Here is a 111,189-nt window from a genome sequence, read left to right on the forward strand (position 1 = left end):
TACCTGTATTGCTTTAGAATTGGGTTACCACGATTTTACAAAAATGTTAATTAAGGAGTTGAATTGTTGTCTAATCCACTGAAAAACACAAGCGAGAAGACGTCCTTCTTTTAGTATGAGGAGCAGAATACAAGGTAACATACTCTCCTGCATAAAAAGCCTAAAATCTCTTACGATGGATTGTGACAACATTCAGAATGAGTGCTTACTGTGAATTTCTGGAGTAATGTTACAATTATTTCGTTAATATTACAAAAAATGGACTACAACACAAGAAACCACTCACCATAAGAATGAGAGGCTTCTTAATATATGTAATCAGCCAAGAACGTTTATTATCAAGAAGTTCAGATAATGCGTCGAGCGCTGACTATTCTAAATAACCTACGGCAAGCACACTGAGTATGCATCCCACAAGGACAAATAAAGTGGTCAAGGTATACACCTCACATTCGGTAATTATTCCTTACTTGTGCTGTACTGTTTCCCTAATGAAAATCCAGCGAACAGCCTGCCTCCATGAGGCTGTAACACTGAGTCCACCAGTGATATGACCCGATGTTTATCTCCTGTTTTATAAAAGTACTCAAAGCAGTTAACGAATTTTTCTGCAAAAGCAATATCGTATTCTCGCAAGGCACGAACAATCCATTTACCAGAACCGATCCATTTTCGGTTGGTCCTTAATACAAATTCATGAAGGGCTTCAGCTAGGCTGCCTGCAATAAAAATGGTTTCTCCGTGCTGGGTACTTCCGACAAAATCATCAAGCAGATCAGTTAGGAAATATCTTTTCATGCGTAAAGTCGATGAATTCCATTTAGGAGGTCCCTCTTTCAAAAATGCCTCAGCAGTTTCCTTAAATTTGCTGCTTAAACCATTATCCTGGACGATGATCCCTTCAGCGACCATTCTTGGCAGGGATGGCCTGGCTCTCTCACAATCGCTTTTGATGTATTCAATCAGAGATTCCTGGTTATGGACGAATACCTCAATCGGCCAGTTATAAGTAATTCGTGATTCTCGGTATGCCGTTTTTACTTTTTCATCAATTACTACAATATCCAGATCGGAAGTGTCCGTGGCTTCTCCTCTAACAACACTTCCCCCTAATATGACGATTGAACTCCTCGAAAAGTTTTCGTCTGTGAACATTTTTGCTGCTTTCAGTGGTTCGATTCTTTTACTTTTCATATATACTTACCCCTCTCAGATTATTCCAGATATAACTATATTAGCTTACTAATTAATGAGATAGTTATATTTTCTCAATTATGCATTTTGAGCCAATATTCCCCGTTTGGTTTTTCTCCTATTGGGAACAATGGAGGTAAACAACAAAGGAGGTCCCATTGTGAAAAATATTAAACTTTTCAGCTTCGTATTAATTGGAGGCTTGTTACTGGGAGGATGCGGTGGAAGCGATAATGCCGAGGAAGTGAAAGAAGTTACCCCTTCTGAAGAATCACAGCCGACTACTGGTGATGGTAAAACGGAGGAAGATCCTTCAAATGATGAAGAAACACAAGATCTCCCTAAAGGTGTTGAGGATACAACCAGCTCTGTGGAAAAATTAGCTATGACACTGTCTAATGGTCCTGATGATGCCCAGAAATTAAATGATCAAGGAAAGATGATAGAAGAAAAATGGGACAAAATCGAAAAACAAATAGAAGAAAAATACCCCGAAGATTATGAGAACATTGAGAAAAGCCTCTATCCATTGATTGAAGAAGCAAAGAAAGATACACCTGATGCCGATAATCTAAAGACATTGGCTGAGGATACGAAAATTAAATTGAATGAGTTTCATGAAAAAATTAAAAATCAGTAAATAAATCCACCCGCAGCAACGAGATTGCTGCGGGTTATTAAATGTTGAGGAACTCCTCGATATAATGTGAATGATTGAATAATGTATCATCAAGATCAAACAGTAACAGATCATAATTCTCGATCAGCATATAAATCCTCCTTACTAATATCATGTTAGTACAAACTCCTGCTCCTATTTTAGTCTCGTACTAAGCCAGTCACCACCGCAGACATATGAATTAGGAGTTGAGTCGTTTCATTCACAAAAACTCAACTCTTAAATTCATGGTAATTGAGCAAGCTAATGGTAGGTAAGGCGGTGATAAAGTTGACTCGATTTATTCTAATAATAATAATGGCTTTCTTATCCTTCCCCTATATTACAGTTAAAGCTGATTCACAAATGAAGGTGGCCTTTCTCAGAGGACATAATGTTTGGATTTTGGTTGATGGGAAAGAACAGCAGATCACGACTTCCGGAAAAGTGACCGAATCTCCCCAATGGTCCCATGATGGAAAGTGGGTCCTTTATCAAGAAGAAGCCCCTTCAGAATTTGAACAGGGCAGACAAAATGAGCTATGGGTGTACAATCTTTCTTCTGGTGCAAGGAAGAAAATATTCTATGATGGTTATGCACCTTCATGGGCTCCAAATAAAAATGAAGTATCCTTTTTACATCGTGGTATTTTGAACATTTCTGACCTTCATCACTTTTATAATATCGCTGGAGGTGTAGATGGATACTCCTGGCAGCCGGACGGCAGTGGATTTATATTATCTGCACAAGCTTACTTCCTTCCTGATGGCTGGACAAACCCGATTATTTACATCAAGAAATTATCTTATCCATTGGACAACCTTTCCGAAACCAAAAATGTCAAATCACTGTTTACCATTCCTAAAGAAGTTGGGAAAGGAGAAAACAAAGTAATGGCTGTTGGTTCATCACATTTCCGTTACTCACCTAGTCAGAAATGGATATCCTTTTCAGTATCACCAACTGCTTCCCTTGCGATGGACAGCAATATGCTTAGTGTCATCTCTTCCAATGGTGAAACATTCGTGGCCCTTGACGAAATAATCTTTGGTGTCGGGAAACCAAAGTGGGCGCCGAACAAGGACATTCTTGCCTACATCGCAGGAAGCGGGCGAATAGTATATGGATTCACCAATAAAGAACTCAAAGCGAAAGAATTTCCTGCTGCAGCATCATTGACCCCTGATTCATATGCAGAGCTTGATTTTACCTGGTTAAATGATGAAACCATTGTTTCTTCGAGGGTTAAAGAAAAGGAATGGTCAAATGATTTTAAAGAACATCCTCTTCCTGTTCTTTATCTGATAAGACTGAAATCTGATAAGGGAATGGCCATTACCGATCCACCAGCTGGGTTTGGAGACTACAACCCCAAATATTTATCTTCTTATCGAAAGCTTATGTGGTATAGGGGCAGCTCTATTACCGCTCAATATCGTGATATCTGGATTTCTGAGCCTGACGGTAAAGGAGCAAGGAAATGGCTTGAAGAGGTCGAAGCTATTTCGGTTTATGAACCGAATTGATTTAGGTGGAGAGAACAGGAATATCCCTGCCCTCTTCTCTCCCTTTCTGTCCATAAGTAGTTTCCACCTCCCGTTTATAACTCCATCATGCATCCGATTTATTTTTATGTAATTTGGCCTTTAAGAAAAATCTGTTCGTTTTCACTTCAAAAAAACCTTTTGACTGAATCGTTTCATGAATTGTGTAAAGAGAGTCTTTATATCGTTCGATTGAAAAATCAGGTACTTGCCAAGGAATCGCTTTCAAATAGTAAACAAGCGCACCGATATCATAAAAACGTTGATAAGGCTCTTCTTCCTTACATTCAATGATGTCGAACCCTTCCAGAATTAATTCGTTACTGGCGTATTCCAGATTCCAGTGAAGAAACTCATCGTTTACAGGTGCACCCAAGGCGTGATTGATTTCAACACAGTCATTCCCTCCTACCTGCTGAGTGATGAATGTACCCTGTGAAGAGATCATTCTCTTCACTTCACTTGGTAAATATTCCTCATGCTTGTTGATAACAAGGTCAAAAGTTTCATCATCAAATGGGAGAAGATTATCTTTTTTGACTTCTTTTACTGTCACACCAAAAGACTCGAGGCGTTTTTTAGCTATAGGAAAGTTAGGGGCATAGCCTTCGGTTGCACATGTCACCGGAGGAAGCGGCTGAAACTTTGACAACAGCTCTCCTCCCCCAGTTCCCATATCTAACATCGCCTTTGACTTACGTATGTATGGAATGACGATACTTCCATATGACCAGCTCAGCAACCCATTATTCATACGGCCAGAGTCTGTAATATAGGAAAAATCCCATCCTGAAAAGTGTTCTTCAATATCTCGCAGGTAACTTACAAATAATTCATCATTCATTTTGTCTTCCCCCTTGACTCATCTCTGTTTCTAGTATATCAATAATCTCTGGAATTTGGATGATTATTCCTTTATTCTTCAAATCAGATTCTAGTAAATATTACTAGATGTTGATAAATATACGGTTCTCAAGTCATGGTAACAACTACCTGTTTAAACGTTTTCAAAATTATATTTCAATAGAATTATGAAAACTATAAAATTATTTTTTATCCTATTGTTGTCTGTCACTTTAGTCACTGGTTTTGGGAAAAATTCGGAAGTCTCTGCTGCAGGTACATACACTGTGAAATATGGAGACACAATATGGAAGATTGCTGTAAAGCACCAGGTGGGAGTTTCTGAACTGATTGATGCGAACCCTCAATTGAGTAACCCGAATCTCATTTATCCTGGACAAAGCATCTCCATTCCAGCAGGCGGAGATCAAACAGCTCAGAATTATACATACGAAGTAGTTAAATTAGTGAATGCAGAACGTGCAAAAGCTGGCTTGGCACCACTTAAAGAAAACTGGGAATTATCAAGAGTGGCCCGTTATAAGTCGCAGGACATGATCGACAAGAACTATTTCAGTCATACTTCTCCTACTTACGGGTCTCCATTTCAAATGATGAAAGACTTCGGCATTTCATATCAAGCTGCAGGCGAAAACATTGCCGCCGGACAAAGAACGCCAGCCGAAGTGGTCGATGCATGGATGAACAGCGAAGGACACAGAAAAAACATCCTTTCTTCAACTTATACGGAAATCGGGGTAGGATATGTTAAAGGTGGATCGTACGGTCATTATTGGACACAGATGTTTATTAAAAGGTAAAAACGCTAAATAAATTGGGAGGTTAATCAAAAAGGGACAAGTCACAGAATTTGTGATTTGTCCTCTTTTAACATTTCTGAAGGAAGTCTATATGATTTTACGACCTGCCTGTGCAAGAGCAAAATGAATGCCATGTTGTAACGTTTTAAAACATTCGAATCTTGAAAAGTCAATTTCTGTACGTGCGATGTGAGCACCAAGTTTAGCTGAGATCCCAACCAAAATTGTGTTTGTCCCTATTAATGACGCAGCTGCACCAATCTTGTCAATCAGGCTGGTAGTATGGTCATCAATGTCATCATCAAGAGCCGTTAAATCCAGGATTAAGTAATTAGCATTATGGGCTGGAAGATTGTTTAAGGTTTTGGCGACAAGGTCCTCGGCACGCTCCCCGTCATATTTACCGAGAAGCGGCACAACGACTACACCTTCAAGAACTGGAATCATAGGAGAGGATAAGTCTTTTACCAGTTCTTGGAGGTCTCTCGTTTTATCTTCCACCAAAGCTTCCAGTTGTCTAATATGCTCATTTTCTCTTTTGCGTGTAAGTTCATGGATGTTGTTATTGACGGTAATATCTGAAGGGAAGTATTCAACCTTAGAGTACTCATGACCATTCAGCTGGTACTGAATAACATTGTACCAAATGTTCGTTTTGAAAAGTCCGGTAAATATGCCGGCGAAGTGAGCCGGAAGAAACTTTCCTCCATTACTTTTTTCCTGAGCGACGTTAATTTTATGTTCCCAGCTGTCTTTTAAAAGAATGGTTGCTTTTTTTGTATCAACATTCAATTGATCAGTGCTTATTCGTCCCCATCCTGCAGAAGCGTATGTATGCCCTATCAACTTTGCAGCTTCCTCAGCCCCCACATGCTTCAATTTCTCAAAATACTCTCCCACTATAAGTCCCTGACGGAAACCCGTAGTTTCAAGTACTAATGTAGCAGCCTCTTCTCCGGACACCTCTTCAATCGTATCAAAGAACATTTTCATCGCACTCGAAATCCAGAATAAAACAGCATCCTGACCTTCATATGAGAATTGCCCCTTATCCATATTCCATCCAAAATTGATTTCCTCTACTTTAAAATTTGTTTGAGCTTGCACGTTAAAACCCCCAGTTAAAATCAATTACTCTATTAAAATTAATATGACTTCAAGTTTTAATGTAAGGATCTCTAAGACTCAAATGATTTCTGTTCACCTTTCACCCTTTTCTCTCCCTTTAAATGAGTCTCTCATATCTCATGGTAACACAATTTTATTAGCGATTTGATAATTATACCTGTTTTACAAGAATACACCTTTGGTTTGTCAAGGAAATATTTTACAAAGTAGAATTCTTAAATTAAGCCTGCATCACTACAAAAGGCGTAATGATCGAATCATCACGCCTTTTGTTTCATTAAATTCCTTTAATTGCTTCTTCAATCGAATCGTTTCCTGAAATGAGATCGAACCCTCGATTAAACGTATGCTCTTCTGTTAAAGAAGCGTAGATGGCTTTCGCAACATCCTCACGCGGAATGGATCCCCTTGATAAATTTTCGGCGGCAGAAACTTTTCCGGTTCCAGTTTCATTCAACAAACCGCCTGGACGGAGAATTGTATAAGTCAAACCGCTTCTTTCCAGCTCCTTATCTGCAAAATGCTTTGCAGCATAATATGGCTTTAATGATTCGTTCCAATTTTCCCTATTGTGAGCTTGAAGTGCACTTACAATGATGAATCGTTCTATACCAGCCTGCTTTGCGGCTTCCATTGTTTTAACAGCGCCGTCTAAATCGATAAGCAAAGTCTTGTCAGGACCTGTATGCCCGCCTGAACCTGCGGTGAATACAACTGCATCCGTTCCGACTAAGCCTTCTGAGATTTGATTCACAGAATCTTCTAAATCTACCAGTGAAGATTGAATGCCTTCATTTTGGAAGATTCGCTCCTGCTCTTCTTTTCTGACAATCGCTTTTGGAGTGAAGTCCTTGCTATTTTTCAAAAGCTTGATCAAATGTTTTCCGATTTGTCCATTAGCACCGACTACTGATACTTTCATGTTCCTCATCTCCTTATCCGATTAAAATGATATGGTTTAATGATGACATGTTTATTTAGAGTATACAAACATTCTGATTTTGTAAGCTATAAGGAAAAAAGGGTCAGTGTCGGTCCCCTAAAACATATTCACTATATTAGTCTTGGCAAACCATTAGTTTATTGCCATCGGGATCTTTGAAGACAAAAAACTGATTATGTTCGATAGAAGTGACAAGTTCTACCCCTTTATCTTTCATAAATTGATATGAGGCATGTATATCGTCCGTACCGAATTGAATGACAGGGACGTTTAGCACAGGCTGCTTTTCACTCTCGTCCCGCCACCTCGGCATCGTGTCCAAAATCATTCCGGCCCCCTCCATATCAGCAACGAATAAATGATTGAAGAAAAACTCTCCACGTTCAATTCCAAGCATTTCCGAATACCATTCTCTAGACTTCTCAATGTTACTTACAGGAATGAAAACGGTGTTTATCTTGTTTTTAATCGGGCTTTTTGGCATAGTGATCCTCCTTTTGGTTTGACCATTGTATCTAGATAATAGCGGAATTCCCTTAATTCAAGTCCAGTGCTCATGCCTTTACAATGCTAAACACAAATCCATCATAGCCTTTCGTTCCGACAGTTTGAATGGCTGTTGAATCGATCCGTTCGCTTTCTGAGAGAATGTCTACAAATTCTCGTATCCCTTTTATATTTTCGTCTTCACTGGCAGCATCCGTCACTTTGCCTCCTCGAACCACGTTATCTGTAATGATCACCGCGCCTGGGTTGGAAAGTTCAAGGGCCCATTTGAGATAGTGAGGGTTATTCTTTTTATCTGCATCGATGAAGATAAAGTCGAATCTTAGATCCTTTATGGAAGGCAAAGTATCTAGTGCAGCTCCAACAAGTACCTTAACTTTTTTATCAAGACCTGAATGTTTAATATTTTCACGGGCAACCTCAGCATGTTTTTCACTATATTCCAAAGTAATCAGAGTCCCGTCGTCAGGCAAGGCTTTTGCCATCCATATGCTGCTATAGCCTCCGAGAGTACCGATTTCCAGAATGTTTTTTGCCCCTTTCATCTTTACCAGCAGATGAAGGAGCTTCCCTTGGTTGGGTGCAACATCGATTGCAGGCAGTTTTGCTTTTTCATTTGCCTCTATTGCTGCGTCCATCCCTTCATCTTGTTTGTGCAGCTTGGTAGTGAAATAGTAATCAACTTCTTGCCACGTTTTTTCATTCATGTGCAGGCTCCTTTTTAACTTATTGTTGAATTGAATTCGGACTTTTCGAAATTATTTTACCATGAAATGACAATAAATGTATCGATTCAAAAAAAAGAGCCAGCGAATCGCTGGCTCATATGCTTAAAATGTATGTGCAAGATCCTTCGCACGGACAATTCCGTCCTCTTTGATTTCTTGTGCTTTATCCGGCATTGCTGCATGTCCTTCGATGAATAACCCTTCAAATGAAGGCACTCCATAAAATTGCATCATGATGTCCAAATAACGGTGTCCCATTTCCATTTGAGCTGCAGGGCCTTCAGAATATATGCCTCCGCGTGCCTGGATGTGAAGAGCTTTCTTAGCAGTAAGCAAACCAATTGGTCCGTGCTCTGTGTATTTAAATGTTTTTCCTGCCACTGAAACGGAATCAATATAGGCTTTCATCACTGGAGGGAATGAGAAATTCCAGAATGGAGTAACAAACACGTATTTATCCGCATCCACGAACTGGTCTACGAGTTCCGTTAAACGGCCTACCTTGGCTTTTTCGCTTTCTGATAGTTCGTCAAAACCTTTACCAGTCTGCAGCTTTCCCCATCCGCTGAATACATCCGCATCAATTTGAGGAATATGTTCCTTATATAAGTCTACAGCCACAACCTCATGTGTTGGATTTACTTCTTTGTATTTTTCAATAAATGCTTTTCCAGCTGCCATGCTGAAAGATTGGGTGTCATCGTGAGGATGAGCTGTGATGTACAATACCTTAGTCATTTAAATGACCTACCTTTCTCTCTAGTTGTTTAAGTAATATATCTATCAAATTTAGAAAACCTATATCTCAAATAGATATATTCTTAATTCGAGATTATTGTAAGGCATACAAAAACATTGTTCAAGATATTTGCTCGCGTTAGAAAATGGAAATAATTAATGAAAAAAAACCCTATTTGCAGGGCTTTTTTGACTTAGCTTTTATGATTAAAAAATGTGGATTCGTCATGAGGTAGTGATACGATTTCTCTTTTATCGATTTCATCATTTCGTCAGGTTTCGGCTCAACAAAACGTTCAAGAATAAAATGCCGGGTCGTGTCGTTCATAATTCGTTCGAGAGGTTTTCTGTAAAATGTGACATCTATTGAAATATGAGGCTTTTTCCAAGTTTCAGTGATTGTTTCTGTATGAAAATAATCGTCACAATCGTTTCGTGAAAAATCCATGAACGGATGATGGATGGAAAATAGAAAAGTACCGTCAGGTTTTAGTACACGGTGAAATTCCCTAAAGGTATCCGCCCAATTTTCAAAATAGTGAAGAGTGAGAGAGCTAACGATAAAATCAAATGAATCGTCTTCAAAAGGTAAAGGCATTTGCAGGTCATGGCATAACACTCTCGCCCTGTTTCCTACTCTCACTTTTGCAGCTTTAACCATCTCAGGACTTAAGTCTATGCCTGTGACAATTGCTTCTTGCCGGGCAAAATAATCGGTATACCAGCCTGCTGCACAACCTGCATCCAGAATTGACTTTCCCTTCAAATCCCCCTGCAGCTCTGCAAGCATAGCCGGTCTCTCATAGTAAGCATTGTAAGGACTTGCTTTATCAATATCATATTGATAGGTATCTGCCAATCGATCATATGTATCTTTGGTGGAATCAGACATATAACAATCCATCCTTTCACTGGGGCAGTGATTTTATTGATTGTAGTCTACCATATATTCCTATAAACTATAAGGTAGTTATGTCTATCTAGCATATTCTGGAGGTTCATGATGGCTTTTAATATTGGGGATTTATTATTTCAATTGATTATGTTCGGGCTCGTTATTACTGGAGTGATTTCATTTACACTTTTTATCCGCAGAATAATACTAAATGCTAAAATTCAGTCTCAGACTTCCTATGATCTGAGCCAAAAGCTTGATCGGATTATTGAACTGCTGGAAAAGAAAGAATCCACTAAGTAAGCATCCTCAAATTTACAGAGGATGCTTTTATCTTGTAAGAGAATAACATAAAAGTTCTTCTTTTACTCTGCATCCGTTTTTGATAAACGTTCGGATCATAGGCTGGTTATTGTAACTGGTACTTCCTATATAATATGTAGCTTTGAAGTCCTTATAAAGCATATAATGAGCGTCCTGGTGAATGATCCTGCTCTTTCCTTTTCCACGTTCACTTTGAATGAGTCCAAAATAAAAGAGTCTGCCCTCATCTTCAGTACCTGGTTCGATATGCGGTATGATAACACCAATTGGTTTTTCTTTCTCATATACAGCCATACAAGAAAGGTCGTAATTTTCTCCCAATTCACTAATGACGCTTTGGATATGTTCATCTATATTTAAGCTTGACTGTGCATTCGGAGATCCTGCCATGGATAGATTCCACAAATGTTTAAACTCCTGTATCGAGAGTTCTTTAAGGTTTTTATATACATAAGGGGAATCGTTAACAGAACAACCTTGACAGTTTAATCCTCTTTCGACTCTCACCAATTTATCGATCATTTGAAAATCATGTAAATGTAAAAAAGAATCAAGTTCATTTCCCAGACTCTTGTCTAACAGGAGTTTAATCGAATTGATATGTTTGTATGACGGATGATTGATGAAGTGCGGGATGAACTGCCGGATTTCTTGAGGTGTAAGGTTGTTGGCATTTTCAATGGTAAGATAATTATCACCTATGATAATCGTAAGTTTGGAATAAAGATGAGATAGATATCGTTCAATATACATCCGATGCCCCCTCATTTCTATTGTCTTGGATTTATTGTATCATATGGTGAGAATGAAATTTAAGGAACTCAAGGTTTATTCTGGACACATTCAAATTTATAGTAGATTATAGTAAAGATTAATATTTAAAGAAAACCGGAGGAGTAAAATGGAATCAAAGATCAATTCAAAAGCGATAATGATCACCTTTATGATTGGCGCTTTTTTTGCCATTTTGAATGAAACATTATTGAATATTGCACTAACTGAATTAATGGAAGTATTTGGGGTTAACGCACCCACTGTTCAGTGGCTGGCCACAGGTTTCATGTTGGTGATGGGGGTATTGATGCCGATATCAGCATTATTGATTCAATGGTTCACGACTAGACAAATGTTTATCGGAGTCATGACGGTATTCTTGCTCGGCACAACCATCGCTGCATGTGCAATCAATTTTCCGATGCTATTAACCGGACGAATGATTCAAGCCGTCGGAACGGGTTTGTTAATACCGGTCATCATGAATGCAATATTGCTTATCTATAAACCTGAAGTACGTGGGAAAATCATGGGTACGTTCGGATTGGTGATTATGTTTGCACCTGCGATCGGACCAACTTTATCCGGTGTCATCGTAGACACGCTCGGATGGAGATGGTTATTCATCACTGTCATACCTTTCTCATTGTTTTCCATTCTATTTGCATGGAAATACCTTCAAAATGTAGGGGAAGTGACACGACCTGGTGTCGATGTATGGTCAATCGTCCTTTCTTCAGTCGGTATTGCTGGAATCGTTTATGGATTTAGTTCTGCAGGGGAAGAAGGTGAAGGGTTCACTTCGGTAAAAATCCTCACCATTATTATAGTTAGTATAGTCAGTCTTGTTTGGTTCGTTTTAAGACAGTTAAAATTGGAGGAACCATTACTGGATGTACGGGTCTTCAAATATAAAAGTTATGCCCGAGGGGTCGTTTTATTCATCATCGTGATTATGGCGATGTTTGCTTCTGAGATCGTCATGCCCATGTATTTACAGGGGCCTCTCGGCTTTTCGGCAAAGGTTGCAGGACTGCTCTTATTACCCGGGGCACTGTTAAACGGTTTAATGTCTCCTGTGATGGGATCTTTGTTTGATAAATACGGTCCGAGAAAATTAATCATACCGGGTACAATCGTACTCACAGGAGTCATTTTATTTTATAGTAATATCAGCCAGGCAACCCCGATTTGGCTTTTCATCATTGTCTATGTACTGTTGATGTTATCAATATCGGCAATCATGATGCCTGCGCAGACAAATGCATTGAATGAGCTTCCAAAGAACCTTTATCCTCATGGAACAGCCATCGCGAATACCCTTCAACCCGTTTCAGGTGCTTTAGGGGTATCGGTGTTCGTAAGCATAATGACACAAAGTCGTGAGAGCTACATTGATGATCATACCGGAACAGTTACTCAGGATGTGATGAATGATGCAATGACATATGGCGTTCACCACGCTTATTGGTTCGCGTTAGCGCTGGCACTGACAGCGTTTATCATTTCACTTTTCATAAAAAAAGCTGTAGCAGCTGATGTTGATGAAGCTTCTGGGGAATAAGAACGTGAAAAACCTCGTCATTTATGACGAGGTTTTTTTAAAACTTGTGATGGATGAAGTAAGCCAGTCTCTTTCAAAATAAAACCGGCTTACCATTATCAAGCTGTAGTCTTCACTTTCTTAGGTTTCTTATCTTTCACGAAAAAGGCAAGGATCAGTCCTATTAATGCGGAGATGGCTGCTACGAAAAAGGATACGTTCACTCCATGAACGAGGCCCTCCACTCCTCTTTCAGGTTGGGCAGCGGTCGTCATGACTGTTACGAGCAATGCAGTTCCCACTGCACCGGATACCTGCCTCATCGTATTGTTCATAGCAGTTCCGTGCGGAATCAGAGAATTAGGAAGCTGATTCAGACCGGCAGTGGTGACAGGCATCATTACCATTGCGACACCAAGCATCCTAACCGCATTGACGACGGTCAGATACATGAACGTTGTCTGAGGGGTGAGATTTGTGAACATGAATGTAGTGACGGAAATCAGGATCAACCCGGTGACTGCAAGCCACTTTGCACCGAACTTGTCAAAAATCCGTCCTGTGATTGGGTTCATGAAGCCCATGATGAGTGCACCAGGCAGCAGCATAAGTCCGGACTCAAAAGCAGTAAAGCCAAGCATGTTTTGCATCAGAATCGGCAGAACAGTCGCCCCTCCTATCATGGCAATGAAAACCAGCATGCCGAGTGCAGTCGTAATCGTAAATAATTTTATCTTGAAGACACGAAATTCAAGAATAGGCTGTTTCAGCTTAAACTGTCTTAAAATGAAGAACGTTAACGCGATGGATCCTACGATCATTGCAGTTACAACTTGTGTACTTCCCCATCCAGTGCTTCCAGCGGTACTGAAACCGTACAGCAGTCCTCCGAAACCGAGTGAGGATAAAATAATTGATAAAATATCCACTTTCGGGAACGTTTGTTTCGTAACATTTACGAGGATAAAGTAAGCCACGATGAGATCTATGATGACAATCGGCAAGATAACGTAGAACAAGCTTCTCCACGGGAATTGATCGACCAGCCACCCTGACAGAGTGGGTCCGATAGCTGGCGCAAAGGAGATAACCAGTCCGAACATCCCCATCGCACTTCCCCGTTTTTCTACTGGGTAAATCAGAAATAAAATCGTCTGCATCAGCGGCATGATGATACCTGCCCCAGAAGCCTGTACGATGCGCCCTGCCATTAAGATGGTGAAATTTGGGGCAACCGCACATATCAATGTTCCGGCTGCAAATAACCCCAGTGCTGTCAGAAATAATGAGCGGGTCGTGAAACGTCCGATCAGGAATGCGGTAATCGGAATCATCACTCCGTTCACCAGCATAAAAATGGATGTTAACCACTGTGCTGTACTAGCTTCAAGATTCAAATCCTCCATAATATGAGGCAGCGCTGTGGCAAGCAGCGTCTGATTTAGAATGGCCGCAAAAGCCCCTGAGATCAAAACGAATAATAACGGAAATTTATTGAAGGTTTCTGTTGACTTGGATACATCATGTGATTGCGGCTTCATATTCTCCCTTCTTTCTTTGTCCTTAACATCTGTCTATTAAGTTATTTTTTGATAATCCAGTTTTAAGCAGCTCGATTTCAAACTTGTACTTAGAAACTGCCTCCTCGATACTTAATTCGTTTGAAATGCTGTGTACCAGATTATGAAATGTAACGGCTGATAAAATTTGCAAGACGTGATAAAGCTGATTTTCATTCGAGATATTCAGACTCCCCCAATCCACTAAATGAAATACTTCATCATATCTTTTGCTTAATTCTTCTTTACTGAGAAATTTCGTGAACGCTTTTTCAATTTTATAGTTCATATTAAGGAGGACATTTTTAATAAAATTATTCTGCCCTTCAGAATGGGAACGCTTTAAGGTATGGTAGAAAATTTCTGTAACCGCTTCAAAGATATCTCCGTCGAACTTCTTTAAGTTGTATAAGAATTTTTTATGTCTTTCCTGGGTATGTTCATTCAGCAAATAAAAAAATGCATCCTCTTTGTCTTCAAAATACTGATAAAAACTTCCTCTTGGAATTCCTGCTGTTTTCAATATATTTGAAATCGAGGCTTCATAAAGGGAGACACGAGAAAATTCTTTATTGGCAGCTTCTATCAAAACCTGCCTCTTCTCTTCATTTAAGTTAAAAAACGTCGGCTTTGGCATGCTGACCTTCATCCTTTCAAAGTGACACAGTGTCATAATCCAGACCCTACTCACTATAGATGACACGGTGTCATATGTCAACGGATATACTTCAACGAATGGGCTCAAGAGATGAGATAAAACAAAGTTTGCGAAAAGAGCCTATCACAAAAAGCGCTCATTTCTGAGCGCTTCTTGTCTTTGGTGGCTGCTTCCAGTTCTGCCTCATTATGACTGTGACTGTTTTGCTAAAAATGATACACCAGCAGCTTCAATCATAGCGTTTTCTCTTGTTCTTGTGATTTACTTATCAATTGACAGCGTTGAATATCCAATGACCAAAGTCCTGAATTCAATTTGACTCCTGATTGTATCAACTGCACTTTCTTTTTGAAAATCGGGCCGTCCACAACAAACGTATGGTACTCTCCATATTCACCCATTACACAAATACCTTTCTGCTGGACTTCTTCATAAAATTGTGAGTTCAGAATACGTCCCGGCCATGTATGGTCAAAGTGTTCCTCCGAAGCACGGCAAATAACTGCAGTAAAGCCCAGTGACAAAAACTCTTCCAGGAGGTCATTTGTTTTTTCAGGAGAAATCCATGAAGGGAATACTGGCTCCATCCCAGCTTTAATTGAAATTTCTTCATTCCATTTCCTGTCTTCTTCTGCAAATAAACTTCCAAAAGCTACCTGCTCAACACCAAACTCGTCTTTTATTTGTCTAAGTGCATCAATCAACGACTGTTCATAATCACCGGCAGAGTCCACCAGGTGCAGCCGTATTCCTAATGCTTGTGCCTGGGATTCGAGGATTTTCAATTTGATGCCATGTGCATGACTGCGTGCGTCTTTATCTGATATCATTGATACCAGGCAAGCGACATTTCTGTTTTCTTGTAAGAGTCTATATAGTGCTAGACAGCTGTCTTTGCCGCTGCTCCAGCAGACAGCAACCTTTTCCTCTTTTGAGTTATTCAACGTTTTCCCCTTCCTTTTCTTTCGGATATTTGCAAGCAGTATGTAAAATTTGTTCATACAGTGGATTCCACTCATCATAGTAGCTTTCTATACTGGCGGTTTCAATAAATATCCTTCCTAGGGACTCATGCTTTTTTTCAAAAGGGTGCAGATGCTCTATATCCATTTTGTAAAAGACTTGAAAGCCTATTTTCGGATACTTGGTTGTTTCATCCCAATTAGGATTATGACTGTGATCAACGATTATGTAACCGAGTAAAACGGAATCTCCTTCGACACATCCCTCTTCCAGTGCTTCACGGCTAAATGCCTCTTGTGGTGTTTCATCTGCTTCCAAATGGCCGCCTGGGAAATCCCATCCCCTGTGTTCAAGATTAACAAGCATAAGTTCATTTTTATGAAAACATAAACCATGAGCACTTGTAATCAGTTTTCTATCGGGCAGAGAACTGCTGATTACCCAGGTTAATTTAACGATTGACTCTCCCCAGTTCACGTGTATCGATGACATCCGTATCCCTCTTTCAATATAAAAGAATTATAATATTTGCTGTACAGACAAATAGCCAGCCCTAAAATAACCTTGATTCGATAGTAGCACAGAATGGAATGTGTATATGCAAAAGATTCGGAAAATCTCCATTCTGAATAGGAAATGAAAATTAACAAAAGATAATACAAAAACTGGGAGGGATACACAAAAATGAAAAAAATAATCTTGTGTTTGTTCGTTATTCAACTGGTCACAATCGGAATACATCAGCCCATCACTCTAGCTAAAAATCTCGATAGTATCGGTGTGACAGTACCTTCATATGCGAAATGGGGAAAAATTGCCATGCAAAAAACGAAAGAACGTTACCCTGAAGCCCAGATCATTGATTACCTCCATATTGGGAGGGAGGATAGTGCTGATTTTAGCACAGAAAAATTTAAACTTTGGTTAAAAGGAAAAGATAAGGAATTCGGGGTGATGATCGACATCAGGTTTGATCCTAAAACAGATGAAATGAAACAGATATCCTTTAAAGAGGTAACTCGATAACCATAAAAGAACTGCTGACAATTCAGCAGTTTTTTTGTTGATTAAATATTTGGAAATGAATAGAAGATAAGAAGTTGGTAAAAGTCGGAAATATCAGGACGAGAAGTGAACATATATTGATGGGATTGAGATAGTAAAAAAGCTCCTCTTCCAGCAGGAACAAGTATGTATTAATTCCAACTCACTAATTACTGTTTTCTTGCTTTTAAAAAAGCCCCAGAGTTGAAAATCGTATCATATACGGGTGCCCATAATTTGTAGATGGCTTTATTCCATGTACTATTCATGTTCATCACACCCTCCGAAAATGTCCTTCACCTATTGATGATACCATATATTCCCACGTAACAAACCAAAAAAAAGAGTACAAAATCAGCAGATCTCATACCCCTCGTCCTATCACTTATTTGGTTGTTTCTTCAATACCTTCCGGATACGTTTTCTTCAAAAATATAATCGAAGCCTGTATCAATTCCCTTAATACTTCTACCTCTATATCGTCTACCTTATTAATGTATACACATGCTTTTCCTGTGGTATGTTTCCCGAATTTCTTCAGGAGCTCTTCCCGTTCTATTTCCCCCGGAGCAAAATAGAGACTGATTTTCGCTTTGCGCGGAGAGAATCCAGCAAGAAATGAATCTCCTTCGTGCCCAGATTTATATTTGTAATGATACGAGCCAAATCCAATGATGCTCGGTCCCCACATTTTTGCTGGGAAGCCCGTTTCTTCGGTGAAGATATCCAAAAGTTTGTAGGCGTCTTCCCGCTTTTTTTCACTATCTACACTTTCAATGAATTCCAGGACACTATTCTCATTCTGCTTAGTTTTTAATTCGTACAAATTGCCACCCCTCTACTTTTTCACTTTGATTATACATTCGACCTGTCATCACGATATTCCTTCATGAGATGCTGTATGTGTTTCAGATGGGAGTCCCATATCTTCAGGCTTGAGATTTGACGATTGCGGAAGGGATCTCAGCGTCTTGTTCAGTACCCACACAACGGCAATAAACAAAATACCGCCCGCACTTGAAAGGTATACGGTGCCTGGTTCGAACTGATTCGCAAGATATCCCCCAAGGAGGGACCCTATCGGCATTGCCATTGCACCTAATGAAGCCGTTACCGAAAATATCCTGCCGAGCAGGTGGGAAGGAACCATTGATTGAATGGCTGCGCCAAATATGACATTGGTGGCACCTATCGGAATCCATGATAATCCAAATAAAAGGATGCTGACACCATTATAAGGAACGATTCCCGAAACCAGCCACATGCCCCCTCCGAACAAAAATAAAAGTATGGTAAGCTTACCGATTGCAAAGCGTCCAAACCAAGATGCACATAACGCACCGATCAGAGCTCCGCCTGAAATCGACGCCAAGTAAAGTCCGTAGAGCCCAGAACCTCCTCTTCCATCTGCAAATGCAGGTAATATGGCGTATACAGATCCGATGGCAAAGTTTGCAACGATCGAACCAAGCAGGAATTGAGCTAAATGGGATTTGAAAACAATTGAGAAGCCTTCTGCTAAGTCGTACTTGTACTGCAAGGCAGCTTCTTTCACATTTTGTTTTTCTTTAACCGTATCTTTCTTTGGGAGATGCAGCAAGCTGAATAGGATGCTTGCAGCAATGAATGTAACAGCATCAATCATATAGAGGGTGATGGCTCCGACCACCGTCAACAGAAGACCCGCAAGTGCGTTGAAGGCCAGATCGACACCCTGAAATGCAAAAGAGAATAATGAATTACTTTTGACAAGCTGATCTTTCCGGACAATTCGAGGAAGCAGAGCAGCCTGACCGGGATATGCAAATTGATTCAGAGCAGAAATCACCGGCATGATAACCAGGATGAACGTCACAGTAAGGAGTCCGGTATAGTGTACAATGGGGATCATTAAAATAAGAACCCCCTGCAAAAGCTGAGTCCAAATCAATACCCTCTTGATCTGCCATCTGTCTACAAGCGGTCCGATCAGGAATTGAAGGGTACCCGGCAGCAGCGTCAGAAATCCAGCCAACCCTGTGTAAAACGAATTCCCCCCCAGCTCATAAACAAGCCACATCGCTGCAACATAATAGATACTATCCCCCATATTCGTGACCAGTCTCCCGAAAAACAAATATGCAAAGTTCCTATTTTTGAATAATAATTCTTTCATGTTTTAACCTCCTTATATCTGCTTAAAATTTTTATTCAGATTAATCTTTATACCGTTTATTCGAAAAATACTTTTATTCAGTAAAAATTATTTTACTGACATTCCAAAAAAAAACCGTTTACCGGTCTTTTTCTTTTTCGTCATCCATTATACCCTCTGTAAATTTTGATTCTTCTACTTCGAATCCCATCCCGGTCATATAATAAATTTTTTGATCAGTTTCTTTTTCTTCTTTGGCTCTTTTCTGGAATTCGCCTACAAGTTCGAAATACTCCTTAACGAACCATTTGAAATTGTCTTCGGAACTGGTGGTTTCCCAAGAAGTTGCAAGTATGTTCCATTCAGAAGGGTTCTTGTCTCCGGCTTCTTCGAATGCTGTACTCGGAGCTTCAAGGATCCTGCTCATCGTCCGTTCAAGCATACCGTACATCATAAGCCTCTTCGTTTCACTTATTTCTTCTTTATGAGGCAGCAGGCTTGCATCAGGATAAAATCCGCTTGAGACCGATTGAAAAAATTTCTGTACAATCCCGTTCTTTTCTTCGGTTTTAACAATTTCTATCAAGCCTAGCTTCTCTAACTCTTTCAGGTGATAATGTATTCTTGCGCGTGACATTTCGAACAATTCAGATAGCTGCTGTCCTGTATATGGTTTTTCTACAAGGCGCATCATCAATTTGATCCTGAATGGATCGCTTAACGCTTTTAACTGATCGTACTCCTTGATAATAAACATCGATTTCATAAGAACATCTCCTGAAACTAATTTTACTCAGTAAATTTTATTTTACCGCGTAAATGAAGTTTAACATAGTAAATGATTTACATGCAATAACCCATACTTTTTTTCTCTCGACAAATCCCGCAAGCGCTTTTCATTTGACAGTTCATTTTAAATCAATTAAGATGAACTCATAAATTCATATTCTCCTAAAGGGGAGTAGCTTTTACAATAAAGTCGTCATTACGGAGTCACAAACTCTCGGCTTTATTGACAACCATGTTGTTAGCGAGACCTTTACCAGCTGGTGAAGGTTGATATATGCAGGATATAAGACCTTTGCCAAACCGGTAAAGGTCTTTTTGTATATCCAGCTTAAATTTGAAAGGATGAGAGGAACTTGATTAAAAAAAATTTACAACAATTGATTCAGAATAATAAAGAGCAAATTATGCGTGATAAGGAAGAGTTAAAAAAAATCGAAGAGAAATTAGATAAGAAACATACAAAACTCGAGAAGGAGAATGCCTGAATGTTACTAAGAAAGTACGTTTCCATGTTTGGTGTCGGATCTGCAAAAATTGATTTGATATTGCCGAAAACAGCCTTTCATCCTGGAGAGCTGCTTAATGGGTACTTCTTATTGGAAGGTGGAATTGTGAAGCAGAAGTTGAGGCGAATCGACTGTGATCTAGTAAAGGTAGATAAGTATTCAACAGAGAAAACAATCGATACTACCACGATATTAAAATCGGAAGAACTAGAGCCTGATGAATCTAACAAGCTTAATTTTATTTATCGAATACCCAAAACGCTACAAGTTGATGAAAAGGGTATACGCTATCTCTTTAAAACAAAATTGACGTTCGATAAAGGTGTTGAAAGCTTAGATGAGGACTGGATAATGGTTGTTTCCTAGTTTAGCTGAGAGAAAACGCCCTAAGTGGGCGTTTTCTTGAATTTAATACTTAATATTATTCAACTCTGAACACGTCAACTTATTCATAATGGCCGTAACTACAGCCTGCACTTCCACATTCTCTGTATCTATATACTCACCAAAATCATATTTTTCAAATGCGTTAAGACATTTTTCGGTTTGCTGGAAACACCAGTTTCCTTCTTCTTCCCCCCTGTTTCGGAGCCTGTCAAAAATCGTTTTCCTGCTGGCTTGTAAACAAAAGTGGTGAGTGTCCTCGTCAATTTGTTTGAATCCGTTGATTATATAAGTAAAGTATTCAGGAACTCTAAGCGTCATGGGGACGATAAGGTGCTTCCCATATTTTTCTTTCAGTTTTCTGGCAGTTTCCACTGTAAGAACTCTCCAAAGTTCATAATTTTGGAAATCACCGTTCTTTGATTCTTTCAGTTTGATATCTTCAGGCAAAATCTCTCTTACCATATATCCGACTAATTCTGGATCGAATATCATACTGTCATTGATTTTATTTAATAGCTCGGTTGCAATGGTTGTTTTCCCAGAACCAAAAGCACCGTTTATCATGATGATCACGTTAATTTCCCCCTACACATGGAAAGTTCGTCTTTTATAATGGAGTAATGATACGTTGATAATGCTTGTTTAATAAGGAATTCATCATATCCATTCTCTCTCATTGACAGAAGTATGGATTGTACTCTTTCTTCACGTTTTCTTCTAAGATTCGACTCCAGCTGAATTTCCAGAGGAACCATCCTGATTGTGTGACCACAAAAGCTTATTGTCTTGGCTAGCTCCCAAATGTATTGGCCTCCCTCCCAAATCCCGCTGCCTGTCAGGGAGTCAGGTATTCCTGCAGAATCAGCAATATGTACAATCTCCACTTCAAAATGATTAACCTTATATCGGGCTTTTGACCAAGAAAATCCCGAAGGAAAGGTTTGGTGAAGAATTGGTACTCCCCTTGTTGACAACCATTCAGAATCAGACTTGATATCACCTTTTGATGGCTGCGCATACTCAGTCATCAAACGAGCGAATTCCTCAACTCCTTCTGGATGTTTTGTATAAATATCAAGGTCTCCCGGCTTCATATCACACCCCTGCAGCACCGACCCCACCGAACCGACTATCATCCAATCAAAATGTTTATTGCTATTTTCATAGATGTCACATACAGTTTGTAACGCACTCTTCCAGCTCATTTATACACCTCGTTAAAATCGTTATTCTTTTGAATGGTTTGTAAAATGGATTCCCACAGGCTTTTACAATTCCCCCTATTTTTTGATGAGTCCCTGTATTGTTTTCAACGTGAACATGAGAATACCCTTTAATTTGGTATATTTTAACTGGATCAGCATTTTATTCTTTTAATGAAAAGAGCAGCCCGAAAGCTGCTCCTTTAAATAAAGTGATTTAATCATGAAATATATTTAATTTCAGCTTCTCAGACAGCATACGTAAGACTTGTCCTCCTGCTACGCTGTTACCTTTTTTATTAATGGAAGGACCGATGATGCCGATTCCCATTCTCCCCGGAACCGCACCGACAATGCTTCCTGAGACACCGCTCTTAAGGGGAAATCCTACTTCAACGGCGTAGGTGCCAGATTCATTATACATCCCTGATGTAAGCATGATCGCTTTCACAGTCCGGACGTGTCTAGCCTGGATCAGCTGCTCTCCGGTTTCGATACTCCTGCCGTGATTGGTCAGGAAACATCCAAGCTTTGCTAGTGCAAGTGAGGTGATGTCGATGGAATTCACGCGATAATAAAGATCCAGAGCTTCCTCCGCTTCTTTACCCGAAAGAACACCGGTACTCTCCATGAAATAAGCAAGTGAACGATTTCGGGCACCATTTTTGATTTCAGATTGATATACTTCTTCGTTAAACATTACTCTTTCGTCACTTGTAATGGTTTGAAGAAACGATATGATCCGCTGGAATCGTTCTTCAACAGTTGATCCGTTTATAAGACTCGCCGTCGCTATGGCTCCTGAATTAATAAGTGGATTGTACGGCCGGTGTCCTTCATAGTCTTCCAGATTAGATATTGAATTGAAGAAATCATCAGTCGGTTCCATGCCTACCTTTTGAAAGACTACTTCTTTTCCGAAGTCTTCTAACGCCATTAACAAGATGATGACTTTTGAAATACTTTGAAGGGAAAAGCTGCAGTCATCTTCTCCTGCTGAATAAACGTCACCTTCTTGAGTGATGATGGTCACTCCCAGATCGGTTGCATGAGACTGATCCAAACCTGGTATATGATCTATAACTTCGCCTTGAGCTGTATATGGTCTGCATGCCTTCACTACTTCTTCCATAAACTCATTTGATAATTTCTCCAATCCAGTTCCTCCTCATATTGGTCTGATTCTTAGTATTTACCCAAAATATGAATACTTAAATAGAATTGGGAAGAGAAATTGTAAATGCCAGCAGAAATGTCATACAGTATTAGTCTTATGTAGGGTTCAAACTGACAAATGTACTATTTCCATGATAACCGGATTTATTCAAAGATACGTAACTGACTCTTCTCCCCGTCGATCGCATCCTGGATTCGTCTCCGGTTCCAACAATGCATGTCAGAAGGTAGATCTACCAGGTCAAAGAAATCAACTTTCTCGATTTCTTCATCAGGAATCCACTCTTTCTTATCCACTATGCTGGCTTTGAACAAGAGCACCAGATCATCCTTTGAAGGTGCAGAATATACAGATACTAAATGGTCAACTTCTATTATATATCCGGTTTCTTCTATAACCTCTCTCCGTACACCATCGAATGGAGATTCATTCCGCTCCAAACGACCGCCTGGCAAGGTCCAGTTCCCCGATCCATATCTGATTTTAGTTAACAGGATTCTGCCGCAATCATCCTGTATCACGGCAAATACTCCAACTGATGGCATCTTCTTGCTCTCCTTTTCTAAAATATCTTTAGCATTTCCTCGAATGAATCGATTACATAATCGTGAATTTTGGCTTCACCGAATCCATACCTTGCATAGACGAAGGGAATACCCGCAGACTGAGCTGCTTTTCGATCTCCTTCTGTATCTCCTACGTAAACCGGCTGCTTTAAGTGATTTCGGTTGATAATCAGTTTAATATTTTCCCCTTTTGATAGACCGGTTCTTCCCGGGTTTTCATAATCAATGAAGTGCTTTTCCAATCTATGATACTCATAAAATGCTTCAATATATCCATGCTGACAGTTGCTCACGATAAAGAGCTTGTACTTTTTCGCCAGTGCTTTCAGTACTTCCTCCACACGGTTATAGAGGATTCCTCCTTTTTCACTAAGATATTGGGTTTCAACTTCAGAGCAAGCATTCATGAACTCTTCCCTTTCCTCTTCATCAAGTTGAGGAAACAACTTTCTTCCGATTTCATGCATCTGCAGCCCCATCGTTTCCCTCAGCTGCTGCGACGTTAGTTCATTCTTCACTTTATCGTGTGTACTAATTACCCCATTCCATGCCTTTAAGACCGTTTCCCTCGAGTCCCATAACGTCCCGTCCAAATCAAAAATGATACTGTCCATCGTTATTCCTCCTTGTTACATTTAATTCTTTCCTCAAATTAGTGACCCAAAATCCTTTTTCTATTTCCTTTTCACCCAAAACTACAAACCCGAATTTTTTATAAAAATTAAGAGCTGTTGTATTTTCTGATCGAGTTGAAACTACCATAGTATCATTCTGTTTACCCTGCACTTTCATCAATTCTTTGTCTGAAGTGAGTGGGATGGACCATCAACCTGTGAATGTCGGACAACGCGGTTGTCTACTTAAAGGAAATGACTTCCCATAATTTCTCATCTTCATAATAGCAAAAGAATGTTTCTCCTGCTTGGTGTAATGAAGCTAAGGTATCCTTTAGTGGTGGCAATTCATCGAATCCAATCAAATCGGCTTCGATTTTATAAGACAAATATTGAATATGTAATACTTACTTTGCGCTCGATTCCTTTTCGATGTCAACCCGTTTAATCATAAGCCGTCCATGTCTAATCCTTTTTTAACATAAATGATTTCAGGGTCTCCTTCATCAAGGTTGTCAACAAAACCGCTTTTCTCATAGCCCAAAGAACGGAAGAGATGATGCATGATATCGTTTGATTGATTCGTGGAAGAGAAAACCTTTTCTCCATTCATTTCTTCCTCAAACGCTGAGATGAGGGCTCTCGCCAATCCTTTTTTTCTATGAAAAGATCGGACGACGATCAAAGATATAAACGCATGACCGAAGAAATGTCTGTTATATAGAAGAAAGCCAGCTGCCTCTCCAGCCATTTTGCAAACTATACATTGACGATTCTTGATCGCTTTTTCAATCTCCTCACGTCTTTGATCACTCCCTACCGTTTCTTTATCAATATGTACTAATTCGTTTAAATCTTTCAGTTCTCCCCTATGTATGTTCTTCACAGAATAACCTCCACACAATAAAGTTCTAATCTTGCGTATCAAACCTTTGTTGATTTTTCATACACTTTTATTGAACTTCCGCCTAATCCAAACGCCACAGTTGTATGAATCCACTGATATTTTTCATAGTAACCGTCAATATCAGTTGCCAGATAAAGCTTTTTATAACCTTTCCGGGCCGCCTCATCTAAAGCATACTGCAGAAACTGTGAACCAAGCCCCTTGCCACGGAATTCAGGGTCTACATATAAACAAGCAAGCCAAGGAGTCAGGTCCTGCCGGCTGTTAATATCATTGCGTAAAATAGCAAAAGTTCCGATGATTTTCTCATTTTCCATCGCTATATAAAACCTCGGTACCTCTTCATCCGTTTCACACGATCGCAATATGCAATCTTTATAAAAATTGTAGCTTTCTGCGCTTCCCCATTGTTTCCAAAAAGCATTGACTGCCTTTTCAAATAAATCTTTCCGTTCACTCAATTCATAAATGTGCACCTTAATCCCTCTTATTCTTATTAAAAGTCTATATTTACAAATCAAATACCGTTAAAATCCTAGTTCATATTTTTACAATTATTCGAGAATTTTTTCTATTCATATAGTAAAATTATACAATATTACATTATGGGGGTGTAGATAATGTTTCTACATAAGATTGATGAAGATTTGTCTTTAAAATTGGTCGACTTGAATGATTCTGAAGAGCTGTTTCATTTAGTCGATACTGCAAGAGACCATTTGAAAGTGTGGCTGGGCTGGGTGGATTACACGAAGAAAACAGATGATACTAAGGAATTCATTCAAGGCTGCATGCGGAGCTATGCTGAAAATAAAAGCATGAACACCGTCATTCTTTACAAAGGGAAAGTGGTCGGCACTGCTGGATATAACTCAATCGATTGGTCCAATAAAACAGCCTATATCGGGTATTGGCTCCATCAGGATTATCAAGGAAACGGTATCATGACGCGCGTTGCGAAAGCATTGACGGATTACGCTTTCGAGTATCATAAATTGAATAAAGTCGATATCAGGGCAGCTAAAGAGAACAAGAAAAGCAGAAGCATTCCCGAACGGCTGGGCTTTGTGGAAGAAGGCATCATCAGGCAGGCTGAATGGCTGTATGATCATTATGTGGATCATGTTGTATACGGAATTCTTTATGAAGAGTGGAAGCAAAAAAAATAGAAGATATCAAGAAATTCAATTATATGAAAAGAAGCCCGGGACAGGGCTTCTTTTCAAAACTATTTACTGAATTCCCATTAATTCAAATGTCTCTTCATTCGTTCCATCCCATCTGATGGTGACTTCAATGGTTTCTTCTTTTTCAGTAACAGAGCAGCCCGAGCAAGAGTTTGAAACGGTTATTACGGGTGCACCACTATACTCACGAACTTTGGTGTTTGATTAGTCTTTATTAATGATGATTTCAAGACTGTCGAACTGGATTTCCTCTTTTCCCTTTCCATCTTTAAACCTGAATGTATATTCCCCATCCTCCATATCCCCGCCGACGATGTTCGCCTTATATTCTCCGGTCCAATTTTTACTTTCTCCATTAAATATGAGTTGCTCATTACTGCCGCATCCGGCTAAAGTAACAGCTATTAACATCACCAAGAATAAATATTGTTTCATTAAATGCCCCCTTAAAGTGATCCTTGGATTATCTTAGTCTATGAGACCAACATTATATGAATGTGATATTTAGTCTTTGACGTCCATGAACGCTCCAGGTTCCAATTCAGGGGATTCAATTACGATCGCGGTCATTCCACCATCCGATTTTGTTTCATGCCACTCATTCTTTTCCCAGAAGACCGCCTCACCAGCTTTTACGGCAGCATATTCGCCCTTTTCCCCTCTGACCAGCCCTTTCCCTTTCACAACCAATAAAAGTTGTGGCACGACTGCCTGGTGGTAGCCTACAACCCCTTCTTTTTCAAGGTATATACAACCTATATGTGCTTCTTGATTTGTTTGGACGATCCTTGTCATGATGAAATTCGAATTGAATTTTGTTATCTCTCTTCCTTGATTTGGATAAAAAGTATAGATCTTCATCGTTTTTCCCCTTGCTTGTGAATCGTTATCGAATCCAGATTGGCTTTCACATTTTCTACATGTTTCATTCCAGCCATTGTAGATAGAATTCCCACAGTCTCTGTTACATCTTTTAATAAAGCAGCTGTGTCACTTTCATTTACCAAGTTACCGAGATCGAATGGAGCACTCGTTGTTACATGGATACCCAGTTCATCAGCAGCTTCCAAAGTGGTCAAAGGTGTTTCAGACACCATTTGATTCTTGCACTCTGCCGCTTCCCTTCTGTTTTTATTAAGGGGGCATTGAATAAATTTGAAATGATGATTTTCGCCTCCAGCTTTTTCCGCAATCTTTATACACTTCTCCAAAGAAATATAGGATGGATTGTTTTTGGTGACGAGGAATGCCTCCCAAACAGCCATGCCATAGAATCGGATTTTACCTTGATTAACCGCTTGTTCTAGATACGTAAAGAGATCACTCAATTTTTCATAGAATACGTGTGGCCCCAAAACTTTCATTGAAATTTCAGGATTATGAATGTAATAGATATCGATGGTGTTGAGGTTTAAATGTTTTCTGCTTTCATTCATTGCAAACTCGTAGTAGCTTGGTGCCAAAACATGCTTCATGTGTCCTACGATATGCAAGTCACTTTCAGATATGATTTCTTTGAATAAAAGTATCTCTTTCAAGTAGTCAGCAGGGACCAGTTTTGCATCAATGTCTCCAGGGATGAGACCTGCTTTAGTGGAAATGATTACTTCTTCTCTTAACAAGAGTTTTTCATCGATCAATTCCGTAATGACCCTGCCAATATCACGTTCAGATTTCATCCCTCTATAGTTGATGGCTGTATCAATAAAATTGAGTCCATGAGTCAGTGCATAGGATAGGGATTGTCTATAAAGAGACGAATCAGCTTCTGTCATGTCTCCAAGATGAGTCCCCAATCCAATCGGAGAAACTATAAACCACGGTATTTTTCTGGCAGGTATGTCACCATGCCGGGAAAAAAATTCAGATGTCCCTTTTAAGTCCGCAAACCCTCTAATCATAGTCACGCCTCCTTCATTCAATTTTGATTATAGAGGAGAATAAAAGTTAAAAACAGTCTGAAATTTCCATATATTGTGTGATATACTTTAGTTATAAGAACAAGATTTTTGTAATCCACAGGCTAAGTGTCAATCAAGACTCTTAGCCTTTTTATTATTTCTATTATGAAACCACAATTTGAATAAGGCAGACGATAATCAATATTGCCAATGAAGTGCCTAACTGAAGAAGTGTAAGAAGGGGAACCTTGTTGTTATGATCAAGCCTCCATTCCATCCATGCACTGATGGATAAAAATAAAACAGCTGCGCTTAAAAAGTAAAGCTCAGAACTTATAAAATCTTCATTAATAAAACCAAAGTAAACGGCACCGGCCCCCATAAGAGTCATCAGCATCCCTCCGCACACTTTTTGTATAGGATGCAATGACTTCTTTTCTAATGAATGCTGCTTTTTTTTAATATTCTTTTCAATTCTATTGCCAATGAAAAATAGTAACAGCATAGATGCTGAAGTGAGAGTCCATTCTGTCACTGATCGTTTTCCCCTTTCTAATTTTTCCCTAGAGCTACTTTTAGTTTCGATGAGGAAGATTATGTATTGGAATCTATAACCAGTTATCATTCTATCATTAATCTATCTAGTATTAAGAACATTTTCATCAAAGTAAAGAATTATCTCCCATTACGTAAAAAAGACGCATTCAAAGATGAAATGCGCCTTCTTCCATTTATTTAATTTTTCCGTAATGAGGCCCAGCTCCCGATTGTCCCTGAAGTGACAAAAGCTGGGAGACGGTAATGAATTGGTATCCTTCCCTTTCCAAGCTTTCGAGCAGCTCAGGCAGCGCCTCGGCTGTTGATGGGTGAATATCATGTAATAAGATAATGGACCCTGATACAATTTCTTCTTTCACCTTATCATTCACCTCATTTGCATTACGCGACTGCCAATCAAGTGAATCAACAGACCATAAAACTAAAGGTGTGTTTTTTTCCTTTATGTAGTCTTTTACGTCATTATTATACGCTCCATATGGAGGACGGAAAACAGATGGGTTTTGACCGCTGGCCATTTTGATAAGCTGATTTGAGGCTTCGATCTCTTTAATCATTTCTTCTTTATTGAGATTGGTGAGATCCATATGGCTCGTCGTATGATTACCGATTTCATGTCCATGCTGCGCCACTTCCTGTGCAACAGAAGGGTAATACTCTGCTTGATTACCCAGCATAAAGAATGTTGCTTTTGCATCGAATTTATCCAAAGTGGAGAGTATTTCAGGAGTAACTTTTGGGTGGGGCCCGTCGTCGAAAGTTAAGGCTACAACCTTTTTATCCGGATCAAGATCAACGATATCAGGAGTTAGTTCTTCAGGCAATTCATCTTCCGCCTTCTCTTTTAACCCTTCCAGGATTTCTTCATTAAGATAGGGTGCCATTTTTTCAATAGGTATTTCGATGTTGACTGATCCAGCGGCTCCTGCAGCAATTTCATACTCATCAAAATAGAGAGAGAATCCACTTTTATTTATCGACCATTTCCATTTGCGGGTATCTTTCAATGCTTCGTTCAAAATATCATCAAAAACATACATGGCAAAGTTGTTATCTGCCATTATTTCTTTCTTAACAAGAGAGGCAATCTTCTTCTCAGTATTGTTTTTTACTACATGCTGCAATGTAAGTACCTTTTCAGTTTCCAAGTTGATCGTAAATGGCTGAACCTCTGTCTTACCATTTGCTCCACCTGTATATTGGTAAGATTCTAGGGTGAAACTATATATGTGCTCATTAACCTTAGCTGTATCAATATTTATGTTCAAATGTGCACGCTTATCTTTACTGAGAAATGCTTCATTCTTTTTTATATCTTTCATAAACTCATTCTGTTTTTTCTGGATCCAAGCATTGATTTGGCTATTAAGTGCATCACTTTTCGTGTATGGCGTAGAAATTGAAGATGTAAAAAGCTCTCCCTCTTTGGTCTTTGTCTCCAGATTTAATCCTGGAAAATCACTTAACTCTTTTTTCTCTACATTTACAACTGCTTTTGAATCATTTTCAGCCCATTTACCATTTCCAAACAGTGAAAATGAGGCAATTAACAGAAACAGAATGACACTAATGCCTAGTAATCTTCTATTCATTTGATTCATACCCTCCCCATAATATAGGTATTTTCTTTCAAACTTACAGAACTTAATCTCTTAATCTTTATCCAAGTATAAAATTATATCATCTCTATTCTCATTATCAATAGTCGAATGGAGCCCCAACGGAATGCGCTAATAAAAGCCAAAAGCTTCAACTTATGTAAAAAATCTCTTGTATAATCGGGCGCTCGTCCATACGAATTGGACAAATATACATAGAATGTACTAAGTCGAGGTATTACCTCTGGCAAATACGCGGAGTTAGGGGGAAATAATATGTGGTTTCCAAATTTTCATGGCTGCGAGAGAAAGAGAAGAAGACATAAACGCTGCAATTTCTGGGACAACTTGATGTTTATACACTGCTCCTTCTATGATGACGACTTTGACCATGATGACTGCAGGGACTCCAGAAGAAGTGAGGCCGTGGAACAAAAATGTTTCAAAATCAAGGATTCTCATTCCTGCAATTGCCACAGAAAAGATAACCATCATCACGAATGGAACAAGTGCGGATGCAAGAAAGAGCATCATCATGGCGGCTGTGACTGCATGAAGCATCATAAATGTAATTGTCATAAACACCGCAAACATGAACATCACGGTAAAAAATGTAACTGCGGCAGATAACTAATAAACCCATCCAGAGTCGGATGGGTTCGTTTTTTAAGTTTAATTACGTGATCAGGAGCAGTATCTCTTTTAAAGGCCTTTGTAAGGTCAGTCCTCTTATAGTATCCAAACAAGCCGTCAATTCCCATAAAAGAAAAGACCCCAATCACCATTATGGTTTCTTCCCTCCAAAATTCTTATTTCTTAGTCACCGGTATTAATATATCAAAATGTGGATCCTTTAGATCGCGGTCATGAGGATATCGTTCATGTTTAATCGGCAAATCATCATAGTACTCTGCATCGCTTTCAAATAAAGGGGTATACTCCTCATTTTCTTTCATCCACTTATAAATCTTTGCATAAGTATGACCGATGTCTCCGCCTTTTTTATGATGGATTTTTAAATATGTCATTGGATCCACCAGAATCTCTTCCATACCTTCTGGAATCTGTTGCTTCTGGCCTACCTCGTATGCAGAATAGTGAACGAATCCATCGGGACGAACGTGATAAGACAAACCTAATTGTATATGTGTATTAACAGCGTGTTCCAGTTCCCCGGCACGTGCACTCATTTCGTAAATTTTTTCTTTTAAAGCTGGAATTTCCAAATATGCTCCGTCCCACTTTAATCCAATGGCGCGGTATGCAGGCAGATCAACTATTTCAAAGTCAAGTTTCTCCATATTTCTTCTCCTCCTAAAAAAGATTCCAATAAAATACTTTCTAGAAATAACATAAAAGTCCTTTATTAATAAATAAATATAGATGAAGAGAACCAACAGTTCATAATTAGGATTAACATGGCAGTAACATTAAAGAAGAAGCAAGAGATATCTCGATAGAAGATAAAGAAAGCTTCCCATAAAAAATGCTCACAGCTGCCTGTGCAGCCATGAGCATTTTTTAAAATCAATGTCTTGAGGTATACTCATCTTCATTTAAGTTTTCAAGTTCCTTTTTCGATTTACGCTTGAAAAATAAAACAACGAGTAATGCAGGTATGGATAAAATGACGTAAGCTAATAGTAGATTTAGAATAACCCTCAACCTCCTTAGGACCTTTATTCCTATTGTAACTCTTACAGCTCTTATTTTACACGGAAACGTTTGAATATCATGTGACGTTCAAGCTATCTCGTTGGAGTGATTTGTTTCTTTTCCCCAAACATTACAGTTAAGCTGATCAAGGTGACCAAGATCGTTGCTCCCATATCAGACAATATGGCAATCCAGAGTGTCAGTAATCCGGGGATTGTCAATAATAATGCAATCAATTTCAGACCGAGTGCAAGTGAAATATTCAATTTGATTATTTTATTTACTTTTTTTGATATCTTAATGGCTGAAGGAAGTTTTCCCAGATGATCCTGCATCAAGACAATATCAGCTGTTTCAATTGCGCTGTCTGTTCCTTTACCCATGGCAATGCCCAGGTCTGCAGTTGCCAATGCAGGTGCATCGTTAATACCATCACCAACCATGGCAACCTTCCCGCCAGCAGTCAGTTCTTTCACTTTTGCCACTTTTTCATCTGGCAGCAGACCTGCAAAGTAGTTCGTCAATCCGACTTGCTTCGAGACTTTTTCAGCCGTTTTATTGTGGTCACCCGTAAGCATCACGGCATTTCTGATTCCGGCTGAGTAAAGTTCACCTATGATGTCTTTACTCTCCTCCCTGATTTCATCGGTGATACCAAAGAGACCTAGAACATTTTCTTCACTCGAAACAATTACAAGTGTATATCCTTCACTTTTCAAGATATCGATGTTTTTTTCTACCTCGGAAGGTAATGGGAAGGCAATACTTTTTTCATTACCTACCTTGTATGTTTTACCGTTAATGACTGCAGATACTCCTTGACCGGAAATGGTGTTGATTTCTTCAGGTTCAGCAAGAGGAATAGTTTGACCATTCACTTTTTCCATCACTGCTTTAGCAATTGGGTGGGATGAAGATTTTTCTACTGAACCCGCCACTAGGAAGAAGTTTTCTTCATCAAAGACAACCATTTTCTCAACATATGGCTGCCCTTTCGTTAATGTACCAGTCTTATCAAATGCAATAGTATCAATCTTTCCAAGCTGTTCAAGGAATACTCCGCCTTTGACAAGGATTCCATTCTTAGCATTCCGTGCAATTCCCGAAACAATTGCGATCGGAGAGGAAAGGATCAATGCACAAGGACAGCCTACAATGAGGACCGCCAATCCTTGGTAGAACCAGAATCCCCATTCTCCATTTAATAAAAGTGGAGGTAAGATCATAACGAGAGCAGATATCACCATAATGATTGGCGTATAGTATTTGGCAAAACGATTAATAAATTGTTCGGTAGGGGTTTTTGTTTCCTGTGCTTCTTCGACCAAATGAAGGATTTTTGCCAGGGAGGAATCCTTATATTCTTTCGAGATCCATACTTTTAATACCCCTTCGTTGTTAATGCTTCCAGCAAATACCTTTTCATCTGCTACTTTTTCAACAGGCATCGCCTCACCTGTAATGGCAGATTCGTTTACAGAACTTTTTCCGGAAGCCACAATCCCGTCGGATGGAATCTTCTGACCGGATTTCACCAGCACCAGATCCCCAACATTCAAGGTGCTGATCGGTACTACCCGTTCTTGCCCATTTTCAATCAGGATTGCTTCTTTCGGAGCCACTTTGAGAAGGTCTTCCATAGACTTCCTTGCTTTTTCCATTCCTAACCCTTCCAGAAGCTCGTTGATACCAAACAGGATTGCAACAAGTGTTCCTTCTTTCCATTCTCCAATTGAAAAAGCACCGATTAAAGCAATAGTCATGAGCGTATCGATATTGAATTTAAGTTTTAAAAGATTCTTGGCACCCTTTATAAAAGTAGTATAACCACTTGTGGCTGCTGCTGTGAGATACATGGTAACAGGCACGAGGTTATTCAGTTGGCTGTCTACATATATAGCAGAAAAGAAAATAATCGCAGACAAGCCGATTAAAATTTTCATATTGTCATTGCTGGTATGAGAATGAGCATGAGATTGATTAGAATGATCATGAGGATTTTCTTTCATGATTGCCGCCCCGTCAGATGAAAGAATTTTTTCGACCTCCTGCATGTCTACTCCATCGCTCAACACTAGCTTGCTGCTGTTATAGAGGATTTTTGACCCATCTCCGTTTTCTAATTGATTGATACTCTCCTCCATTTCCCTCGCACAGTTACCGCAAGTGAGGCCCTGGAGTTTATATTCATTCATGTAAATTCCCCCGGTGATTTTTAGTGATGTCTCGCATGATGGATCGTTTGCTGAAGCATGTTCATCACATGATCATCATCAGCAGAATAATAAAGAGTTGTACCTTCACGTCTGTATTTGACCAATCGAAGATTCTTCAAGAACCGTAATTGATGTGAGACGGTTGTTTGAAGAAGTGACAGTCTTCCCGCAATTTCATTGACTGAATGCTCCTTTTGGGCTAATAAATGCAGTATTTTCACCCTGGTCGGTTCAGACAACGCTTTGAATGTTTGGGTGACGATAAAAAGAGTTTCTTCATCAATTTCCACGCAATCTTCATGACAATCTTCTTGATTGCTGGCTGGCTCTCCCTTTTTTAACTCGACTAATTTATCTTCATTATTATTTTTTCCCATGGAGTCACTCCTATTCCTCTTCAATATATGACAATATGTTCATGTATTATATTTTAATCATAAAAAAAGTACATGCAGCTGTCAAATATAATATTATAGGGTTTACAGGATATGTTCTCACAGTCACCTTTGATATACTTTTACCAATGCTATTTTATGAAAGGTAGTGTTCAACATGTTGACTGCCATTGTTTTATTTATCATCGCAGGGCTGGCGGAAATTGGCGGCGGATATCTAGTCTGGCTTTGGCTGAGAGAAAATGCTTCACCTTGGTACGGGGTATTCGGGAGCTTGATCCTGGTGCTTTACGGAATTATTCCAACACTGCAGAACTTCCCGGCCTTCGGGAGAGTATATGCTGCATACGGTGGAGTGTTTATCGTCCTGGCAATTCTGTGGGGCTGGTGGATTGATAAAAATACTCCTGATGTATACGATTTTATCGGTGCTGCTATATGTATGATCGGTGTGTCCGTTATTTTATGGGCACCAAGATAAAGAAAAGCTGAAGTTATGACAACTTCAGCTTTTCTTTATTGTTTGGATTTTGTCCAAAGGAAAGTAAATATAGTGATTAAAGTAAATGCAGTCAATGCCAGAAATGGAATCGTGATAAAGCCCAGCCAATTGATATATTCAGCATTACACGGAACGCCGCTTGCACATGGCTTGATGCCCCCGAATCCTGGCACTTTCTGCTCCATATAGTGAAGGACTGAAATGATTCCTCCGAATATGGAAATTGGAAGGACGATTTTCTTTAAGCTTACGTCATTTTGGAAAGTGGCCACCCCGAGTATCAGAGTTAACGGATACATGAAAATACGCTGATACCAGCATAGTGCACACGGAATAAACCCTTTCACTTCACTGAAATATAAGCTTCCCAAAGTGGCAGTAATTGAAACGAGCCAAGCAGCATACATGAACAGTTGGGTTTTATCAATCTTTTCCCCGTTCATTACTCCTGACCTTCTTCGATAAGAGATTTAATTCTTTCATAGTCATATGGATCTTCTAATTTTGTACCGTTAATAATAATTGTTGGTGTTTGCTCGACGTTAAATTCTTCTACCAGATTTGTATCGATGTTAAGCTGATCTTTTGCTTCTTCACCTTCGATATCTTTTTTCAATTGCTCAATATCCATATCTGTGGTCTTATCTGCAACTTCGATTAGCTTGTCCACCGTCACCCACGCGGCGTCATGATTTCCGCCCTGAGGTTGTTCTTTATATAATTCCTTCTGGAACTCCCAATATGAATCGGGATCATGTTTAAATACTGATTCTGCAGCTTGTGCTGCAAGGATTGATTCTTCTCCATGGAATAAAACATTTACATAGGTTAAGTTCGCTTTCCCCGTATCGATAAAGTCACTCTTTATTTTAGGATAAATCTGTTCCCCCCATGCCTTGCATGCAGGACATTTGAAATCGCCGAACTCTACAATTGATACAGGTGCATCTTCTTCACCGAGAGTCGGCTGACTTTCCGTTGATGGATGGGACTCAAGAGTTTCATCCTTTGGCTGGGCTTTATTGTTCAGCATGACAATTGCAGCTAATAGAACGGCAACCAGTAGAGTAACGATGACTAAGTATTTCATTGGTGATGCTTTTTTGGTACTCAATGCGTTCTCCTCCATTTAAATAGAAATATGCATAAGAATATCATAGCATTTTTGTAAAACACATGAGACAAAAAAACTGACAGAAATTCGACAATCAACAATATGATGCTTGTATACCTATGAATCATTCAAACAAAAAATAAAGGGAATTTCTTTGATTTTGTTGAATTTCATCTGGAACAACGCTTTAAAATGTAGAGGTGATTCCATGAATTTGCCAAATGAATGTAAAGTGACAATCCGAACCGCTCAACTTGAGGATGCACGAGCTGTATTAGCATTGCAAAAAGAGGTGGTAAAGGAAAATGATTATCTAATCACTTTATCGGAAGAGTTCAATAAAACGGAAATACAATATTGCCAATGGATTCAATCCCTGATAGAAAACAATCGAGAGACAATGTTAGTCGCAGAAATAAACGGTACAGTGGTTGGATGGATCGTATTCATGTCCCAAACCAGGAAGAGAATGTCACATACGGGGACTGCCGCCATGATGGTTGACAAAGGATACAGAAACATCGGGATTGGGCAATTATTATTAAAGGAATTAGTAAGTTGGGCAGAACAAAATCCCGAAATCGAAAAGGTTAGTTTAGGGGTATTTTCCACCAATACGAGGGCTATTGCCTTATATAAGAAAATGGGTTTTGTGGAGGAAGGACGGAAAATAAAAGAATTTAAGATAAACGAAAATGAATACTGGGATGATATCCTGATGTACAAGTTTGTTTAAATATGGTAATGGAATAATACCTAAAGAATGCCTAAAGGGACTGAAAAGCTCAGAGTTGCTCTGAGCTTCCTTAGAAACAACGTATTCATTAGATTCCAAAAGGCTCAGAATAACGAACAGTGCCGGTGACCCCATTAAGACTGCCTTTTTCTAACTCCATCGCCATAAAGTATTCATCCCCTATGTCCATTGGAGCTTTTATTGTAAACTCACTTGCCCGCTTAAATCCAAAACGAGGATAGTATGATGGATGACCTAACACGATTATTGATGTATATCCGAGATTCCTTGCACGAGCGATTCCTTCATGTATCAGAGAAGTACCAATCCCCGTTCCTTGGTAATCCGGGTGGACCGCAACTGGCGCCAAAGCGATGGAGAGAACCATCTCACCCGTATCATTTTCTATATGTATTTTGCTGAATAGAATATGTCCAGCCAGGAATCCTCGATTTGTAACCGCGACAAGTGAAAGCTCTGGAATATACGCCTCACTCTCCCGGATTTTCTCAATAAGTATCGATTCATTTTCCTTTTTAAATGATAGATCATTCACATCTTTAATTGCAGCAAAGTCATCCATTATCTCCTGTCTGATTACCACATCAACCATCCCTCAACCCCCTTTTCCAAGGCCCGTCCTTCAACACTTTAAAGTGTCGAGGGACGGGCCTTTGTCTGTATTTTAATGATAACCGATTCAGTATTCGATTTCATCATAATCTTTAGGCTGGGGTTGTGGTTCGGGCTGTACGTTCTCACTGTTTGAAATATTCTCAATGGTTTGCATGTCGCCCTTTTCTTTTAGTGGTACATCTTTATTTTGTTTTTCTTCTTTCATGGATACGCCTCTCCTTTCGTTTGAGTTGGGAATAATATGTGCAGTATAGAAGGAAAACATGCCTTGACTATTAACTATTTATTCTAAAAAGGCTCTATTGCCACACTTTGCTGCTTAACACATAAGAAAATAATTGAAGTAGTATGAAAAAATCAAAGTTGGTTACCCTTGTTACTAATAAACCCAGCCCGGAGGTGACTTCATGATTAAGAAAAACTGCACGTGCAAGCGATGTAAATGCCAAACAAAAAAAGAATGTGATTGTCCATGCTGCTGTGAAAAATAAAAAATCCCCGGGCACCCATATGCCTGGGGATTTCATTCTTATACTTTAACGTTCACCCCTACGATTTCATCGAAATATTTAAGTGATTTCATTTCTGAATCCAGCCACTCGTTCTTATTCCAAGCGTTCTCAATGAACACCTCCGCGATCATCCGCTTGCGCTCGCCTCCAAATAATGCTGCATCACCCAGCGCGATGACACTTTCATAAACTCTTGCCATGAGTTCCGCAATACGCTTGCTATGAAACGTCTGGGTGTCTTCGTCAGCACTTGCCACTTTATCCAATACGGTTTCTAAGACCGTCAATCCTTCACGAACCGTTGCTCCTAACATGCTCAACTCTTCGGGAAGTCCAGCAATCTCCTTCTTCATTTCCTTAAGAAACAACTCATGTACCCGGTGTTTCTTCATCAAGCGGAGCACTTCCAGCCCTAATATGTTAGCGGTCCCTTCCCAGACGGTCAGCACCTGTGCATCCCTCAGCAGCCGAGGAAGAATGAAATCTTCGATATACCCGTTGCCCCCATGAATTTCAATGGCTTCATGTGAAAAATGAATGGCCTGTTCTGCACTCTCCTTTTTCAATATGGCGATGAGAAGCCGAGTGAGCGCCGCATCATCTTCTGTTGTCGGAATCCCATCATTCGAGACCCGGTCAAACATTTCCACCAATCTGAATACTGCACTCGTTTCAACCTCTTGTTTAGCAGCAAGATGAACAAGGCTCTCCTTGATCATGGGATAATGCGTAAGCTTTTCTCCAAAAGCTTCGCGGTAACATGCATAGTTTCTTGCTTCCATATAGGCTCTGCGCATGATACCGATCGACGCAACCGCATTGCAGATACGCGAAAGATTCAAAGCTTCCATCATATAATAAATGCCTTTATTTAATTCACCCACAAGGTATGCCTTCGCTCCATCAAATTCAATTTCAGCAGAAGGCACGGCACGGACGCCAAGCTTATCCTTCAATCGCCGGACATGGATGCCATTCAAGCTGCCGTCCTTTTTTCTCCATGGCACTGCGAACAAGCTGAGTCCCTTTGTTCCTTCTCGAGCCCCGTCGATCCTTGCCAGTACCATGGCAACACCACACATACCTGAATTGGAGGCAAAATATTTTTCTCCATAGAGTTCATAATCCTTACCATTCTCAACGGCACGCACAACATTTGCCCCTACATCCGAGCCTCCCTGTCTCTCAGTCAGAAAAGTCGCTCCTTCATATAATTCTACTTCTCCTGTTGCCAGCACATGCTTCATGAACTTTTCTTTTACATCGTCAGATCCATATTTTTCGAGCAGCAAGGCCGTTGCCATTGTTAACGTGACTGGACAGTAAAAGCCTGGCTCGGTTTGTGACAAAAGGTATCCCTGTGCATAGGAATAAAGATAATTCCCTTTGACCCCAAGTTCGGGTATCTCTTTGTGGATATAGCCGACAATCCCTTTATTGTATGTCTCCTCAACTGTCTTCTTATATCCTTCATTCACCCAAATCTCTGAAACTTCTTCACCAAAGCGATTATATTTGATCAAGCGCGGCTGCCCTTCACGGTCTGTATGAACCGCACGTTCATCAATTTCCCCTGCACACAATTCTCCAAATTCAGTTAGTTCCCCCTCAGCCCATTTATAGAAATCATCTTTAAGATAATGGCACATTAGCTGCTGTAGGTGAGGATCCTCAAGATAAAAGTTCTCGATTTTCTTCATGATGTCACCTCACTCCCTTTTTCACACAGCACTTGCTTTAATATTTTGCCTGTAGCATTACGCGGCAATAAGTCGATACCCTCATACAGCTTCGGAATTTTATAGCTTGCGAGATTTCCCCCTAAAAATGAATTGCATTTTTCAGCTAAGCTGCTCTCATCTATCGAAGATACTATGAATGCCTTCACGGTCTCTCCCCATTCTGGATGAGGAACACCTACAACGGCAACTTCTGAAATATCAGGGTGGGCAAGCAGCGCTTCTTCAATTTCTTTCGGGTAAATGTTCACGCCACCGGAAATGATCATGTCTTTTTTTCTGTCCACGACCCAGATATAGCCTTCATCATCACGCTGTGCCATGTCACCGGTTTTCAGCCAGCCGTCTATGAATGATTCCTGTGTTTTATCAGGATCATTATAATATTCTTTCATATTTCCTTCACCATAGAGGAGGATTTCTCCAACATCCCCGGTCTCCACTGGCTCACCTTTTTCATTCACAATCTTAATTTCGGTTCCCAAGGCCCCTCTCCTGCCGATGCTTCCTGATTTCTCCTTATGTTCATTTGGAAGCAGCAGAGTCCCGCTTGGACCGGCTTCGGTCAGCCCATATACACAATTTAGTTTATCAGTGGATAATCTTACTTTGATAAACGCAATTTCTTTGGCTGACAGAGGTGCCCCACCGTATACCCAATATTCCATACTTGTGAGATTGTAAGAATCAATGTTTGGCATTTTAGCAGTAAATAAATAGGCCACAGGTGCTCCGAAGAAATGTGTTATCTTCTCTTTGTCTATCATTTTCAAGAGATTCTCAGGCGTGAAAGCAGGGGCTACGACATGTGTGCTGCCGACATACGTACCTGCTGCAAGGAATAAGTGCAGAGGAGCTGAATGGCTGAGTGGCATCATATGCAGGATTCGGCTTTCTGGTTTCATGTTGAATTCGACACACATCATGACTGCGACAGATAGAATACTTCGATACGTAAACAATACGCCCTTCGGCTGCCCGGTCGTACCTGACGTGTAGAGAATTGTAGCATCATCATCTTCACTTAATGTACAATCAATTTCTTCATCCGAACCTTCCTTTACCAGGTGTTCAAACGACCGCCACTCATCTTTACAAGCACCTGTTTTGACAGTCACCAATGAATCCGTACTTATATCCTTTACCGTCTCAAACAGCCACTCATGTACAAGAAGTGCTTTTGCATCGCTGTGATGAAGTATGTATTCCACTTCACTTTTTGTAAGCTTGGCATTCACCGGTACAATGACACCGCCAAGTCTTAGAACGGCAAAGTAACTGATAATGAATTCTTTTGTATTCGGCATAAAAAGAACAACTTTTTCACCTGTGGTAATCCCTCGTTCTTTTAAACTGGAGGCAAAGCGATTCACGTGCTCATTCAGCTCACGGTAATTTAAGATTTCCGTCTCAGACACAAAGGCCTGATGTTCAGGATATTTTCGAGCATTACGGGAAAGCAGGTTGGATAGATTCATTTACTTCTCTCCTATTCGATTCAATTTTTCCTGAAATTCATCACGAAGGTTTACAAGCTCTTTTTTCATCTCCACCAGCTCATCAATGAACGCACTCACCTCCCCAATTCGTTTATTTCCATAATCGATCGTACGCTCCAGCTGTTTCTTCCCACTGCGGTCCTCATCAAAAAGGAGCACCATTTCCTTGATTTCATCCAAGGAAAAACCGAAACGTTTTCCTCGGAAAATAAGTTTCAGCTTCGTCACATCTTTCTTCGTGTAGATTCTTCTTCCTGAACTAGTCCTGGAAGGGTCGAGTAGATATAACTCTTCATAATAACGGATTGTGCGTGTCGTCACGCCAAACCTTTCAGCAAGTTGGCTAATCGTATAATTCATATGGGATCATCTCGTTTTAAGAATATTTCGATAGTTTTATTTTACCATTTACGTTAACGTAAAGTTCAATAGCTAAATAAAAAATATAACCACTGCCCGAGCTTTTTGGCATTTTAAACACAGGACAATATCTGATTCCCATATAATGAGAAAAAATCTACAGGAGTGTAGTCTTATGAAAAAGAAAGTTCTGCTATTTGCCGATGTTGGAATCGATGACATCGTTGCACTAATCTATGCATACCTAAGTGACGACATCGAAATTGTTGGAGTGGTCGCTGATTATGGGAATGTGCCAAGAGAGCGTGCAATCCAGACAGCGAATTACTTATTGATGACATATGTTCCGGAAGAAAAGCGATTTCCAATTATAGGCGGAGCGGAAATACCGATGACAGCAAAGGAACCGACATTTTACCCTGAGATACATGGTGAGTATGGATTAGGACCGATCATTCCAGAAAAATTGGGGACAACAACGGAGAACTTTTTTGAAATAGTAAATATCATTGAACAATATGATGGAGATCTGACCATTGTCAGTATCGGAAGGTTGACTTCACTCGCAACCATGTATATTCTCTACCCTGACCTCATGGGTACAGTCAAGGAAATTTATGTGATGGGCGGGGCATTTTGGGTTCCGGGAAATGTAACAGCGGTCTCAGAAGCGAACTTTTATTCAGACCCGGTTGCGGCAAGACTGGTGATGAACTATGCGGATAAATTAACTATCATTCCTCTGAATGTCACAGACTATGCCATCGTCACGCCTGAAATGGTGGACTATATCGACTCCAAAGGGAGAACAGAGCTCTTAAAACCCCTTCTTGATTACTATTATGCTTTCTACAAAGAACGAAATCCTGACATAAAAGGAAGTCCGGTGCACGATGCAATTACCCTTATGGCCCCTCTTAATGAAGATATGTTTACCTTCAGGGAACTTCCTGTTTTTATCGTGACAACTGAAGACCGTATAAATCAAGGGCAAAGCATCACTGATATCAGGCCGTATATTAAGTTTGAGAATAATGTAAAAAAGCACCGCATTGCATTCGGATTTGATTATAAGAAATTCTATAATCGCTTCATGTCACTCATGACGGGAGAAGTCTTTGAATGAGCCTAGAGCTCAAGGACTCTCTCCCTTTTTATTGGGATTTTTTCACCCATTGATAACGTGAAAATTACTTGTAGAGTTAGAATACATATGAATGTGGAAGGCCACGCTATAAAGGGAAAGACCGCTGTCGTAAAATTTCAGGGATAAGGGATAGTAATCTAAAAATAATCAAAGAAGGGAGACAGCTTTTCTCCCTTCTTGATATTACTCACCGAGTGTCTGATCGCTCTTTAAGGCAGGTGAGGCTTGATTGTGTTTACTTGTTGAGTTTGTTGAAAAATTCATCTTTGAAGTATCTTGTGGTACTAATTCATCTGCAAATTCTGTAATGCCAGCTGCGTATGGCTGATTTGTCTGTTGGAACTTATTTTGAAAATTATTCGCTAAGCTTTGTAATGGTTCAAACGAATTCGCCGACAATCTACCTCTTGTAATGGCATAAACAGATGCCAGCAAAGATGCACCCAAGAGTGACCATAGCAATGTTCCTCTATTTTTACGTCTTTTTCTCATAAATCCTGTCAATTGCATCAAATTTCTATAATTAATCAGTGATGTTAACCAACGAAAATTATTCATTCTTTTATCCCCCTTTTGTATTACAACTACCCTCCTATTATTTCTCGAATGATGAACTTTATTAGTGGAAAGTTTATCTTCCAAAAAGCATTTGGGTACAAAATCAGGACTGAATGAATACAATTAAGGTGGAAAATAATACTTTAATTAAGGAAGGAAAAAGTGAACACTATACAAAACTAATCTATACAAACTGCACGGCTTTAATCAATAATCATAAACAAGACAATCCATGTCTATAGATGAATTGATTTCATCATAGGTTTTCTTACTCTTTATTAGTATGAAGTTATTTATAGTCTTTCTTCACTATTCCATATATATCAATATCTTCAAAATGACCAGCCAATACACGATCCTCTTTCAGCACGCCTTCTCTTTTCAATCCGGCTTTATTAAGAACGGAAATCGAATTGGTATTCTTCGACATGACAGAAGCCCAAATCTTATTAAGCCCAAGATCTTCAAAACCAAACTCCATTATCCTTTTTACAGATTCCGTGGCAAAACCCATTCCCCAAAAAGGTCGCCCTATCCAGTACCCCAACTCACCTTTCAGGTTTTTTTTATCGACGCGTAACGTAATGGTTCCCACAAGTTCATCGGTTTCTTTCAGGATAACCGCCAATGGATATTCGGTGCCAGCTTCAAATAAAGCCGGCTGAATATCTATCCAGTCAAGGGCATGTTCTAATAAATACGGTTGAGGCAAACCCAGAATTCCTCCTACTTCATTGTTGCTTGCCAGCTTTTGTATATTCGGGGCGTCACCCTTGGTGAAAGGTCTTAGTTGGAGTCTATTTGTTGAAACCGATTTGAACATTATAACCACATCCATTTTTTTGTTGTTTCACCCAGTTTACCATTTCCCTGGATACCATTGTAAAGTTATTGCTGAGTTCCTCAATATAATACGATATTAAAAATCTAACTAGAAAAAAATAAGCTGCTTTCAAATCTTGAAAGCAGCTTACTTAACATATTAAAGGTTTTCGAAGAATAATCTTATGACATCTGCTCCTCCGATAAACGTTCCCAAAGAACTCCCCAGGTTGGCTAATACAACGATTAATAATACTCGAGTCACTTTATTGGACCAGAATCCCTTCACACTTAACACATCTTCAGACAATCGATCGAAGTCTGCAACATTCGGGCGCTTAAAGTAAGCCTGGACCGCACCAGCAAACCATCCGGCTGCAAGCAGTGGATTGAGCGAGGTGATAGGGGCTGCAATAAACGCGGTTAGGATGGCTAAAGGATGTCCGAATGCAATTGCCACTCCCAGAGCAGAAAAGCCTCCATTCCATAATATCCAGCTGACTGACTGCTGCATACCTGCATCAGGATTAGAAATGAATGTATACGCAATGAGTGCCAATATGAATACGGGAATCCCCCACCCTATGATCTTAGGTAGTCTGGATTTTGGCGGTCTTTCATTTAATCGATCAAGATTATGTTCTTTCCTGATTTCCTCTATAATTCCAGGGACATGCGCAGCACCCAGCACCGCTACAATTTTCTTACCTGGAGCTTCTTTTATCTTTTGAGAAAGGTATTGATCACGTTCATCGATCAACGGTTTCTTCAAACGAGGGAATGTTTCTGTGAATTCATTTAGCATCCCTTCAAGCATATCCTTCGATTTAAGCTTTTCAAGCTCTTCTTCTGAAATACTGTCGTTACTAAAAATGCTGTAGATGATTTGCATAAGTAATTTTGCTTTTCCAGTAAACCCTACATTGCTCCAGATTCGTGAAAACGTCACTTGGATATTCCGGTCAGCAAGGACAAGTTCCGCTCCTGTTTCCTTTGCAGACTCAATCCCTTGGATCATTTCCTGACCAGCTTGTATGCCAAGCTGTTTCGCCATTCTTTTTTGGAAAGAAGAAATCGCCAAGTTCATCAATAAGAATGTTGCTTTACGATCTTTTATCACTTTAAAAATATCCGTTTCCTTCCACTTGTCCCCTTGCATAATTGATTGGTATCTTTGTTCATCCAGCTCTACACACACGGAATCGGGCTGTTCTCTTTCAATGACTTCCTTAACTTGTTCTGCGCTCTTTTTTGATACATGGGCAGTGCCGATCAGTATGTATTCTTTACCATCCAGGTTCAATCTTGTTATGTTTTGTTCTTCAATTTCTATAGACATCGGGTACCTTCCTTTTCAGGATAATATATAGATCTTCAATCTTTAATTATTTTACCATTAATATAAACATTTACCTGAAAACTTTTTTGCATTTTTATTACTCTCTTGATTTTGGACTGTTTAACAACCACTATTAATTCCCGTACAAGAATTCGTCCCATGCTGCCTTGCACTACTCTTAACCACCTGACTTTTTACACACAACATTATTAATAGTTGTCTATCATTAAAATCTCCTTGATGTCTCTTTCGCTGAGGTAAGTCCCCTTTCCCTCAGCCGGATCAATGATTTCTTCGATCAGATTTCTCTTTTTCTCCTGAAGTTCATTGATTTTTTCCTCAATCGTCCCCCTGGCGACCAATTTGATTACCTGTACCACATTCTCCTGTCCCATACGATGAGCGCGGTCAGCAGCCTGTTCTTCTACTGCAGGATTCCACCAAGTATCATACAGGATGACTGTGTCTGCACTATGAAGATTGAGTCCTGTCCCCCCAGCTTTTAGGGAGATAAGAAAGATGTCCCGTTCCCCTTTGTTGTATCGATTACACAAGTTCAGCCGTTCTTCGGAAGGTGTTTCTCCATCCAGGTAAAAAAACGATGAGTTTATTTGTGCCAGCTCCCTTCCGATCAGTTGGAGCATTTTAGTGAATTGTGAGAAAATCAGGACTCTCCTTCCAGACTTTTGGGATTCTTCAAGAATCTCCAATAGATGCTCCAATTTGGCGGAGCCTCCTTTATAATTATCTACAAATAATGCAGGGTGGCAGCATAATTGCCTCAATCTTGTGATGCCTGCCAGGATTTTGATTTTGTTTTTTCGCAGTGTATGTTTGTCCAGGTGCTTAAGTGTATCGTGACGCAATTTAGCAAGGTAGGCAGCATAGAGTTTCTTCTGATCGGGAAGCAGTTCGACTGTTTCCCGTGTTTCAATTTTTTCGGGAAGTTCATCAAGTACGTCTTCTTTCACTCTTCGCAGCATGAATGGCTGGATCCTGCGTGCAATTGTTTTACGGGTCAGTTGGCTGTAATCCTTCAGTCCAAGGAATAGCTGAGGAAAAACCACATGATAGATCGACCATAATTCCTCAATTGAATTTTCAACCGGCGTCCCGGTGAGTGCGAATCGGTGACTGGCCTGAATTCTTTTAACTGATCGAGCCGTTTGGGTCACAGGATTTTTAAAAGCCTGGGCTTCATCGAAAAACACAGCAGAAAAGTTCTGTTTTTCAAACCAATGGATGTCCTGACGAACGATTGGATAAGATGTGATGACAGCATCCACCTTCGAAATATCTGATTGCAGTCTTGTCCTATCCGTTTTGTTTCCGTCAAGAACCACCGCTTCAATGTCCGGTGTGAATTTAACAAATTCACTTAACCAGTTATATGTCAGTGAAGAAGGACATATAATCAGTGCGGGTGCTTGCTCTTCTCTGATTTCATCCAGGATAGACTGGATGAATGTGATGCTCTGCACAGTTTTACCAAGTCCCATGTCATCTGCGAGAATGCCACCGAATCCATAATGAGCAAGCGTCTTTAACCATTGATAGCCTCTCTTTTGGTAATCTCTAAGGTTATCAGCAAGGTTAACCGGAACCTTGAATTCTAAGCTGCCTGGGTTACGGAGGGTGGCGAGGAACTCCCTGAATGATTTTTCAATCTTAAACCCCTGGCTTCCATCGACATTATCAAGAAGTTCGAGACATTGATTCATAGGTAGTTCGAGTCCAGTTGCCAGAGATGCTGAATCAACCTCCGCTCTCTGGAGGAAACGCTGGATTTCCTGGGCTTCCTTTGTCTCCAAAGACATCAGAGAGCCATTCCGCAATCGATAATATTTCCTTTTTTCTTCAAGAGCTGAAAGCAATTCATATACGTCCCTCTCAGGGATACCATCCATATCGAATTTGAATTCGAGCCAATTGGTCCTCTCTCTTTTCACCTTTACTCTGATTTGCGGTTTTGCATTCCCTCGGAATATTCGATTCCTGACAGCAGTAGTAGCATAGATACGAACGATTTGTTCAAGCTTAGGCAATTGATAATAAAGAAAATCGAATTCCAATTCTTCATTGTGAAGAAAATAGCCGCCTTCAGTTTTAGCAAAGGAACTATTCTCCATGTGGGATAAGATGAGTTCTTCCTTTTCGATATCCCTGATGACCAAAGAACCCGTTGGAATATCGTTCTCGTCCAATGGGTTTATGACGTTATGGTCGTATTGAAACTCAAGTCCGGCGAGCAGCTTATTATTTACCCGATCTAAGTAGAGTTTTGCGACCAAGTGAGATTTCATAAACTGATCAGACAACGAATTTGAAATCCTTACCTCTCCAAGTTTCTTGAGATGAGGAGCCACTTTTTCTAAAAAAAAACCGATTTTGTCTTTTGGAATGACTATTTCATTCGTGTTGGATCCATCAAGCATTGCTTGTAATTCGGCAAGTCGGATGCAGTCAGTCTCATTTAATTTAACTAAATTCCCGTTGTGAAGGACGGAATTGTAAGGGTTTAATAAAACCATTCCCGATAGCCCAATAATATTTAAGGTATATTGGCTTCCCCATGAAACGTCAAAATAAAATTTCAAAGGTAATGTTTTATGAGATTGCTGGATACCGTCGAACTTTTTTTCATAATACTCCACCTTAACGTCTGAAACTTTTACTAGTATAGGAAGAATGACTTCCCATGAAGATGGCGGCAGGATTAGTGTATCTTTGGCTGTTTGGCCTTCCCCGTTCAAATCGCCTATGTAGATTCGTTCATCGACCAGTACTTTGATCAGCGCTCTCACTAGAGCGTCTGTTTCTCTGGTAAAAAAATACCTCCGTGGTGTATAAGTAAAGGTTTCAGAGACCTTGAAAGGACTTCCTTCTTTGATTGTGTTCAAGAATGCTCGTATATCTCTTATCTTATGGTTGTTCAGGAGGATTTGAATACCTATTAGATTCTGACCATCGACGATTGAGACAGGCTGACATGTAAAAGCTGCATTGACGCCTTCCCTTGTTTCAAAATGACGCTGTTCTCCACTTGAAAGACTTTCTTTATGGTTGAACAAAGAGAAAAAACCTTCAGTCAAATCCTGTCCGGATGTCTGCTGTTTCCGCTGAATGGCTATCAATACTGCAGCGACATGCTGACAAGAAAGGTCATATGAAGAAAGTTTTGGGCAGCTGCAGTCAGTTTGCAAATCACTTTGACCGTCTAATTTGACGAGGACTTCAAACTTTTCGGCACCGTGTACCGTAGCTCTGCAGTGAATTTCACTATGCTCTTCTATGATGACTTTATTCGTTCGGACGTAAGTTTCCCCCCTCTTGAAGGAGACCTTCCCGCACATATCCTGAATGATTGTAGGATTTAACTTAAAATTCATGTTTCTCTCCTTCTTTTTGTTAGTAACGAATATTGGATAGGTTGATTGTATCATATTTTAGGACAAAGGCTTATTCAGTTTTTATCGGACAAAGCAATACTCTCGGAAAATATAAAGAGCCAGCCTCCATTTGAACTGGAGGTGGCTCTTTTAGCTATTATGTATGGTTCTAGGTTAGATTGAGGAGTGTGGGTGACGCATACGATAATGATTTAATGAAATTACTTACCCTCACCAGTATAAATCTGGAATGTCACACCAAATTTATCTATTACGCAGCCGTAAAGCGGGCTGAAGAATGTTTTCTGTAAAGGCATCGTTACTTCCCCGTCTTGTTTTAAACCATCAAATAGTTTCTGAGATTTTTCTGGGTCGCTGGTTGTGATACATAGTGTTACTTGGCTTCCTGCCGAGTGAGGCTGCCCAGGGAATGTATCACTGAACATCAATTCAGATTCACCGATTTTTATCGTTGCATGCATGATACGGTCTTTTGCTTCTTCCGGCAGAGGAAACTCCGGATCTTCCGGGCTTTCACCAAAAGTCTGTGTGTAAAGAATCTCTGCATCCAAGGCTTCCTTGTAAAAATTGATTGCTTCGTGTGCATTTCCATCCATCACTAAATAAGGAAAAACTTGTACTGTCATCTTAATCAGCTCCTAAATAGAATCATTGCGTTTTCACTGCATTCCCAAACCGAATATCCTGAAAAATTAATCAAATTTCTACCATCACCCACTACTTACTAATCATAATGGATAGAACGAATGTTCGCAATATGATTATTGGATTATTTTTCTTTTTTAAAAAAATCTATTACTTCCCGACAAGAATGGTCTATCAATATAAACTTTCTAATAGGTATTAATTAAGACATTTCATACCTGGAGGTGCTCTTTATGTACGGTACCGTTGAGGTCCTTCCATTAGAAAAAATGATCGGCTATGATGATCTATATGCAGATCCACTTGGTTCGAGCCGGATGAAGGCTGGAATGGTAAAAAGGATTTGTTTTCGCCTATATGAGGATTCTTCATTTATTACGTATGATATTGAAGGAGGCTTTACGAAGTATGTAAATGTGGAAGACTGTTTATCCTCTTCTACTATTGATAGGGATACACGGTCATTTGAAACTGTATATGAACTGAAGGAAACTGTAATGATCGAAATTGCCGGTTTGAAACGAGCTGCAGCAGTGGAATCTATCGAAGTGAGTTGGAAAGACGATTCGTGTATTGTCAGTTATGGGGTAAGGGACGAAACAGAAACGGTTTATTATGGGATATCTGAAAAATTATTGGTGAAATGGAATCAAGCCTAATGATAAAAAGCCTTTAAAAAAGGCCGGCTCGTTTTTTTCACTACCTTTTAATAGAAAGGGTCCAGTTTCTATAAAAGACGAAATATTCATTTTATGTTACTATATTTTTTAAAAGCCGACAGGGGGAATGCTTTTTGTTAAATATGGAAAACACGGAAACGAAGGATATTGCTGATGCCATTCTCAGCTTAAAAGAAAAAATGATAGAACAACGTGCTGTAGACAATCAAGATAACTACTCAATCAATATCAGTAATGATTTAAATGTATGGCGGCATAACCTTATTGATATTTATGCTCAATCTATTACGGACGATCTTAAAACCTCATATGAAAATTTAAAAAAATGGGGTGAGCAGGCGGTCAATTTATTAATAGACTTAGAGCTTCCTCTGGATATTGCAATTGAAGAGATTAGAAATTACAGAGATCGAATTGGTGAAATTATCAGGGACGAAGCTGAAAAGCAGCAGCTTTCATATATAGAGTTTTACAATGTTCTTTCACAATTTAATTCTGTTGTCGATCGTGCCGTTCACTGGCTTAGCATTTCTTACAGTAAAAAATATTATTCAAGGATCCACGCAGCTGAATCAGTTGCATTGGAACTGTCTGTACCTGTCATCAAAGTCACGGATACCATTGGGATCCTACCATTGGTCGGTGATATTGATACAAAGCGTGCCCATGAATTAATGGATAAAGCGTTGATAAAAGGATCTGAACTGGGACTCGATCATATCATATTAGACTTATCAGGGATTCCGATCATCGATACAATGGTAGCTGACCGAATTTTCAAAGTGATCGAAGCTCTTGGGCTTTCAGGCATCAGTGCCAACTTAACTGGAATAAGACCAGAAATTGCCCAAACCATGATTAACCTAGGCATAAATATTTCAAATATCCCTATCTATTCAAGTCTTCATATTGCGATGAAATCTCTTCAGGAGTAGTAAGTATAAAGAAAGGGAGTCCCATATTTCCGGGACTCCCTTTCTTTATATGAATATCCTTGCGCAATATAGAAACCTCAACTCTAGCTTACTTTTCCTTAATCATAGTATTTTACAACCTCAAACATACAAGCCAATAAAAGAAGCGGCAGTTCCCCTTCTTTTGAGTCGATAAATATTTTGCGAGGCGGAAGCTTTCTTTGATATGTAATGACTGCTATGTCTGCGTCATTTTTTTGGAACCTTATCTCACTGTCTTTAAAGGTAGTAGAAACTTGGATCATTTCACCTTTATAAGTAAATGAAAGTCTTATGTTTGACCTCTTCTCCGACTTGCTTACGATTGTAAACCTGTCAGCATTCCCGCCTGAAGTAACCACTGCTTCCCAGCTGCTATGGAGGAATTTATTGTGATCCTTCACATTAAGTAATTTAATTTGCAGGCTTCCATCCCGGTTTTCACCGGTTAGATGGATATTTCTGCGAGGCGAGAAGAACGTGGACAACTGATGAATTTTGCTAGTAAAGTTACGTTTTACATAACCAACATAGTTCGTTTTTACATCGATGATTTCTGCAGGCTTGGCAGATGCCCGAAACCGATTTTCATAGAAGATCGCTCTGCTCGCCAGCTTTCCGTCGCCACCTGTTTGCAAGCCTTTCTCACTTCTTGTCACCCAATAACCGATTCCAACAAATAATATAAATACAATCAATACCATGATGTAGAACCATGAGGGAACAATTCCCGCTGTAACCATCCGGTGCTGCCTCCTTCTATTCCCTATTTAGTTAACCACGAGCTTCCGGTGCTGACATGTGTTTCGTAAAATGAGCATCTTCCATTCATAATATCACTATTAGCTTCACGCTGATAAGTCCGAGTAAATCAAAGTAGTAAGCGAGAAACTGAGTAACGTCATCAGAATGGAGTCAGAACAGTTTTGAACCCCGTTATACCGAGTTTTTATCCTGCTTTATGTTTGGTAATTGCCTCGCTTGCGATCTTTACCTCTAAACAGCAGTACAATCGAGACAAGAAAGCTCACCATTCCAGTATAAAGAAAAAGGGTTTCAAAAAGCTTTAAGCCTGGAGTTGGTGAAGCAGAAATCAGCCAACTTAATGAAAGTAAAATTAATCCAGATAAGGCACATGGGATTGTCATCTTTCTGTTTCCTTTTTTTGCAGTATGATAGGTGGCAAATGTGATTAGAAAGAATATGCTTATAATCATAAGGAAAGGAAAAGCCGGCTTGAATTTTGCTGCATAAACAAAATGATCTAAACCAGAAATGTGTGATTCGGATATTACCGTTTCATGTAACAACTTCGAAAAAGGAGCGGAATACACCCATTCGCTCGGTCTCTCTCTTAACTCACTGCCTTCATACCATGCTGCTAAGGTTGAAAAGGTTAACATCATCAATCCAGTGAAGTATAAAATTATGTATCTCATCTTTTTACCTCCAGGGTTTTAAAAGGTTGAAATAAGCTTTTGGCTGCCAGAGCTTCATTACTACATCTATTATTACCTCAGGCTTCTCCCAATGCAGCATATGTGAAGTTTCAGGTATTTCCACTACGGTACCGCCGGTATTTTCTTCGAATATCTTTGCACATCTACTTCTGTAGCCATTCCAGCTTACTGGTAATGTTGATCTTAAAATGATGATGTCTGATGACAGTTTTTGATATATTTCTTCTGTTTCAATATTATGCAATGCTTCTATGACATTTCTGGCTGTATTTCCAGAGGCATGCCAGCGCACTTTATTATTCTCTTCTCTACCTAAGTCTTTAATGGCAGCATCCAATAGCGGGGACCACCTTTGAACATTCTCTTTTTCAGGTTCAGCGAAGCTTTCCCAATCATCGAAGATATACTCATCAAAATCCTTTTCGTAGTAATCCGCTTCTTCTTCCATCGTTACTTGCCTAAGCCTTTTCAAATAGTATCCGCCATCAATCAGAATATTTCCCTTTACGTCATCTGAGAAGGCAGCTTGATAGAAAAGTGCCAGAACACTTCCCCATGAATGGGAGAGGAGATAATGGGGACCAATTTTTAATTGATTAAGTGTCTCTTTGAGCCATTTTACTAAGTTTGGGGATTCATAGTCTTTTTTGCATTCAAATGGCGGTGTCTGCCCATGACCTGGTAAATCGATGGCAATGAGATTGAAATCGGTTTGGAGTACATCTGCAACTTCAATAAAGCTAAGACTCGTGCTGCCCAGCCCGTGAATACACACGATGACTGGCAAGCCTTTGGCACCCTATTCAGTAATATGTATATTATGATTCCCTGTTTCGATATAGTATCGGTTCATTTAAAATCCCCCTTATTTTAAAAGACTCGACTGCTTTATGGAATGTCTTTCCAGGGCTGCTAAAATTGTAGGATATTTAAAACTCAGCTCTTTATTTTTTAATCTCTTCGGAAGCACCCATCAGCATTTCAAAATCAGTTAGGTTTCTGCCCGGATAAATATTGCTCCCATTCAAGCATCCATTTTGGAGAGGGCAGCCCTACTTTTTTGTTCTATGAGGTTTGCTTCGAGAAATGAAATCCCTTCGTCCATTAACGCTTTAGCTAAGTGAGGGAAGGGCCTTTAAAATAATTATCAGGACTTGGATTTGAATCCATAAGTAAGCCGGGGACGTTCAGTTTCCAGATCATATGATGATATTCTTTTCCCCAATAATCCCGCAGGAAATAATCAGGTTCTCCAAACTTCTTTTTCCAGATATTTTGAGAACGACGGTACCCACTATCGAGACAAAATTCTTCTATGTCTTTATTTTGTAGAATCAGGTACATTTCCTGTAGAAGCAGGTTTCCTAACCCTTTTCTTTGGTGGTCAGGGTGGACAAATACGGTGCCTACCTCATGTAAATCTTGAAAGCTTTTGTTCGTACAATTAATGATGAGGGGGCTTGCTGGTCCGTATTCAATGGTTCCGATGACGTTATCTGCCTCTAAAGCAATCAAGAAAAAGCGATCTTTCCCATTGCTTTGGAAATCTTTTTCTAAATAGTATCGCTTCGTTTTGATTTCTTCTTCCAAATCGTAAACCTGATCACTGATCCCTTCTTTACTGAACGTATCAGAAATCACGGTCCTGAAAAAGCGATGTATTTTACCGATATCATCTATTTCTGGTCTTCTTAATTGCAAATTGAACATTTAGAGCACCTCTATATAATAGTAAGTTAATGACTGCCTAATACTATTCCAATCTCTAAATGGCGGGGACTAGTACATGGCTTTTGAAATCCCTTTGACTTTCATTTATTTTCAAGTGCTTTAGTCAACAGCGTCACGTCCACGCCTAAAGCTTCAAAAATCTTATAACAAGTAATATCTGAAACTTTATCCCTTCCACTTTCCAGTCTCTTAATAGTGTGCGTGCAAACACCTGCTTTGGATGCCAATTTCTCCTGAGTGAGCCTGGATTTCACTCTAAGTAATGTTATAATTCTGCCAGGGTGGATCCTTGTTTCTTCTATTAATAAATTGTTTCTAAAGGTTTCACATAGCTGTTTAATTTCGTTCATAAGAAGTACCTCCAACAATTGGTAAAAACTTCATTTACTTAATATAAAGAAAATTCATCACACTTTCAATACATTTCTGAACAATTAAATCTTTATAACCCATTATACATCCGTCGATTTATAAAAACATGGTCAATTCAAAAAAGCGATATGTGACTTTTGGATATTTTAGTTTCTAAAGGTGAATGATATTTTAAATTTATAAAAGGCCATGATTCAAACTTAGCTTTTACTAAGTATCAATAACTTTTTGCAGTGGTGATTACGATTTAACCCTGGGATCTATCCATACTTAGTACCTTTTCCTCATGAAATTCGACATTTCCTGAAAATTCTGTCTACAATACGTTTTTCTAACTTGGTATAATGATGAAATAAGGAGGTATGAATCCACCATGTCATCCCAATCCAAACTTGCCCATTATTTAATACATAACCATTCTACAATTGCAGCAGATCTTGTCGAACGAGCAATTAAAGAAATGAACATCTCTCTTCCTGATGAGGAAAAAAAACACGCAGTCTGTATGTATGAAACGTTTTTTCAAGTTCTCGGAGACTCCGTGCTCCATGAGAAACAAGAGATTCCTTCACAATTGATTGAATGGAGTAAGAAAAATGCTGAAGCACAGATATTTTCCGGAGGGAATATCTCAGAAATCATTATTCGCTATCCAGTAACAAGAGAGGTATTTGCACGCCTAACCACTCAATGGGCGGAACAATTCTCTCTCACTAATATAGAAAGCATTAAAGTCTTGCAAAAAATGAATGCCATGCTTGATGTCAGTGAAGTGGAAACGGTCTTTGCTTTTGAAAAATTGACTAAACGAATGGAAGAGGACTATCAAGAAGAGCTCGACAGCCTTGCAAATCCGATCGTTCCTTTGAAAGAAGGAATCGCTGTCCTTCCATTGGTAGGAACCATCGATTCATACAGGGTGAATCATCTCATGGAGAAAGTCATTCCTAAAATTTCACAACTTAATTTAAATTATCTTATCGTCGATTTTTCAGGCGTTCAAACCTTTGACGATACAACTGCCAACTACTTACAGCAAATAGGCAGTGTTCTGCATTTACTGGGCATCAGGACGATTCTCACAGGTATCTCCCCTAAACTTGCACAGACTGCAGTAGTCATAGGGGCTTTGCTCGATGACGTCACTTCCTATACGAATGTAAAACAAGCATTAGAGAATATTAGATAGTTACACTTATCAATCCATTAATCTATTAAGGCTGTCTCCAGGTTACAAACGACTTTGAAACAGCCTTTTTCTATACATTAAATGGGTTCTGCGCCCTTCTACCTAACAGTTGACAGCTGATACATAACTCAAGTCACTACCTCGTCAATTTAAGTCTCAATGTGTAGGAGATAGGCATTCCTTTAAAATTTCCACTTTGTAAACGTTTCGTTTAATATTAATTTATATACATAATATCTATTATAAGAGAGGAGAGAGAATCGTGAACTTTACCTTTGAAGTCCTGTCTGAAGACAAGATAGATTGCCTTCGTGAGAGCTGCAATGAATTGATGAATTTCCAACAATCAGTTGCCTCAATCAATCCTGAGCTCTTTGACGATATGAGTTTTGAAACACGATTGGTTCCATCCGTTGAAAACGCCATTCATAATTATACTGTAGTGGTTAAAGAATCAGATCAAATCATCGGCTATGTATATTCCAATATTTCACCGAAGGAAACGTACTCGAATGATTTTGCTACTTTTTTTGATTTATCATCTGTAAATAAACCAAATGTAGGGTGCCTCTCTCAGTTCTATATCAAAGAAGGTTATAGAAAGTACGGAATCGGCTCAAAACTCTTCATGATGTCGATGGATTGGCTGAAACAATTTAATGAAGTTGATGATATTTTTATCTTTGTTTCAAACGGAAACAGCAATGCCCTCGAATTTTACAAGCGAAAAGGGTTTACAGTCAGCCATGAGATCCTGGGCGGATTCATTACAGTTTTAAGAAATTAATTATTCATTTGAATTCCGGGAATTGAGCAGCTTCCCCGGTACTTTTCCAAAAAAGGAGTCTAAAACGATCGACGTTATAGACTCCTTCTCACTTCCTAAAAATGTGGCAGATTATTTAGGTTGTTCTCTTCAATTCCATCGGGTTCACTGCGGATGATGTCCCTTCCATAACGGTGAAAGACATCGACATGGGAGAGCTTCCCTGCTTTTGCTTCATCGAGTGCCGTCAGGTAATCAAGTTCACGTCCGCTCTCCGTTTTAAATGCGATGATATCATCATCCCCATTTTTACGGATCGCGACGATTTTTTCCGCACCAGTATCAGCGGAATGTGAAGATTCCTGCTGAAGATGATGGGCGCCTTCTTGCTTGTATTGTTCATAGATTTGTTCAAAATCTTTACTTTCCAACGAATACACCTCCCGAACATACGTTTAGTATGTACGGGAGGTGTTACTTTTATTTATATGATTATTGATAGAAAATGGAATTACACCGCTCAAAATTGAAACATGCCTATAGAACTTAATTTTCTTCAAAAACTTTCTGGGCCTGATATTGGAAGCCTAAGTAACGATACTTTTGTTTTTGATACATTTCCCGTGGTGTATCTTCTCCATCTGCAACCAGTATGATGGTTTTGTCATGGAACCGGTCCATCACATACTGTTGTATAAAGCTGCCGATCCCTTTCCCCCGCCATCTTTCCAGGACAAAAAATCCATCAATTTCCGCGGTATCTCCGTTAATGATAACATCTGCCGCACCGGCGGGCTCTCCTTTGTAATAAGCAAGAAGCTGAACAAGGGATGGGTCTTTGAATTGTCTTTTGTGAAGCTCGACTTTTTGATCAGCGAACTCTTTTCCATATTCGAGGTCCTGCACATATTGGAGCGAAATGAATTTTTCAAAATCATTTTCAGTGACTTCCTTGACCTCGATTCCTTGCATTAAACCTTTCTTTGGAAATTCACAAGGTTTAATAGAATACAGCTCCATAAAACCGGTATCTACACCTTCACGTTTCAAGAAATCCGTAAGTTCGAATGGAATTTCCACATTCGGAGGAAAATAAAACTTCACGTGCTTCTGTCCTCTATCATGATGAAATTTTCTTATATACTTTGCCGCTGACTCAAATTGCTCTACAGACGGCATCGACTTGAATTCCAAGAAATTGCTATCATATCGGATGAGCATTTCAGGATAGTGCACATGTCTGTACAAATCATTTTCAACTATCACATCTCCAATTGTGTATATATCGTCAAATGTGATTTCTCTCATGGTTTTGTCCCCTCGTTATAAGCTTATTTATACATTTTTTATGTTAATGAAAGTGAAGCAACTTGTAGGTGTTTACATAATAGTATTTCTTCAGAAGACTCTCCAGATGCTTACTCCCCCGGCTCCAGCACCAAATACTCCTTTAACGTCTGCTGCAGTGTGCCTTTTGTTAATGCATCTTGTTGAAAGCTGACGCCTGAATGAATCATTTTTCTCACTAAATCAACCCGTAAACCGGTTAGGACGGCTTCACATCCCATCATGTTAATGCCTCCTAATAACCTCTGCAGGTGGACAATGACGTCAATTTCCATATTTGCTACACCGGACATATCTATGATTAAGGTTTGTATTTTCAAGGAAGCTATATTCATTAGAATTTTCTCTTCAATGGTCTGGATTCGATACGAATCGATCGTTCCAATAAGCGGAAGTACTGCAATGTATGAACTGACCGGGATAATCGGTACCGACAAATGCTCAACCAGCTTTCTTTGGGATAACAGCTGCTCGTCTTTATAATCTGAATAGCTGATGAAGAAGCTATTCAGGAAATGATCTACGTGATCGTTGATTCGTTTCTCCAACTCAAAGAATCGTTCTCGGTTGATTTCCGAATCCTGCATCTTGTCAAATTCATAAAGAAAATGCCATATCGTACGCCTTATTGCTTGAACCCACTCAAGTTTGAATGAAAGAGTAAGAGAATGTTCCGCCCAAGCGACACCTTCCACTTTAGCAAACTCAACTAGCTCTTCTTCATGACCCTCAGCAACATACAATGCCAGTTTCTCAGCGTTCTTAAGGAGATCTATATTTCCTTTCTCCAAAATATCGTTGATCTTACTCGCGACATTGATTGCTTCTGAAAGTAATTTCCCCTGAAAATTTTTCCGATTTGCCACTATAAATGCTGAGATTTCTTCTTTGTTTTCAAAAGTGGTACTCATAGAAAAACTCCCCTTTGTATATTGGTATACTTTACACATTCGCTTAAGTGAAGAGAAAATCCTTCCAGCACTTTTAATCTACACAACTATTGAAGTTAAAAAGTATACACACTTCATAAGTGGAATTACCGTCTAGTTGATGATCATGCCTGGCACACCAAAAAGGAAGCACCGATTTAGGTACTTCCCCTTCTTTCCAGTTTAATGTTAACAGCAGGCTGATTGTTCTTGTTTATCTGTGGTGCAGCATTCCTCAACTTTTTCTTCCTTGACTTCTTCGATTTGAACTCCACAACACCCTTCTGTCTTACTTTCTCGCCCGCTGAATAAGAACTTGATCACATTCATTGTTTTCATCCCCTTGTATATCATTTAGATAAATCAACTTTTTTTGATTTATATTCACAGTATATTAGCAGAGTAATCAAAAAGCAACTATTGATCAAAAAAAATCGATATTATATTTTCATCATTCTTTGTTTCAATATTATTAAATTTGAATATAGTAAAGAGGTAAATCAAAAAAGTTTGATATTAATAATTGACGCAAGAAAAAATTGGGTATATGATAATACCATCAATAAAAATTGATGGTTACATGGAGGTGCAAACATGAAAAATGAAATCCCTTTAAAGGATATCCCTAAACAAGAGATTTTTGAAAAATATGAGCAAAAGTTTAAAGCGATTGCAGATAAAAAACGACTTCAGATCATGCACATACTTACAGAAAAAGGAGAAATGTGTGTCTGTGACCTGGCTCCATTAATGGAAATGCCTCAATCAAAATTATCCTATCATTTAAAGATCCTGCTGGATGCCAATATCATTAAAAAAGAAGCAAGGGGGACGTGGAGTTATTACTCACTGGATCAGACAGAAATTAATCATTTATTGTCAGAGGAGCTATGTTGTTTATTCAGACCTACTAATTGCAGCTAATTGATTTGTTCTTTAAATCAATTTTTTTTGATTTATAAATCAATTTTTTTTGATTTAATATAAAATATATTTATATTTCATTTAGGGGGTATTCATATGTGGGGAGAAATGATCGGAAGTTTTTTATTTATTGCGTTGGAATTAACAGTCTTATTTATTGCGATTTCGTTTTTTATCAATCTTTTGCAAGGTGTCATTCCTTATGAAAAAATTGAGAAAAAGCTATCTGGGAAAAACAAATTCATAGGTGCAGTTGCTGCGATTGTTTTTGCTTTCATCACCCCATTCTGTTCATGTTCAACAATCCCGGTGATTGTAAACATGCTGAAGAAAAATATGCCGTTTGGTATTGTGATGATTTTTCTATTCGCCTCTCCTGTTCTGGACCCTACGATATTGACAATTATGGGTGTTATATTAGGCTGGAAAGTAACCATCATATACACAGTCGTTACCGCTATAATCTCAATCGTCATCGGCTTTACCCTTGAAGCACTCGGTTTTGACAAGTATATAAAAAATGTAATGATGTCAGGTTACGAAGAGACTTCCAAAAAATTCGATTTCAAATTGGCAATTAAAGAAACATTTGATTTGATGAAGAGTGTTTATCCCTATCTGGTTCTCGGTGCAGCGATTGGTGCGGTGATTCATGGTTTAATTCCGACGGTATGGATTTCAGATTACTTCGGTGAAGACCGTTTGTGGCTGATCCCGGTGGCTGCTGTCATTGGCATCCCTCTATATATTCGATTATCAAGCATGATACCGGTTTCCCATATATTGATAGTGAAAGGTATGGCACTCGGACCTGTCATGGCTATGATGATTAGTTCTGCAGGAGCAAGCTTACCTGAAGTGATATTATTGAAGTCGATTTTCAAGAAAGAGCTTGTCATCATATTTATTCTTTCCGTAGTCTTGATGTCTACTGTTTCAGGATTTATATTCCATCTCATTTAATATCCCTTTGGACCTGCAAGGGTAGGGTTGGATTTTTTCTCCCTCCTGCCCTACTATAAAATATTATTTATTTCAATAAAGTTCTGAGATTATTCTTTTCAACTATACTTATTTATCAACACTTTCAGCAGTTTTTTCACTAAACCTCTACAATATTCCTTCTTATACTGGTAGATAAAAAAGACGATTTCTTTTTGGGAAACCGCCTTTTATAGAATAGTCAGCAGCAGTTGCTTGATCCTAGTAATACAAGCCCTTCGCCATCTGCATTTTTTTCTGCATCGATCGTTATTTCATCTGTCAAGTCAAGATTTGAATCAAAGGCTACTCGTATATCATTGATCATCTGAACCTGATCTGTGATTTCCGGTTCATCCAGTGATACTGAAAGTTGTGGTCCGCAGCAGCCGCTTACAGTGGTCAAACGGATACCATTGGCGCCTTGCTGTTCTAATACGCCTTGCAATATCGCTTTGGCTCTATCGGTTATGTTCATGATCTCTCTCCTCTCTTACTTTACAAAGTCTTTCAACTTGGTGTAGCCAGTTTTTTCCTCTTTCATCCAAGGAATAACGGCAGTTTTTTCTGCGAAGTCCTCTTTTACTTTGGTAATCCATTCTTTTTCTGACATAGCTTTCCCTTTTAATACAGGATCTATCGTACCTGTTTCCAACAGGCTTTGATTAATGACCCACCACTCCGGAAGAATAGAAGCTCTCTTTAGATCTTCCTGCAATCTATTTGCCTCCAATACAGGAGTCGCTTCAGGCAGAGTTACTAGCACAACCGCCGTTTCTTTAGGATCTCGTATTTTTGGTAGTAAGTCTTTGACACTTTGGGATACTTCCCCGCTCGATTTCTCAATTTCTTTGCTGTACGATTCTGCAGCTTCGAGCAATAGAATGGTGTGCCCTGTTGGTGCAGTATCAATTACAACGATTTCCTTATCCGAACGGGAAACAACTTTACTGAATGCATTGAAGACAGCAACTTCCTCTGTGCAAGGCGAATTCAAGTCTTCTTCTAAATAAGCTAAACCGTCAGCATCTAATTCCTGTCCGGCTTTCTCCAGTACCTCTTGCTTATACTTTTCCACTTCTTGTCTAGGATCGATGCGGCTGATGGTCAACCTTTCATTTAGCTTCTCTTCTTGAAATTGATAAGTCAAATGAGCGGCAGGGTCAGTCGTGGTTAAATGAACATGATGACCTTTTTCAATTAATCCAACTGCGATTGCCGAGGCAACCGTGGTTTTACCTACTCCGCCTTTCCCCATTGTAAATATCAACTTTTTTGCAGAAATTGCATCAATTAACTCACTGAGTCTTGAAGTATTCACTTCCTCCATTTCATGCTTGTTTTCTAAAGGTGGAGTACTGTACCGCTTTAAGTAAAGTCTCAAATTCTCGACACCAGTAAGGGAATATGAAACAAACGGAAGCGAATAGCCCTCAATTTGTTTCAGCCCAGAAGGCATCCCGGAAAGTGCTTTTTGTTGTTTAGTATAGAAGGAACTCGATACTACGTCATCTTCCAAATACTTCTGAAGCAGACCATTTATGATCAAATGCTGATTATTTATACCGATTCCCTTCAACTCTCGAGATGCCCGATCAGCTTCAGCAAGAGATGAAACATCTGGTCTTGTAACAAGAAAGAGCGTAGTCTGTTTTGGATCGCTCAGTACGTCAACGGTTTTCGAATAGATATCCTTTTTGTCGGATAATCCTGATAATGGTCCCAAGCAAGAGGCAACGCCGTGCGTGGTTTCCCGGAGGAATCCGTCCCAGGCAGATGGCAGCTGAAGCAAACGCAATGTATGTCCGGTAGGGGCTGTATCAAATATGATATGATCAAATTGGCTGATAATTTCTTTATTGGCAAGCAACCCAGTAAATTCATCAAAGGCGGCCATCTCAACCGTACATGCCCCGGATAACTGTTCTTCCATCGCAGCTATGACAGAGTCAGGCAGCTTTCCACGATAAGGGCCCACCACTTTTTCACGGTAGGATCTGGCAGATTCTACAGGGTCCAGGTTGCTGATGGACAGATTATCTACCTGTGGGACAGGTGTCGGAGTGTTCGTGCATTCCACATCAAAAACATCTTGAAGGTTCGATGCCGGATCTGTACTGATGAGCAGTATTCTTTTTCCGCTGTCCGCAAGTGCCACTGCAGTCGCGCTTGCCGTAGATGTTTTCCCAACACCGCCTTTGCCGGTTAAGAATAAAAATGGAGTATGGGTGATATGAATTGGCTTGAAAGTTTTAAACATAATATCCCCCTTTCTTACTTTCGAGATTGTAAATTTAGTGACAAACGGATTTTAGGTTTTTCGGTTAATTCTTCAGCTTTGACGTTAAACCATTCTGAAAGCTCTTCATTAGACGGATAACTTCCGGTTTTTGTAACCTCTCCGTCCACTAAAATAATCGGGAGCGCATCAGGACCAATTTCTTGAAGGAGATTGGTGACGGATTTGTTTTCAGTGAATTTATCCGGTTGGTTTGTCAATTGATAACGGTAAATATTGAAACCTCTTTGCTCTAAAGAATAAACGGCTGAAGCGACTCTTGTTAATTCCGGATCTATGCTTGGTCCACATACTCCTGTCGAACAGCACATAGCAGGATCAAAAATCTCAATTTTCTTCATAATCATTCTCCTTTAATTGTTGTATATAAGCACGCGCTTATATGGTAGATAAAAGAATAACCAAGAGAACCATTTCTCTTGGTTATTCTTTTTTACTCACCAGTTTCAGCAAAGCGTTTAATTCTTTCTCCTACTTCATCACGCACTCTCTGGAAGAAAGCCCATTTCTCTTCTTCTGTACCTTCTGCTTTAGCTGGATCGTCAAAACCCCAGTGTTCGCGCTTAACTTGTGGGGGCGTCATTGGACATTTATCTGCTGCGTCACCGCAAAGTGTAACAACAAGGTCAGCATTGTTAAGGATTTCAGGGTCAATAATGTCTGAAGTTTGACTGGTAATATCGATGTCAACTTCTTTCATTGCTTTTACGGCATTAGGATTTAAACCGTGCGCCTCAATCCCAGCGCTGTAGACATTCCAATCATCACCTAAATGTTTTTTTGCCCAACCTTCAGCCATTTGGCTTCTGCAAGAGTTTCCTGTACATAAGAAGTAGATTGTTTTTTTAGACATGATGCATTTCTCCTTTATTGTGTATTAGATAATGAGTAACCATATATAGAGTCCAACGAGAGTAATGAACAATGTTGGGATGGTCAGAATGATACCTGTTTTGAAATATGTCCCCCATGAGATCTTCACTCCTTTAAGTGAGAGAACATGAAGCCATAACAATGTAGCCAACGAACCAATCGGGGTGATCTTCGGTCCTAAGTCGGAGCCGATGACATTTGCGTAAATCAATGCTTCCCTCATCACGCCTGTGGTATCTGTATCTGCAATCGCCAATGCGTCAATCATGACGGTCGGCATATTATTCATGATAGAGGATAAGATTGCCGCAATGAATCCCATACCGACAGTTGCAGCAAATAATCCTTGATCGGCAGTCATTTGGATCACGTCAGCTAAGACATTTGTCAAACCGACATTACGCAGGCCGTATACTACCACATACATCCCGATAGAGAAAAAAACAATCGCCCAAGGTGCTCCTTTGACAACCGTTGTCGTATTCACTGCCGGGCTCCTCCTCGCCATGAACAAGAAGAAGATTGCTACGATCCCTGCAATGATCGATACCGGAACCCCGATAAATTCACTTGCAAAATAACCTACTAATAGAACAGCTAATACGTACCAGGATAAACGGAACATCTTATGATCCTTGATGGCTTCCACTGGTTTTTTCAATTGTGAAAGATCGTAATCCTTTGGAATGCTTTTTCTAAAGAATAAGAACAGAACGAGTATACTTGCTCCTAAAGAGAAGAAGTTCGGCACAATCATTCTTGAAGCATACTCCACAAATCCGATATCAAAAAAGTCTGCAGACACGATGTTGACCAGATTGCTCACTACCAATGGAAGTGAAGTCGTATCTGCAATGAAACCTGATGCAATGATAAACGGAAACACCAGTTTTTCACTAAAATTCAAGTTACGCACCATTGCCAACACGATCGGAGTCAATATAAGTGCGGCTCCATCGTTTGCGAACAATGCTGCCACGACTGCGCCTAATAGGGAAACATACACAAACATGCGTACTCCGTTCCCTTTGGCTGCTCTCGCCATATGTAAGGCAGCCCATTCGAAAAATCCAATTTCATCAAGTATGAGTGAAATAATGATGATTGCAATGAATGCAAGAGTCGCATTCCAGACAATCGATGTAACATCGATTACGTCATTAAAGTCTACTACCCCGACGATCAGGGCAAGGATGGCTCCTCCGCAGGCAGACCATCCGATCGACAGTCCCTTAGGCTGCCAGATGACCAGGACGAGTGTGATAAGAAATATCACGGATGCCAAAACTATCATCGTAAATCGTTACCTCCTATTATTCACATGAGATGCGTAAACCTTGTTCCTCTAATTCCTCTAGTTTGAAGTCCTGATTAGGAAGATGATTTAGAAGGCTTTGAACCATGGGAAAGACATCACTTTCCCTGTTAAGAGAATAAATGATCCATTGACCTTTTCGTTTTTCCCTTACAATACCGGCATCTTTTAATTTCCGGACATGCTGGCTGATCGCAGGCTGGCTCATTTTGAATATCTCAACAAACTCACATACGCAGCAGTCATTCGTATCCAATATTTTGACCATAGTTAAGCGGGTCTTATCCCCTAATAACTTCAATACCTTTGCAGTGTGATCGATATCAACAGCATAAACTTCCATACATAAAACACCTCCCGACTTCATTCATGTATTAATATATAATAATGTACTTATATATTCAAGGGTATTGGATATATTTTTTGATTTATGAGATATCACCGATGTGTGGTGCTCTAGATTAGAATGGATGTTTAAAAACTCATAAAATCCAAAAATGGATGGTAAATGGCTTGCATTCATCAAGCTGTATGAGAATGATCCATAAAGATATAAATTGAATTTCCTGTGAATACTCTTATGTACCACATAAAAAAGTCCTGGAAAATGCTTTCCGAGGACTTTTTTAAATAAATTTGCTCACTTTTAATTCACTTTTTTTCATTTTAACTAGACCTCAACTTTGATCATCCCACTCTCTTCTTATCGATCACGGGCTAGCCCCCATACATGTCAGAACCAATTCTAACTATTAGACTTCTCCAACTATCCGTTCTTCTTCAATTGATCAAAATCCCCCTCCTCACCAAGCCATTCTACACAACCGCTGACATCTTTTCGTTTCCCTGCAGGTGCCTCTCTCTTAGGATATCCAAAGTATAGAAAGCCGAGCACTTTCCCTCTATCCGACAAGGCGAAAAGTTCGTTCATTGCACCGTGATAGCAGGGTTTACCGGTTCTCCAAATCCCAGCTATCCCAAGTGCATGTGCTGCCAGCAGCATGTTTTGAATAGCTGCATATGCTGCTCCGTATTCTTCTATTTCGATGACTTTTGGGTTGTCGTTTGGTTCGACGGCAACTGCGATGATCAGTGGGGCCCGGAACGGCTTCGCCGCTGTTTTTTCAAGCTTTTTCTTACTTTCTTCCTCCTCAGGATCGTCCATATTTTCATGTGCAGCTTTTACAAGTGCTTCACCAAGGGGCTTCCGTCCCTCTCCTGTCATGACAAAAAAGCGCCATGGCTCTGTACGGTGATGACTGGGAGCCCAATTCCCGGCTGTCAGAATTTTTTCAATGACGTCTTTAGGAACTGGTTCCTCTTTCACAAGTCCCATGCTTCTTCTTGTCTGTATGGCTTCGAAAATATCCATTGTTCCACCTCTTTTTTACGTTCTTTCTAACTTATATGTATGAATGATAAAAAGTATCTTTCTTTATTTGGCTGCAGGACCGAATTTACCAATTAAAAAGTCATTAAAGGCTTCTCGTATTTCTTCCATTGAGGTCATGACGAACGGTCCATTCTGGATGAATTCTTATTTGATTGGAGCACCAGAATAGATTATTTTCCGGTTTGAAGAATATGTGCATAAAAAAAAGAGGAAACAGAAGCAAAATCGCTTGTTCCTCTTTCACAGCTCAGATTACTAGTCACCGACAGCTTACTGACCAATTGAAGGCAAAAAAATCCTTCTTAGCAATAGGTGTTTTATAATTATCTACACACGACTGCGTTGCGTTATGAAACGCTATAGAATTTGCAATCGTTGCAGTTGTTAAGAGGCTGCATGTGATGATCACGGCTCCAATAAATTTTCTTTTCATGACGAACTCCTTTTTCTATAACAAAGTCCTCTTTCACTTCTTAAATACAAATTTTCTTTTCAGCTCACTGCTGATCAATTCAGGAAACTGCTTTTCCACAAGTGCAACCGTTTCCTCTATTAAATCAGTCAGTCCCTTCACACTGTTCTCTGGCTTTCCAGATAAAATATCTGTCATTCGCTCGTAAAGATCATCCGGTTTTACATTCATTAGATTGATACTATGCTGCATCCATTTAAAAGAAGGATGATGAACAAACATTTTGTTAAGGCCGAATAATGTACCAAGCAGTTTTTTCTGTACTTCACACATGACACTGTACAGCATGAGCCAGTCTTGTCTTTTTAATAAAGCCTGACGGTTGTCCCATCTGTTGCCAAATTGAAGGTTTTCTAGGATCATCTCCTTCGACAATTCTTCAGGGTATGTATGAAGAGTATTCTTCATTTCGTTGATTTTTTCTTCACCGAACATTGGCTGCCCATAATAAACCGAAGCAGCTATGCATTGCCTATCGTAATCCGTTTCAAAATTTCTTATCACATCGTCAATAACCCGTTCGACCGTTGCAGTTAGAAAGCTGCTGATTTCAAGCTTTATATCATCATTGGTCAGATAAGCTTCTGACCATTCTTCATCTTCGTATGGATGAAAAGAAAGAATCGATCCATTCACCTTATTTATAGGATCATGTCGATCATCATCGTTTGGCGGCTCGCTCCATAGGATATGCAATTCAATATCCGAATGTTCATCTTGCCAGTTCCGTGAGACTGATCCAGCGAGAAGGATGGATTCCACCTTTGGATTTTGTTTATAGAGCTGTACCATTTCGAGTGATTTTTGTTTTAATTTGTCCATAATGCACTACCCTCACTAGCTTTATCGTTTTCATATCTTGGCTGATAGCGGTAAAAAGGAATGACGACGAACTGGTTTATATAAAGAATAAAGATGATGTGTCTTTCTAACACTTTAGAAAAACATATAGAGCCCTTCTTCAAAATATTTATATTCTGAGTTTGATAGCCGGTACCTCGTATATCCCTGATAGAAAGCCTCCATGTATTCAGGATGTTGGAGGAATTTCCGTATAGCTAATGCTTCATCGTATCGTGGATCCCCGGTAGTCATTCCCGCAACATCTATGAATACCTCTACTTTTCCATTCACTACAAGGACATTATCCGTTGTGCAGTCTCCATGGATCATGGTTTGCTGAACACGGTCAGGTTTATTGGAAATGATCTCTTCTAGCAGATTCAAATCCCCTTCTGACTGTCCGCTTTCCACATACATTCTTGCAAGAGTTAATTGATCTTCAAGCCAGTCGCTGCCCTTATCAGACCGAACCGCTTCATTATCATGAAATCGATTCAGGAACTCTCCAAAACTCCTAATCAGATATTTCTTTTCTGACAAAGTGCCCGCTTGCTTGAGTGCAGAGGTGAGAGAAACGCCATCTACATAAGACATGATCAAATGGCTTGCCTCTTCTTCCTCAATGAAAGCATGGTATGCGGGGACAAGTACAGTTTGGGATCGAAGCCCTTTCAATATCTTTGCTTCCGATTGTAACCAATCTCTGTATTTTTTCTTGAAGGAGCTTTTCACTATGTATGAATGTTCCATTGTTTCTATCCGATGCACCTTCGACGTGCAGCCTTGTTCCGGCATCAATCGGATTGCAGATATTCTTCCTATTTCAGCTTCAATTTTACCTATTAATAATTGATTCATTCTCTATCACCTATGTTTGATATTGGATATTTTTCTTTTGATAATGATCAGTAGGAAAAATGCCGACCAGGAAATACTATAGAGAATCAACCCCACTGTTTTCCAGACGTTTCCGTTTTAAAAAAAGCGCTCCTAACAGATCGAAATATCACGAAATAAAATAATCCATGTAATAGATAAACAGAACGATGGCCGAAACCACAGTGTAGCCGATCGCCGTATAAAAACCGATTGTAGGTGTGAATTTTTGTTCTTGGATTTCTTGCTTGATTCCCGTAGTCCCCCTCAGCTTCATATCCATGTGACGGCCGGTGAAACTTCCTGTAGAATTGAAAAATTTAATGCCGACAGCCCCGATGATTCCTACTAAAAATGAATAATCAACGAAATTGGTCTTAAAGAAAAATACAAATGAGTAATTTAGTAATAATAATGCAGCTAACGTGATTACCACCGACAAGATCTTCTTATCAATTGTCATTACCCCCTTATGAGCTATGGTAATTATACGGATCTGGAACATCAAAAGTTTCATTTTTCTGGAAATAATCCGAAATGATAATCTACTGGTTTCAGGTAGGTTGAAATTGTTTCAATTTTGACTTATTGGAAGCCCTGAGGCAATCAACGACAGGATCTCCGAGGATCTATTTTAGATCACTCGGCATCGTAGCATCCCGTTTATTCATGACCTTCCAGGTAATGATCGTTGTGCTGTCCTTAACTTGATTGCTCTTAATTTGGTTGATAAGTTTATGTACCCCTTCTTCAACTGCCCCTCCACCGAACTCATCCCTGATCTCTCGGGGGTTATCATAATGTGTATTCAAACATTCTGTCAGTCCGTCCGTTGTCAAAAATATGTGATTTTCCCCTGTTCTCAATTCTTTTATCCCGGAGCTGTAACTGGGTACCGGCTTATTGAATGTACTGTTATTTCCAACCCATTCATAAAAACTTCTGTGATTCTGCTGAAATTCTCCCAGAGAAGACAATTCGGGATGGAATACATGAAGAATGCAGTCACCAATTGAAAACCACCATAAATAATTTTCTTTTCTCAGGACAAATAAGCAGGCAGTTTCTCCTTGGACTTTATTGGCTTTCTCTCTAAAACTGTCACTCTTAAACGTTCCGACTATAAAATCTTGTAACCCAAGGAATGATTCAAAGATTTGTTTATTTATGATTTTGTGAACAATTTCTTTGTTATTTCCGATCGTTTCGAGGACCAGCTCGACACTTTCTGCTGAGTCATGACCATCCAGAATGACGGCAAACTCCCATTCTCCCGGGGAGTACCATACAAGACAACCATCTTCGTTTTTATACTGTCCCGCTGTTGAATTCCCCCCAAATAAACCGATCACCATCTCTTCCTCAAGTGATTGCACATGAATTTCGTCAATATAGTTTTTCTGACTCCCTATCCATCTGAATTCGTTCATACATCATTCTCCTTTTACATTTCCTTCATGCAGCTTAATCACTTTATTAACCACGGTCTCTGCCGTTGTTTCCAAAGGGGGCATCCATAGCGAAGCAATCGGCCCATAGATTACAGGATTATATTCTAATTCATATCCGGCATATGGATAGACTTCCCTGATTGGCAAATATCCCATGTACCCGTTCGTATACACGAGGGATGGGCCTTTAGCTGGTTAAAGTAATTTGGACATATAGTATTCGTTATGTAATTCACCATTGATGATCAGAGAATTTCTCTTTGTGCCCTCTATCTCAAATCCGCTCTTTCGATAGAGTGCTATTCCAGGATTGTTCCTGGTGACTGCAGTAAGTTCCAGTCGTAAAATTCCACTCTTCCTTGCCCATTTTTCCACCGTTTGAAATAGTGCAGTACCCACTCCCTGACCTCTGTAATCTTTCAAGATTCCGATGACAAGAAAAGCTGAATGCTTTGTCCTTTTTACAGACCCGCCAATCGCCATCAGGTATCCAACTAATTTACCATCCTTCTCTGCAGTTAAGATCACAGCGTTTTCCTGCTTTTGTATTCGTTCAATCATCTTTCTTTGCTGCTCTGTTGAAGTCTTGCGTTCACCGGGTTCCATGAGCATGAATTCCGAAAGTTTTTCAACTACCTGGATTAAATTAATTAATTGATCAGCGTCTTCAGTGTGTACTTTTCTAATAATCATGTGACCACTCCGTTTTTTAATCTCTAAATTCATCTTCTATGTTATTACAACCCTTAATTCCTTTGTCCGCTTTGAATTTAAAAATATAAGTCTGCTGTTTACTGTTTGTTCATCATACTGACTTCACACTGTCCTTTTTACTTTCAACTCAAATTCAGGCTTAGTCACATACTCCATATAATTAATTTTTCCTTTAAAATCCAAATAAGCTTGATAACGGGTACGTATTGCAGGAGATTCAATGAATTCCAGCACTTTATCTTTTTCCACCCATCGACTATCGGTGGTTTCCTCAGAGATACCAAGCTCTCCGCCTTTATCATGACAAACAAAGTCAAACATGACCTTGGTGGGCACTTCTGTTTCACCATCATGCCATATATACCTTCCGGTGTTTGAGTATACACCGATCATTTGCGAAACGTCTGCATCTATACCGCTTTCCTCTTTTATCTCTCTTATTAACGCGTCCGTCAGGTTTTCTCCTGATTCTACTTGTCCACCCGGAATCTCCCATCCTCTATGAACCGTTTTTACCAGTAGAACATTCCCCTTTCTGTCTTCAACAATTCCTCCAACTGCCACGATATGTGTAGGCATTTGCATTCTATTCCCCCCTAGTCGTCAATTTTTATGATTCCTTCTTCTATTCCATAATGAATTAGTCCTTCAAAAGGATCACCGCTGATGTCGAGCAGTTCACAAAATGCCTCCTCTGTTTTACGCCCTTCCATTTTTAGATCAATCACCCTTTTTCTCAGCTTAGGTCTGCTTTCTAAAATGGCATGCTCAATTACCATATGTAAAAAAGCGTTTTGTTTAATAACGGGCTGTGACTGGCCAAATAATTCAAATTCAAAGCCCCGATATGTAAAATTCACTTTGACGACATAAGATCCCTTGATGATCTTACGTTTCATCATAAAATTTTCATTCCCTTTATATAATCGAAGAACTTCTTTTTCGAAGAATTGGAAATCATCCACCTCCATAATGATGTCCAAATCAGAAGTTTCTATATCTATACCAATAGGGATCGTTCCACATACAGTTGGATGAAATTGATGTAAATCCGTCAGCACATTCAATGATTGAATAGCTTTGTAAGCATTTTTCTGCTTAGAACTTCCCTTTTTCATATTTTCATAATGTAAATTCATGTGACTTCCCCTGCTTTATGTCATGTAATGCATCTACTATCTTTTTCAAGAGACCCTCAGAAAATAAGTAGAAAATTCAAAAATCACTTTTAATCTTAACATAATTTTCCTGATTTTTGTGAAAGCTCCTTAATCACACAATTTATTTTATGGGTGACCAAGTTGTTATAAATATCATTTGGCCAAACAAAAAAAGGACCTGAATTTTCGGTCCTATTCCCATCTTTGTTGAGTTTTCAAATTGATTTATATAAAGACGGTCAAATTTTTATCTTCACAATAAGACCATGAGTCAACTAATCTGAGCCTTTTCCTATTATTTAAAAGAAACACGACTTTCCATCTTATGAATACTACTTGTCTGTTTGAAGAAACCGCTCTTTAAAAACCGGACTTAATTCACTCCAAACATCAAACTTATTACCATCGGGATCGGTGAATACAAAGTTTCTTCCCGCATGTCCTCTGTTCTCTATTTCACTGACTTGAATTCCTTTCTTAGTAAAACGGTCATGAAGCGAATGTAACATTTCTAATCCATCCACTTCGAACGTCATCGAAAATCGTTCCTGACTCTTATAATCATAAAAGTTCGCCGTTTGTCCCTCTTTTGCCTTCACAAGAAACAAACTATGATTGGCCATATTAAGTATGGCTTTCTCTTCGTCTTTATAGTTCACCAACGCATCCAGGTTTACTGTATACCAGTCTGCAGCACGCGCCACATCATTTACCGGTATATAAGTTGTCCCCACTCTTATAAGCCTCTTATTCATTTAATTGCCTCCTTTAAACTTTGTATTCATTTCATTCAGCCTTCTGTTTATACTTAACTTAAAATCCAGTCTCCGCAGACATAAACACCAGCACAGCAACTGAGATTAGAAATTACTGAAGATTACTAAAGTATGTTCACAAGTTTCCTATTGTAAAACTGATAATCAACAACATATATACTATGAATGGTCAGTTATTATTTAACATTCAATTTTTCCGCAGTACGTTTTCTGTCAAACTCATATTTTTTGTAATCACCATTGTTTGAAGAAAACCTCAATATATTCTGATCTTCAGGCACACCTTCAAAATATGCGCCTATGCCGCCAGTCGTACATCTGTGCCCGGATAAAAATATGTTCATATCTTTTCCATCATAATTCTGCTCCAGCTCACCCATAAAGCTGAATACTCTCTTTATGTAATCTTGAATATCTTCCATTCCCTTGTATACTTTCCTGTCGGGAAGTATGCCATCCAACATTACTTCATGCTTCCTTAATCCGTCGGCTTCCCCTAAATCGAAAACATCCAGCCGGGGCTCAATGCTCGGCTGAATGCCCATTGCAATCTCAGCGGTCTGTATGGCCCTTTCCTGCGGAGAAGAAACAACATAATCGAAAGTGATCTCTTTTAAAAGTTCTCTTAAACGCTCAGCTTGCTTCCTTCCTTCTTCATTTAAAGGCAATCCGTTCCTTCCCTGAAGCCTGCCTTCTTTGTTGAGATCAGTTTCTCCATGTCTGACAACATAAATCATGTTCGGCGTCCTCCTCTTTTAAAAATCATAAGATATTGATTTATTGTAAGAATAGTATAGTATATAAAATATGGAAAATAAAGGTTAAACATGTTAGATTCTATTCTAAATAATAATAGATAAGGAGTTCAGTTCAATGATCAATCTTTTTTCATACAATTGGCAAGTAAGGGAAGAGTGGTTTGAATGGTGCAAAAATGTCCCAGATCAAGAATTAACGAAGGAACGGATTGGTGGCATGGGCAGTATCTTGCATAACTTGCTCCATATTATTAATTGCGAACGGATCTGGATCAGTCAAATGAACGGGACACCGCTCTTAAAGAAAGAATTTAATCAGACTACAACTCTTGAGGAAATCATCATAATTTCAAACGAAACGAAAGAAATCACCCGGGATTTATTGAATATTATTGAAGCTGACATGAATGAACAGCACTTTATGTTTACCTCGCGTAAAGGCGTCACATATGACCTGCCTTATAAAAAAATCCTCCTTCATATTATTACCCATGAAGTTCACCACATCGGTCAATTATCAGTGTGGTCCAGGGAAATCGGCAAAAAACCTGTATCATCTGATTTGATATTCAGGGACTGGCAGTGACCGATAAGAGAGCATTGAATCGTTTAATTCAATGCTTTTTTGTTTATGCCCATTATTCTACTAAATGCTTAAACTCACTTCCTTTAAGTATTTCCTCTGCATCCAGCTTAGTCCATTCCTCAACCGCAGTCCCCGGATGGGCGTCCAAATAACTTTGCAGGATACTGAATCCAATTCTGTAATTAGACCAATGAGGCAGCCCTTTAGATGGCTCACCTCCAAAGAACTCATGGTAAATTGATAAATCAAATGAGTCCAGATTCTTCTTCAACTCTGCCAATACAGCTTCCTCCGAAGCCTTCGGTAACGGCTCAGTCCATTGTGCATGATAGTCAGGGTAGACAATTCTCGCAAAAGAATCCGCTTTTCCTTCATTGAGGGTCAACCCTATTAATGGTTCAATCTGCATACCCTTCATTTCCATGTTTATGGCGTGATGATACTCATGAGCTACAGTATATTTTACAGCTTCTTCTGTAAATGCAGGGTCGATCTGAAGCAAAATAACTTCTTCACTAAATTTAACTCCCGAAATCCCTTCCATCTTTTCTGGGATAACGGTCATTTCCGGATTGCTTGGAAGCAAAAATATCACCTTGTCACCGCCGGCAATATGTTCAGAGGATTTTATCAGTGAAGCTTTGATCGACTCATTAGTCTGTTGCTGCTTTTGCAAAAGCTCAACAGTGTTTTCTTCAAGTTTCTCAACTTCTTGTGATAGGAAAAAATAATCAAAATAATAGGAGCCTGCATCTTTGTTCATTTCATCTAATTTATCCTGGAAAGGCTCAAGTACTTTATTAAAGTACAAGTCATTTGTGTTCAAGGAAAGATCTTCTTTTGCAGTAGTTGTATAATTCAACACTTCTTCATATAGAGGAATGACGTGAAAGGTCTGTCCATTATGGGTGAATTGTATGGAAGTTTGGGAAGGTATTTTCCAGTTTTCAATATCTTCTAGAGTCGTTGTTTTTGAACAGCTGATTAGCAATAATACAGGAATGGTTAGTAACATGAGATAAATTCGTCTAATGATACCCATCCCCTTTCCAGAGTCTTTACTCGTACATACGGACAAATTTCTGAAAAGTTTCATTTATTGTATTATTTGTAAATAAAAAACAGCCCAATTTGTGTATCTCAAATTGAACTGCTTCAGTTTAATGATAATATCCATTTAGCAATGATAAATGCATATAAGATGATCGCAACAATGATGACTTCCGCGGATGAGGATCTGTTTCTTTCCTTATCCCTTAATTTCTGTCTGTATTCATGCTGAATTTTAAATTGATTCTTTTTATTCCTCTCGGGTTTCACAATAGAGATCCCCCCTTTAAAAAATCTTATGTAATTAAAGGTTGGTTCATTATTGTCGGGGAGCTCTATTTAGTATTTTCAAAATAAAAGTAATAATCAGTAAGACAAAAGTGATCTGGGTAAATAAGATTGCACCTAAAAAACTCATGACGAAAAAGATGTCCACTGATCCATTTTGTCAGTCGCAGCAAAATGACTAGGAGTGGCATGAATAACAGGCAGCAAATCATCATCTTAAATGAAATCTTCAGATACTTGAATGTTGGATCATCATTCCTCCAAAAAAACTTCATATCGCCTTAAGTGAAAAACTCATTCTTGAGTATGCTCATTCTGATACGGTCAACGTATTCGCCATTTCTAAGTCTATCCTGTCGCAAAATCCCTTCATCAATATAGCCGAGTTGTCTGTATGACTTGATTGCCCTTTCGTTATCCGTTTCAACACGAAGCCATATTTTATTTAATCCAAGATCAGTAAAGCCCCACTTTAACATCTCGTTCATGGCAGCTTGTCCATACCCTTTTCCCCAATAAAATTTATTGCCTATCGCTATTCCCAGTTCCGCATGTTTATTGACTTTATCGATATTTTTTAAATCAATCCAGCCGATATGGACGCCTTCTTCAGTGAGAATGGCTTTCTGCTCATAGCCGTTTGTCCGTTTGATGCACATTTCAATCCATTTGGTTGTTTCTTCCCGTGTAAAAGGGGGATAGGTATCTGGCATATTTAAGTGCTTTGTAACGTCAGAATCCAGACACCATTGATATCTGTCATCCACATCTTCCATTATTAACTCTCTCAATCTGACTTTTGGCAGCACAGCATTAGGCATTATCCTAACTCCTTCTCTATAATGGTTCATTATTATCATTCTCAAGGACACTGTAAATGGCAGAATCCCGCCAGCCGCTCTTAATCAAGAGGTGTTCACGGAGAACTCCCTCTTTTTTCATGCCGATTTTCTCCAACACTCTGGAAGAAGCGATGTTTTTGGGATCACAAGTTGCCTGAATCCGATGCAAATGAAAGTGTGTAAAACCTACTTCAATCATTAATTTAGCTGCTTCCGAAGCAATGCCTTTACCCCATAAATCAGGATGCACGATATAGCCTATTTCACCCTTTTTATGGTGAAGATCACGTATATTCAATTCTACTGCACCGATCAGGCGGTTATCATCATTCGTCACAATTGCAAACACAAAGCGGGTTCTAGGGTCTTTTGATGTATCAGCCACTACTTCCTTTATGAACGATTTCGTATCCTCAACCGTATTGGGACCCCAGGGCTGATATTGACAGACAGATCCCAGAGATGCGTAATCGTGAACCTCTTTCCAATCGCATTCCATCATTTCTCGTAAACTCAGTCTATCTGTTGCGAGCAGGTGACTTGGAATTTTCATGAAATCTCCCTCACTTTTTGAAATTGGGACGCCGTTGAAAAAATGATGCTTTACATTAATAATAAATGAGGAGGCAACCGCTCCGTTATACCTCAGATTAATTCATTCCCTCTCACTATCATCAACAGTTGGTTTTAACAGATACCTGGTGTCTATATGCTAACATCGAATTCACCATATTACCGAAATATTTGATATCTTTAAGATAATCATAGCCCGGAGGGTTTCCCCTTTTGTTGTACATGCGCACAGCCACAGCATCATATTTCGGAATGACAAGGCAGGTACAGCCTGATGCGCCGAGAATTTGATACGATCCAGCCGGCAGCTCTTCACCCAATTCACTATTCTCAAAAGCATTCTCATTACGGAACCAAAAGAATCCATTTTGCGGAGTATTCCTTAGTTGTTCAGGTGTCTGAATGGCAGTTGTCATTTCAAATAGAGATTCTGGAAGATATTGTTTATTTCCGATACGTCCCTTTTTTAAATGAAAATATCCCCAATGAGCAAGTTCTCTTGTACTGACGAATAAATTTCTTTCAAAACCAGTGTGATCTTCAATCCTGATATCCGGCTCATTTCTCTCATTCACATCCGCTGTGAGATGTTGCCCAGGTTCTGTTTCCCATCCGGTTTCAGTAAATTGAAGAGGATTGAATACGCACTCTGTAAGGATTTCATTTACCGTTGCGCCCGATACCTTCAAGATGATTTTATACAACAAAGAGAGACCTGCGCCGTTGTAATCCCATACTGTCCCCGCGGGGTCTGACATCGCAATTTCCACCTGGTCATCATTCAGTCCGTGCGTATGGGTCACAAGATGGCGGATCGTTATCCCATTGTAGAGCTCATTTTCCCCCAAAAAGGTGGCAACCGGTTCATCTAAACCGGCGATTTTCCCTTCTTGAATCAGGATTGCTGCAGCAAGCCCTATGTAGCTTTTACGCACGGAATAGACATTATAACGTGTCGCTTCGTCTACTTTTCTATGTGATGAAGGATCTATCCCTTCATACCATTCCCCGATCACTTCCCCGCCCTGAATGATGTAGACCGAACTTGCAGATGCTGAAATTTGATTTTTCACCTTATTTACGTAGTTATATAGCTGCTGTATTTCTTGAGACTCTCCCCTGGCCAACAGCTTCTGTATTTTATTCATATGTCTGACTCACTTCCGATCGATTGATAAAATATATAATTGTAGTCCAATAGTAAAATTATTATCGTATGTCTAAAAGACCATATATGAAAGGAGTTTCAATAGAAAGGTACGAACTGCCGATTTATCGAGACAGATCAATCACTAAATGCTGATATAGCCTGAGTAAACTATTCTATCGACTTCGCCATCTGAATCAATCGTCCCCTGCTCAAATCACGGGGAGTCACTTTAGGATGATAAGTTATCCCGTAATACACGCCTCCCTGTCTCCAATAGAGCTTTCGTTTGCCATTGTCACTTGGTATATACTTACCCGCTATACCACTTCTAATTTCCAATTTCTCGCTATCAGCCTTACTGCGGAAATCTTCTTCATAATTCGCCACACTGTATACCAGAGTTTCTTTATCCTTATTCATCAAGGTTATTTTGTAATGTTGTTTCGTACCGTCCCTCGTCAATTCGGTATCGAATATTTTCATTTCTTCAAATGGGACAAGTACTGGTACCTTTGATTCAAACGAGAGAACCTCAAGTTTGGCAGACAATTCCGTATCGTCAATACTGAACATTTCACGCGTCACATCTGCCCAGATGATAAAAATCAGAAATCCAATTACTATTCCAGTCAATATGAATGACATTCTCTTCCACATCTACTATTACCTCCAATTTTCTGGTGCGATCTTTATTTTTCCTTCCTGAAATGGCTGCAGCAATTCCTGTAACCAAAGGAATGCAGATGATGATCCATGTCCAATAGCTCACCATATCCCCCCTTTGCTGGTTTAAAAAATATTGGTTTATGCTATTCTGCTATACAGATTTCCTTTCCACGGTACGTTACAGATAGAGGCTCCACTACCTCAGTTATCTGAAGCAAGGTAATATGCCCTGTAAAAATAGTTAAATCTATGTAAGTCTGAGCATAATTTCTTTTCTGGATCCTTTTCCAGCCGGCGTGATTAACATATTTTCTTTTCATCTGTTTCCCCACGTCTTATGAAAATTAGCTGCGCATGCAGCATCTAATAATATTACCATATTTCCCCTTATAATTGTTCGAATAATAAGATAAATACATCATCTATATCGATAACTTAATTAAGCATACCGGTTATCTAAAAGCTCTTATTAAGTGTGATAAAAAAACCTTTTTAGGAAAAGGTATACAAAATCGATGGAAAAGAGGCGGCATTAAGCATGAGTGTATCGGAGTTGGCCATTAGGCTATTATTGTCCTTCATGACTCTGTTATTACTGACCAGATGGATGAGCAGAAAATTACTTAGTCACATGACTTTTTTTGACTTTATCTCTGGTATTACAATTGGAAGCATCGGAGCTAATTTAGTGTTCAATCCTTCACTCAGCATCCGGAATGGACTGCTTGCATTACTTGGGTGGAGCATCATAACCGTAACTATCGGCTACATCGATATTCATTCAAAGAAAGCAAGAACCCTCCTTGATGGAGAACCGAGAATCCTCGTAAAAAATGGAAACATCATGGAAAGTCAACTTAAAGCTGTGCGTCTGGATGTGGATTCATTGATGTCGTTGCTCAGGCAAAAAGACGTTTTTTCACTACAGGATGTGAATTACGCCATCTTTGAAACGAATGGTGAATTGTCTGTTTTAAAAAATGACTCTCAAGAGGAGATTACGAAAGCAGATCTCAATATTGCGCCTATAAGTCCTGCAGCTCCTCCCATAGGAACGGAAGTCATCAGCGATGGAAAACTGGTACACTCAAACCTAAAAAAACTGAACCTGACTGAACATTGGGTTCTTCGTCAATTGACTGAAAAGGGAATAGATAATATTCAAGATGTTTTTTATGGAGAAATAAATAAAGACTGTATGCTGATCATTGATAAGAGAGACGATTTAAACTCCTGATGAGAATCTCATCAAATTATCAGCGGTGTTAAAGCTGAGTCTACTAAGTTAATAAAACTAAATCAACTTTTAATAAATATATATCCAGGCATATACTTGATGGATTTAACGCCCTTAAAATACACACCAATCAACTATTCACATCCCCCTCCCCACTTTTTATAAATATTATAATTTTATAACATCTAAGTGTAATATCTTGAAAAAACGAGCTTATAATGATTATAATTATCTTAATCATTAATCAAGGAGTGGATGGATTGAATGGACACCCACAGGAGTAAAAAAATTTCTAAACTTTACAGAAAGATGATTACTTCTGAAAAGACGAAGGCCTTCCTTATTTATAAAGGCCTTGATGAGAAAACAAAAGAGGAATTGCATACGTTCATGAAAGATATGAATTCACCTCATTATGAAATGCTCGTAGATAAAACCATCTGATACTGTTATTTAACCAACATATAAAGTAAACTATAAAAGGCAAAAAGAGCTTGATTGAATCAAGCTCTTTTTGCCTTTTGTCTGTGGTCAGTTTAATTTCTTCACATCCAAATAATGAATATGATGGCCGTCTCCCTCTTGGACAGTAAATAAAAAACCATTATCCGTTTTGATTTCCTTATTCTGCTGATTCATACTTTCCTCTAGATACCATCCTCCGATGGTATCGATACTGTCATGAAATATATTTGTATCAAGCAGTTCGTTTACTTCGTGAAGCAGCAGCTTAGCGTCAATGATGTAATGGTCTTCCCCCAGTTTCTGAACTTCAGGGATTTCATCTTCATCAAACTCATCCCTTATCTCACCAACGATTTCTTCGATAATATCCTCTACAGTCACTAACCCCGACGTCCCTCCATATTCATCTAAAAGCAGCGCAATATGTACACGTTCCTTTTGCATCTTAACCAGAAGATCATGGATGGGAATGGTTTCAATCACCCGGATGATCGGAATGATGAAAGGTTCAAGGCTGTCCTCTTCTATTTCCCTTACCATTTTCGCCGTCAAAAATTCTTTCACATTGATAAACCCATACACATTGTCTTTATCTCCATCTTCTACGACAGGATAACGAGTGTAATGCTCAGAAGATATAATCCCTTTAATATCTTCGAATGTCGCATCTTTTGAAATGGTAACCATTTCTGTACGGGGGACCATGATTTCCCGCGCAATCCGTTCATCAAATTCAAATATATTATTCACATACCTTAGTTCGGATTTATTGATCTCACCGCTTTCGTAGCTTTCCGATAACAGGATTCTGATTTCCTCCTCTGAATGGGCCAATTCGTGTTCAGAAGCCTGCTTGATGCCGAATAACCCCACAAACACTCTGGCTGCCCCATTTAACAGCCATATAAAAGGAAACATGACTTTATAAAAGAGGATGATCGGACCTGCGAAAAGCAGCGTAATGGTTTCTGCTTTTTGTATGGCTACTGTTTTTGGTGCCAGTTCACCTGCCACGACATGCAGGAATGTGACTAAAGCAAAAGCTATTCCAAAAGATAATATTTCCGTCAGTGATTCACTTAATTGAAAATATTCAAAGGAAGGATGCAACAATTCTTCTATGGTGGGTTCCCCAAGCCACCCGAGTCCCAATGCCGTAACGGTAATCCCCAGCTGACATGCAGATAAGTACTCATCCAGATGCGAGATCACCTTTTTGGCAGAAACCGCTCCTTTCTTCCCTTCAGTTACGAGCTGATCGATCTTGGACGTCCGTACCTTTACTATCGCAAATTCAGTTGCTACAAAAAACGCCGTCATCGCTATTAATAATACAAGCAGAAAGAGATTCAATGCCATTATGTATCGTCCTACCCAGTAAGACGTTCACCTCCTGGTTTGCTAATAAACTGTAGAATAAATGCAATAAGGCCATTGAACCTTATTCATTCCACTAAAGGTTTGCTTTAATACCATACCCTGTCATTCAAAAGAAAAACGCATGATTGTCGGCAGATCAATGGATGGGATTGATTAAAATGATTCTCCACTCTTTCAATATGCCATTCATCTCACCCCGGCTCATGAAACATGATTTGTCGGGAATAATATAGACACCACCACAACAGGAGGCATAACATGAACCATTTACTCTCTATCTTTGCCCTCGGAGGCATTAATGAAATTGGCAAAAATATGTATGTTCTGCAATATGATGATGACATTTTCATCGTTGATTGCGGCGGAAAATTTCCTGACGAAAGTCTGCTGGGTATCGACCTTATCATACCTGATATCTCGTACTTAGAGGAAAACAGAGATAATATACGCGGACTGATTGTCACTCATGGTCATGAAGATCATATCGGCGGCATCCCTTATCTACTGAAAAAAATCAATATGCCAGTATACGGTACCCGTTTTACTCTAGGTATGATCGAGTTGAAGCTCGAAGAACATCATTTGATGAGAGATGCCAGCTTGATCACGATTGATGAAAACTCTGACCTTCAGCTGGGGTCGATCGGTATTTCTTTCTTCAGTGTCAGTCATAGTATCCCTGACTGCCTCGGAATTGTATTTCATACTCCCCAGGGGAATATTGTCCACACGGGGGACTTCAAGTTTGATCTCACACCAATGAACCATCAACGCTCTGACCTGCATAAGATCGCGGATATCGGAAGGAACGGGGTGCTTGCACTTTTATCAGAAAGTACGAACGCTGAACGATCTGGACTGACACCTTCCGAACAAATGGTCGGTAACCATATGGATGAAGCATTCATGAAAGCTGATGGTAAAATTTTCGTTTCTACCTTTGCTTCAAATGTAAATCGTGTCCAACAGGTCGTCAACGCAGCCATCCTGACGAATAGAAAGTTGGCACTGCTGGGCAGAAGCATGGTGAATGTCGTGAATGTAGCAATGGAAAGGGGCTACTTGACGATTCCGGATGGAATGCTGATTGGAGCCCGTGATGTAGATACACTAGACCCTGGTCGCGTTGCAATTCTATGTACAGGAAGTCAGGGTGAGCAGATGGCGGCGCTTGGCAGGCTTTCATCCGGACAATACCGGGATGTATCCATCCATCCAGGGGACACTGTCATTCTAGCCGCTTCCCCTATACCTGGTAATGAAAAGGCTGTATCAAAAATAATTGATAACCTGTTCCACTTGGGAGCATACGTCATATACGGATCGGGAAGTACGACAGGTATGCACGTATCAGGCCATGGCTATCAAGAGGATTTAAAATTGATGCTCACACTGATCAAGCCAACATACTTTATCCCGATACACGGCGAAAACCGGATGCTGCATCATCACCGCATGCTGGCTGAAAGCGTAGGCGTTGAAGCAGGAAATACATTTATATTAAAAAATGGGGTGGTCGTCGATTTCGAAAATGGAATCGCCCGTCAGACAAGAAATGTTCCTGCAGGAGATACTTACGTAGATGGAATCAGTGTGGGTGATGTCGGATCCATCGTCTTGAGGGACCGTAAACAACTTTCAGAAGATGGAATGGTGGTAATCGTCTTAACCTTTAATAAATCGGACCACCGGATCATTTCAGGTCCCGACACGATTACCCGAGGTTTTGTTTTTGTCAAAAGTTCTGAAAATCTCATTCAGGAACTTAACACACTGATTGAAAGAACCGTCAGCGAATTGCTTCCTGAAGAGCGCCGGCAATGGAGTGTCCTGAAACAAAGCATCAAAAGATCCGTAGGTCAGTACCTTGTAAAACATACAAGAAGGAAACCGATGATACTCCCAATCATTATCGAGGTTTAATTTATAAGAAGTTGTTCTATCAATAAGTTAGTTTGTCCTTATTACTTATGGAATTAATTAGCCATTGCCGCCTGTGCATGAATTACGTTCAATGGCCAAATACTTTATTTGTAAATCAGAATTTTTATGAGGTGGCAGCATGGACGAACAATGTAGGAACACGAATAAGGTCAGTATTGGGTGTGTAGTCAGCATGGCTTCCATACCATTAGTCATGACGCTCGGGAATTCAATGCTGATTCCTGTGCTGCCTATTTTTGAGAAAAAGGTCGGTATATCTTCTTTTCAAACAAGTATGATCATCACATCATACTCCATTGCATCCATCTTTCTCATACCAGTTGCAGGCTATTTGTCGGATCGTTTCGGAAGAAAGATCGTGATTTTGCCAAGTCTGATTCTTGCCTTGATAGGGGGACTTATTTCAGGCTATGCCTCCTGGAAAATGAATGATCCATTTGCATGGATCATTGCCGGGCGTGTCTTGCAGGGAATCGGTGCGGCCGGGGCTGCACCGATTATTCTCCCTCTCGTTGGAGATCTCTATAAAGATGATGATGAGAAAACCAGCTCTTGTCTCGGTATCATCGAAACGTCAAACACTTTCGGGAAAGTGCTCAGTCCTATCCTGGGTGCTGCTTTTGCTGCTTTTTTATGGTACCTCCCTTTCTTTTCGATTTCTTTTTTCAGTCTGATTTCGATCTTATTAGTTCTGTTCTTCATCAAAGTACCAAAGATGAAAGATGATCCGCCTGCCTTGAAGGCATTTCTCAAAAATACCAGAAAAATCTTTAAAAATGAAGGTAAATGGATTTTTACCGTTTTTACCATCGGAATCTTTGTCATGTATATACTCTTTGCTGTCTTATTTTTCTTATCTGATATTCTTGAAAAGACGCATAATCTGTACGGGGTAAAAAAAGGGTTCGTCTTGGCGGTCCCACTCCTTGCTTTATGTATTTCTTCGTTTATTACTGGACGGAAGATTAAGGGTGATTTAAGAATAATGAAAATAATTATGATAGTCAGCCTGCTCGCAATTGCTTCAAGTGTTCCATTTGTCGGTTTCATGAGTAAACGCTTGATTATTCTACTTGCTGTAACAAGCTATCTTGGGTCGTCGATTGGCGCACTGCTTCCGACACTGGACGCAATCATTACCGAAAATATTGAAAAAGAAGAACGCGGGACGATTTCATCGTTATATAGTTCATCACGATTTATCGGTGTCGCTGCAGGCCCGCCTTTGATGTCGATCTTTATGAAGACTTACCTTAACGAAAGCTTTATTGGTGCAGGAATTTTATCTCTTGCCGTTGTAGTAATGGTGTATTTTTTTATCAAGACAGATGAAAAACCGCGATTGAAAGAAGCGATAATATAATCCGCTTGAAATGATGAAAGGAGAGGTCGAATGGCAGATCAATATACAGGATGCAATAATGCAAAAAGCTCTAATTCAGTAGATGAAGGCAACATTAGCTGGTGGCACCTCTCTCTTATCGGGGTGGGCTGTACCATAGGAACCGGATATTTCCTTGGCTCTGCAATTGGAATAAAATATGCAGGGCCATCCATTGTATTCTCCTTTATCTTTGCTGCAATTGGAACGTATATCGTTTATAACCTTCTTGCGAAAATGACTGCGGAAGATCCCCAAGAAGGCTCTTTTTGCTATTATGCTTCAAAAGCCTTCGGAAAATGGGCTGGATTTAGCTGCGGCTGGAATTATTGGAGCTCAAACATACTGATAATGGGCAGTCAGTTGACAGCTTTGGCAATTCTTTCTCAATTTTGGTTTCCGCGAATTCCACTATGGGTTTTTGCAGGGGTATATGCCGTTCTCTCCCTTTTGATTGTTCTCCTCGGAAATAATGGCTTTGACAAAGCGGAAGACATTTTCGCCATTATAAAGACAGCGGCCATCATTATGTTCATTGTGATTGCTTCACTTGCTCTTTTTGGAGTGATTGAAGGCAAAGGAACACTTCCGGAGTTTTCCTTTAATCATGAAGCATTTTTGCCTGAAGGGATGAAAGGATTATGGTCGTCATTGATATATGCATTTTATGCATACGGAGGAATCGAGGTCATCGGGCTGATGGCCATTCAGTTAAAGGATAAAAAGGATGCTCCCAAGGCGGGGAATGTCATGCTTATTATCCTGACATTCATCTATGTGGCATCTTTGGCACTGGCTGTATTACTTATTTCTTTAGATGCTTTCAATGATAAAGAAAGTCCATTTGTAACGGCACTGAGTGTGTACAATCTACCTTTCTTTCCACATGTATTCAATGGTGCTATCATCATTGCCGGCTTTTCAGCTCTCACAGCTGCTCTCTTCGCGGTGACGAATCTGCTAGTCTCTCTAGCTAAAGAAGGCGACGCCCCGAAGATCTTCGAGAAGAAACTGAAGAAGCCAAAGGACCTTCCCCTTCCATCCTTGGGGCTTGCAACTGCCGGTCTGGTTGCTTCGATCGTTACTGCCCTCCTCTTACCGGGAAAAGTGTATGAATATCTCACCACAGCTGCCGGAATCCTGCTTCTTTACAACTGGGCATTTATCATCCTGTCGGCTTTTAAAATCTTAAAACAAAAGCGATCAGGCATATTCCTTGGCATAGTAGGATTGGTTCTTCTGCTCTGTGCTGTTACAGGAACAATCATGGAGAAAAGTGTCAGATTCGGCTTTTATATCTCCTTATTGCTGGTGTCTGTGATTGCACTCGTCACCTATTACATGAATAAGAAATGGAAGAAGGAACAGACAGCCTAAGTTCTAAACAATATGAGCAACATCATTTAAAAGCGAAACTTATTACACAATGCAGTTGGGAGGATTACCAATGAAACAAAATCAAGTATACTGTCATAATGAATTTGCTCTATTAAAAGAAGTGATCTTATGTCCGCCGACCTATATGAAAATTCTTGACGTGATTAATGAAACTCAACGACGTTATCAAAAGGAGAACATCGACGTAGATAAAGCCGTCTCACAGCACAAAGAATTCCTGAAAGTGTTAAATTCGAACGGGATTGAAACTCACTTACTATCTGCGAACGAAGCATTTCCTGAACAAGTCTTTACAAGAGATATCGGGTTTACAGTCGGGGAAACATTATTCATCTCAGATATGAAAATGCCCGTCAGACAAGGTGAAGAAAGTGTATTGAAAAAATGGCTGTCAGACCGTGGACTGACATACATAGATCTCGTAGAAGATGAAACAGAGGGCGGTGACGTGCTTGTACATGGGAAAACGGTCTACATTGGCTTGAGCGACAGAACGACACCAGGTGCAGTTGAACAAATCCAGTTACACCTACCGAACTATGACGTCATCTCCCTGCCGATTCATGAAGATATTCTGCATCTTGATTGTATCTTTAACATCCTCTCCGATAAGCACGCACTTATCCACCGCGAAGGATTACAAGAAGAAGACGTGAACCGCCTCGCTTCCAAATTCGAATTAATCGATGTCTCCCGGGAGGAACAATTCACGATGGGAGTAAACGTTCTTTCAATCGGAAACAAGAAAGTCATAAGTCTGCCAATAAATGAGGAAGTCAACGGTAAACTTCGCGAACGTGGGTACGATGTGATCGAGGTGGAATTTGATGAAATCATAAAGTCCGGCGGATCGTTCAGATGCTGTACTCTCCCGCTGATAAGGGAGTAAATGTATAACAAGCAGTGCTGCACTTAGTCTGACACAAAATGATCCAACAATTTTGTACTCCCAAGGTGAAATACAATATGTAAAAAAACAAACCCGATGATTCCTCATCAGGTTTGTTTCATGTATTATTCCTTGTCTCTGTTTTTTAGATGAAATTCATCAGTTAGTTTCGTTGGAAATTCCGGGTGAATTTGTTCTGAAGCTTCTGTCTGATATTGGAGATTTGTCGGAGCTTTTCTTTTATTTGAACGGTTTGGCAAGATATCACGAACGACAAAGCGATGGAAAAACAGCTCAAACACCATTAAAGCGAGAGCAGCAAGAATGGACCTCGTTAAGTAAGTACCGCCATCCGTCATACCATCAGTCATAAAGTATATAAAGACAAACGCAAGTCCGAAATCAGCCAGTGCGGCTACTGTATTACTTGTTCTTGGAAGCAAAAACAGGTCTCCAAGTACATAAGCAATCGATCCTAACACTAATGATATAAGAAAAACATCTCCAAAAGTAATGGCTTGAACACCTGCAAGGACCAAATATAAAAGGACAAATGTCGCCACAAATTTAATGGCAAATGCTTTAATATGCTTCATGTGCAATCCCTCCTAAACTTAGGTTTCTCTATTTAAATGAGATTATGCTTAAGAAAGGAAGATGTTTCTCACATGGCGATGTTGTATCATTACATTGTTACAATGACTTTTTTAAAACTTCACTTCCTTATTTAAAGAAGTTCAAAGAACTCCCAATAAAAAAGCTTGAATTCCATTTAGGATTTCAAGCCCAAACACACTTATCCAATTACTTTTTCAATGATGGCTTCCGCCGTCTGCTTCCCATTTTGAATACATGCCCCGATCCCGACTCCGAAATAAGAGGCTCCTGCCAGCATCACATTCGGATAGTGCTCCCTAATGGTATGTTGCAGTGAATCAACTGCCTGGCTGTGCTTCAAGTGATAGTTCGGCATAAGATTCTTCCAGTCTGTGACCTTTACAGATACAGGCACTTCGTTAATCCCCAGACTTTTTGAAATATCCTTTAGTGCTGCCTTTGAAAGATCCTCTTCACTAAGTTCTTTTAATTCTTGGTAATGAGGATTGGAGCTTTTATAAAATAATCTTACCAATAGTTCATGATTATCTGCCGTATGTTTCCATTTTCTGCTTGTCCACGTACAAGCATCGCACATAACATCACTGCCATGCGATGTAATAAATCCGGTCCCATTGGCTGGAAGAATATCATCCTTCACCTCAAACCCAACGTAAATACTAGTGAGAGAAGAATTTTTCAATTGACTGAAATGTTGATCCAATAGTGGGTCGCTAATAATCTTTTGCGTAACATCATGCGGTGTTGAGAAAACTACATAATCAGCATTCAACTTCTTGCTGTCAGCAAAAGTTAGCTGGTACTTATCTCCATGCTTCTTCAGGTCAATTAGTTTTTCACCCTTAACCATGTCAGCATCTTTTATGACCTGTTCCAGTCGATCGATCAGTGCAGATAATCCACTTCGAAAAGAGATGAATTTTCCTTTCGAGGAACTTTTGAATCTTTCTTTATTCGCGTCAAGACCTTTAATTATACTTCCATATTGAGTTTTATAATCCAACAGGTACGGAAGTGTAGAAGACATCGTCAAGTCATGAAGTTTTCCTGAGTACACCCCCGATAGGACAGGTGCAATTTGGTTCTCGACGAGTTCACGCCCGAAGAAAGCTTCTAGAAATTCACCAACCGAACTCTCCTTTGTAAACACCTTGTTGGGAGTATGCAAATCCTTTAGTGCTTCACGTTTGCCCTCATCTGAAACCAACGTACTCTCCATTATCGAATCAATACTCATGGGAATGCCAAAAATGGTGTCTTCCGGAATTTTATGCAGCTTCCCGTTTGTATAGATATACGATGTCCCTGTTTCGTTATAAACCATTTCTTCCTCAAGCTCTAATTCTTCTATTAAAGGCAGCACACCCTCATTGCGTGCAACAATAGAATCTGCCCCCGTTTCCATGATGAACGGATGTTCCTTTTCCGTTTTTATCTTTCCGCCAAGCTCCTGGTCACGCTCAACCAGGGACAATTCGATCTCAATATTCTTTTCTCTTTTTAATTTATCAAGATGGTACATCGTTGTCAGTCCTGTGATGCCCCCGCCAACTACAACAACCTTTTTCATCTTACTTCACTCCATATGCAGGTTTATATCATTAGCCTATCATTTTTCATTGTGAAATCATAAACAAATACGGAAATTATTGTGACTTTTTATTGAAGGTTATGTGTCAGGGAGCTTTGAAGACTTAAGTATGGGTAACTATCAAGTTTTCTGAAAAAGCTGATGGCTGAATCGATTAGCGATTGGATTTTGAATGTATTTACGTTTATATAAATCAAATAAATAAAGGTGTTATTTTCAACTTCGGTTGAATTATTTTCAACATTAAATATAATTCCTTTTTAACTTCTCGAACCCAATACCCACTTGACAACTAAGAATACTATGTATTAAAGTGTAGTTAACATGAACTAATTACATAATTGCTTATCAAGAGAGGCAGAGGGACTGGCCCGATGACACCTCAGCAACAGATTCTACTTAAGTGGAACACTGTGCTAATTCCATCAAGCGGATTGCTTGAAAAGATAAGGTGAAGTATAAAACTGTTAAAACCTTCTTCTTATCTTTGGAAGAAGGTTTTTTGTTATATAGTTTACAACAGCCTTCTCTCCTGCAAAAATATGATAAAAGGAGTGCAAACACAATGGGACAAATCATTTGCCAGGACATAGAAAGACGCCGAGAGGAGCTTATAAACAAACTGATCACCTATAACATTTTCAAGAAGAACGACAAACAACTTTTTGAATTGACCATTCAAGAACTCGAAGATGAATATAAAGAACTAAAATGCCATTGTCATCCCCATAGCGGCACGTCATCCATCCAATGGAAAAAGATAAAGGCCCGTCCCTCAACACGTTAAAGTGCTGCAGGACGGACCTTCACAAATTCAAGCATTTTCAAACCTTATGCGATGTTTCTGCAGGCTTCAGCGCACTTAAAGCAGGCATCTGCGCATTTTTGACAGTGATCGTGGTCGTGCTTTTTGCATTCGTTTCCGCAAGCTTCACAGATGGATGCACATACTGAAGCAAGTTCGGAAGCGAACGGCGTCCCTCTTACCAGTGCCTGTTCTAAAAATCCGCACATGTCTGAACATTCCCGGTCTAAACGGATACAGTCAGCCATCATTTTGATATCATCTTCTCCAAGGCATGCATCGTAACAATGGTTACAAGCTTCCATACATTCATGCAATGTTTGTACTAATGATTGATACTTTTGGTGTGACATTAATTAGTTCCTCCTTGTTTCATGTTTTTTATTCTTTATCCGGATTTTCCCTTTTCCAAACAAAATTCCCAGAATTCGTTTTAATACATTTGCAAACGGACTATTTACCCGGATAAATTATAGTTTCCCGCCTTTTTTGCAAAGAATATGCAAATTACGCAAAAAAAGTTTTTTGCATATGTTTTCTCCCATAAAAAAAGCTGCCTTATCACAGCAGCTTTATGCGAATACCCTATCCATTCACTTCTACAACATCCGCCTTGTAAAACTCTGCAAAAATCTCTGCAAATGCTTCAGTAGAATTATAGAGCTCGACTAAATTATTTTCTACACCACCGAATTCCAAGAGCATGGCTCGTTCGGTCAAGTCCTGATTATAGACACCGTTTCCTTCAGCTTTCGTTTTAACAAATACTCCTCGACTAATACCAGGGTACTTCTTTTCGAGTGCGCTATTCAATTCTTTTGCGATGGCCAGATTCTTTTCGAAATTCTTATTTTCTTTTCCCACGATAAAGAAGAGGCGTGCATACTGCTTCCCATTTATTGTTTTAGTGGTGATTTCCCTTGGCTGGGAGTCACGATGAATATCAATCAGGTAATTGAGGTCATTATTTACGGCAAGAGCTTCCTGAACTTGCTCCCTTGATAATTTATAGGATTCATAATAGGTCCAGTTCTTTTCTTTTAAAGCCTGCGTAGTATCTGTCTTATCCTGTACGGCACCAATCCCTCTTTTCGCAAGTTCTTGCTGAAGCTTTGAACCGATCGCAATGACGTTTACCTTTTCATTTGTACTGGCAGGATTTTCGGTTTGATTGTTTTTGATCAGTGGGCTAAATGCTTCCCAGCTGTGGGAATGATAAATAAAGACAGACTTTTTATCAACTTCTTTAATGTCCTCTCCACTGTCGCCATTTGCACGGTCAATCTGATTCTGATCGATTTCCTGATTCTTCAATTGTTCCTCAGTGGGTGCCGGTGACTCAACAGGAAGGTTGGTAATATCCGTCCCTTTCCCAGCTACGGCAATCTGGGTATGGTAATTTTCGATCCCTGGTATCTCTCTTCCAAATAAACTCCTGGGATCAAACAACGAGACATTGGTCACGCTCTCAAGCCAGTCAAAGTCTGACTCCAACTCTTCTTCATTCATTACCCTGAGAGGAGTAATCTCTTCAGATATCAGCTTCAAAAGGGTCTCTTTCGGTACCATATCAGATACTGTCGAGTAAAACAGCGTGTCCACCTTGAGCTTGATCGCCGTCGCTGAAATGAGCCACACGGAAAAATAAAGAAAGATGATCCCGAGAACAATCATTCTTGCTAAAGATTTCATAGTCACAAATACTAGTAGGGGTAGGGTGCTATCTTTTCTGGATTTGTACGCCATGAATGAACTCCTATACTTATAAGATTTACTAGTTCACTATATGCGCAACTTGTAGAATATAGAATTGATAGTAAAAGGTTCATTCTTCTTTACTGGAGGGATTAATATAAGAGGACAGTGTGAATCACACATTAAATATGTAAATGCTACTGTTATCAAAAAGATTCCGACAAAATTCATCATTTTCCTTCGTTTTTCATAAGAACTTTGATGGTATTTTTTTTTGGTTCGACAGCTTCCTTCACCCTGGAAAACTTATAACCGCAACCCTCTACCATACTTAACCTCCACAAAAGGTAAAATAAATTCATTTCAACTTATGTACTTAAAAAAATTAATAAGTTTCGAGGAAACAATTTCGACGTCCCTGATAGGTATATAAATATTCAATTGTATGATATAATTAATACTTAATCAAGATTAAATTATTTTGGGTCTACGAGACTGTTTTTAGTCAATCCCTCTATAATATAGAAGGGAGACGTTTTTATGTCATTCGATACAATTTTACGAATGCTCAAAACTCAAGTGGATTTTAAAGAAAGTGAGATCATTCACACTTTCAATTTGGACGATCAGACGCCTGTACTTTCAGTCTTATACCACTTTGACACTGAAACGTTCTTGTTAACTTATATAGAAACTCAGCAAACCAAGAAGTACACAGATATAAATAAGTTGGCAGACATTATTGAACGATTCCTTAACCAGCAGCCACTGAAAACATAATTATAGATTGACCGCCCCGTTGCATATTATAACGGGGCGGTTTTAGTTTAGGATAACTTTGTTATGAAGATGCTCGCTATGCCGAAATAAACGAGCAGTGAAAAGATATCGTTGATGGTTGTAATGAGTGGTCCCGAAGCTACTGCAGGATCAATATTAAACTTATAGAGAACGAGTGGGATGATGGTCCCTGCAAGTGTTCCGATTATGAGTGTGATCAATAGTGAGCTTCCTACTACGATGCCGAGTATAAGGCTTCCCTGCCAGATGAAGGCAATGATCGATATCAATACCGCGCAGCTGAGACCGATGATGATACCTACCCATAATTCACGAAATATGAGCCTCACCACCTGCTTGACATTCAAATCTTGTGATACTAATCCCCTTACTACAACTGCAAGGGACTGTGTACCCGTATTTCCTGTCATACCGGCAATCATCGGCATAAAGAATGCGAGAGCTACAGCAGACTGAAGAGTATCTGAAAAACCATCTATGATGCTTCCGGAAACAAGACCGATCAATAACAAGAGGATGAGCCATGGCAATCGTCTGTAAGCTGCTACAAACGGCTTCGTATTGAAATCAATCGATTTTCCGGAAGCAGATAGTTTTTCAATGTCTTCATTTGCCTCTTGGATTACTACATCGATAATATCATCTACCGTAATGACTCCCATTAACTTATCATCTTCTTCAATGACAGGAATCGAAACGAAATCATAGCGGCTGATCAATTTCGCCACTTCCTCCTGGTCGGTATGAACGTCCACTTTGACAACTCTTGTAAACATGATATCTTCAATTTTATCCTGCATTTCCCCAAGTAGCAGGTCTTTATACGAAACAACCCCGACCAGCTTTTTCCCCTCATCTATTACATAGAGGTAATTCAAATATTCAGCAAGCTCGGCAAAATCCTTCAGTTTATCAACAGCTTCTCTTACTGTATAATGCTTCGAAATCCACACAAATCTGTTATTCATGATTCTCCCTGCTGATTCCAGGGGATAGTTCATCATGTGCTGAACCACATCAGATTCTTCCTGTTTCATTTCAGACAAAAGTTCTTCAATCTGCTCTGGTTCAAGATCGGATAATAGTGTGGTCAAATCATCATTTTCCATCAGATCAAGAACTTTAGTCGACTTTTCAATTCCTAATTTCTGCAGGACCTCTAACTGATCCTCTTTTTCCAATTCCTTCATCAGCTCTTTTAGCTGCGCTATGTTCAAATATAGAAGAAATTTATTACGATGTTTTGCAGGCAGGTGCTGATACTGCTGGGCCATGTCATATGGCTGCAGTTCATCCATGATGTCCTGAAAACCCCGTTTCTTACCTTCTTTTAAACTTTGTATAATTTCAAGTGTCAGTTCGTACTCTGAAGGTGAAGCTGCCATTGTTTTCAACTCTCTCTATATGTAATGTCATTGATATAATACCCATTATCACCCATAATGAACATAGTTAAGTGAAAACAATACTACAGAAAAGAGATGCATTATTTTGCAAAATTATTTACTGGTAGGAATAGCTGGTGCCGTCGGTTCTCTTTTAAGGTTTGTCCTGGGGGCCTCGGTTCATTCCCATTGGCAGTCCCCCTTCCCTTTTGGCACACTGCTCGTGAACTTGATTGGCAGCTATATATTGGGATGGATGACCACGTATCTATTTCAATCTAAAAAACTGCATCCTTCCATAAAGACAGCCCTTGGCACGGGTTTAATAGGTTCGTTCACTACATTTTCTACTTTCAGTGTGGAGACCATTGAATTGATACGCCTATCCGAATGGTTTTCTGCATTTCTGTACGTGATAGCTAGCATATCCGGCGGTCTTTTCATGTCTTGGGCTGGCTTCAAGACCGGCAGCCATCAATGGAATCGGAATAATTCAGTCGTGGAGGATGATGTTTGATGCTTATTCAAGGGCTCATGATCGCACTTGGAGGATTTTTCGGGGCAATGTCCCGATATTGGGTCAGTAAATGGTTTGACAGACATACTTTAACCCAATTCCCGTATGCGACGTTAACAGTCAATTTAATCGGTTCATTTTTATTGGGATACACAATTGGTGCCGGGATGAATGGCCCACTATATTCATTCATCGGGATCGGATACCTCGGTGCTTTTACAACCTTCTCTACCTTCAAGCTTGAAAACATCCATATGTTTGCAAAAAAGCGTTTCAAGCTTCTTGCTGTTTATCTATTCGTAAGTTATACAATTGGCCTCATTCTCGCTTTCGCTGGTTTGACAGCAGCTTTAAATGGCCTGTGATGAATCCATGACGACCAATAAAAATAACAAAAGTGCACCTGACTATGCAGGAACACTTTTGCAGTACGAACAATTAAGGAGGTACTCTTGTCTATACGGCGGAAGTATATAGACGAGAAATCTTGTTCATGGGCAAAACCGAATGAAGCTTTCTTTCGCGGTGACTAAAGGATTTTTATAAGCCGTTTTGGAACAACCGCATTCTTTTTTGCCGATTTTCTGTTTCTCTACTTCACTATATGTACAACCCTCCCCCTGTGTGCAGACAAGCAATTATTTTTCTAAAAATAGTCAATCCCCCACCTATCTTCTATTTAGAAACAATACATCCAAAAAATATCTACAGAATAAACTTGTGATACAAAAAAGCAGCCCATACACAGCCATGACTGATAAACCGAGTCCCGGCCATCCTCCAATAAGAAAAATGGATATGGGAATGGATATTATTGCAGCAATCATAAGACTGATTAATATTCTGAAGGGCAAATAGCTTCTCAGTATCCCTTTCAACTGCAGCAAATGTAAGATAATCGATAACATTATTCCACTTCCTATTACGAATATCACAATTGGACTTTCCATGCCCGTTCTCCTTTCAATTGATATTATTTCTAGAATCAACTCTTTTTCTTTAGAGAATACTACATCGTGATTACGAATAAAGGAGAAGATAATAATGAAAAAATTCTTCATTGTTTTTACCGTCATTCTCATGACTCTGACAATGGCAGCCCAACTTCCAAAAACCCAAGCAGTCAATAAGGAATGCGTGAGTCCAAATGCTCTAAAACTTAAAGAAGACATGCGAATCCTTTGGAATGATCATGTTATTTGGACGCACAACTATATTGTCAGTGCTGTTGACGGTCTGGAAGATCAAGAAGAAGTGCTTGAAAGACTGCTTCAAAACCAAAAGGATATCGGAAACGCCATCAAGCCTTTCTATGGAGAAAAAGCTGGAAATCAATTGGCTGATTTATTGACGGAGCATATTGTCATTGCCGGGAAAATCGTTGAATCTGCAAAAGCTGGAAATCAAGCAGAGGTAGAGAAACTGAATAAAGAATGGTATCGAAATGCGGATGACATCACTGCATTCTTAGTTGCAGCAAACCCTAACTGGTCTGAAAAAGAGTTAAAAGACCTATTATATATGCATCTCGATTTCGTTACTAAAGAAGCAGTAGCCCGTATCCAAAAAGATTGGGATCAAAATATAGAATCATTCGATAAAGGCAGGGCACACATTTTTCACTTGGCTGATGCACTTTCTAAAGGAATAATCAAACAATTCCCACAGAAATTCTAGGGAAGGACTAGAAAAACGCTGAGATGACGTTTGATCATTCAGCGTTTTTATTTATACTTATGTATATTCTTCGATTCATCCGTTATTTTGGATCGTTCAAATCAATTTCTTTTAGTACTCTCGCAGGGTTTCCTCCAACGACTACATTTGAAGGTACATCTTTTGTCACGACAGCTCCAGAAGCAACCACCACATTATCTCCAATTGTCACACCTGGATTGATAATTGAACCTCCGCCAATCCATGCATTATCCCCTATGGTAACCGGCTTACCATATTCAGGTCCCTTGATACGTTCATATGGATTGACCGGATGTGTTGCAGTATAAACGTGTACACCGGGTGCGAGCATACAATTTGCTCCAAACTTGACTTTGCACACATCAAGAATCACACAATCAAAATTGGCAAAGAAGTTGTCACCGACATGAATATTATACCCGTAATCACACCTAAAATTAGGTTCCAGATAGACCTTTTCTCCAGTAGAACCGAAGAGTTGCTTTATTAATCCTACTCGTTCATCATATTCTGTTTCAGTTGTTGAATTAAGCTGTCTTACCAACTTTCTTGCATGTTCCCTACCTTTGACTAACATTTCATCCCACGGTTGGTATAACTCGCCGTCGATCATTTTCTGTTTTTCTGATTTCATTTTTTTCATTCCTTTTCAGAAAGTATCCTGACCTTTTTCAATCTTGAATTGGTCCAGCACATCTCCCACATCATGCAAGTAAACCACTTCAGCTTTCCCGATACAATTTGTCTGCCCTTCTCACACTGATCATTAATAAAATTAATGCCACCACTACAGATAACACCCAGTACTGACTATCATTTGCAGCACAAAATATCCCAACAATGCATAACAAAAAAGCTGATATTAAGCCGATCACCGTCTTAGGGTCTTTTAGCACCTTCTTGTTCATGAATACTCCCTCCATCATAAAGATTCCCTTCCTTATATTAACATAAAATCCCAATGATGATAGAAAAAGACCGAGCTCTTCTTAGAAATCAAATTATTTTCTAGGAGGAACCATCACTTCAATATGGTTCGACATTATCCCCAGTTCAATTGGAAGCTTACCGCCTTCCTCTCCATCGACATTCGTTATAAGCTCTTCAGAGGAAGATATTCTGATATCTGTTGCCGTAAAGTATATTACATCCTTATTCTTTTTCAGCTTTCCTGAGATGATGGATGTCAATATTGCAGGCAGTTTCAACACATTTATATCTTGAATGATATAGCAATGGAGCACACCATCGTCGACTTCGGCATCTGGAGCAAGATTCTCAAAGCCGCCGATTGAATTGGTCAAGGCTGCCAGAAATAGTAATGAATCTCCTTCCCACCTATCTCCATCATGCTCGATTGTCAGTGGGTAGGAAGGATTCGCAGCGAGTGTTTTCATTCCTTCAACTATGTAAGCAAGGGGCCCAAGCTTCGTTTTCTCTTCAGGTGAGACATCATATGTAGCTTCTGCTATCGCACCCACTGCAACGATATTGACAAAATAATCTTCATTGAAAGTGCCGATATCGACCTTACGGGTTTGATGATATCGAAGAACGTTGATTGCTTTCTCAGGGTTCAATGGAATATTCAAGGCTCTTGCAAAATCATTCACAGTCCCCATGGGAATGATACCCAGCTTTGGACGATGATGTTCATCTATCAATCCATTAATCGTCTCATGGAGGGTACCATCCCCTCCAAGCGATACGACAAGTTCAAATTCATCCTTGCAGGCAGATTTACAAAAATTAGTTGCATCCAGTTCTTTCTCTGTCTGGCTGACATTCACTTCATATCCTTGTTTATTCAAAATCCCCTCTAATTCGTCAACATAATCGAGTGCCTCTTCCTTACCAGAAGAAGGATTAACGATCAGCATCGCCTTTTTCATACTCTTTCCTCCTATGTATGTTCCTGATATATGTATTAATACCTCCACCTGGACCTCAGGAAACATCTTAAAAAAAAATCATATAAAAAATTTTCATCCCTTTTCGAATCATCATCCGAGCCCAAAAATGTTTATCTCCCCATATTTACGGATATACCTTATACAATTCCTTTTTTAAGATTAGGAGGTCCATCCTTATGAAACCATCAGATGATCAACATCAAAATAATGAGCTTAACCAACACAAGCGGAAAAGCACACAATCCAGGGATCAAGACTACCATGATCTGATTCTATCAACCATCCAGACATGTGAGTCTCTTTCCATCAAGCCGACCATCTCTATGCTGGTTGATTTTTCAGGATTGTCAGAAGAAAAAATACTTGAAATTATGGAGAATTACTATAAGAAAAACTCTTCTACAGAAAAATTAAAAAAACTGAATGACAACAATGGTTCTATCTGAAGCAGACCATTCCTATAAGTATGAAAAGAGTGTGCACCTCATCAGGTATCACACTCTCTTCATGTGAAAACTTACTCCCGCTTGGAATGATTAAGAAGCCATGACACTCCGTACCTATCTTCCACTCAGTCAAATTTATCACTGAAAGCAGAATTTTAAAGCGGCAACAGAATTGTTCCTTCATTAGCTAAATGTTCAAGTACATATATAATTTCCTTTTCAGAATCACAAGTTACAAACTAAGAAATCGCCACTGAGAAAGCATGCCGTAAATCAGTGCTGTTATCAATCGCCATGGATAGTTGTCCATTTTACATAAAGGTGGCTTGTAAGGTCATTAGCTGACGATTTCTAGAACATTGCCGTCTGGATCACACACATGCATGTATTTGGTTCCTGTAACTCTTGTAATAGCATAATTCCGTGATTCCAGAAGACGGCAGATAGCAAATAGTGATGAGGGGTGGCTCATTTTGATCGCTCTTGTTAACTCAGAAATAAGTTTTAAATCAGTTGGTTGATGATGGAATGGCGGTGCATCACTAATTGAATCCCTTAAACGGGATCTTGATCTTGAAAGAGCCGTTTTTACCGATTCATCAGTAACCCTCAGCATGTCTGCGATTTCCTGTGAATGATATCCGAATACGTCTTTCAGTGTGATGAGGATCGCCTGTCGGATCGGCAATTTCATAAGCAGTTCTTCTACAGCACTCTCGCGTGCAATAAAGTCCGGTTCATATCGAATGAGTTCATCCCTGAATGAGATGAAGGACTTTTTCTTCCTTAGTTCATCGATAAAAAGGTTTTTCGCTGTCTTATACAGAAAACTATTAGTGAAGTTCCTTTGTGGTTCAGCTTTTTTGATAGTGTACACTTTAATCAAAGTTTCCTGGACTATATCCTCTGCTGTCCATGTGCAGCCTGTCAGTGTAAGGCAGTAACGATACAGCTGTGACATTGTCTTTTCCATGTTATCGAAAACCACATGATCCCTCCAATTTTTTTTGCAGAATTGTAACTTTTCTGGCGTTATCTACGTTACTAAAGGGAAAGATATCAATTTATTAAGGAGTGTTTGTATGTTCAAAGTCGGAAGTGTATTTATTCCTGTGACAGACTTAAAAAAATCCAAGAAATGGTATGAAGATCTATTAGGTGTAAAACTAATCGATGAATGGGATGGCGGTGCCGGCTTTTACTTTCCAAGCTGCCAGACTCAGCTTGGGTTGGTACAAGTGGAAAAGCCGCAGCCATCGGAGTTCACAATTAAGGGAAACAAGAAAAATTCATATTTTAACTTTCTGGTAGCTGATATCGACGATACTTATACACATTTTAACAGAAACGGGGTAAAAACGTCTGAAATTGATGAGTTTGGTGGAATGAAATTCTTTGATTTCTTCGATCCGGACGGGAATCCATTTAGTGTAGTGAACGAGGTTGAGGGCTCTCCTTTTCACAGGGAAGAAGTTAAAAAATTGCAGGAGAAGTATTAATTCACAGGGGCTGCTCTTAATTGATCAGCCTTCTTATAAACGAAACAAGGGAGAATGATCATGGCAACGATTAGAGAATTGAGTACAGAAGCAGATTGGCTTGATGCTTACCCTGTGATGAAACAGCTCAGGATTCATTTGACTCAACAAGAATTTCTTGAATTAGTAAAGGAAGCCGTCGTCACTGAAGGGTATAAACTTGCAGCTCTTTATGAAGACGAAAAAATCGTTGCAGTCACTGGGTTCATGCCAATGTTTACGTTATATAACGGAAGATTCATTTGGGTATGCGATTTAGTTACTGATTCTAATGAACGTTCAAAAGGTTATGGGCAAAAACTGTTATGCTATGTTGAAGTATGGGCTAAGGATCACGGTTATGAAATCGTGTCCCTCTCCTCCGGTCTGCAGCGGCTGGATGCGCATCGATTCTATGAAAATAAGATGGATTATAAGAAAAGAAGTTTTGTGTTCTTAAAAGAGCTATAACAACTGATTATGTATATTTATCGAGTATGTAGTCTGCACAGTATGGTGAAGATCTTTAATATCAGGTACATCTGTATTTTACGTACCAGAAAATGTCCAGCCTGCCGCATTTCCCTCATGCAGCAGGCTTACTGAATTTAAGTGAACGGATTGTAATATACGCAAATACCATATACATCAAAATCGTTATCATTGCCAATGTTGTAGAGAAATTGAATAGTTTATACAGACTGAATAATCCCCATACTATAATTGTAGTCAGAAACCATTTCCCCTTTACTGGATCATTCTTGTAAATTGATAAAAATATGGCTAATGCCAAAGTCATGCTAATTGCATGCACAATGATTAATAACAACCCCATCATCACAACCACACTCCTTTCTCTATGTTTTGATTACATAATCGGCATTAACTGCAGGCTGCATGTTCTGCATGTAATAATCCTCTGCTTTCCAATACCGTTTTTTGAACTTTTCCAACTGAATTTGTGTTAATTCACTCTCCCTTCTAAACCGAGTCATTCTTTCACAATCTAAATAAATGAGGTAATCAAAATATCCCTTCCACTCTTTTCGTTGAAGAAATACTCCTTCGATCAAAATTATTCCGTTAGAAGGCAATTTAAATTGTTTGGTAACATGAACATCCGATTCATTATTATAATATTGAAGAGTCAACCGGGAAGAGTTTTTAAGTTTAACGAACAAGTTTTTCCTAAGGTTTTCTACATCCCACTGTAAGTAATAGTACTCTTTCCATTCTTCGAACCCCGAATTATATCTTTTACTGCGTCCTTCAATGAAATCGTCCATATGAAGGCATACATAATCGATATGATATTCTTCCAACAGATCCCCCGCGTTTTTCACGTACGTCGTTTTTCCAGACCGGCTTAACCCGTCGATGCCAATCACGGTAAGCTTATCCCTGTGTCTGTGGAAAATCCTTTCTAAAACATCTTTTTCCTTCATTTGTTTTCTCCTTATTCAATAAAGTGGTGACTACAGAGGATGACGTCTATCTAAAAGTTTATATATATTCCCATTTCGGAGGAACATGAGTTTACCTGAGTGCAAGGTGCTTTCCTAAAAAAATGCCGCTTGCAGCTGCCTGGGAAAGCGAATGAGTGACCCCCGAACAGTCACCGATCAAATAAATGCCTGGAATCTCGCTTTCCAGGTATTCATCCGTATGTAACTTGGGTTCATAAAACTTTGCATCCAGCCCATAAATAAGTGTATCTCTATGAATCTCTTCCCCAATTAAGTCTTCCAATGCACTTAAAAAATCGAGTAATGCATCTCCGTAAAGAGCTGGTACCTCACTTCTTGCATTACCGCATTCTGACTCTATGGATGGTTTCACTTCATTGTGGGCAAGTGTTTCTGTCTGTCTACTTCTTATGAAATCATCCAGTCTCTGAACAACAATCCTGTCTCTTCCGCTGTTGATTTTCCCGATGACTTTTTTTGCTTGATGCATCGCGTCTTCGTATGAAGGATAGTTTTGTGGGACGAACAAGGTAAAATTCAAATTTGCACTTGGAGTATCCTTTTCAAGTGCATTTTGACCGTCAGGCATGATCAGCCCGTGCTGGTATTTACGAATGATGCGGCCTCTTGGATTCATACAGTAAGTGGTCGCCTCGTAATGATTGTTATTGATTTTTAATTTTGTCTCGAAAGTGTCTTGGAGGATGGACTGCAGTTGATCACCTTTCATTTCCACACGGTAACCCATATCCAGACGCGTTTCACCTGGACGGACACCGAAAGACTCCATCAAATTTTTAAGCCAGATACTGCCGCTCATTCCAGTTCCAATAACCACTCGACCGGTCTTGAAATTTCCCCGATTCGTTTGAAGCTCGAATCCATCGTCAAGTTTTCTTATTGCTTCCACCTTTGTTTCAAATGTAAAGGATACTCGTTCCTGCATGACTTCATACAGATTTTGAAAGACTTCATACGCTAATCGCGTCCCTAAATGTCTTACCTCTGTTGATAGAACATGCAGCCCATTACTCTTTGCTTTCCCGGAAAGAAATGCGTTCTTTGTGTTATACTTTTCCCTTACACTTCCACCAAACTTACAAAGAATCTCATCCACTTCATTCATCAAAAGAAGTGTTTTCTCTTCACCTATTTTTTTATGGAGGTCTCCTCCAAAATCATTCGTATAATTGAATTTACCTTCTGACTTTCCCAATCCTGCAAATCCTGCATACTTGCTGCATGTCCCTTTGCACGTACATTCTATCCCTTCGTCGAGACCGCACGTCCGCTCCTTTAACTCTTTGCCGATATCTATCATATGTATTCGTGTATCCTTATTCATATTCATTAGCGTGTACGCAAAGAAGATGCTGCTGACGCCTGCACCTATTATTGTGATTTCATGATGTTTGTCTTCCACTGTGACACCTCTTTGTTTTATTCTATTATTTGATAATTCTATTCCGAATGTCGGAATAGTACATATCTTGATTACCTACTTGCACGACTCCATTTAATAAAAAACAAAAAATTCAATCTATTATCCATATTAACATAAGCATACAACATACCAAAGGCCCGTCCCTCCCTTGCATTAAAGAGCTGGAAGGACTGGCCTTTGGATTCACTTACTTGTTGTGAGGATGGTTCCGGTCAATTTGTTCTCATGGAAGCTGAATTCTATTTTGATCCCGTTTTGTTTATCAACATAACCTATAATGTACGATCCGGTGTCGGTTCTTGTATAATGATGGGGACCGTAAGTTTCAATCACCTCTTCCCTGGAATCTCCTTTGCCGATACCTTTGGATGTCCGATGGTTCTCTGTAAAGAAATAACGGAAAACTTCATTATTTTCTAATCCAAATTCAATATGATCGTATATGAGATATTTGGTCTTAGGGTTGGAAATTTCATCAACTTTTTCCGGCTCGCCGAAACTTTTTAATACAGCATCCTCATTTGAAGACATTGTTACTGAATTGATATTCTCACCTGATAAATCGGTACTTTCTAAATTATCGTAGAACTCAATTTCTTCGTTTGAATTCATCTCACATCCTGCAGGAGGTATAAGCATACTCATGATTAACATCCCTACAGCAAACTTGATTTTTTCATGTTCCACCCGCCAATTCAAAGATCATCACTCGCTGGCCGATGAAGCGTTAAAAACCTCACCAACAACAAACAGTTCCTGTAATTCCATTAAATCATCTATGACTATATCAGCATGTTTCAGCTCCTGCTCTTGAGAAAAATTAAAGCGGCATCCGATAGCCATTAATCCATTATCTTTTGCTGCTCTGATATCAGAGAGCCGGTCTCCGACGACAGCCCCCCTTTTTACACCATTGTCTTTACAAATCATATGCACCAAGTCCGATTTATGTAATGATTGAATTTGCTCAATGCTGAATGCAGCATCCACCCAACGGTCAAGTCCGTAATGAGATACGATTGATTCTAAGTAAGCTGGTAGCCCATTACTGGCAATGTACAATCTCAACTGCTGTTGTTTTAAATATGTCAATGCCTCTATCACATGAGGATATAATGCGCCTTTTCCCAGTTGTATGTTAACGATCAGCTTTTCCAAAAAATGTTCATTCACACTTTCCCTCACTTCATCCGAATGGCACGGTAACAAAGTTTCCCATACTTTCGGAAGTGGTACCCCCATAATTTCACGATACTTACTCGCAGGGGTGTTCCCTTCCCATAATCCACTCACTCTCAATCGTTCAAATGCGTCTTCAAGAGATAACTCTAATATTCGATCTGTCTGAAATAGTGTCCCATCCATATCGAAGATGACCGCATCAATCTTCATTTACTTCCCTCACCCTTCTGTTTCACTTCTATATTCGGGGATATCCCGGGCTGGCAATTCAGAGCTTTACTGATTGCTTTCAATGTTGAAAATCTTATTGCCTATCCGACAGCTTCGCCGTTGTGATTCCGACTTTCTCATTCAGTTCGATGACAGTCATCATTCTTTTTGCCAGCATCACATCGTTATAGATTAAAATGGCCATGTCCTCATCTCACACGGTCAAGTCATTTTCAGATTTCAATTCAAGTGCATGACTCAGTAATCCCTGTAATACTGCCGCAAATACTGAAATGGTCACTGATGCAAAGATGATGATAATTCCGATGATGACCACACCTGGGTGCAGCGCCTTCTGTGACAGCAGAAATAATGCACCTATCAAATACAACAGAGTAATGACCCATGCATTCACCTTGATCAGACTTAGGATGTTTACAGCATCTACAGTAAATGCTTCTTTTGATTCAATGAATCCCAATAATTTGAATGACTGATATAGAGCAAGATAATAAGGAATTTCAGTCATGTATAACCCAAAAAGTACCGGCCTCTCCAGATATGCAAACTCAGGATTGGCATACGCCGAAAATGATGCAAGTTTGGGAAGCCCAAACAGACTTATGCATAAAACAACCAACGCGATAATAATGATGGCAGACTTCAAAAAGACAATTGTTGCTTGTTTCATCATGACCCCCTCAACATTTCCATTTTTTACATTATAGCGCTTTGTTTATTGTTTTTCAATAAATAATTATTATAATTCGTGAATTCATTGCAAGGTGTATTCCAGATTTGAATAATTGCGGTGAATAACTTGGAAATATATTTCACTCATAAAAAAACACACGAACTCATCAGAATTCGTGTGTTTTAAAGGAGTTATCAGGATTTTATTTTTTCTTTATCCTTCTTAATCTGCTTACTTCTTAACTGACCGCAAGCTGCATCAATGTCAGTTCCTTGCTCTACCCGGACACCACAGTTGATACCGTGCTCAAGCAGTGTGCCGTAGAATCCTACAATCGCGTCTTTCGTACTGCGCTGATACTGATTGTGTTCATCTACCGGATTATAAGGGATCAAGTTCACGTAGGATAAATGACGTTTGTTTTTCAATAATTTAGCGAGCTGAAGGGCTTCTTCTTTATGATCATTCACATCACGCAGAAGGATATATTCAAAGGTGATGCGTCGATTCGTTTTTTCCAGATAATAATCAATTGCCGGCATCAGTTTTTCCAGTGGATATGCACGGTTGATCTTCATAATCTTCGTACGAAGCTCATTATTCGGTGCATGCAAGGATACAGCCAGGTTTATTTGTATGTTTTCGTCGGCGAATGTATAAATCTTATCCGCCAAACCGCTTGTCGATACCGTAATGTGACGGGCACCGATGGAAAGACCCTTTTGATCGTTTACCACCCTGAAGAAGTCCATCATATTATCATAGTTATCGAAAGGTTCTCCGATTCCCATCACGACGATATGACTTACACGCTCATCCTTGCCCTGTGCATCCAAATGGTGCTGGACATTCATGATTTGTTCGACAATTTCTCCGCTCGATAGATCACGGTTTTTCTTCAGCAATCCGCTTGCACAGAACGTACAGCCGATATTACAGCCGACCTGTGTGGTTACACACACACTCAACCCATAATTGAAACGCATCAATACAGTCTCAATCAGGTTGCCGTCCTCGAGTTTGAACAAGAATTTGATTGTCCCGTCCTTAGATTCCTGTTTGATTTCCTGTTTCAGCGTCTGGATATGAAAATGCTCTTCTAATAACTTAATGCAATCACTATTTACATTCTTCATTTGCGAAAAGTCAGTCACTCTTTTTTTATATAGCCAATCCCACACCTGAGTGGCACGGAACTTCTTCTGCCCGTGCTCAACCAGCCATGAGGTCAATTGTTCTAATGTTAATCCGTATATGGATGTTTTCTCCATTTAAAAACCCTCATTTCGAAACTCTACAAATTTTCTACTTATCTATACTACTTAAAGTGTAGCCATGTTTCAAGGGATTTATTAACTTTACACAATATTGGAATTCCGTATCTTTGTAAAAGAACCTAGCGGCACGTTGATTTCAGTTCCACGCTGCTAATGTAGGCGAAAATTAAAATAGACCAGTGCATTTTCCCTGTCTTTATAAATGATATATACAATTTCATCATAATTATTGATAAAACAAAAAATGGTTATCTGTTTAAGGGCGTTCATGGTATAATTTTCTAAATTTTATAAAGGGGAGAGATCAATGTTTTCTTTCACAGTCAATGAGGATATCTCGATAGAATTATTTCAGCAGCACCATAAAGAGGAGTTATTTGAATTAATAGATACAAATAGGGAGCACTTGCGGAGGTGGCTTCAATGGGTGGATAAACGTCAATCTCCCGCAGATTTTGAACCCATCATCCCAATATGGATCCGTAATTATGCTGATAATAATGGATTTGATGCAGGAATACGTTATAAAGGTCAATTAGTTGGAATGATTGGACTGCATTACATCGATTGGAAAACGAAATCAACCAGTATCGGTTACTTTTTATCCGAGCTTTCACAAGGAAAAGGAATCATAACCACTGTCATTTCAGCTCTATTAGACTACCTTTTTACTGAAATGAAACTAAATCGGGTGGAAATTCAATGCTCTGACAACAATGGAAGAAGTATTGCAATCCCAGAACGCCTGGGCTTTACAAAAGAAGGGGTTACCCGTGATGGTCAGTGGTTATATGATCATTATGAGGACATCGTTACATACAGCATGCTTGCAGTTGAATGGAAGTACGACCCTAACAATCGATGATACAACAAACATCTTAAACCCGCTGCTGAAGCAGCGGGTTTATTCATTCCCTTGATGTTAGCGCTATGCAGCATCTAGCTATCTAATTGCTAGCAACTGATATCAACAGAATATCTTATCTAATCATTCCATAAATACATGTATCTGTTACCCGTTTTCCATCCACTGACAAATCTTCATTTTTCAAAATCCCTTCCAGTTCATATCCAAGCTTTTCAGGAATCATTCTACTTCTTACATTTTCACTTTCACAACGGATCTCGACTCTCTTTCCATTTAAATCTGTCAGTGCAAGTTCTGTGAGTCTGTTTACAGCTTCTCTCATATATCCTTTACCGCTCTTTCTGGAATCGATCCAATAGCCGATTTCGAACTTTGGTACATCCCAATCGATATTATGAAAGCCTGTTGATCCGATGAATTCATTGGTTTCTTTGCAAAACACGAGATACCTGAGAGCTTTGCGGATTATGAAATTCGCATGTGCTTCACGTGTATTTGATTCGGTTTCTTCCACTGAAGGCAAAGTTTGAGCAAAACCCAGCCATGGCTTCAATTCACCATGTGACGCTTTTATCGCTTCATTGACTACTTTGCCGTCGCCCGGCATCGGCATCCTTAATCGCAGCCTCTCTGTTTCTATACTGCTTGGAACATCAATCAATATGTAATTCATCGTAACTCCCCCATCTTCATTCAGTCTTTTTTCTAATAGAATGCATAATTGCTAGTATAATATAATGAATGTCTCCTTGAATTCTTCCATTACTAATATGAATTTCGGCTATGAATAAACGCGGCCTCCCTGAATGCAAGGATGCAGCCATTCATTCGTTCATCATCGAACTTTGACGATTATAAATCTTAATAGCCCGTGGCTCAGTGCATAAAAACAGTGAGCCGAGGACCTTTGTGATGGAAACTGAATATCATTGACCTCATGACAATATCACGTTTTTTAAATATAAAAAGAGATAAATCATGACACCGATCATTCCAATCGTCAATCCAACAACGATTAAACCATATAGAAATCCTTTTATTGCTGCAAGCACATCAAAAAATAATTCCTTGCAGAAATCCTGAATGGCATTCAATTCATTTGCCCCTTTTCTATTCTTTGTTTACTTCTCCAACATTCCCTTTTTATATATTAAATATGCACTATATCCGCCTCCTACAATCAAAATGACTGCTGACGAATTGATGAATGTCAAATCCATTACATAGTCATCAGGAGAATAACTTCCTGACATAGCTGCCTGGAACACTGCCTTACCCATCATAGGCATGATTGCATTAAGAATTCCGGTAAGGAACAAAACCGCAACGCCAAAAAAAGCGCACAGACAGCTGAAGAAAAATAATATTTTATTCATTATGTATCCATCAACCTTCCATAAGAAAAACTTCTACCTGCAATAATTGATGTCTTCCTTGCTTTTAACGCTTCCGGTATTTTTATTAATGATGATTTCATAACCTTCACACGATGAAGAATCTCTTTTATCTATAAGCTCAACGATTACTTCATCACTCATTTGATACACATCTTTCGCTGCGTATGGTGTTTCATCAAGCTTCTTTGATGGTTTCCACCAGCCGGCAAGGTATCGTTTAGAAATGTCGATTGCCAATGTTCTGTTGACAGGTAAATCAGTTTGTTCAATATGTAATGTCCGGGAATCATTTCTCACAAACATACCAAGCATGATCAGAATACCGACCGCGGGAATGAACAGTAGTTTTAAATTCATTTTTATCACCTATCTTAACTTTGATGCCTGTTTGCTATTTCTAATGCCTTCAGGATAAATGGTTCTTTCATTTTTGTATAGAGTGACCGATCATGTTTATGTTGCAGTGCGAGCTTCTTTTTTAATGAAGCATACTCTTCCCTGTAAGGTGTGGATGCTCTGAGAAGGTCTCTGAAGCCTATTTTTGCTTTCCATTCATCACCGCCAGCCACACACACATGAATATGATGGGACCCTTTGCCCCATAGACCCTTTCTGAAAAATCTTCTGTCTTCCCATTCTGGTTTGGGTACATATTCATAATCAATCAACCTGAGAGGCTTTATTAATTCTTCTGCATCTTCCATCTGCCGGACCCCTGCCAGAATATCAATAATTGGCTTGGCAGCTAATCCGGTCACGGACGTACTGCCAATGTGCTCTACAGCTATGATCCATTTACCCGCAGCTTCAAGGATTTTCTTCTGCTCCATTTCAAATTGTGCTTGCCACTGTGGATTATAATCCACAAATTCAACTACAGGTTTATTCATCAATGTCTTTTCGTTCCCTCAATCAAAGCACCGCTTTCAACCTCATAACTTACCCTTTCGTCAAAAACGACTGCGTTTTTATTTCCAATCACTTTCACATCACACCCCTGTATACATAACCCGGTCTCCTCTGACAGTGCGATGACAGGAATTTGAAACGCATGAATAAATGACCTGATGAATGACTGCTGCTCTTTTTCATAATGACATAGCACGGCATAGCGTCCTATGAAGCCCAGACCTTCATAATCTTCTAAATGATCCTTATTTGCATCATTGATCGCACAGGTCATGATATGACTGCCTAATACAATTCCCCCGGCACTTCCTCCATAAACAGTTCCGCCATTCTCTAGATAATCATTTATCACCCTTGAAAAATGTGTATCATTCAGTATTTTTAACAGATGAAATGTATTCCCTCCGCCAATATAGACAGCCGAAAAGCCCATAAGATCTGCCAGACTCTTATTTTCTAAATCTGTCCACATTTCAATATGATCTACTCCAAGAGGACTGAAGACCCCCGTTATCCACTCGTAGCACTCTTCGTATGAAACTGAAGGCGACTCCATTGCCACCGGGATATATAAAAGAGGAATGGCGGGATTCAGTAAGGATACAAAATGACGATCAATCGCCTCTGTCTGTTGTTCATTTCCTCCTCCTGAAATGACTATTGTACGCATTGCCTCTCCCCCTCTTCATAATTGTCATTTTACCACTTAATTGTCATCATTCTCCATACAAACTTATGAATCTCTCTGTAATAGAAAAAAATTTACTCTATCAGGTTGAGAAAAGGCGTGACTGATTTCCTATACGAAATGGTGCAATAATTGCCGTTTTAAGGAAACTTTTCATGAATTGAGTGAATTTTTTAATTTTTGGTATTTCAATTTCCTTTTATAACCAAAAAGTTGAACGTTGCAGGTATTTTGTATTTTTTTATTGTTTGCTAGAATCCTATTTAGCGAGATGCACTAC

The 111,189-nt window shown here is 39.4% G+C and carries 134 protein-coding genes, 2 pseudogenes and 1 riboswitch; of the genes and pseudogenes, 34 read left to right on the top strand and 102 right to left on the bottom strand.

The genetic code is table 11. The features are described 5' to 3' along the window. Positions 1 to 459: 459 nt before the first annotated feature. Positions 460 to 1,194, bottom strand: a complete 735-nt coding sequence (locus ACXAFV_RS16260) for a nucleotidyltransferase domain-containing protein (RefSeq protein WP_475128021.1) — start codon at positions 1,192 to 1,194, stop codon at positions 460 to 462. A gap of 160 nt (positions 1,195 to 1,354) precedes the next feature. Here ACXAFV_RS16260 and ACXAFV_RS16265 point away from each other — a divergent pair, with 160 nt between their 5' ends. Together ACXAFV_RS16265 and ACXAFV_RS16270 are read left to right on the top strand one after the other, a co-directional pair. Continuing rightward, complete coding sequence (locus ACXAFV_RS16265) at positions 1,355 to 1,834, top strand: hypothetical protein (protein ID WP_475128022.1); 480 nt, start codon at positions 1,355 to 1,357, stop codon at positions 1,832 to 1,834. 384 nt (positions 1,835 to 2,218) lie between these two features. Further along, positions 2,219 to 3,379 (top strand): TolB family protein, encoded by a 1,161-nt coding sequence (locus tag ACXAFV_RS16270; RefSeq protein ID WP_475128023.1) that lies wholly within the window; start codon positions 2,219 to 2,221, stop codon positions 3,377 to 3,379. An 85-nt stretch (positions 3,380 to 3,464) separates the two neighbouring features. On the opposite strand, the gene ACXAFV_RS16275 is transcribed toward ACXAFV_RS16270, so the two are convergent. Further along, on the bottom strand, positions 3,465 to 4,241 hold the full coding sequence (locus tag ACXAFV_RS16275; protein ID WP_475128025.1) for a class I SAM-dependent methyltransferase: 777 nt from the start codon (positions 4,239 to 4,241) through the stop codon (positions 3,465 to 3,467). Positions 4,242 to 4,428: 187 nt separating this feature from the next. Here ACXAFV_RS16275 and safA point away from each other — a divergent pair, with 187 nt between their 5' ends. Next, a complete protein-coding gene (gene safA / locus ACXAFV_RS16280; protein WP_475128026.1) occupies positions 4,429 to 5,061 on the top strand; it encodes a SafA/ExsA family spore coat assembly protein in 633 nt (210 codons plus the stop codon). An 87-nt stretch (positions 5,062 to 5,148) separates the two neighbouring features. On the opposite strand, the gene ACXAFV_RS16285 is transcribed toward safA, so the two are convergent. From ACXAFV_RS16285 to ACXAFV_RS16310, 6 genes are all read right to left on the bottom strand, one after another. Beyond that, positions 5,149 to 6,168, bottom strand: coding sequence for an STAS domain-containing protein (locus tag ACXAFV_RS16285; RefSeq protein ID WP_475128028.1), 1,020 nt, complete (start codon positions 6,166 to 6,168; stop codon positions 5,149 to 5,151). 298 nt (positions 6,169 to 6,466) lie between these two features. Continuing rightward, complete coding sequence (locus ACXAFV_RS16290; RefSeq protein ID WP_475128029.1) at positions 6,467 to 7,111, bottom strand: SDR family oxidoreductase; 645 nt, start codon at positions 7,109 to 7,111, stop codon at positions 6,467 to 6,469. Positions 7,112 to 7,247: 136 nt separating this feature from the next. Continuing rightward, positions 7,248 to 7,616, bottom strand: a complete 369-nt coding sequence (locus tag ACXAFV_RS16295) for a VOC family protein (protein ID WP_475128030.1) — start codon at positions 7,614 to 7,616, stop codon at positions 7,248 to 7,250. Between the two features lie 70 nt (positions 7,617 to 7,686). Further along, positions 7,687 to 8,346, bottom strand: a complete 660-nt coding sequence (locus tag ACXAFV_RS16300; RefSeq protein ID WP_475128032.1) for an O-methyltransferase — start codon at positions 8,344 to 8,346, stop codon at positions 7,687 to 7,689. Between the two features lie 123 nt (positions 8,347 to 8,469). Beyond that, the gene (locus ACXAFV_RS16305; RefSeq protein ID WP_475128033.1) at positions 8,470 to 9,105 is read right to left on the bottom strand and encodes an FMN-dependent NADH-azoreductase; all 636 of its coding nucleotides are present in this window, start codon (positions 9,103 to 9,105) and stop codon (positions 8,470 to 8,472) included. A 172-nt stretch (positions 9,106 to 9,277) separates the two neighbouring features. Beyond that, positions 9,278 to 9,997 (bottom strand): class I SAM-dependent methyltransferase, encoded by a 720-nt coding sequence (locus ACXAFV_RS16310; RefSeq protein WP_475128034.1) that lies wholly within the window; start codon positions 9,995 to 9,997, stop codon positions 9,278 to 9,280. A 111-nt stretch (positions 9,998 to 10,108) separates the two neighbouring features. Here ACXAFV_RS16310 and ACXAFV_RS16315 point away from each other — a divergent pair, with 111 nt between their 5' ends. After that, entirely contained in the window at positions 10,109 to 10,303 is a 195-nt protein-coding gene (locus tag ACXAFV_RS16315) for a DUF4083 domain-containing protein (RefSeq protein WP_475128035.1), read from the top strand. Between the two features lie 27 nt (positions 10,304 to 10,330). Here ACXAFV_RS16315 and ACXAFV_RS16320 read toward each other — a convergent pair whose 3' ends face one another. Beyond that, positions 10,331 to 11,077: a GNAT family N-acetyltransferase gene (locus ACXAFV_RS16320; RefSeq protein WP_475128037.1), complete on the bottom strand. Its 747-nt coding sequence runs from the start codon at positions 11,075 to 11,077 to the stop codon at positions 10,331 to 10,333. 148 nt (positions 11,078 to 11,225) lie between these two features. Between ACXAFV_RS16320 and ACXAFV_RS16325 the strand changes: the two genes are divergently transcribed. Further along, a complete protein-coding gene (locus ACXAFV_RS16325) occupies positions 11,226 to 12,662 on the top strand; it encodes an MDR family MFS transporter (RefSeq protein ID WP_475128038.1) in 1,437 nt (478 codons plus the stop codon). A 98-nt stretch (positions 12,663 to 12,760) separates the two neighbouring features. On the opposite strand, the gene ACXAFV_RS16330 is transcribed toward ACXAFV_RS16325, so the two are convergent. From ACXAFV_RS16330 to ACXAFV_RS16345, 4 genes are all read right to left on the bottom strand, one after another. Next, positions 12,761 to 14,182: an MDR family MFS transporter gene (locus ACXAFV_RS16330; RefSeq protein WP_475128040.1), complete on the bottom strand. Its 1,422-nt coding sequence runs from the start codon at positions 14,180 to 14,182 to the stop codon at positions 12,761 to 12,763. Positions 14,183 to 14,204: 22 nt separating this feature from the next. Then, positions 14,205 to 14,837: a TetR/AcrR family transcriptional regulator gene (locus ACXAFV_RS16335; RefSeq protein ID WP_475128041.1), complete on the bottom strand. Its 633-nt coding sequence runs from the start codon at positions 14,835 to 14,837 to the stop codon at positions 14,205 to 14,207. Between the two features lie 254 nt (positions 14,838 to 15,091). Continuing rightward, positions 15,092 to 15,802, bottom strand: coding sequence for a Dph6-related ATP pyrophosphatase (locus ACXAFV_RS16340; RefSeq protein WP_475128043.1), 711 nt, complete (start codon positions 15,800 to 15,802; stop codon positions 15,092 to 15,094). Continuing rightward, positions 15,795 to 16,313 (bottom strand): NUDIX hydrolase, encoded by a 519-nt coding sequence (locus ACXAFV_RS16345; RefSeq protein WP_475128044.1) that lies wholly within the window; start codon positions 16,311 to 16,313, stop codon positions 15,795 to 15,797. Before ACXAFV_RS16345 ends, ACXAFV_RS16340 begins: the two co-directional genes overlap by 8 nt. 192 nt (positions 16,314 to 16,505) lie before the next feature. On the opposite strand from ACXAFV_RS16345, the gene ACXAFV_RS16350 reads away from it, so the two are divergent. Beyond that, a complete protein-coding gene (locus ACXAFV_RS16350) occupies positions 16,506 to 16,847 on the top strand; it encodes a YqzG/YhdC family protein (protein ID WP_475128045.1) in 342 nt (113 codons plus the stop codon). Between the two features lie 403 nt (positions 16,848 to 17,250). On the opposite strand, the gene ACXAFV_RS16355 is transcribed toward ACXAFV_RS16350, so the two are convergent. The 3 genes from ACXAFV_RS16355 to ACXAFV_RS16365 form a co-directional block, all read right to left on the bottom strand. Beyond that, on the bottom strand, positions 17,251 to 17,691 hold the full coding sequence (locus tag ACXAFV_RS16355; RefSeq protein ID WP_475128046.1) for a DUF1801 domain-containing protein: 441 nt from the start codon (positions 17,689 to 17,691) through the stop codon (positions 17,251 to 17,253). 48 nt (positions 17,692 to 17,739) lie between these two features. After that, positions 17,740 to 19,020 (bottom strand): MFS transporter, encoded by a 1,281-nt coding sequence (locus ACXAFV_RS16360; protein ID WP_475128047.1) that lies wholly within the window; start codon positions 19,018 to 19,020, stop codon positions 17,740 to 17,742. Between the two features lie 118 nt (positions 19,021 to 19,138). After that, complete coding sequence (locus ACXAFV_RS16365) at positions 19,139 to 19,765, bottom strand: ArsR/SmtB family transcription factor (protein WP_475128048.1); 627 nt, start codon at positions 19,763 to 19,765, stop codon at positions 19,139 to 19,141. A 376-nt stretch (positions 19,766 to 20,141) separates the two neighbouring features. Between ACXAFV_RS16365 and ACXAFV_RS16370 the strand changes: the two genes are divergently transcribed. Both ACXAFV_RS16370 and ACXAFV_RS16375 read left to right on the top strand, forming a co-directional pair. After that, positions 20,142 to 20,273: an FbpB family small basic protein gene (locus ACXAFV_RS16370; protein ID WP_475128050.1), complete on the top strand. Its 132-nt coding sequence runs from the start codon at positions 20,142 to 20,144 to the stop codon at positions 20,271 to 20,273. Next, complete coding sequence (locus ACXAFV_RS16375) at positions 20,274 to 20,660, top strand: sporulation protein (protein ID WP_475128051.1); 387 nt, start codon at positions 20,274 to 20,276, stop codon at positions 20,658 to 20,660. A 42-nt stretch (positions 20,661 to 20,702) separates the two neighbouring features. Here ACXAFV_RS16375 and ACXAFV_RS16380 read toward each other — a convergent pair whose 3' ends face one another. The 8 genes from ACXAFV_RS16380 to ACXAFV_RS16415 form a co-directional block, all read right to left on the bottom strand. Then, positions 20,703 to 21,245 carry an AAA family ATPase gene (locus tag ACXAFV_RS16380; RefSeq protein WP_475128508.1) on the bottom strand — a complete coding sequence of 181 codons (543 nt, stop codon included), beginning with the start codon at positions 21,243 to 21,245 and terminating at the stop codon, positions 20,703 to 20,705. 5 nt (positions 21,246 to 21,250) lie between these two features. Further along, complete coding sequence (locus ACXAFV_RS16385; protein WP_475128052.1) at positions 21,251 to 21,886, bottom strand: hypothetical protein; 636 nt, start codon at positions 21,884 to 21,886, stop codon at positions 21,251 to 21,253. Between the two features lie 214 nt (positions 21,887 to 22,100). Continuing rightward, positions 22,101 to 23,039, bottom strand: a complete 939-nt coding sequence (gene glsA, locus ACXAFV_RS16390; RefSeq protein ID WP_475128053.1) for a glutaminase A — start codon at positions 23,037 to 23,039, stop codon at positions 22,101 to 22,103. Between the two features lie 164 nt (positions 23,040 to 23,203). Continuing rightward, positions 23,204 to 23,605 (bottom strand): NUDIX hydrolase, encoded by a 402-nt coding sequence (locus ACXAFV_RS16395; protein WP_475128054.1) that lies wholly within the window; start codon positions 23,603 to 23,605, stop codon positions 23,204 to 23,206. Positions 23,606 to 23,622: 17 nt separating this feature from the next. Next, on the bottom strand, positions 23,623 to 24,240 hold the full coding sequence (locus ACXAFV_RS16400) for an HAD family hydrolase (RefSeq protein WP_475128056.1): 618 nt from the start codon (positions 24,238 to 24,240) through the stop codon (positions 23,623 to 23,625). Continuing rightward, complete coding sequence (locus ACXAFV_RS16405) at positions 24,221 to 24,418, bottom strand: GNAT family N-acetyltransferase (RefSeq protein ID WP_475128057.1); 198 nt, start codon at positions 24,416 to 24,418, stop codon at positions 24,221 to 24,223. Before ACXAFV_RS16405 ends, ACXAFV_RS16400 begins: the two co-directional genes overlap by 20 nt. A gap of 270 nt (positions 24,419 to 24,688) precedes the next feature. Continuing rightward, entirely contained in the window at positions 24,689 to 25,126 is a 438-nt protein-coding gene (locus ACXAFV_RS16410) for a GNAT family N-acetyltransferase (RefSeq protein ID WP_475128058.1), read from the bottom strand. 38 nt (positions 25,127 to 25,164) lie between these two features. Then, the gene (locus ACXAFV_RS16415; protein WP_475128060.1) at positions 25,165 to 25,623 is read right to left on the bottom strand and encodes a GNAT family N-acetyltransferase; all 459 of its coding nucleotides are present in this window, start codon (positions 25,621 to 25,623) and stop codon (positions 25,165 to 25,167) included. Between the two features lie 144 nt (positions 25,624 to 25,767). Here ACXAFV_RS16415 and ACXAFV_RS16420 point away from each other — a divergent pair, with 144 nt between their 5' ends. After that, positions 25,768 to 26,316, top strand: coding sequence for a GNAT family N-acetyltransferase (locus tag ACXAFV_RS16420; protein ID WP_475128061.1), 549 nt, complete (start codon positions 25,768 to 25,770; stop codon positions 26,314 to 26,316). Between the two features lie 222 nt (positions 26,317 to 26,538). On the opposite strand, the gene ACXAFV_RS16425 is transcribed toward ACXAFV_RS16420, so the two are convergent. The 9 genes from ACXAFV_RS16425 to ACXAFV_RS16465 form a co-directional block, all read right to left on the bottom strand. Beyond that, positions 26,539 to 26,769, bottom strand: a complete 231-nt coding sequence (locus tag ACXAFV_RS16425; protein ID WP_475128063.1) for a hypothetical protein — start codon at positions 26,767 to 26,769, stop codon at positions 26,539 to 26,541. A gap of 69 nt (positions 26,770 to 26,838) precedes the next feature. Further along, on the bottom strand, positions 26,839 to 27,195 hold the full coding sequence (locus tag ACXAFV_RS16430; RefSeq protein ID WP_475128064.1) for a cupin domain-containing protein: 357 nt from the start codon (positions 27,193 to 27,195) through the stop codon (positions 26,839 to 26,841). Continuing rightward, the gene (locus tag ACXAFV_RS16435; protein WP_475128065.1) at positions 27,192 to 28,235 is read right to left on the bottom strand and encodes an aldo/keto reductase; all 1,044 of its coding nucleotides are present in this window, start codon (positions 28,233 to 28,235) and stop codon (positions 27,192 to 27,194) included. The genes ACXAFV_RS16430 and ACXAFV_RS16435 overlap by 4 nt, the downstream gene beginning before the upstream one ends. A 163-nt stretch (positions 28,236 to 28,398) precedes the next feature. Next, the gene (locus ACXAFV_RS16440; protein WP_475128066.1) at positions 28,399 to 28,770 is read right to left on the bottom strand and encodes a hypothetical protein; all 372 of its coding nucleotides are present in this window, start codon (positions 28,768 to 28,770) and stop codon (positions 28,399 to 28,401) included. 196 nt (positions 28,771 to 28,966) lie between these two features. Further along, positions 28,967 to 30,385 carry a polysaccharide deacetylase family protein gene (locus tag ACXAFV_RS16445; RefSeq protein ID WP_475128067.1) on the bottom strand — a complete coding sequence of 473 codons (1,419 nt, stop codon included), beginning with the start codon at positions 30,383 to 30,385 and terminating at the stop codon, positions 28,967 to 28,969. Positions 30,386 to 30,652: 267 nt separating this feature from the next. Beyond that, positions 30,653 to 30,970, bottom strand: coding sequence for a hypothetical protein (locus ACXAFV_RS16450; protein WP_475128069.1), 318 nt, complete (start codon positions 30,968 to 30,970; stop codon positions 30,653 to 30,655). Positions 30,971 to 31,200: 230 nt separating this feature from the next. Next, positions 31,201 to 31,692 carry a GyrI-like domain-containing protein gene (locus tag ACXAFV_RS16455; protein WP_475128070.1) on the bottom strand — a complete coding sequence of 164 codons (492 nt, stop codon included), beginning with the start codon at positions 31,690 to 31,692 and terminating at the stop codon, positions 31,201 to 31,203. Between the two features lie 447 nt (positions 31,693 to 32,139). Further along, the gene (locus ACXAFV_RS16460) at positions 32,140 to 34,242 is read right to left on the bottom strand and encodes a heavy metal translocating P-type ATPase (RefSeq protein WP_475128071.1); all 2,103 of its coding nucleotides are present in this window, start codon (positions 34,240 to 34,242) and stop codon (positions 32,140 to 32,142) included. A 20-nt stretch (positions 34,243 to 34,262) separates the two neighbouring features. Next, positions 34,263 to 34,640 carry an ArsR/SmtB family transcription factor gene (locus tag ACXAFV_RS16465; protein WP_475128072.1) on the bottom strand — a complete coding sequence of 126 codons (378 nt, stop codon included), beginning with the start codon at positions 34,638 to 34,640 and terminating at the stop codon, positions 34,263 to 34,265. Between the two features lie 175 nt (positions 34,641 to 34,815). Between ACXAFV_RS16465 and ACXAFV_RS16470 the strand changes: the two genes are divergently transcribed. Next, the gene (locus tag ACXAFV_RS16470) at positions 34,816 to 35,139 is read left to right on the top strand and encodes a YnfA family protein (protein ID WP_475128073.1); all 324 of its coding nucleotides are present in this window, start codon (positions 34,816 to 34,818) and stop codon (positions 35,137 to 35,139) included. A 35-nt stretch (positions 35,140 to 35,174) separates the two neighbouring features. Here ACXAFV_RS16470 and ACXAFV_RS16475 read toward each other — a convergent pair whose 3' ends face one another. Next, positions 35,175 to 35,603: a disulfide oxidoreductase gene (locus tag ACXAFV_RS16475; RefSeq protein ID WP_475128074.1), complete on the bottom strand. Its 429-nt coding sequence runs from the start codon at positions 35,601 to 35,603 to the stop codon at positions 35,175 to 35,177. Beyond that, on the bottom strand, positions 35,603 to 36,274 hold the full coding sequence (locus ACXAFV_RS16480) for a DsbA family protein (protein ID WP_475128075.1): 672 nt from the start codon (positions 36,272 to 36,274) through the stop codon (positions 35,603 to 35,605). Before ACXAFV_RS16480 ends, ACXAFV_RS16475 begins: the two co-directional genes overlap by 1 nt. Positions 36,275 to 36,482: 208 nt before the next feature. Here ACXAFV_RS16480 and ACXAFV_RS16485 point away from each other — a divergent pair, with 208 nt between their 5' ends. Next, positions 36,483 to 37,010, top strand: coding sequence for an N-acetyltransferase family protein (locus ACXAFV_RS16485; RefSeq protein WP_475128077.1), 528 nt, complete (start codon positions 36,483 to 36,485; stop codon positions 37,008 to 37,010). 88 nt (positions 37,011 to 37,098) lie between these two features. Here the strand turns inward: ACXAFV_RS16485 and ACXAFV_RS16490 are convergent, their stop codons facing one another. The 5 genes from ACXAFV_RS16490 to ACXAFV_RS16510 all read right to left on the bottom strand — a co-directional run bounded on the left by ACXAFV_RS16490 (position 37,099) and on the right by ACXAFV_RS16510 (position 41,756). Beyond that, positions 37,099 to 37,623 carry a GNAT family N-acetyltransferase gene (locus ACXAFV_RS16490; protein ID WP_475128078.1) on the bottom strand — a complete coding sequence of 175 codons (525 nt, stop codon included), beginning with the start codon at positions 37,621 to 37,623 and terminating at the stop codon, positions 37,099 to 37,101. 87 nt (positions 37,624 to 37,710) lie between these two features. Continuing rightward, entirely contained in the window at positions 37,711 to 37,851 is a 141-nt protein-coding gene (locus ACXAFV_RS16495; RefSeq protein WP_475128080.1) for a hypothetical protein, read from the bottom strand. A 324-nt stretch (positions 37,852 to 38,175) separates the two neighbouring features. Continuing rightward, positions 38,176 to 39,858 carry an acyl-CoA dehydrogenase family protein gene (locus ACXAFV_RS16500; RefSeq protein ID WP_475128082.1) on the bottom strand — a complete coding sequence of 561 codons (1,683 nt, stop codon included), beginning with the start codon at positions 39,856 to 39,858 and terminating at the stop codon, positions 38,176 to 38,178. Further along, complete coding sequence (locus ACXAFV_RS16505; RefSeq protein WP_475128084.1) at positions 39,855 to 41,375, bottom strand: class I adenylate-forming enzyme family protein; 1,521 nt, start codon at positions 41,373 to 41,375, stop codon at positions 39,855 to 39,857. Before ACXAFV_RS16505 ends, ACXAFV_RS16500 begins: the two co-directional genes overlap by 4 nt. Beyond that, complete coding sequence (locus tag ACXAFV_RS16510; protein ID WP_475128086.1) at positions 41,376 to 41,756, bottom strand: MerR family transcriptional regulator; 381 nt, start codon at positions 41,754 to 41,756, stop codon at positions 41,376 to 41,378. 175 nt (positions 41,757 to 41,931) lie between these two features. On the opposite strand from ACXAFV_RS16510, the gene ACXAFV_RS16515 reads away from it, so the two are divergent. Continuing rightward, positions 41,932 to 42,882, top strand: coding sequence for a nucleoside hydrolase (locus tag ACXAFV_RS16515; protein ID WP_475128088.1), 951 nt, complete (start codon positions 41,932 to 41,934; stop codon positions 42,880 to 42,882). Positions 42,883 to 43,086: 204 nt separating this feature from the next. Here the strand turns inward: ACXAFV_RS16515 and ACXAFV_RS16520 are convergent, their stop codons facing one another. The 5 genes from ACXAFV_RS16520 to ACXAFV_RS16540 form a co-directional block, all read right to left on the bottom strand. Further along, the gene (locus ACXAFV_RS16520; RefSeq protein ID WP_475128089.1) at positions 43,087 to 43,461 is read right to left on the bottom strand and encodes a hypothetical protein; all 375 of its coding nucleotides are present in this window, start codon (positions 43,459 to 43,461) and stop codon (positions 43,087 to 43,089) included. Between the two features lie 289 nt (positions 43,462 to 43,750). After that, complete coding sequence (locus tag ACXAFV_RS16525) at positions 43,751 to 44,284, bottom strand: GNAT family N-acetyltransferase (protein WP_475128090.1); 534 nt, start codon at positions 44,282 to 44,284, stop codon at positions 43,751 to 43,753. 159 nt (positions 44,285 to 44,443) lie between these two features. Beyond that, positions 44,444 to 45,622, bottom strand: a complete 1,179-nt coding sequence (locus ACXAFV_RS16530; RefSeq protein ID WP_475128092.1) for a TraB/GumN family protein — start codon at positions 45,620 to 45,622, stop codon at positions 44,444 to 44,446. Between the two features lie 209 nt (positions 45,623 to 45,831). Continuing rightward, the gene (locus ACXAFV_RS16535) at positions 45,832 to 49,011 is read right to left on the bottom strand and encodes a DEAD/DEAH box helicase (RefSeq protein WP_475128093.1); all 3,180 of its coding nucleotides are present in this window, start codon (positions 49,009 to 49,011) and stop codon (positions 45,832 to 45,834) included. A 221-nt stretch (positions 49,012 to 49,232) separates the two neighbouring features. Continuing rightward, the gene (locus ACXAFV_RS16540; protein WP_475128095.1) at positions 49,233 to 49,658 is read right to left on the bottom strand and encodes a VOC family protein; all 426 of its coding nucleotides are present in this window, start codon (positions 49,656 to 49,658) and stop codon (positions 49,233 to 49,235) included. Positions 49,659 to 49,910: 252 nt separating this feature from the next. Here ACXAFV_RS16540 and ACXAFV_RS16545 point away from each other — a divergent pair, with 252 nt between their 5' ends. Both ACXAFV_RS16545 and ACXAFV_RS16550 read left to right on the top strand, forming a co-directional pair. After that, positions 49,911 to 50,336 (top strand): hypothetical protein, encoded by a 426-nt coding sequence (locus tag ACXAFV_RS16545; protein ID WP_475128096.1) that lies wholly within the window; start codon positions 49,911 to 49,913, stop codon positions 50,334 to 50,336. A 143-nt stretch (positions 50,337 to 50,479) separates the two neighbouring features. Beyond that, entirely contained in the window at positions 50,480 to 51,292 is an 813-nt protein-coding gene (locus ACXAFV_RS16550) for an STAS domain-containing protein (protein ID WP_475128509.1), read from the top strand. A gap of 98 nt (positions 51,293 to 51,390) precedes the next feature. Here ACXAFV_RS16550 and ACXAFV_RS16555 read toward each other — a convergent pair whose 3' ends face one another. The 5 genes and pseudogenes from ACXAFV_RS16555 to ACXAFV_RS16575 all read right to left on the bottom strand — a co-directional run bounded on the left by ACXAFV_RS16555 (position 51,391) and on the right by ACXAFV_RS16575 (position 54,851). Beyond that, the gene (locus ACXAFV_RS16555) at positions 51,391 to 52,053 is read right to left on the bottom strand and encodes a tubby C-terminal domain-like protein (protein ID WP_475128097.1); all 663 of its coding nucleotides are present in this window, start codon (positions 52,051 to 52,053) and stop codon (positions 51,391 to 51,393) included. A gap of 216 nt (positions 52,054 to 52,269) precedes the next feature. Next, positions 52,270 to 52,749, bottom strand: a complete 480-nt coding sequence (locus tag ACXAFV_RS16560) for a DUF4306 domain-containing protein (protein ID WP_475128099.1) — start codon at positions 52,747 to 52,749, stop codon at positions 52,270 to 52,272. A gap of 4 nt (positions 52,750 to 52,753) precedes the next feature. Beyond that, a pseudogene (locus ACXAFV_RS16565) lies at positions 52,754 to 53,623 on the bottom strand (alpha/beta fold hydrolase). A 263-nt stretch (positions 53,624 to 53,886) separates the two neighbouring features. Continuing rightward, a complete protein-coding gene (locus ACXAFV_RS16570; protein WP_475128100.1) occupies positions 53,887 to 54,480 on the bottom strand; it encodes an N-acetyltransferase family protein in 594 nt (197 codons plus the stop codon). A gap of 101 nt (positions 54,481 to 54,581) precedes the next feature. Next, the gene (locus ACXAFV_RS16575) at positions 54,582 to 54,851 is read right to left on the bottom strand and encodes a helix-turn-helix transcriptional regulator (protein WP_475128102.1); all 270 of its coding nucleotides are present in this window, start codon (positions 54,849 to 54,851) and stop codon (positions 54,582 to 54,584) included. 395 nt (positions 54,852 to 55,246) lie between these two features. Here ACXAFV_RS16575 and ACXAFV_RS16580 point away from each other — a divergent pair, with 395 nt between their 5' ends. Next, on the top strand, positions 55,247 to 56,062 hold the full coding sequence (locus ACXAFV_RS16580; protein WP_475128104.1) for an STAS domain-containing protein: 816 nt from the start codon (positions 55,247 to 55,249) through the stop codon (positions 56,060 to 56,062). A 262-nt stretch (positions 56,063 to 56,324) separates the two neighbouring features. Continuing rightward, positions 56,325 to 56,849: a GNAT family N-acetyltransferase gene (locus tag ACXAFV_RS16585; protein WP_475128105.1), complete on the top strand. Its 525-nt coding sequence runs from the start codon at positions 56,325 to 56,327 to the stop codon at positions 56,847 to 56,849. Positions 56,850 to 56,944: 95 nt separating this feature from the next. Here the strand turns inward: ACXAFV_RS16585 and ACXAFV_RS16590 are convergent, their stop codons facing one another. From ACXAFV_RS16590 to ACXAFV_RS16605, 4 genes are all read right to left on the bottom strand, one after another. Further along, on the bottom strand, positions 56,945 to 57,259 hold the full coding sequence (locus ACXAFV_RS16590; RefSeq protein WP_475128106.1) for a DUF3892 domain-containing protein: 315 nt from the start codon (positions 57,257 to 57,259) through the stop codon (positions 56,945 to 56,947). Positions 57,260 to 57,374: 115 nt separating this feature from the next. Then, positions 57,375 to 58,136, bottom strand: a complete 762-nt coding sequence (locus tag ACXAFV_RS16595; RefSeq protein WP_475128108.1) for a GNAT family N-acetyltransferase — start codon at positions 58,134 to 58,136, stop codon at positions 57,375 to 57,377. 110 nt (positions 58,137 to 58,246) lie between these two features. Further along, complete coding sequence (locus ACXAFV_RS16600; protein WP_475128110.1) at positions 58,247 to 59,086, bottom strand: STAS domain-containing protein; 840 nt, start codon at positions 59,084 to 59,086, stop codon at positions 58,247 to 58,249. A gap of 207 nt (positions 59,087 to 59,293) precedes the next feature. Next, positions 59,294 to 59,434 carry a hypothetical protein gene (locus ACXAFV_RS16605; protein WP_475128111.1) on the bottom strand — a complete coding sequence of 47 codons (141 nt, stop codon included), beginning with the start codon at positions 59,432 to 59,434 and terminating at the stop codon, positions 59,294 to 59,296. A 264-nt stretch (positions 59,435 to 59,698) separates the two neighbouring features. Here ACXAFV_RS16605 and ACXAFV_RS16610 point away from each other — a divergent pair, with 264 nt between their 5' ends. After that, the gene (locus ACXAFV_RS16610) at positions 59,699 to 60,028 is read left to right on the top strand and encodes an ArsR/SmtB family transcription factor (RefSeq protein ID WP_475128113.1); all 330 of its coding nucleotides are present in this window, start codon (positions 59,699 to 59,701) and stop codon (positions 60,026 to 60,028) included. A 96-nt stretch (positions 60,029 to 60,124) separates the two neighbouring features. Continuing rightward, on the top strand, positions 60,125 to 60,991 hold the full coding sequence (locus ACXAFV_RS16615; protein ID WP_475128114.1) for a permease: 867 nt from the start codon (positions 60,125 to 60,127) through the stop codon (positions 60,989 to 60,991). A 220-nt stretch (positions 60,992 to 61,211) separates the two neighbouring features. On the opposite strand, the gene ACXAFV_RS16620 is transcribed toward ACXAFV_RS16615, so the two are convergent. The 18 genes and pseudogenes from ACXAFV_RS16620 to ACXAFV_RS16705 all read right to left on the bottom strand — a co-directional run bounded on the left by ACXAFV_RS16620 (position 61,212) and on the right by ACXAFV_RS16705 (position 73,918). Further along, the gene (locus ACXAFV_RS16620; RefSeq protein ID WP_475128116.1) at positions 61,212 to 61,487 is read right to left on the bottom strand and encodes an adhesin; all 276 of its coding nucleotides are present in this window, start codon (positions 61,485 to 61,487) and stop codon (positions 61,212 to 61,214) included. Positions 61,488 to 61,502: 15 nt separating this feature from the next. Further along, on the bottom strand, positions 61,503 to 63,269 hold the full coding sequence (gene arsA, locus ACXAFV_RS16625) for an arsenical pump-driving ATPase (RefSeq protein WP_475128117.1): 1,767 nt from the start codon (positions 63,267 to 63,269) through the stop codon (positions 61,503 to 61,505). A 14-nt stretch (positions 63,270 to 63,283) separates the two neighbouring features. After that, complete coding sequence (gene arsD / locus ACXAFV_RS16630; RefSeq protein ID WP_475128119.1) at positions 63,284 to 63,649, bottom strand: arsenite efflux transporter metallochaperone ArsD; 366 nt, start codon at positions 63,647 to 63,649, stop codon at positions 63,284 to 63,286. A gap of 92 nt (positions 63,650 to 63,741) precedes the next feature. Then, entirely contained in the window at positions 63,742 to 64,161 is a 420-nt protein-coding gene (gene arsC / locus ACXAFV_RS16635) for an arsenate reductase (thioredoxin) (RefSeq protein WP_475128121.1), read from the bottom strand. A gap of 24 nt (positions 64,162 to 64,185) precedes the next feature. Continuing rightward, entirely contained in the window at positions 64,186 to 65,475 is a 1,290-nt protein-coding gene (locus ACXAFV_RS16640) for an arsenic transporter (RefSeq protein WP_475128123.1), read from the bottom strand. Positions 65,476 to 65,494: 19 nt separating this feature from the next. Beyond that, positions 65,495 to 65,839, bottom strand: coding sequence for an ArsR/SmtB family transcription factor (locus ACXAFV_RS16645; protein WP_475128124.1), 345 nt, complete (start codon positions 65,837 to 65,839; stop codon positions 65,495 to 65,497). Between the two features lie 423 nt (positions 65,840 to 66,262). Continuing rightward, positions 66,263 to 66,868 carry a nitroreductase family protein gene (locus ACXAFV_RS16650; protein ID WP_475128125.1) on the bottom strand — a complete coding sequence of 202 codons (606 nt, stop codon included), beginning with the start codon at positions 66,866 to 66,868 and terminating at the stop codon, positions 66,263 to 66,265. Between the two features lie 63 nt (positions 66,869 to 66,931). Continuing rightward, positions 66,932 to 67,027 carry a pirin-like C-terminal cupin domain-containing protein gene (locus ACXAFV_RS16655; RefSeq protein WP_475128511.1) on the bottom strand — a complete coding sequence of 32 codons (96 nt, stop codon included), beginning with the start codon at positions 67,025 to 67,027 and terminating at the stop codon, positions 66,932 to 66,934. Between the two features lie 328 nt (positions 67,028 to 67,355). Beyond that, positions 67,356 to 68,183, bottom strand: coding sequence for a DUF4037 domain-containing protein (locus ACXAFV_RS16660; protein ID WP_475128127.1), 828 nt, complete (start codon positions 68,181 to 68,183; stop codon positions 67,356 to 67,358). A gap of 114 nt (positions 68,184 to 68,297) precedes the next feature. After that, on the bottom strand, positions 68,298 to 69,062 hold the full coding sequence (locus ACXAFV_RS16665; protein ID WP_475128129.1) for a phosphotransferase: 765 nt from the start codon (positions 69,060 to 69,062) through the stop codon (positions 68,298 to 68,300). A 148-nt stretch (positions 69,063 to 69,210) separates the two neighbouring features. After that, positions 69,211 to 69,543: a hypothetical protein gene (locus ACXAFV_RS16670; RefSeq protein ID WP_475128131.1), complete on the bottom strand. Its 333-nt coding sequence runs from the start codon at positions 69,541 to 69,543 to the stop codon at positions 69,211 to 69,213. 166 nt (positions 69,544 to 69,709) lie between these two features. Continuing rightward, complete coding sequence (locus tag ACXAFV_RS16675; RefSeq protein ID WP_475128133.1) at positions 69,710 to 70,510, bottom strand: PP2C family serine/threonine-protein phosphatase; 801 nt, start codon at positions 70,508 to 70,510, stop codon at positions 69,710 to 69,712. Between the two features lie 3 nt (positions 70,511 to 70,513). Beyond that, positions 70,514 to 70,702: pseudogene (locus ACXAFV_RS16680) on the bottom strand (hypothetical protein); the annotation flags it as partial. A 24-nt stretch (positions 70,703 to 70,726) separates the two neighbouring features. Next, positions 70,727 to 71,224 carry an N-acetyltransferase family protein gene (locus ACXAFV_RS16685; RefSeq protein ID WP_475128135.1) on the bottom strand — a complete coding sequence of 166 codons (498 nt, stop codon included), beginning with the start codon at positions 71,222 to 71,224 and terminating at the stop codon, positions 70,727 to 70,729. A 123-nt stretch (positions 71,225 to 71,347) separates the two neighbouring features. Continuing rightward, positions 71,348 to 71,830 carry an NUDIX hydrolase gene (locus tag ACXAFV_RS16690; protein ID WP_475128137.1) on the bottom strand — a complete coding sequence of 161 codons (483 nt, stop codon included), beginning with the start codon at positions 71,828 to 71,830 and terminating at the stop codon, positions 71,348 to 71,350. Positions 71,831 to 71,841: 11 nt separating this feature from the next. Beyond that, entirely contained in the window at positions 71,842 to 72,384 is a 543-nt protein-coding gene (locus tag ACXAFV_RS16695; protein ID WP_475128139.1) for a DUF4269 domain-containing protein, read from the bottom strand. Between the two features lie 353 nt (positions 72,385 to 72,737). After that, positions 72,738 to 73,160 carry a VOC family protein gene (locus tag ACXAFV_RS16700; RefSeq protein WP_475128141.1) on the bottom strand — a complete coding sequence of 141 codons (423 nt, stop codon included), beginning with the start codon at positions 73,158 to 73,160 and terminating at the stop codon, positions 72,738 to 72,740. Positions 73,161 to 73,357: 197 nt separating this feature from the next. Then, entirely contained in the window at positions 73,358 to 73,918 is a 561-nt protein-coding gene (locus ACXAFV_RS16705; RefSeq protein ID WP_475128142.1) for a histidine phosphatase family protein, read from the bottom strand. 136 nt (positions 73,919 to 74,054) lie between these two features. Between ACXAFV_RS16705 and ACXAFV_RS16710 the strand changes: the two genes are divergently transcribed. Continuing rightward, entirely contained in the window at positions 74,055 to 74,525 is a 471-nt protein-coding gene (locus ACXAFV_RS16710) for a DinB family protein (protein ID WP_475128144.1), read from the top strand. 52 nt (positions 74,526 to 74,577) lie between these two features. On the opposite strand, the gene ACXAFV_RS16715 is transcribed toward ACXAFV_RS16710, so the two are convergent. From ACXAFV_RS16715 to ACXAFV_RS16745, 7 genes are all read right to left on the bottom strand, one after another. After that, positions 74,578 to 75,540 carry a DUF2268 domain-containing putative Zn-dependent protease gene (locus tag ACXAFV_RS16715; protein ID WP_475128145.1) on the bottom strand — a complete coding sequence of 321 codons (963 nt, stop codon included), beginning with the start codon at positions 75,538 to 75,540 and terminating at the stop codon, positions 74,578 to 74,580. A 140-nt stretch (positions 75,541 to 75,680) separates the two neighbouring features. Then, positions 75,681 to 75,845, bottom strand: coding sequence for a hypothetical protein (locus ACXAFV_RS16720; protein WP_475128146.1), 165 nt, complete (start codon positions 75,843 to 75,845; stop codon positions 75,681 to 75,683). A 299-nt stretch (positions 75,846 to 76,144) separates the two neighbouring features. Then, a complete protein-coding gene (locus ACXAFV_RS16725; RefSeq protein ID WP_475128148.1) occupies positions 76,145 to 76,684 on the bottom strand; it encodes a GNAT family N-acetyltransferase in 540 nt (179 codons plus the stop codon). Between the two features lie 16 nt (positions 76,685 to 76,700). After that, positions 76,701 to 77,258, bottom strand: coding sequence for a GNAT family N-acetyltransferase (locus tag ACXAFV_RS16730; protein ID WP_475128149.1), 558 nt, complete (start codon positions 77,256 to 77,258; stop codon positions 76,701 to 76,703). A gap of 121 nt (positions 77,259 to 77,379) precedes the next feature. Next, positions 77,380 to 78,426 (bottom strand): serine hydrolase domain-containing protein, encoded by a 1,047-nt coding sequence (locus ACXAFV_RS16735; protein ID WP_475128150.1) that lies wholly within the window; start codon positions 78,424 to 78,426, stop codon positions 77,380 to 77,382. 170 nt (positions 78,427 to 78,596) lie between these two features. Beyond that, positions 78,597 to 79,085 (bottom strand): hypothetical protein, encoded by a 489-nt coding sequence (locus ACXAFV_RS16740; RefSeq protein WP_475128152.1) that lies wholly within the window; start codon positions 79,083 to 79,085, stop codon positions 78,597 to 78,599. Continuing rightward, a complete protein-coding gene (locus ACXAFV_RS16745) occupies positions 79,003 to 79,197 on the bottom strand; it encodes a hypothetical protein (protein WP_475128153.1) in 195 nt (64 codons plus the stop codon). Before ACXAFV_RS16745 ends, ACXAFV_RS16740 begins: the two co-directional genes overlap by 83 nt. 435 nt (positions 79,198 to 79,632) lie before the next feature. On the opposite strand from ACXAFV_RS16745, the gene ACXAFV_RS16750 reads away from it, so the two are divergent. Beyond that, positions 79,633 to 80,331, top strand: a complete 699-nt coding sequence (locus ACXAFV_RS16750; RefSeq protein ID WP_475128154.1) for a DUF421 domain-containing protein — start codon at positions 79,633 to 79,635, stop codon at positions 80,329 to 80,331. A 264-nt stretch (positions 80,332 to 80,595) separates the two neighbouring features. Next, positions 80,596 to 80,775 carry a hypothetical protein gene (locus tag ACXAFV_RS16755; protein WP_475128156.1) on the top strand — a complete coding sequence of 60 codons (180 nt, stop codon included), beginning with the start codon at positions 80,596 to 80,598 and terminating at the stop codon, positions 80,773 to 80,775. Positions 80,776 to 80,862: 87 nt separating this feature from the next. Here ACXAFV_RS16755 and ACXAFV_RS16760 read toward each other — a convergent pair whose 3' ends face one another. After that, positions 80,863 to 82,155, bottom strand: a complete 1,293-nt coding sequence (locus ACXAFV_RS16760) for a hemolysin family protein (RefSeq protein ID WP_475128157.1) — start codon at positions 82,153 to 82,155, stop codon at positions 80,863 to 80,865. Positions 82,156 to 82,434: 279 nt separating this feature from the next. On the opposite strand from ACXAFV_RS16760, the gene ACXAFV_RS16765 reads away from it, so the two are divergent. From ACXAFV_RS16765 to ACXAFV_RS16780, 4 genes are all read left to right on the top strand, one after another. Then, positions 82,435 to 84,099, top strand: a complete 1,665-nt coding sequence (locus ACXAFV_RS16765) for a ribonuclease J (protein ID WP_475128158.1) — start codon at positions 82,435 to 82,437, stop codon at positions 84,097 to 84,099. 139 nt (positions 84,100 to 84,238) lie between these two features. Next, complete coding sequence (locus ACXAFV_RS16770) at positions 84,239 to 85,483, top strand: MFS transporter (RefSeq protein ID WP_475128159.1); 1,245 nt, start codon at positions 84,239 to 84,241, stop codon at positions 85,481 to 85,483. Between the two features lie 30 nt (positions 85,484 to 85,513). Beyond that, the gene (locus ACXAFV_RS16775) at positions 85,514 to 86,878 is read left to right on the top strand and encodes an amino acid permease (protein ID WP_475128161.1); all 1,365 of its coding nucleotides are present in this window, start codon (positions 85,514 to 85,516) and stop codon (positions 86,876 to 86,878) included. A gap of 70 nt (positions 86,879 to 86,948) precedes the next feature. Then, complete coding sequence (locus ACXAFV_RS16780; protein ID WP_475128163.1) at positions 86,949 to 87,788, top strand: dimethylarginine dimethylaminohydrolase family protein; 840 nt, start codon at positions 86,949 to 86,951, stop codon at positions 87,786 to 87,788. A 125-nt stretch (positions 87,789 to 87,913) separates the two neighbouring features. Here the strand turns inward: ACXAFV_RS16780 and ACXAFV_RS16785 are convergent, their stop codons facing one another. Together ACXAFV_RS16785 and ACXAFV_RS16790 are read right to left on the bottom strand one after the other, a co-directional pair. Next, positions 87,914 to 88,384: a YndM family protein gene (locus ACXAFV_RS16785; RefSeq protein WP_475128164.1), complete on the bottom strand. Its 471-nt coding sequence runs from the start codon at positions 88,382 to 88,384 to the stop codon at positions 87,914 to 87,916. Positions 88,385 to 88,584: 200 nt separating this feature from the next. After that, a complete protein-coding gene (locus tag ACXAFV_RS16790; protein WP_475128166.1) occupies positions 88,585 to 89,976 on the bottom strand; it encodes a protoporphyrinogen oxidase in 1,392 nt (463 codons plus the stop codon). Positions 89,977 to 90,339: 363 nt separating this feature from the next. Further along, positions 90,340 to 90,450: riboswitch (SAM riboswitch) on the top strand. A gap of 112 nt (positions 90,451 to 90,562) precedes the next feature. Here ACXAFV_RS16790 and ACXAFV_RS16795 point away from each other — a divergent pair. Further along, entirely contained in the window at positions 90,563 to 90,784 is a 222-nt protein-coding gene (locus ACXAFV_RS16795) for a Fur-regulated basic protein FbpA (RefSeq protein ID WP_475128167.1), read from the top strand. A 44-nt stretch (positions 90,785 to 90,828) separates the two neighbouring features. Here the strand turns inward: ACXAFV_RS16795 and ACXAFV_RS16800 are convergent, their stop codons facing one another. Further along, entirely contained in the window at positions 90,829 to 91,155 is a 327-nt protein-coding gene (locus ACXAFV_RS16800; RefSeq protein ID WP_475128169.1) for a four-helix bundle copper-binding protein, read from the bottom strand. 232 nt (positions 91,156 to 91,387) lie between these two features. Continuing rightward, positions 91,388 to 92,548 carry a stage II sporulation protein P gene (gene spoIIP / locus ACXAFV_RS16805; RefSeq protein WP_475128170.1) on the bottom strand — a complete coding sequence of 387 codons (1,161 nt, stop codon included), beginning with the start codon at positions 92,546 to 92,548 and terminating at the stop codon, positions 91,388 to 91,390. A gap of 489 nt (positions 92,549 to 93,037) precedes the next feature. Between spoIIP and ACXAFV_RS16810 the strand changes: the two genes are divergently transcribed. After that, the gene (locus ACXAFV_RS16810) at positions 93,038 to 93,277 is read left to right on the top strand and encodes a hypothetical protein (RefSeq protein ID WP_475128171.1); all 240 of its coding nucleotides are present in this window, start codon (positions 93,038 to 93,040) and stop codon (positions 93,275 to 93,277) included. Positions 93,278 to 93,324: 47 nt separating this feature from the next. Here the strand turns inward: ACXAFV_RS16810 and mgtE are convergent, their stop codons facing one another. Continuing rightward, positions 93,325 to 94,683 carry a magnesium transporter gene (gene mgtE / locus ACXAFV_RS16815; protein WP_475128173.1) on the bottom strand — a complete coding sequence of 453 codons (1,359 nt, stop codon included), beginning with the start codon at positions 94,681 to 94,683 and terminating at the stop codon, positions 93,325 to 93,327. Between the two features lie 106 nt (positions 94,684 to 94,789). On the opposite strand from mgtE, the gene crcB (ACXAFV_RS16820) reads away from it, so the two are divergent. From crcB (ACXAFV_RS16820) to ACXAFV_RS16830, 3 genes are all read left to right on the top strand, one after another. Further along, a complete protein-coding gene (gene crcB, locus ACXAFV_RS16820; RefSeq protein WP_475128174.1) occupies positions 94,790 to 95,200 on the top strand; it encodes a fluoride efflux transporter CrcB in 411 nt (136 codons plus the stop codon). After that, positions 95,200 to 95,565, top strand: coding sequence for a fluoride efflux transporter CrcB (gene crcB / locus ACXAFV_RS16825; protein ID WP_475128512.1), 366 nt, complete (start codon positions 95,200 to 95,202; stop codon positions 95,563 to 95,565). The genes crcB (ACXAFV_RS16820) and crcB (ACXAFV_RS16825) overlap by 1 nt, the downstream gene beginning before the upstream one ends. Positions 95,566 to 96,244: 679 nt before the next feature. Further along, the gene (locus ACXAFV_RS16830) at positions 96,245 to 96,877 is read left to right on the top strand and encodes a glycosyltransferase (RefSeq protein WP_475128175.1); all 633 of its coding nucleotides are present in this window, start codon (positions 96,245 to 96,247) and stop codon (positions 96,875 to 96,877) included. 82 nt (positions 96,878 to 96,959) lie between these two features. On the opposite strand, the gene ACXAFV_RS16835 is transcribed toward ACXAFV_RS16830, so the two are convergent. The 3 genes from ACXAFV_RS16835 to ACXAFV_RS16845 all read right to left on the bottom strand — a co-directional run bounded on the left by ACXAFV_RS16835 (position 96,960) and on the right by ACXAFV_RS16845 (position 98,790). Further along, the gene (locus ACXAFV_RS16835) at positions 96,960 to 97,532 is read right to left on the bottom strand and encodes a sugar O-acetyltransferase (RefSeq protein WP_475128177.1); all 573 of its coding nucleotides are present in this window, start codon (positions 97,530 to 97,532) and stop codon (positions 96,960 to 96,962) included. 88 nt (positions 97,533 to 97,620) lie between these two features. Beyond that, positions 97,621 to 97,806: a hypothetical protein gene (locus tag ACXAFV_RS16840; protein WP_475128178.1), complete on the bottom strand. Its 186-nt coding sequence runs from the start codon at positions 97,804 to 97,806 to the stop codon at positions 97,621 to 97,623. Positions 97,807 to 97,899: 93 nt separating this feature from the next. Further along, a complete protein-coding gene (locus ACXAFV_RS16845) occupies positions 97,900 to 98,790 on the bottom strand; it encodes a diacylglycerol/lipid kinase family protein (protein ID WP_475128179.1) in 891 nt (296 codons plus the stop codon). A gap of 197 nt (positions 98,791 to 98,987) precedes the next feature. Between ACXAFV_RS16845 and ACXAFV_RS16850 the strand changes: the two genes are divergently transcribed. Further along, a complete protein-coding gene (locus tag ACXAFV_RS16850; RefSeq protein WP_475128181.1) occupies positions 98,988 to 99,257 on the top strand; it encodes a hypothetical protein in 270 nt (89 codons plus the stop codon). A gap of 337 nt (positions 99,258 to 99,594) precedes the next feature. Here ACXAFV_RS16850 and ACXAFV_RS16855 read toward each other — a convergent pair whose 3' ends face one another. Continuing rightward, on the bottom strand, positions 99,595 to 100,245 hold the full coding sequence (locus tag ACXAFV_RS16855) for an RNA polymerase sigma factor (RefSeq protein ID WP_475128182.1): 651 nt from the start codon (positions 100,243 to 100,245) through the stop codon (positions 99,595 to 99,597). Between the two features lie 94 nt (positions 100,246 to 100,339). On the opposite strand from ACXAFV_RS16855, the gene ACXAFV_RS16860 reads away from it, so the two are divergent. Continuing rightward, positions 100,340 to 100,756 carry a VOC family protein gene (locus ACXAFV_RS16860; RefSeq protein ID WP_475128184.1) on the top strand — a complete coding sequence of 139 codons (417 nt, stop codon included), beginning with the start codon at positions 100,340 to 100,342 and terminating at the stop codon, positions 100,754 to 100,756. A 60-nt stretch (positions 100,757 to 100,816) separates the two neighbouring features. Continuing rightward, on the top strand, positions 100,817 to 101,245 hold the full coding sequence (locus ACXAFV_RS16865; RefSeq protein ID WP_475128186.1) for a GNAT family N-acetyltransferase: 429 nt from the start codon (positions 100,817 to 100,819) through the stop codon (positions 101,243 to 101,245). Between the two features lie 115 nt (positions 101,246 to 101,360). Here the strand turns inward: ACXAFV_RS16865 and ACXAFV_RS16870 are convergent, their stop codons facing one another. From ACXAFV_RS16870 to rlmN, 7 genes are all read right to left on the bottom strand, one after another. After that, positions 101,361 to 101,612, bottom strand: a complete 252-nt coding sequence (locus ACXAFV_RS16870) for a hypothetical protein (RefSeq protein WP_475128187.1) — start codon at positions 101,610 to 101,612, stop codon at positions 101,361 to 101,363. A 19-nt stretch (positions 101,613 to 101,631) separates the two neighbouring features. Beyond that, positions 101,632 to 102,219, bottom strand: coding sequence for a kinase (locus tag ACXAFV_RS16875; protein WP_475128189.1), 588 nt, complete (start codon positions 102,217 to 102,219; stop codon positions 101,632 to 101,634). Positions 102,220 to 102,310: 91 nt separating this feature from the next. Beyond that, positions 102,311 to 103,591: an NAD(FAD)-utilizing dehydrogenase gene (locus tag ACXAFV_RS16880; RefSeq protein WP_475128513.1), complete on the bottom strand. Its 1,281-nt coding sequence runs from the start codon at positions 103,589 to 103,591 to the stop codon at positions 102,311 to 102,313. 276 nt (positions 103,592 to 103,867) lie between these two features. Then, a complete protein-coding gene (locus tag ACXAFV_RS16885; protein WP_475128191.1) occupies positions 103,868 to 104,329 on the bottom strand; it encodes a hypothetical protein in 462 nt (153 codons plus the stop codon). A gap of 60 nt (positions 104,330 to 104,389) precedes the next feature. Continuing rightward, entirely contained in the window at positions 104,390 to 105,076 is a 687-nt protein-coding gene (locus tag ACXAFV_RS16890; RefSeq protein ID WP_475128192.1) for an HAD family hydrolase, read from the bottom strand. A gap of 214 nt (positions 105,077 to 105,290) precedes the next feature. After that, the gene (locus tag ACXAFV_RS16895; protein WP_475128194.1) at positions 105,291 to 105,767 is read right to left on the bottom strand and encodes a DUF2975 domain-containing protein; all 477 of its coding nucleotides are present in this window, start codon (positions 105,765 to 105,767) and stop codon (positions 105,291 to 105,293) included. A gap of 197 nt (positions 105,768 to 105,964) precedes the next feature. Next, positions 105,965 to 107,041, bottom strand: a complete 1,077-nt coding sequence (rlmN, locus tag ACXAFV_RS16900; RefSeq protein WP_475128196.1) for a dual-specificity RNA methyltransferase RlmN — start codon at positions 107,039 to 107,041, stop codon at positions 105,965 to 105,967. 313 nt (positions 107,042 to 107,354) lie between these two features. Here rlmN and ACXAFV_RS16905 point away from each other — a divergent pair, with 313 nt between their 5' ends. After that, positions 107,355 to 107,912: a GNAT family N-acetyltransferase gene (locus ACXAFV_RS16905; RefSeq protein WP_475128198.1), complete on the top strand. Its 558-nt coding sequence runs from the start codon at positions 107,355 to 107,357 to the stop codon at positions 107,910 to 107,912. A 115-nt stretch (positions 107,913 to 108,027) separates the two neighbouring features. Here the strand turns inward: ACXAFV_RS16905 and ACXAFV_RS16910 are convergent, their stop codons facing one another. The 6 genes from ACXAFV_RS16910 to ACXAFV_RS16935 all read right to left on the bottom strand — a co-directional run bounded on the left by ACXAFV_RS16910 (position 108,028) and on the right by ACXAFV_RS16935 (position 110,891). Then, positions 108,028 to 108,588, bottom strand: coding sequence for a GNAT family N-acetyltransferase (locus ACXAFV_RS16910; RefSeq protein ID WP_475128199.1), 561 nt, complete (start codon positions 108,586 to 108,588; stop codon positions 108,028 to 108,030). Positions 108,589 to 108,850: 262 nt separating this feature from the next. Then, a complete protein-coding gene (locus tag ACXAFV_RS16915; protein ID WP_475128200.1) occupies positions 108,851 to 109,009 on the bottom strand; it encodes a hypothetical protein in 159 nt (52 codons plus the stop codon). Positions 109,010 to 109,036: 27 nt separating this feature from the next. After that, the gene (locus ACXAFV_RS16920; protein WP_475128201.1) at positions 109,037 to 109,291 is read right to left on the bottom strand and encodes a hypothetical protein; all 255 of its coding nucleotides are present in this window, start codon (positions 109,289 to 109,291) and stop codon (positions 109,037 to 109,039) included. A gap of 33 nt (positions 109,292 to 109,324) precedes the next feature. After that, positions 109,325 to 109,669, bottom strand: coding sequence for a hypothetical protein (locus tag ACXAFV_RS16925; RefSeq protein WP_475128203.1), 345 nt, complete (start codon positions 109,667 to 109,669; stop codon positions 109,325 to 109,327). A gap of 14 nt (positions 109,670 to 109,683) precedes the next feature. Then, entirely contained in the window at positions 109,684 to 110,202 is a 519-nt protein-coding gene (locus tag ACXAFV_RS16930) for a GrpB family protein (RefSeq protein WP_475128204.1), read from the bottom strand. Further along, positions 110,202 to 110,891, bottom strand: a complete 690-nt coding sequence (locus tag ACXAFV_RS16935; protein ID WP_475128206.1) for a Type 1 glutamine amidotransferase-like domain-containing protein — start codon at positions 110,889 to 110,891, stop codon at positions 110,202 to 110,204. Before ACXAFV_RS16935 ends, ACXAFV_RS16930 begins: the two co-directional genes overlap by 1 nt. Positions 110,892 to 111,189 lie beyond the last annotated feature (298 nt).

The organism is Rossellomorea sp. ABR4_012 (assembly GCF_056159545.1).

Coding starts and splice junctions, on each gene's coding strand:
- ACXAFV_RS16260 (WP_475128021.1), bottom strand. CDS start 1,194: ATGAAAAGTAAAAGAATCGAACCACTGAAAGCAGCAAAAATGTTCACA.
- ACXAFV_RS16270 (WP_475128023.1), top strand. CDS start 2,219: ATGAAGGTGGCCTTTCTCAGAGGACATAATGTTTGGATTTTGGTTGAT.
- ACXAFV_RS16275 (WP_475128025.1), bottom strand. CDS start 4,241: ATGAATGATGAATTATTTGTAAGTTACCTGCGAGATATTGAAGAACAC.
- safA (WP_475128026.1), top strand. CDS start 4,429: ATGAAAACTATAAAATTATTTTTTATCCTATTGTTGTCTGTCACTTTA.
- ACXAFV_RS16290 (WP_475128029.1), bottom strand. CDS start 7,111: ATGAAAGTATCAGTAGTCGGTGCTAATGGACAAATCGGAAAACATTTG.
- ACXAFV_RS16295 (WP_475128030.1), bottom strand. CDS start 7,616: ATGCCAAAAAGCCCGATTAAAAACAAGATAAACACCGTTTTCATTCCT.
- ACXAFV_RS16300 (WP_475128032.1), bottom strand. CDS start 8,346: ATGAATGAAAAAACGTGGCAAGAAGTTGATTACTATTTCACTACCAAG.
- ACXAFV_RS16305 (WP_475128033.1), bottom strand. CDS start 9,105: ATGACTAAGGTATTGTACATCACAGCTCATCCTCACGATGACACCCAA.
- ACXAFV_RS16310 (WP_475128034.1), bottom strand. CDS start 9,997: ATGTCTGATTCCACCAAAGATACATATGATCGATTGGCAGATACCTAT.
- ACXAFV_RS16315 (WP_475128035.1), top strand. CDS start 10,109: ATGGCTTTTAATATTGGGGATTTATTATTTCAATTGATTATGTTCGGG.
- ACXAFV_RS16320 (WP_475128037.1), bottom strand. CDS start 11,077: ATGTATATTGAACGATATCTATCTCATCTTTATTCCAAACTTACGATT.
- ACXAFV_RS16325 (WP_475128038.1), top strand. CDS start 11,226: ATGGAATCAAAGATCAATTCAAAAGCGATAATGATCACCTTTATGATT.
- ACXAFV_RS16330 (WP_475128040.1), bottom strand. CDS start 14,182: ATGAAGCCGCAATCACATGATGTATCCAAGTCAACAGAAACCTTCAAT.
- ACXAFV_RS16335 (WP_475128041.1), bottom strand. CDS start 14,837: ATGCCAAAGCCGACGTTTTTTAACTTAAATGAAGAGAAGAGGCAGGTT.
- ACXAFV_RS16345 (WP_475128044.1), bottom strand. CDS start 16,313: ATGTCATCGATACACGTGAACTGGGGAGAGTCAATCGTTAAATTAACC.
- ACXAFV_RS16350 (WP_475128045.1), top strand. CDS start 16,506: ATGAAAAAAATAATCTTGTGTTTGTTCGTTATTCAACTGGTCACAATC.
- ACXAFV_RS16360 (WP_475128047.1), bottom strand. CDS start 19,020: ATGAAAGAATTATTATTCAAAAATAGGAACTTTGCATATTTGTTTTTC.
- ACXAFV_RS16365 (WP_475128048.1), bottom strand. CDS start 19,765: ATGAAATCGATGTTTATTATCAAGGAGTACGATCAGTTAAAAGCGTTA.
- ACXAFV_RS16375 (WP_475128051.1), top strand. CDS start 20,274: ATGTTACTAAGAAAGTACGTTTCCATGTTTGGTGTCGGATCTGCAAAA.
- ACXAFV_RS16380 (WP_475128508.1), bottom strand. CDS start 21,245: ATGATAAACGGTGCTTTTGGTTCTGGGAAAACAACCATTGCAACCGAG.
- ACXAFV_RS16385 (WP_475128052.1), bottom strand. CDS start 21,886: ATGAGCTGGAAGAGTGCGTTACAAACTGTATGTGACATCTATGAAAAT.
- ACXAFV_RS16395 (WP_475128054.1), bottom strand. CDS start 23,605: ATGCCATCAGTTGGAGTATTTGCCGTGATACAGGATGATTGCGGCAGA.
- ACXAFV_RS16400 (WP_475128056.1), bottom strand. CDS start 24,240: ATGGACAGTATCATTTTTGATTTGGACGGGACGTTATGGGACTCGAGG.
- ACXAFV_RS16405 (WP_475128057.1), bottom strand. CDS start 24,418: ATGAAAGTGCAGGGTAAACAGAATGATACTATGGTAGTTTCAACTCGA.
- ACXAFV_RS16420 (WP_475128061.1), top strand. CDS start 25,768: ATGTTTCTACATAAGATTGATGAAGATTTGTCTTTAAAATTGGTCGAC.
- ACXAFV_RS16425 (WP_475128063.1), bottom strand. CDS start 26,769: ATGAAACAATATTTATTCTTGGTGATGTTAATAGCTGTTACTTTAGCC.
- ACXAFV_RS16430 (WP_475128064.1), bottom strand. CDS start 27,195: ATGAAGATCTATACTTTTTATCCAAATCAAGGAAGAGAGATAACAAAA.
- ACXAFV_RS16435 (WP_475128065.1), bottom strand. CDS start 28,235: ATGATTAGAGGGTTTGCGGACTTAAAAGGGACATCTGAATTTTTTTCC.
- ACXAFV_RS16445 (WP_475128067.1), bottom strand. CDS start 30,385: ATGAATAGAAGATTACTAGGCATTAGTGTCATTCTGTTTCTGTTAATT.
- ACXAFV_RS16450 (WP_475128069.1), bottom strand. CDS start 30,970: ATGACAATTACATTTATGATGCTTCATGCAGTCACAGCCGCCATGATG.
- ACXAFV_RS16455 (WP_475128070.1), bottom strand. CDS start 31,692: ATGGAGAAACTTGACTTTGAAATAGTTGATCTGCCTGCATACCGCGCC.
- ACXAFV_RS16460 (WP_475128071.1), bottom strand. CDS start 34,242: ATGAATGAATATAAACTCCAGGGCCTCACTTGCGGTAACTGTGCGAGG.
- ACXAFV_RS16465 (WP_475128072.1), bottom strand. CDS start 34,640: ATGGGAAAAAATAATAATGAAGATAAATTAGTCGAGTTAAAAAAGGGA.
- ACXAFV_RS16470 (WP_475128073.1), top strand. CDS start 34,816: ATGTTGACTGCCATTGTTTTATTTATCATCGCAGGGCTGGCGGAAATT.
- ACXAFV_RS16475 (WP_475128074.1), bottom strand. CDS start 35,603: ATGAACGGGGAAAAGATTGATAAAACCCAACTGTTCATGTATGCTGCT.
- ACXAFV_RS16485 (WP_475128077.1), top strand. CDS start 36,483: ATGAATTTGCCAAATGAATGTAAAGTGACAATCCGAACCGCTCAACTT.
- ACXAFV_RS16490 (WP_475128078.1), bottom strand. CDS start 37,623: ATGGTTGATGTGGTAATCAGACAGGAGATAATGGATGACTTTGCTGCA.
- ACXAFV_RS16495 (WP_475128080.1), bottom strand. CDS start 37,851: ATGAAAGAAGAAAAACAAAATAAAGATGTACCACTAAAAGAAAAGGGC.
- ACXAFV_RS16500 (WP_475128082.1), bottom strand. CDS start 39,858: ATGAAGAAAATCGAGAACTTTTATCTTGAGGATCCTCACCTACAGCAG.
- ACXAFV_RS16505 (WP_475128084.1), bottom strand. CDS start 41,375: ATGAATCTATCCAACCTGCTTTCCCGTAATGCTCGAAAATATCCTGAA.
- ACXAFV_RS16510 (WP_475128086.1), bottom strand. CDS start 41,756: ATGAATTATACGATTAGCCAACTTGCTGAAAGGTTTGGCGTGACGACA.
- ACXAFV_RS16515 (WP_475128088.1), top strand. CDS start 41,932: ATGAAAAAGAAAGTTCTGCTATTTGCCGATGTTGGAATCGATGACATC.
- ACXAFV_RS16520 (WP_475128089.1), bottom strand. CDS start 43,461: ATGAATAATTTTCGTTGGTTAACATCACTGATTAATTATAGAAATTTG.
- ACXAFV_RS16525 (WP_475128090.1), bottom strand. CDS start 44,284: ATGTTCAAATCGGTTTCAACAAATAGACTCCAACTAAGACCTTTCACC.
- ACXAFV_RS16530 (WP_475128092.1), bottom strand. CDS start 45,622: ATGTCTATAGAAATTGAAGAACAAAACATAACAAGATTGAACCTGGAT.
- ACXAFV_RS16535 (WP_475128093.1), bottom strand. CDS start 49,011: ATGAATTTTAAGTTAAATCCTACAATCATTCAGGATATGTGCGGGAAG.
- ACXAFV_RS16540 (WP_475128095.1), bottom strand. CDS start 49,658: ATGACAGTACAAGTTTTTCCTTATTTAGTGATGGATGGAAATGCACAC.
- ACXAFV_RS16545 (WP_475128096.1), top strand. CDS start 49,911: ATGTACGGTACCGTTGAGGTCCTTCCATTAGAAAAAATGATCGGCTAT.
- ACXAFV_RS16550 (WP_475128509.1), top strand. CDS start 50,480: ATGGAAAACACGGAAACGAAGGATATTGCTGATGCCATTCTCAGCTTA.
- ACXAFV_RS16555 (WP_475128097.1), bottom strand. CDS start 52,053: ATGGTTACAGCGGGAATTGTTCCCTCATGGTTCTACATCATGGTATTG.
- ACXAFV_RS16560 (WP_475128099.1), bottom strand. CDS start 52,749: ATGAGATACATAATTTTATACTTCACTGGATTGATGATGTTAACCTTT.
- ACXAFV_RS16570 (WP_475128100.1), bottom strand. CDS start 54,480: ATGTTCAATTTGCAATTAAGAAGACCAGAAATAGATGATATCGGTAAA.
- ACXAFV_RS16575 (WP_475128102.1), bottom strand. CDS start 54,851: ATGAACGAAATTAAACAGCTATGTGAAACCTTTAGAAACAATTTATTA.
- ACXAFV_RS16580 (WP_475128104.1), top strand. CDS start 55,247: ATGTCATCCCAATCCAAACTTGCCCATTATTTAATACATAACCATTCT.
- ACXAFV_RS16595 (WP_475128108.1), bottom strand. CDS start 58,136: ATGAGAGAAATCACATTTGACGATATATACACAATTGGAGATGTGATA.
- ACXAFV_RS16600 (WP_475128110.1), bottom strand. CDS start 59,086: ATGAGTACCACTTTTGAAAACAAAGAAGAAATCTCAGCATTTATAGTG.
- ACXAFV_RS16605 (WP_475128111.1), bottom strand. CDS start 59,434: ATGAATGTGATCAAGTTCTTATTCAGCGGGCGAGAAAGTAAGACAGAA.
- ACXAFV_RS16610 (WP_475128113.1), top strand. CDS start 59,699: ATGAAAAATGAAATCCCTTTAAAGGATATCCCTAAACAAGAGATTTTT.
- ACXAFV_RS16615 (WP_475128114.1), top strand. CDS start 60,125: ATGTGGGGAGAAATGATCGGAAGTTTTTTATTTATTGCGTTGGAATTA.
- ACXAFV_RS16620 (WP_475128116.1), bottom strand. CDS start 61,487: ATGAACATAACCGATAGAGCCAAAGCGATATTGCAAGGCGTATTAGAA.
- arsA (WP_475128117.1), bottom strand. CDS start 63,269: ATGTTTAAAACTTTCAAGCCAATTCATATCACCCATACTCCATTTTTA.
- arsD (WP_475128119.1), bottom strand. CDS start 63,649: ATGAAGAAAATTGAGATTTTTGATCCTGCTATGTGCTGTTCGACAGGA.
- arsC (WP_475128121.1), bottom strand. CDS start 64,161: ATGTCTAAAAAAACAATCTACTTCTTATGTACAGGAAACTCTTGCAGA.
- ACXAFV_RS16640 (WP_475128123.1), bottom strand. CDS start 65,475: ATGATAGTTTTGGCATCCGTGATATTTCTTATCACACTCGTCCTGGTC.
- ACXAFV_RS16645 (WP_475128124.1), bottom strand. CDS start 65,839: ATGGAAGTTTATGCTGTTGATATCGATCACACTGCAAAGGTATTGAAG.
- ACXAFV_RS16650 (WP_475128125.1), bottom strand. CDS start 66,868: ATGGATATTTTCGAAGCCATACAGACAAGAAGAAGCATGGGACTTGTG.
- ACXAFV_RS16660 (WP_475128127.1), bottom strand. CDS start 68,183: ATGGACAAATTAAAACAAAAATCACTCGAAATGGTACAGCTCTATAAA.
- ACXAFV_RS16665 (WP_475128129.1), bottom strand. CDS start 69,062: ATGAATCAATTATTAATAGGTAAAATTGAAGCTGAAATAGGAAGAATA.
- ACXAFV_RS16670 (WP_475128131.1), bottom strand. CDS start 69,543: ATGACAATTGATAAGAAGATCTTGTCGGTGGTAATCACGTTAGCTGCA.
- ACXAFV_RS16675 (WP_475128133.1), bottom strand. CDS start 70,510: ATGAACGAATTCAGATGGATAGGGAGTCAGAAAAACTATATTGACGAA.
- ACXAFV_RS16685 (WP_475128135.1), bottom strand. CDS start 71,224: ATGATTATTAGAAAAGTACACACTGAAGACGCTGATCAATTAATTAAT.
- ACXAFV_RS16690 (WP_475128137.1), bottom strand. CDS start 71,830: ATGCAAATGCCTACACATATCGTGGCAGTTGGAGGAATTGTTGAAGAC.
- ACXAFV_RS16695 (WP_475128139.1), bottom strand. CDS start 72,384: ATGAATTTACATTATGAAAATATGAAAAAGGGAAGTTCTAAGCAGAAA.
- ACXAFV_RS16700 (WP_475128141.1), bottom strand. CDS start 73,160: ATGAATAAGAGGCTTATAAGAGTGGGGACAACTTATATACCGGTAAAT.
- ACXAFV_RS16705 (WP_475128142.1), bottom strand. CDS start 73,918: ATGATTTATGTTGTCAGACATGGAGAAACTGATCTCAACAAAGAAGGC.
- ACXAFV_RS16710 (WP_475128144.1), top strand. CDS start 74,055: ATGATCAATCTTTTTTCATACAATTGGCAAGTAAGGGAAGAGTGGTTT.
- ACXAFV_RS16715 (WP_475128145.1), bottom strand. CDS start 75,540: ATGTTACTAACCATTCCTGTATTATTGCTAATCAGCTGTTCAAAAACA.
- ACXAFV_RS16725 (WP_475128148.1), bottom strand. CDS start 76,684: ATGCCTAATGCTGTGCTGCCAAAAGTCAGATTGAGAGAGTTAATAATG.
- ACXAFV_RS16730 (WP_475128149.1), bottom strand. CDS start 77,258: ATGAAAATTCCAAGTCACCTGCTCGCAACAGATAGACTGAGTTTACGA.
- ACXAFV_RS16735 (WP_475128150.1), bottom strand. CDS start 78,426: ATGAATAAAATACAGAAGCTGTTGGCCAGGGGAGAGTCTCAAGAAATA.
- ACXAFV_RS16740 (WP_475128152.1), bottom strand. CDS start 79,085: ATGTGGAAGAGAATGTCATTCATATTGACTGGAATAGTAATTGGATTT.
- ACXAFV_RS16750 (WP_475128154.1), top strand. CDS start 79,633: ATGAGTGTATCGGAGTTGGCCATTAGGCTATTATTGTCCTTCATGACT.
- ACXAFV_RS16755 (WP_475128156.1), top strand. CDS start 80,596: ATGGACACCCACAGGAGTAAAAAAATTTCTAAACTTTACAGAAAGATG.
- ACXAFV_RS16760 (WP_475128157.1), bottom strand. CDS start 82,155: ATGGCATTGAATCTCTTTCTGCTTGTATTATTAATAGCGATGACGGCG.
- ACXAFV_RS16765 (WP_475128158.1), top strand. CDS start 82,435: ATGAACCATTTACTCTCTATCTTTGCCCTCGGAGGCATTAATGAAATT.
- ACXAFV_RS16770 (WP_475128159.1), top strand. CDS start 84,239: ATGGACGAACAATGTAGGAACACGAATAAGGTCAGTATTGGGTGTGTA.
- ACXAFV_RS16775 (WP_475128161.1), top strand. CDS start 85,514: ATGGCAGATCAATATACAGGATGCAATAATGCAAAAAGCTCTAATTCA.
- ACXAFV_RS16780 (WP_475128163.1), top strand. CDS start 86,949: ATGAAACAAAATCAAGTATACTGTCATAATGAATTTGCTCTATTAAAA.
- ACXAFV_RS16785 (WP_475128164.1), bottom strand. CDS start 88,384: ATGAAGCATATTAAAGCATTTGCCATTAAATTTGTGGCGACATTTGTC.
- ACXAFV_RS16790 (WP_475128166.1), bottom strand. CDS start 89,976: ATGAAAAAGGTTGTTGTAGTTGGCGGGGGCATCACAGGACTGACAACG.
- ACXAFV_RS16795 (WP_475128167.1), top strand. CDS start 90,563: ATGGGACAAATCATTTGCCAGGACATAGAAAGACGCCGAGAGGAGCTT.
- ACXAFV_RS16800 (WP_475128169.1), bottom strand. CDS start 91,155: ATGTCACACCAAAAGTATCAATCATTAGTACAAACATTGCATGAATGT.
- spoIIP (WP_475128170.1), bottom strand. CDS start 92,548: ATGGCGTACAAATCCAGAAAAGATAGCACCCTACCCCTACTAGTATTT.
- ACXAFV_RS16810 (WP_475128171.1), top strand. CDS start 93,038: ATGTCATTCGATACAATTTTACGAATGCTCAAAACTCAAGTGGATTTT.
- mgtE (WP_475128173.1), bottom strand. CDS start 94,683: ATGGCAGCTTCACCTTCAGAGTACGAACTGACACTTGAAATTATACAA.
- crcB (WP_475128512.1), top strand. CDS start 95,200: ATGCTTATTCAAGGGCTCATGATCGCACTTGGAGGATTTTTCGGGGCA.
- ACXAFV_RS16830 (WP_475128175.1), top strand. CDS start 96,245: ATGAAAAAATTCTTCATTGTTTTTACCGTCATTCTCATGACTCTGACA.
- ACXAFV_RS16835 (WP_475128177.1), bottom strand. CDS start 97,532: ATGAAATCAGAAAAACAGAAAATGATCGACGGCGAGTTATACCAACCG.
- ACXAFV_RS16840 (WP_475128178.1), bottom strand. CDS start 97,806: ATGAACAAGAAGGTGCTAAAAGACCCTAAGACGGTGATCGGCTTAATA.
- ACXAFV_RS16845 (WP_475128179.1), bottom strand. CDS start 98,790: ATGAAAAAGGCGATGCTGATCGTTAATCCTTCTTCTGGTAAGGAAGAG.
- ACXAFV_RS16850 (WP_475128181.1), top strand. CDS start 98,988: ATGAAACCATCAGATGATCAACATCAAAATAATGAGCTTAACCAACAC.
- ACXAFV_RS16860 (WP_475128184.1), top strand. CDS start 100,340: ATGTTCAAAGTCGGAAGTGTATTTATTCCTGTGACAGACTTAAAAAAA.
- ACXAFV_RS16865 (WP_475128186.1), top strand. CDS start 100,817: ATGGCAACGATTAGAGAATTGAGTACAGAAGCAGATTGGCTTGATGCT.
- ACXAFV_RS16870 (WP_475128187.1), bottom strand. CDS start 101,612: ATGATGGGGTTGTTATTAATCATTGTGCATGCAATTAGCATGACTTTG.
- ACXAFV_RS16875 (WP_475128189.1), bottom strand. CDS start 102,219: ATGAAGGAAAAAGATGTTTTAGAAAGGATTTTCCACAGACACAGGGAT.
- ACXAFV_RS16880 (WP_475128513.1), bottom strand. CDS start 103,591: ATGAATATGAATAAGGATACACGAATACATATGATAGATATCGGCAAA.
- ACXAFV_RS16885 (WP_475128191.1), bottom strand. CDS start 104,329: ATGAGTATGCTTATACCTCCTGCAGGATGTGAGATGAATTCAAACGAA.
- ACXAFV_RS16890 (WP_475128192.1), bottom strand. CDS start 105,076: ATGAAGATTGATGCGGTCATCTTCGATATGGATGGGACACTATTTCAG.
- ACXAFV_RS16895 (WP_475128194.1), bottom strand. CDS start 105,767: ATGAAACAAGCAACAATTGTCTTTTTGAAGTCTGCCATCATTATTATC.
- rlmN (WP_475128196.1), bottom strand. CDS start 107,041: ATGGAGAAAACATCCATATACGGATTAACATTAGAACAATTGACCTCA.
- ACXAFV_RS16905 (WP_475128198.1), top strand. CDS start 107,355: ATGTTTTCTTTCACAGTCAATGAGGATATCTCGATAGAATTATTTCAG.
- ACXAFV_RS16910 (WP_475128199.1), bottom strand. CDS start 108,588: ATGAATTACATATTGATTGATGTTCCAAGCAGTATAGAAACAGAGAGG.
- ACXAFV_RS16920 (WP_475128201.1), bottom strand. CDS start 109,291: ATGAATAAAATATTATTTTTCTTCAGCTGTCTGTGCGCTTTTTTTGGC.
- ACXAFV_RS16925 (WP_475128203.1), bottom strand. CDS start 109,669: ATGAATTTAAAACTACTGTTCATTCCCGCGGTCGGTATTCTGATCATG.
- ACXAFV_RS16930 (WP_475128204.1), bottom strand. CDS start 110,202: ATGAATAAACCTGTAGTTGAATTTGTGGATTATAATCCACAGTGGCAA.
- ACXAFV_RS16935 (WP_475128206.1), bottom strand. CDS start 110,891: ATGCGTACAATAGTCATTTCAGGAGGAGGAAATGAACAACAGACAGAG.